The sequence below is a fragment of the Achromobacter sp. KK8 genome (assembly GCF_054188005.1).
In genome coordinates this window covers 670,742-783,386 of record NZ_CM135178.1, presented here as the reverse complement: position 1 = coordinate 783,386, position 112,645 = coordinate 670,742, and the positions used below count along the sequence as shown (strand labels likewise).

General features: G+C 66.4%; 99 protein-coding genes, 1 tRNA gene and 3 pseudogenes (2 of these 103 cut by a window edge). 53 read left to right on the top strand and 50 right to left on the bottom strand.

Annotation, left to right across the window (positions count from 1 at the left end; genetic code table 11):
• Window positions 1–449 carry the start of a thymidylate synthase gene (locus ACVN9Z_RS03645; RefSeq protein ID WP_020926295.1) on the bottom strand. Its footprint begins 523 nt before the window's first position, so only the first 449 of its 972 coding nucleotides appear in the window; it begins with the start codon at window positions 447–449; its stop codon lies off the left edge, out of view.
• 50 nt (window positions 450–499) lie between these two features.
• The gene (locus ACVN9Z_RS03640) at window positions 500–940 is read right to left on the bottom strand and encodes an OsmC family protein (protein ID WP_006385886.1); all 441 of its coding nucleotides are present in this window, start codon (window positions 938–940) and stop codon (window positions 500–502) included.
• Between the two features lie 116 nt (window positions 941–1,056).
• Between ACVN9Z_RS03640 and coq7 the strand changes: the two genes are divergently transcribed.
• The 10 genes from coq7 (at window position 1,057) to ACVN9Z_RS03590 (ending at window position 13,938) form a co-directional block, all read left to right on the top strand.
• Entirely contained in the window at window positions 1,057–1,734 is a 678-nt protein-coding gene (coq7, locus tag ACVN9Z_RS03635) for a 2-polyprenyl-3-methyl-6-methoxy-1,4-benzoquinone monooxygenase (protein ID WP_006385887.1), read from the top strand.
• An 809-nt stretch (window positions 1,735–2,543) separates the two neighbouring features.
• Window positions 2,544–3,647, top strand: a complete 1,104-nt coding sequence (locus ACVN9Z_RS03630) for an MraY family glycosyltransferase (protein WP_006385888.1) — start codon at window positions 2,544–2,546, stop codon at window positions 3,645–3,647.
• Window positions 3,648–3,743: 96 nt separating this feature from the next.
• A complete protein-coding gene (tviB, locus tag ACVN9Z_RS03625) occupies window positions 3,744–5,021 on the top strand; it encodes a Vi polysaccharide biosynthesis UDP-N-acetylglucosamine C-6 dehydrogenase TviB (protein WP_020926298.1) in 1,278 nt (425 codons plus the stop codon).
• Between the two features lie 13 nt (window positions 5,022–5,034).
• Window positions 5,035–6,060: an SDR family oxidoreductase gene (locus tag ACVN9Z_RS03620; protein WP_020926299.1), complete on the top strand. Its 1,026-nt coding sequence runs from the start codon at window positions 5,035–5,037 to the stop codon at window positions 6,058–6,060.
• Window position 6,061: 1 nt separating this feature from the next.
• A complete protein-coding gene (gene murJ / locus ACVN9Z_RS03615) occupies window positions 6,062–7,411 on the top strand; it encodes a murein biosynthesis integral membrane protein MurJ (RefSeq protein WP_024070424.1) in 1,350 nt (449 codons plus the stop codon).
• Entirely contained in the window at window positions 7,412–8,557 is a 1,146-nt protein-coding gene (locus tag ACVN9Z_RS03610) for a glycosyltransferase family 4 protein (protein ID WP_006385893.1), read from the top strand.
• Between the two features lie 46 nt (window positions 8,558–8,603).
• A complete protein-coding gene (gene asnB, locus ACVN9Z_RS03605; protein WP_020926301.1) occupies window positions 8,604–10,535 on the top strand; it encodes an asparagine synthase (glutamine-hydrolyzing) in 1,932 nt (643 codons plus the stop codon).
• Between the two features lie 3 nt (window positions 10,536–10,538).
• The gene (locus ACVN9Z_RS03600) at window positions 10,539–11,654 is read left to right on the top strand and encodes a glycosyltransferase family 4 protein (protein WP_006385895.1); all 1,116 of its coding nucleotides are present in this window, start codon (window positions 10,539–10,541) and stop codon (window positions 11,652–11,654) included.
• Complete coding sequence (locus ACVN9Z_RS03595) at window positions 11,651–12,808, top strand: glycosyltransferase family 4 protein (RefSeq protein WP_316312156.1); 1,158 nt, start codon at window positions 11,651–11,653, stop codon at window positions 12,806–12,808. The genes ACVN9Z_RS03600 and ACVN9Z_RS03595 overlap by 4 nt, the downstream gene beginning before the upstream one ends.
• Window positions 12,805–13,938, top strand: a complete 1,134-nt coding sequence (locus ACVN9Z_RS03590; protein WP_458213133.1) for a glycosyltransferase family 4 protein — start codon at window positions 12,805–12,807, stop codon at window positions 13,936–13,938. The genes ACVN9Z_RS03595 and ACVN9Z_RS03590 overlap by 4 nt, the downstream gene beginning before the upstream one ends.
• Window positions 13,939–13,945: 7 nt before the next feature.
• On the opposite strand, the gene ACVN9Z_RS03585 is transcribed toward ACVN9Z_RS03590, so the two are convergent.
• From ACVN9Z_RS03585 to ACVN9Z_RS03575, 3 genes are all read right to left on the bottom strand, one after another.
• Window positions 13,946–15,619: a gamma-glutamyltransferase family protein gene (locus ACVN9Z_RS03585; RefSeq protein WP_458213132.1), complete on the bottom strand. Its 1,674-nt coding sequence runs from the start codon at window positions 15,617–15,619 to the stop codon at window positions 13,946–13,948.
• Window positions 15,620–15,701: 82 nt separating this feature from the next.
• A complete protein-coding gene (pgi, locus tag ACVN9Z_RS03580; protein ID WP_320564429.1) occupies window positions 15,702–17,261 on the bottom strand; it encodes a glucose-6-phosphate isomerase in 1,560 nt (519 codons plus the stop codon).
• A 7-nt stretch (window positions 17,262–17,268) separates the two neighbouring features.
• Window positions 17,269–18,693: a phosphomannomutase/phosphoglucomutase gene (locus tag ACVN9Z_RS03575; protein ID WP_458213131.1), complete on the bottom strand. Its 1,425-nt coding sequence runs from the start codon at window positions 18,691–18,693 to the stop codon at window positions 17,269–17,271.
• A 275-nt stretch (window positions 18,694–18,968) separates the two neighbouring features.
• On the opposite strand from ACVN9Z_RS03575, the gene ACVN9Z_RS03570 reads away from it, so the two are divergent.
• The 5 genes from ACVN9Z_RS03570 to ACVN9Z_RS03550 all read left to right on the top strand — a co-directional run bounded on the left by ACVN9Z_RS03570 (window position 18,969) and on the right by ACVN9Z_RS03550 (window position 24,102).
• Entirely contained in the window at window positions 18,969–19,592 is a 624-nt protein-coding gene (locus tag ACVN9Z_RS03570; protein WP_006385901.1) for a BPTD_3102 family carboxylase-like protein, read from the top strand.
• Between the two features lie 117 nt (window positions 19,593–19,709).
• On the top strand, window positions 19,710–21,125 hold the full coding sequence (locus ACVN9Z_RS03565; protein WP_006385902.1) for an FAD-binding oxidoreductase: 1,416 nt from the start codon (window positions 19,710–19,712) through the stop codon (window positions 21,123–21,125).
• A 38-nt stretch (window positions 21,126–21,163) separates the two neighbouring features.
• Window positions 21,164–21,877 carry a response regulator transcription factor gene (locus tag ACVN9Z_RS03560; protein ID WP_006385903.1) on the top strand — a complete coding sequence of 238 codons (714 nt, stop codon included), beginning with the start codon at window positions 21,164–21,166 and terminating at the stop codon, window positions 21,875–21,877.
• The gene (locus ACVN9Z_RS03555; RefSeq protein ID WP_054437825.1) at window positions 21,874–23,202 is read left to right on the top strand and encodes a sensor histidine kinase; all 1,329 of its coding nucleotides are present in this window, start codon (window positions 21,874–21,876) and stop codon (window positions 23,200–23,202) included. The genes ACVN9Z_RS03560 and ACVN9Z_RS03555 overlap by 4 nt, the downstream gene beginning before the upstream one ends.
• 114 nt (window positions 23,203–23,316) lie before the next feature.
• Window positions 23,317–24,102 (top strand): phosphatase PAP2 family protein, encoded by a 786-nt coding sequence (locus ACVN9Z_RS03550; RefSeq protein ID WP_458213130.1) that lies wholly within the window; start codon window positions 23,317–23,319, stop codon window positions 24,100–24,102.
• On the opposite strand, the gene ACVN9Z_RS03545 is transcribed toward ACVN9Z_RS03550, so the two are convergent.
• The 5 genes from ACVN9Z_RS03545 to ACVN9Z_RS03525 form a co-directional block, all read right to left on the bottom strand.
• Window positions 24,054–25,337 (bottom strand): TRAP transporter large permease, encoded by a 1,284-nt coding sequence (locus ACVN9Z_RS03545; RefSeq protein WP_020926314.1) that lies wholly within the window; start codon window positions 25,335–25,337, stop codon window positions 24,054–24,056. The genes ACVN9Z_RS03550 and ACVN9Z_RS03545 overlap by 49 nt on opposite strands.
• On the bottom strand, window positions 25,328–25,891 hold the full coding sequence (locus tag ACVN9Z_RS03540; protein ID WP_082391896.1) for a TRAP transporter small permease: 564 nt from the start codon (window positions 25,889–25,891) through the stop codon (window positions 25,328–25,330). Before ACVN9Z_RS03540 ends, ACVN9Z_RS03545 begins: the two co-directional genes overlap by 10 nt.
• Before the next feature lie 9 nt (window positions 25,892–25,900).
• Entirely contained in the window at window positions 25,901–26,878 is a 978-nt protein-coding gene (locus tag ACVN9Z_RS03535; protein ID WP_054505272.1) for a TRAP transporter substrate-binding protein, read from the bottom strand.
• Between the two features lie 120 nt (window positions 26,879–26,998).
• Window positions 26,999–27,880 (bottom strand): SMP-30/gluconolactonase/LRE family protein, encoded by an 882-nt coding sequence (locus ACVN9Z_RS03530; protein WP_200221861.1) that lies wholly within the window; start codon window positions 27,878–27,880, stop codon window positions 26,999–27,001.
• An 18-nt stretch (window positions 27,881–27,898) separates the two neighbouring features.
• Window positions 27,899–28,738 carry an NAD-dependent epimerase/dehydratase family protein gene (locus ACVN9Z_RS03525; RefSeq protein ID WP_076467000.1) on the bottom strand — a complete coding sequence of 280 codons (840 nt, stop codon included), beginning with the start codon at window positions 28,736–28,738 and terminating at the stop codon, window positions 27,899–27,901.
• Window positions 28,739–28,855: 117 nt separating this feature from the next.
• Here ACVN9Z_RS03525 and ACVN9Z_RS03520 point away from each other — a divergent pair, with 117 nt between their 5' ends.
• The 3 genes from ACVN9Z_RS03520 to ACVN9Z_RS03510 all read left to right on the top strand — a co-directional run bounded on the left by ACVN9Z_RS03520 (window position 28,856) and on the right by ACVN9Z_RS03510 (window position 32,803).
• Window positions 28,856–29,584: a FadR/GntR family transcriptional regulator gene (locus ACVN9Z_RS03520; protein WP_006385911.1), complete on the top strand. Its 729-nt coding sequence runs from the start codon at window positions 28,856–28,858 to the stop codon at window positions 29,582–29,584.
• A 229-nt stretch (window positions 29,585–29,813) separates the two neighbouring features.
• Window positions 29,814–31,709 carry an LTA synthase family protein gene (locus ACVN9Z_RS03515; protein WP_458213129.1) on the top strand — a complete coding sequence of 632 codons (1,896 nt, stop codon included), beginning with the start codon at window positions 29,814–29,816 and terminating at the stop codon, window positions 31,707–31,709.
• 179 nt (window positions 31,710–31,888) lie between these two features.
• Window positions 31,889–32,803, top strand: coding sequence for an acyltransferase (locus tag ACVN9Z_RS03510; protein ID WP_054437922.1), 915 nt, complete (start codon window positions 31,889–31,891; stop codon window positions 32,801–32,803).
• Between the two features lie 10 nt (window positions 32,804–32,813).
• Here ACVN9Z_RS03510 and fahA read toward each other — a convergent pair whose 3' ends face one another.
• Together fahA and hmgA are read right to left on the bottom strand one after the other, a co-directional pair.
• Window positions 32,814–34,133 carry a fumarylacetoacetase gene (gene fahA, locus ACVN9Z_RS03505; protein ID WP_020926320.1) on the bottom strand — a complete coding sequence of 440 codons (1,320 nt, stop codon included), beginning with the start codon at window positions 34,131–34,133 and terminating at the stop codon, window positions 32,814–32,816.
• A gap of 119 nt (window positions 34,134–34,252) precedes the next feature.
• Window positions 34,253–35,551 (bottom strand): homogentisate 1,2-dioxygenase, encoded by a 1,299-nt coding sequence (hmgA, locus tag ACVN9Z_RS03500; protein ID WP_353630819.1) that lies wholly within the window; start codon window positions 35,549–35,551, stop codon window positions 34,253–34,255.
• Between the two features lie 165 nt (window positions 35,552–35,716).
• Between hmgA and ACVN9Z_RS03495 the strand changes: the two genes are divergently transcribed.
• Window positions 35,717–36,634: a LysR family transcriptional regulator gene (locus tag ACVN9Z_RS03495; protein WP_020926322.1), complete on the top strand. Its 918-nt coding sequence runs from the start codon at window positions 35,717–35,719 to the stop codon at window positions 36,632–36,634.
• Here ACVN9Z_RS03495 and ACVN9Z_RS03490 read toward each other — a convergent pair.
• The 4 genes from ACVN9Z_RS03490 to mutM form a co-directional block, all read right to left on the bottom strand.
• A complete protein-coding gene (locus ACVN9Z_RS03490; RefSeq protein WP_006385917.1) occupies window positions 36,600–36,818 on the bottom strand; it encodes a DUF2783 domain-containing protein in 219 nt (72 codons plus the stop codon). The genes ACVN9Z_RS03495 and ACVN9Z_RS03490 overlap by 35 nt on opposite strands.
• Window positions 36,819–36,838: 20 nt before the next feature.
• A complete protein-coding gene (locus ACVN9Z_RS03485) occupies window positions 36,839–38,518 on the bottom strand; it encodes an FAD-dependent oxidoreductase (RefSeq protein WP_054448304.1) in 1,680 nt (559 codons plus the stop codon).
• Window positions 38,519–38,646: 128 nt separating this feature from the next.
• Window positions 38,647–39,600, bottom strand: coding sequence for an MBL fold metallo-hydrolase (locus ACVN9Z_RS03480; RefSeq protein WP_006385919.1), 954 nt, complete (start codon window positions 39,598–39,600; stop codon window positions 38,647–38,649).
• A gap of 229 nt (window positions 39,601–39,829) precedes the next feature.
• Window positions 39,830–40,657 (bottom strand): bifunctional DNA-formamidopyrimidine glycosylase/DNA-(apurinic or apyrimidinic site) lyase, encoded by an 828-nt coding sequence (gene mutM, locus ACVN9Z_RS03475; protein WP_458213128.1) that lies wholly within the window; start codon window positions 40,655–40,657, stop codon window positions 39,830–39,832.
• Here mutM and ACVN9Z_RS03470 point away from each other — a divergent pair.
• The 11 genes from ACVN9Z_RS03470 to ACVN9Z_RS03420 all read left to right on the top strand — a co-directional run bounded on the left by ACVN9Z_RS03470 (window position 40,656) and on the right by ACVN9Z_RS03420 (window position 52,260).
• Window positions 40,656–42,542: a tetratricopeptide repeat protein gene (locus ACVN9Z_RS03470; protein WP_006385921.1), complete on the top strand. Its 1,887-nt coding sequence runs from the start codon at window positions 40,656–40,658 to the stop codon at window positions 42,540–42,542. The genes mutM and ACVN9Z_RS03470 overlap by 2 nt on opposite strands.
• 32 nt (window positions 42,543–42,574) lie before the next feature.
• Window positions 42,575–43,135, top strand: a complete 561-nt coding sequence (lolB, locus tag ACVN9Z_RS03465; RefSeq protein ID WP_020926327.1) for a lipoprotein insertase outer membrane protein LolB — start codon at window positions 42,575–42,577, stop codon at window positions 43,133–43,135.
• A 236-nt stretch (window positions 43,136–43,371) separates the two neighbouring features.
• Window positions 43,372–44,970: a methyl-accepting chemotaxis protein gene (locus tag ACVN9Z_RS03460; protein ID WP_006385923.1), complete on the top strand. Its 1,599-nt coding sequence runs from the start codon at window positions 43,372–43,374 to the stop codon at window positions 44,968–44,970.
• A gap of 191 nt (window positions 44,971–45,161) precedes the next feature.
• Window positions 45,162–46,103: a 4-(cytidine 5'-diphospho)-2-C-methyl-D-erythritol kinase gene (gene ispE, locus ACVN9Z_RS03455; RefSeq protein ID WP_179840792.1), complete on the top strand. Its 942-nt coding sequence runs from the start codon at window positions 45,162–45,164 to the stop codon at window positions 46,101–46,103.
• Window position 46,104: 1 nt separating this feature from the next.
• Window positions 46,105–46,181 (top strand) — tRNA-Gln (locus ACVN9Z_RS03450).
• Window positions 46,182–46,316: 135 nt separating this feature from the next.
• On the top strand, window positions 46,317–47,267 hold the full coding sequence (locus tag ACVN9Z_RS03445) for a ribose-phosphate pyrophosphokinase (protein ID WP_006227587.1): 951 nt from the start codon (window positions 46,317–46,319) through the stop codon (window positions 47,265–47,267).
• A 127-nt stretch (window positions 47,268–47,394) separates the two neighbouring features.
• Window positions 47,395–48,009 (top strand): 50S ribosomal protein L25/general stress protein Ctc, encoded by a 615-nt coding sequence (locus tag ACVN9Z_RS03440; RefSeq protein WP_006385925.1) that lies wholly within the window; start codon window positions 47,395–47,397, stop codon window positions 48,007–48,009.
• 97 nt (window positions 48,010–48,106) lie between these two features.
• Window positions 48,107–48,703 carry an aminoacyl-tRNA hydrolase gene (gene pth, locus ACVN9Z_RS03435; RefSeq protein ID WP_026384832.1) on the top strand — a complete coding sequence of 199 codons (597 nt, stop codon included), beginning with the start codon at window positions 48,107–48,109 and terminating at the stop codon, window positions 48,701–48,703.
• Window positions 48,703–49,482: a CPBP family glutamic-type intramembrane protease gene (locus ACVN9Z_RS03430; RefSeq protein WP_054481803.1), complete on the top strand. Its 780-nt coding sequence runs from the start codon at window positions 48,703–48,705 to the stop codon at window positions 49,480–49,482. Before pth ends, ACVN9Z_RS03430 begins: the two co-directional genes overlap by 1 nt.
• 95 nt (window positions 49,483–49,577) lie before the next feature.
• Window positions 49,578–50,669: a redox-regulated ATPase YchF gene (ychF, locus tag ACVN9Z_RS03425; protein ID WP_006385927.1), complete on the top strand. Its 1,092-nt coding sequence runs from the start codon at window positions 49,578–49,580 to the stop codon at window positions 50,667–50,669.
• A gap of 550 nt (window positions 50,670–51,219) precedes the next feature.
• Window positions 51,220–52,260: a PDDEXK nuclease domain-containing protein gene (locus tag ACVN9Z_RS03420; RefSeq protein WP_200221856.1), complete on the top strand. Its 1,041-nt coding sequence runs from the start codon at window positions 51,220–51,222 to the stop codon at window positions 52,258–52,260.
• Between the two features lie 132 nt (window positions 52,261–52,392).
• Here ACVN9Z_RS03420 and ACVN9Z_RS03415 read toward each other — a convergent pair whose 3' ends face one another.
• The 5 genes and pseudogenes from ACVN9Z_RS03415 to ACVN9Z_RS03395 all read right to left on the bottom strand — a co-directional run bounded on the left by ACVN9Z_RS03415 (window position 52,393) and on the right by ACVN9Z_RS03395 (window position 59,600).
• A complete protein-coding gene (locus ACVN9Z_RS03415) occupies window positions 52,393–54,687 on the bottom strand; it encodes a TonB-dependent siderophore receptor (RefSeq protein WP_070781962.1) in 2,295 nt (764 codons plus the stop codon).
• A gap of 242 nt (window positions 54,688–54,929) precedes the next feature.
• A pseudogene (locus ACVN9Z_RS03410) lies at window positions 54,930–56,543 on the bottom strand (ABC-F family ATP-binding cassette domain-containing protein).
• 207 nt (window positions 56,544–56,750) lie between these two features.
• Window positions 56,751–57,248 carry a DUF2938 domain-containing protein gene (locus ACVN9Z_RS03405; protein WP_054481808.1) on the bottom strand — a complete coding sequence of 166 codons (498 nt, stop codon included), beginning with the start codon at window positions 57,246–57,248 and terminating at the stop codon, window positions 56,751–56,753.
• Between the two features lie 303 nt (window positions 57,249–57,551).
• Window positions 57,552–57,998 carry a MarR family winged helix-turn-helix transcriptional regulator gene (locus ACVN9Z_RS03400; protein WP_006385936.1) on the bottom strand — a complete coding sequence of 149 codons (447 nt, stop codon included), beginning with the start codon at window positions 57,996–57,998 and terminating at the stop codon, window positions 57,552–57,554.
• Between the two features lie 3 nt (window positions 57,999–58,001).
• Entirely contained in the window at window positions 58,002–59,600 is a 1,599-nt protein-coding gene (locus ACVN9Z_RS03395; RefSeq protein WP_006385937.1) for an MDR family MFS transporter, read from the bottom strand.
• 336 nt (window positions 59,601–59,936) lie between these two features.
• Between ACVN9Z_RS03395 and ACVN9Z_RS03390 the strand changes: the two genes are divergently transcribed.
• Both ACVN9Z_RS03390 and ACVN9Z_RS03385 read left to right on the top strand, forming a co-directional pair.
• A complete protein-coding gene (locus ACVN9Z_RS03390; protein ID WP_053500428.1) occupies window positions 59,937–62,435 on the top strand; it encodes an AsmA family protein in 2,499 nt (832 codons plus the stop codon).
• Entirely contained in the window at window positions 62,432–62,818 is a 387-nt protein-coding gene (locus ACVN9Z_RS03385) for an MOSC N-terminal beta barrel domain-containing protein (RefSeq protein ID WP_006385939.1), read from the top strand. Before ACVN9Z_RS03390 ends, ACVN9Z_RS03385 begins: the two co-directional genes overlap by 4 nt.
• 64 nt (window positions 62,819–62,882) lie before the next feature.
• Here the strand turns inward: ACVN9Z_RS03385 and ACVN9Z_RS03380 are convergent, their stop codons facing one another.
• The 4 genes from ACVN9Z_RS03380 to rsmD all read right to left on the bottom strand — a co-directional run bounded on the left by ACVN9Z_RS03380 (window position 62,883) and on the right by rsmD (window position 65,658).
• On the bottom strand, window positions 62,883–64,103 hold the full coding sequence (locus ACVN9Z_RS03380) for a benzoate/H(+) symporter BenE family transporter (protein WP_458213127.1): 1,221 nt from the start codon (window positions 64,101–64,103) through the stop codon (window positions 62,883–62,885).
• A complete protein-coding gene (locus tag ACVN9Z_RS03375) occupies window positions 64,100–64,351 on the bottom strand; it encodes a YfhL family 4Fe-4S dicluster ferredoxin (RefSeq protein WP_006385941.1) in 252 nt (83 codons plus the stop codon). Before ACVN9Z_RS03375 ends, ACVN9Z_RS03380 begins: the two co-directional genes overlap by 4 nt.
• A gap of 178 nt (window positions 64,352–64,529) precedes the next feature.
• Window positions 64,530–65,033 carry a pantetheine-phosphate adenylyltransferase gene (gene coaD, locus ACVN9Z_RS03370; protein ID WP_006385942.1) on the bottom strand — a complete coding sequence of 168 codons (504 nt, stop codon included), beginning with the start codon at window positions 65,031–65,033 and terminating at the stop codon, window positions 64,530–64,532.
• A gap of 58 nt (window positions 65,034–65,091) precedes the next feature.
• Window positions 65,092–65,658: a 16S rRNA (guanine(966)-N(2))-methyltransferase RsmD gene (rsmD, locus tag ACVN9Z_RS03365; protein ID WP_006385943.1), complete on the bottom strand. Its 567-nt coding sequence runs from the start codon at window positions 65,656–65,658 to the stop codon at window positions 65,092–65,094.
• 250 nt (window positions 65,659–65,908) lie between these two features.
• Here rsmD and ftsY point away from each other — a divergent pair, with 250 nt between their 5' ends.
• Window positions 65,909–67,075, top strand: a complete 1,167-nt coding sequence (ftsY, locus tag ACVN9Z_RS03360) for a signal recognition particle-docking protein FtsY (protein WP_407705519.1) — start codon at window positions 65,909–65,911, stop codon at window positions 67,073–67,075.
• 133 nt (window positions 67,076–67,208) lie between these two features.
• Here the strand turns inward: ftsY and ACVN9Z_RS03355 are convergent, their stop codons facing one another.
• The 7 genes from ACVN9Z_RS03355 to ACVN9Z_RS03325 all read right to left on the bottom strand — a co-directional run bounded on the left by ACVN9Z_RS03355 (window position 67,209) and on the right by ACVN9Z_RS03325 (window position 74,554).
• Window positions 67,209–68,867, bottom strand: coding sequence for a CYTH and CHAD domain-containing protein (locus ACVN9Z_RS03355; protein WP_024070383.1), 1,659 nt, complete (start codon window positions 68,865–68,867; stop codon window positions 67,209–67,211).
• Between the two features lie 346 nt (window positions 68,868–69,213).
• Window positions 69,214–70,038 (bottom strand): phosphonate ABC transporter, permease protein PhnE, encoded by an 825-nt coding sequence (gene phnE, locus ACVN9Z_RS03350; RefSeq protein WP_006385948.1) that lies wholly within the window; start codon window positions 70,036–70,038, stop codon window positions 69,214–69,216.
• Entirely contained in the window at window positions 70,035–70,934 is a 900-nt protein-coding gene (phnE, locus tag ACVN9Z_RS03345; RefSeq protein ID WP_054437785.1) for a phosphonate ABC transporter, permease protein PhnE, read from the bottom strand. The genes phnE (ACVN9Z_RS03350) and phnE (ACVN9Z_RS03345) overlap by 4 nt, the downstream gene beginning before the upstream one ends.
• Window positions 70,934–71,704: a phosphonate ABC transporter ATP-binding protein gene (gene phnC / locus ACVN9Z_RS03340; protein WP_024070379.1), complete on the bottom strand. Its 771-nt coding sequence runs from the start codon at window positions 71,702–71,704 to the stop codon at window positions 70,934–70,936. The genes phnE (ACVN9Z_RS03345) and phnC overlap by 1 nt, the downstream gene beginning before the upstream one ends.
• A gap of 5 nt (window positions 71,705–71,709) precedes the next feature.
• A complete protein-coding gene (phnD, locus tag ACVN9Z_RS03335) occupies window positions 71,710–72,708 on the bottom strand; it encodes a phosphate/phosphite/phosphonate ABC transporter substrate-binding protein (RefSeq protein WP_006385951.1) in 999 nt (332 codons plus the stop codon).
• 213 nt (window positions 72,709–72,921) lie between these two features.
• The gene (locus tag ACVN9Z_RS03330) at window positions 72,922–73,737 is read right to left on the bottom strand and encodes an IclR family transcriptional regulator (RefSeq protein ID WP_006385952.1); all 816 of its coding nucleotides are present in this window, start codon (window positions 73,735–73,737) and stop codon (window positions 72,922–72,924) included.
• A gap of 10 nt (window positions 73,738–73,747) precedes the next feature.
• Entirely contained in the window at window positions 73,748–74,554 is an 807-nt protein-coding gene (locus ACVN9Z_RS03325) for an HAD-IIB family hydrolase (protein WP_006385953.1), read from the bottom strand.
• A 148-nt stretch (window positions 74,555–74,702) separates the two neighbouring features.
• Between ACVN9Z_RS03325 and ribBA the strand changes: the two genes are divergently transcribed.
• The 6 genes from ribBA to ACVN9Z_RS03295 all read left to right on the top strand — a co-directional run bounded on the left by ribBA (window position 74,703) and on the right by ACVN9Z_RS03295 (window position 79,304).
• Window positions 74,703–75,878 (top strand): bifunctional 3,4-dihydroxy-2-butanone-4-phosphate synthase/GTP cyclohydrolase II, encoded by a 1,176-nt coding sequence (ribBA, locus tag ACVN9Z_RS03320; RefSeq protein ID WP_006385954.1) that lies wholly within the window; start codon window positions 74,703–74,705, stop codon window positions 75,876–75,878.
• 10 nt (window positions 75,879–75,888) lie between these two features.
• Window positions 75,889–76,419: a 6,7-dimethyl-8-ribityllumazine synthase gene (ribH, locus tag ACVN9Z_RS03315; protein ID WP_006391339.1), complete on the top strand. Its 531-nt coding sequence runs from the start codon at window positions 75,889–75,891 to the stop codon at window positions 76,417–76,419.
• Window positions 76,388–76,879, top strand: coding sequence for a transcription antitermination factor NusB (gene nusB, locus ACVN9Z_RS03310; protein ID WP_458213126.1), 492 nt, complete (start codon window positions 76,388–76,390; stop codon window positions 76,877–76,879). The genes ribH and nusB overlap by 32 nt, the downstream gene beginning before the upstream one ends.
• A gap of 240 nt (window positions 76,880–77,119) precedes the next feature.
• Window positions 77,120–78,085 (top strand): thiamine-phosphate kinase, encoded by a 966-nt coding sequence (thiL, locus tag ACVN9Z_RS03305; protein WP_458213125.1) that lies wholly within the window; start codon window positions 77,120–77,122, stop codon window positions 78,083–78,085.
• Between the two features lie 149 nt (window positions 78,086–78,234).
• Window positions 78,235–78,741: a phosphatidylglycerophosphatase A family protein gene (locus tag ACVN9Z_RS03300; RefSeq protein ID WP_006385958.1), complete on the top strand. Its 507-nt coding sequence runs from the start codon at window positions 78,235–78,237 to the stop codon at window positions 78,739–78,741.
• Entirely contained in the window at window positions 78,738–79,304 is a 567-nt protein-coding gene (locus ACVN9Z_RS03295; protein ID WP_458213124.1) for a CinA family protein, read from the top strand. The genes ACVN9Z_RS03300 and ACVN9Z_RS03295 overlap by 4 nt, the downstream gene beginning before the upstream one ends.
• Window positions 79,305–79,373: 69 nt before the next feature.
• Here ACVN9Z_RS03295 and pyrF read toward each other — a convergent pair whose 3' ends face one another.
• The 3 genes from pyrF to ACVN9Z_RS03280 are packed head-to-tail and all read right to left on the bottom strand — an operon-like array spanning window position 79,374 to window position 81,970.
• Window positions 79,374–80,192, bottom strand: a complete 819-nt coding sequence (gene pyrF, locus ACVN9Z_RS03290) for an orotidine-5'-phosphate decarboxylase (RefSeq protein WP_458213123.1) — start codon at window positions 80,190–80,192, stop codon at window positions 79,374–79,376.
• A 7-nt stretch (window positions 80,193–80,199) separates the two neighbouring features.
• Window positions 80,200–81,519 carry an NAD(P)/FAD-dependent oxidoreductase gene (locus ACVN9Z_RS03285; protein ID WP_054437770.1) on the bottom strand — a complete coding sequence of 440 codons (1,320 nt, stop codon included), beginning with the start codon at window positions 81,517–81,519 and terminating at the stop codon, window positions 80,200–80,202.
• A 52-nt stretch (window positions 81,520–81,571) separates the two neighbouring features.
• On the bottom strand, window positions 81,572–81,970 hold the full coding sequence (locus ACVN9Z_RS03280) for a diacylglycerol kinase (protein ID WP_006385962.1): 399 nt from the start codon (window positions 81,968–81,970) through the stop codon (window positions 81,572–81,574).
• Window positions 81,971–82,237: 267 nt separating this feature from the next.
• Between ACVN9Z_RS03280 and ACVN9Z_RS03275 the strand changes: the two genes are divergently transcribed.
• Complete coding sequence (locus tag ACVN9Z_RS03275; RefSeq protein ID WP_458213122.1) at window positions 82,238–83,866, top strand: mannitol dehydrogenase family protein; 1,629 nt, start codon at window positions 82,238–82,240, stop codon at window positions 83,864–83,866.
• A 30-nt stretch (window positions 83,867–83,896) separates the two neighbouring features.
• On the opposite strand, the gene ACVN9Z_RS03270 is transcribed toward ACVN9Z_RS03275, so the two are convergent.
• The 11 genes and pseudogenes from ACVN9Z_RS03270 to ACVN9Z_RS03220 all read right to left on the bottom strand — a co-directional run bounded on the left by ACVN9Z_RS03270 (window position 83,897) and on the right by ACVN9Z_RS03220 (window position 93,270).
• Window positions 83,897–84,607, bottom strand: coding sequence for an ABC transporter ATP-binding protein (locus ACVN9Z_RS03270; RefSeq protein WP_054437767.1), 711 nt, complete (start codon window positions 84,605–84,607; stop codon window positions 83,897–83,899).
• Window positions 84,604–84,771 carry an ABC transporter ATP-binding protein C-terminal domain-containing protein gene (locus ACVN9Z_RS03265; protein ID WP_369817049.1) on the bottom strand — a complete coding sequence of 56 codons (168 nt, stop codon included), beginning with the start codon at window positions 84,769–84,771 and terminating at the stop codon, window positions 84,604–84,606. The genes ACVN9Z_RS03270 and ACVN9Z_RS03265 overlap by 4 nt, the downstream gene beginning before the upstream one ends.
• A 147-nt stretch (window positions 84,772–84,918) precedes the next feature.
• Window positions 84,919–85,317: pseudogene (locus tag ACVN9Z_RS03260) on the bottom strand (ATP-binding cassette domain-containing protein); the annotation flags it as partial.
• A 62-nt stretch (window positions 85,318–85,379) separates the two neighbouring features.
• Window positions 85,380–86,366: a branched-chain amino acid ABC transporter permease gene (locus ACVN9Z_RS03255; protein WP_053498177.1), complete on the bottom strand. Its 987-nt coding sequence runs from the start codon at window positions 86,364–86,366 to the stop codon at window positions 85,380–85,382.
• Between the two features lie 19 nt (window positions 86,367–86,385).
• Window positions 86,386–87,306, bottom strand: coding sequence for a branched-chain amino acid ABC transporter permease (locus ACVN9Z_RS03250; RefSeq protein ID WP_006391326.1), 921 nt, complete (start codon window positions 87,304–87,306; stop codon window positions 86,386–86,388).
• Between the two features lie 35 nt (window positions 87,307–87,341).
• On the bottom strand, window positions 87,342–88,517 hold the full coding sequence (locus tag ACVN9Z_RS03245; RefSeq protein WP_024070372.1) for an ABC transporter substrate-binding protein: 1,176 nt from the start codon (window positions 88,515–88,517) through the stop codon (window positions 87,342–87,344).
• Window positions 88,518–88,567: 50 nt separating this feature from the next.
• On the bottom strand, window positions 88,568–89,569 hold the full coding sequence (locus ACVN9Z_RS03240) for an amidohydrolase family protein (protein WP_024070371.1): 1,002 nt from the start codon (window positions 89,567–89,569) through the stop codon (window positions 88,568–88,570).
• 32 nt (window positions 89,570–89,601) lie between these two features.
• A complete protein-coding gene (locus ACVN9Z_RS03235; RefSeq protein WP_020926369.1) occupies window positions 89,602–90,153 on the bottom strand; it encodes a 3-hydroxyanthranilate 3,4-dioxygenase in 552 nt (183 codons plus the stop codon).
• A 152-nt stretch (window positions 90,154–90,305) separates the two neighbouring features.
• Window positions 90,306–91,271, bottom strand: a complete 966-nt coding sequence (locus tag ACVN9Z_RS03230; protein WP_035201050.1) for a LysR substrate-binding domain-containing protein — start codon at window positions 91,269–91,271, stop codon at window positions 90,306–90,308.
• Between the two features lie 84 nt (window positions 91,272–91,355).
• A complete protein-coding gene (locus ACVN9Z_RS03225; protein WP_054515965.1) occupies window positions 91,356–91,787 on the bottom strand; it encodes a RidA family protein in 432 nt (143 codons plus the stop codon).
• A gap of 25 nt (window positions 91,788–91,812) precedes the next feature.
• Complete coding sequence (locus ACVN9Z_RS03220; RefSeq protein WP_458213121.1) at window positions 91,813–93,270, bottom strand: 2-hydroxymuconic semialdehyde dehydrogenase; 1,458 nt, start codon at window positions 93,268–93,270, stop codon at window positions 91,813–91,815.
• Window positions 93,271–93,496: 226 nt separating this feature from the next.
• On the opposite strand from ACVN9Z_RS03220, the gene ACVN9Z_RS03215 reads away from it, so the two are divergent.
• Window positions 93,497–93,979 carry a MarR family winged helix-turn-helix transcriptional regulator gene (locus ACVN9Z_RS03215; protein WP_102949848.1) on the top strand — a complete coding sequence of 161 codons (483 nt, stop codon included), beginning with the start codon at window positions 93,497–93,499 and terminating at the stop codon, window positions 93,977–93,979.
• Between the two features lie 78 nt (window positions 93,980–94,057).
• Here the strand turns inward: ACVN9Z_RS03215 and ACVN9Z_RS03210 are convergent, their stop codons facing one another.
• The 3 genes from ACVN9Z_RS03210 to groES all read right to left on the bottom strand — a co-directional run bounded on the left by ACVN9Z_RS03210 (window position 94,058) and on the right by groES (window position 97,174).
• A complete protein-coding gene (locus ACVN9Z_RS03210; RefSeq protein ID WP_047991848.1) occupies window positions 94,058–95,005 on the bottom strand; it encodes a YihY/virulence factor BrkB family protein in 948 nt (315 codons plus the stop codon).
• A gap of 203 nt (window positions 95,006–95,208) precedes the next feature.
• Window positions 95,209–96,849, bottom strand: a complete 1,641-nt coding sequence (gene groL / locus ACVN9Z_RS03205; protein ID WP_006385976.1) for a chaperonin GroEL — start codon at window positions 96,847–96,849, stop codon at window positions 95,209–95,211.
• A 37-nt stretch (window positions 96,850–96,886) separates the two neighbouring features.
• On the bottom strand, window positions 96,887–97,174 hold the full coding sequence (gene groES, locus ACVN9Z_RS03200; protein ID WP_006385977.1) for a co-chaperone GroES: 288 nt from the start codon (window positions 97,172–97,174) through the stop codon (window positions 96,887–96,889).
• A 697-nt stretch (window positions 97,175–97,871) separates the two neighbouring features.
• On the opposite strand from groES, the gene ACVN9Z_RS03195 reads away from it, so the two are divergent.
• Together ACVN9Z_RS03195 and ACVN9Z_RS03190 are read left to right on the top strand one after the other, a co-directional pair.
• On the top strand, window positions 97,872–99,668 hold the full coding sequence (locus ACVN9Z_RS03195; RefSeq protein ID WP_458213120.1) for an ATP-dependent nuclease: 1,797 nt from the start codon (window positions 97,872–97,874) through the stop codon (window positions 99,666–99,668).
• Window positions 99,669–99,673: 5 nt separating this feature from the next.
• Window positions 99,674–101,383: a UvrD-helicase domain-containing protein gene (locus tag ACVN9Z_RS03190; protein WP_458213119.1), complete on the top strand. Its 1,710-nt coding sequence runs from the start codon at window positions 99,674–99,676 to the stop codon at window positions 101,381–101,383.
• Window positions 101,384–101,867: 484 nt separating this feature from the next.
• Here the strand turns inward: ACVN9Z_RS03190 and ACVN9Z_RS03185 are convergent, their stop codons facing one another.
• Entirely contained in the window at window positions 101,868–102,185 is a 318-nt protein-coding gene (locus tag ACVN9Z_RS03185) for a hypothetical protein (RefSeq protein WP_458213118.1), read from the bottom strand.
• A gap of 308 nt (window positions 102,186–102,493) precedes the next feature.
• Here ACVN9Z_RS03185 and ACVN9Z_RS03180 point away from each other — a divergent pair, with 308 nt between their 5' ends.
• The 10 genes and pseudogenes from ACVN9Z_RS03180 to ACVN9Z_RS03135 all read left to right on the top strand — a co-directional run.
• Complete coding sequence (locus tag ACVN9Z_RS03180; protein WP_458213117.1) at window positions 102,494–102,844, top strand: helix-turn-helix domain-containing protein; 351 nt, start codon at window positions 102,494–102,496, stop codon at window positions 102,842–102,844.
• A gap of 251 nt (window positions 102,845–103,095) precedes the next feature.
• Window positions 103,096–103,764: a Tn7 transposase TnsA N-terminal domain-containing protein gene (locus tag ACVN9Z_RS03175; RefSeq protein WP_458213116.1), complete on the top strand. Its 669-nt coding sequence runs from the start codon at window positions 103,096–103,098 to the stop codon at window positions 103,762–103,764.
• A complete protein-coding gene (locus tag ACVN9Z_RS03170; RefSeq protein WP_458213115.1) occupies window positions 103,718–105,706 on the top strand; it encodes a hypothetical protein in 1,989 nt (662 codons plus the stop codon). The genes ACVN9Z_RS03175 and ACVN9Z_RS03170 overlap by 47 nt, the downstream gene beginning before the upstream one ends.
• Window positions 105,707–105,708: 2 nt before the next feature.
• A complete protein-coding gene (locus ACVN9Z_RS03165) occupies window positions 105,709–106,587 on the top strand; it encodes a TniB family NTP-binding protein (RefSeq protein ID WP_458213114.1) in 879 nt (292 codons plus the stop codon).
• A 76-nt stretch (window positions 106,588–106,663) separates the two neighbouring features.
• Window positions 106,664–106,930 (top strand): annotated as a pseudogene (locus ACVN9Z_RS03160) (TniQ family protein); the annotation flags it as partial.
• A gap of 153 nt (window positions 106,931–107,083) precedes the next feature.
• Window positions 107,084–107,503, top strand: a complete 420-nt coding sequence (locus ACVN9Z_RS03155) for a hypothetical protein (protein ID WP_458213533.1) — start codon at window positions 107,084–107,086, stop codon at window positions 107,501–107,503.
• Window positions 107,504–107,516: 13 nt separating this feature from the next.
• On the top strand, window positions 107,517–108,437 hold the full coding sequence (locus tag ACVN9Z_RS03150) for a TniQ family protein (protein ID WP_458213113.1): 921 nt from the start codon (window positions 107,517–107,519) through the stop codon (window positions 108,435–108,437).
• A 203-nt stretch (window positions 108,438–108,640) separates the two neighbouring features.
• A complete protein-coding gene (locus tag ACVN9Z_RS03145) occupies window positions 108,641–109,279 on the top strand; it encodes an HAD family hydrolase (RefSeq protein WP_458213112.1) in 639 nt (212 codons plus the stop codon).
• Between the two features lie 1,388 nt (window positions 109,280–110,667).
• Window positions 110,668–111,120 carry a cupin domain-containing protein gene (locus ACVN9Z_RS03140; protein ID WP_458213111.1) on the top strand — a complete coding sequence of 151 codons (453 nt, stop codon included), beginning with the start codon at window positions 110,668–110,670 and terminating at the stop codon, window positions 111,118–111,120.
• Between the two features lie 263 nt (window positions 111,121–111,383).
• A protein-coding gene (locus ACVN9Z_RS03135) for an MFS transporter (RefSeq protein ID WP_458213110.1) crosses the window boundary here: on the top strand, window positions 111,384–112,645 show its 5' portion. 73 nt of this gene lie beyond the right edge of the window; only the first 1,262 of its 1,335 coding nucleotides appear in the window; it begins with the start codon at window positions 111,384–111,386; its stop codon lies beyond the right edge, outside the window.

Genomic DNA, 112,645 nt, shown 5'->3' with positions numbered 1-112,645 from the left:
AGCACCTTGGACGCGCCGCCTTCCTGCAGGTCCGCGACCTTGGTGTAGCCGCGGCCCAGGGCGTCGGCGATCTGGCCGTCGCGATCGGCGTCCAGCAGCTTGTAGGCCGGCCACTGGCGCCATTGCACCCCATAGACCGGGCCCAGGTCGTCCGGGCCTTCGCGGTAGGGGTTGGCCAGCCACTGGGCGTTTTCGTTGGCGTTCTGGTCCCAGACCTTGCAACCCAGTTCGCGGAACTCGGCGGCGCTGCGCACGCCACGCAGGAAGCCGACCATTTCGCCGATGGCGGACTTGAAGGCCAGCTTCTTGGTGGTCACGGCCGGAAAGCCCTGCTGCAGGTCGAAGCGCAGCGAGGCGCCCGGCATGCTCAGCGTGCGTATGCCCGTCCGGTTTTCCTGCCACGCGCCGGTGTCCAGGATGGATTGAACGAGGTCCAGGTATTGTTTCATGGGTACAGAATCAGAAAAGGCTGAAATGGCGGCGTGTCGGCCGGGGCGCGCTAGGCAGCGGCGGCGTCCCGGGTGTCGACGATGTCCACCGAAAACGTCAATTCGGCGGTTTTTTCGAGCATCGCGGATGCCGAGCAGTATTTTTCGTGCGACAACTGCACCGCGCGCTCGACCGCGGCGCGCGGCAGGTCGCGGCCGGTGACCGTGAAGGCAAAGTGGATGCGCGTGAACACCTTGGGGTCGACATCGGCGCGGTCGGCCTGCAGCTTGACGCTGCAGCCGGTCACGGCGTGGCGGCCACGCTTGAGGATCAGCACGACGTCATAGGCGGTGCAGCCGCCGGTGCCGGCCAGCAGCATTTCCATCGGACGCGGCGCCAGGTTGTGCCCGCCGCCGTCCACGGCGCCGTCCATCACGGCCACGTGGCCGCTGCCGGTGCTGGCGGTAAAGAGCATGCCGTTGGGGCCGCCCCAGTCGATCGTGCATTCCATTTGTGAGGTCCTTGTGCTTGAGCGCAGTCAATGGCTGATGATACCCGTTGCGTACAATTCCAGGCACGAGAGTCCCACCCCGGATGAGGGGTGTGTGCCCCATTCAGGAGTCGTCTATGTCCCTCACGCTGTCTCGATCCGGTCCCGCTGCCTTCCTGCGCCGCGCCAGCCCGCTGGATGCCCTGCTGGCCGAAGCCGACCGGGCCCTGCGGGTGTTGTCCGGCAGCGCCAGCGCCGGTCGCCCCAACCCAGCCACCGCCGAGGAGGCGCCGGATACCCTGTCGGCGCAGGAAAAGCGTCACGCGGCGGGCTTGATGCGGGTGAACCATGTGGGCGAGGTCTGCGCCCAGGCCCTGTATCGCGGGCAGGCCGCGGTCTGCCGCGAGCCGGGGCCGCGCAACTTGTTGCTGGAGGCCGCCGGTGAGGAAGTCGACCACCTTGTCTGGTGCAACCAGCGCCTGACCGAACTGGGCAGCCGCCCAAGCCTGCTGAACCCGGTCTGGTACGCCGGCTCGTTCGCGCTGGGCTTGTTGGCCGGCTATGCGGGCGCGCCGCGCAACCTGGGCTTCATGGCCGAAACCGAAAAGCAGGTCGAGGCGCACCTGGAAGGGCATTTGCGGACGCTGCCGGAGCAGGACGCCCGTTCCCGCCAGATCGTGCAGAAGATGAAGGACGACGAGGCCCAGCATCGCGCCAGCGCCGAGGCTGCCGGCGGCGTGCCGCTGCCTGGGCCGGTCAAGGCCGCCATGCGCGCCATGTCCAAGGTCATGACCACCACCGCGTACCGGATCTAGGACTGCCCGCGCAGCGCCGGCAAGGCCCGGCATCAAAATGTTGCAGTGCGCAATATTTGCCGCATATTGGTGCCGCATGCACCTTTCCGGTGCAAATCATAGGGCGGGATAACCCGATCGTGGCTAGGGTAATTCCGCAAGGGGTTAACCCGTTCGGCAATAACCCTCCATTTTTGCAACGCATTGCTGGGTGCGGCTTTCCGGGGAGGGAGGCGCGACGTTGCGGCAAAAATGCAACGCAACATCGGACAACGCGGCGGCTCAAAAAAAATTCTTGCAACGCACAAAAAAAACCGATACTATGCATCTCATCGGATGTTGAAACGCAGTCGGCGCGGTGCCAAACCCCGACAGCGCAGCGAGCGAAACGCTCCCAACATGCCACGGTTGTCTCCTCCACCCTCCTCCTTTGGTGGATTTAGCCCGAGATCTCACGATCTCGGGCTTTTTTTTGAGCGCATTTGAACTGTCCCTTTTTGTTCGAGGCGTCGGCGCGTGATCCCGCCGGCGGGTGGCCGTAACCCCCGGAAATCGCTCCACCATCGTCTCCGTGTTTTCCCTTGGATATTTCGCGTGTGTCGGGGCGGAAAGCTCTACAATCGATTCATGAATTCGGTCTTTCCGCGCGTCTGCGGTCGCGTTGCTGCCCGGCCCCGTCATAACGGGGTTTGGCTTGTGCACGGATCCGGAGCGCGGACGTTACGTTCTGTCCCGGTGAATTGCACTTCCTTATCCCTCCCATATATGGGCGTTACACCTGCCATTGATAATGGCGGGCCTGTCTCGATAGACCAACCCGAGGTGACCCAGTGACCTGGCTGTACATTTGCGTGGTCGCGTTCATGGTGGGGGGACTCATCGTGGCGTCGGAGCGCTGGCATGGCGCCTTCACCGGCGACAGCGATCTGAACAAACCGCAAGCGAATCACTCTCGCGCCACGCCCCGCGTGGGCGGACTGGCCGTGCTGGCGGGCACGCTCATGGGCCTGCTGGTGCTCGGCCCCGACAACATGACCCTGACCTGGCTGTGGCCGGCCTTGTTCGTGTCGGCGTTGCCCGTATTCGTGGCGGGCCTGCTCGAAGACATCACCAAGGATATCGGCGCGAGCAAGCGCCTGCTGGCCGCCTTCGCGTCGGCCGCGATCGCCTGGTGGCTGCTGGGCGGCGTCAGCCGGGTCGGCATGGCGCCCGTGGACTACGTCCTGTCGTATTGGCCCGTTTCCCTGATTTTCACCATGTTCGCCGTGGGTGGCTGTACCCATGCCCTGAACATCGTCGACGGCATGAACGGCCTGGCCGGCATGATCGCCACGCTGATGGCGGTGTCCATCAGCCTGGTGGCGCTGCAAGTGGGCGATGTGCCGATCTTCATGGTCGCGGCGGCGCTGGCGTCGGCGACGCTCGGCTTCCTGGTGTGGAATTTCCCGTTCGGGCGCGTTTTCCTGGGCGACGGGGGCGCGTATTTCCTCGGTTTCATGCTGGCTGAACTGGCCGTGCTGCTGGTCGTGCGCAATCCGTCGGTGTCGCCGTTCTACGCGTTGGCGGTGTTGTTCTACCCCGTATTCGAAACCGGCTTTTCCATCTGGCGCCGTCGCTTCAAGCGCGGCGTGCCGGTGGACCAGCCGGACGCCCTGCACCTGCACCAACTGGTCTTTCGCCGCCTGGTGCGCGTCACCTTCAGCCGCGGCCGTCGCCACGCGGTGCCGGCGTTGTGCAACGCCCTGGCGTCGCCCTACATGTGGGTGCTGGCCCTGATCGGCCTGGTGCCGGCCACCATCTGGTGGGACAACGCCTGGGTGCTCAGCGCCAGCCTGGTGGTGTTCGCCAGCGTCTACATCTGGCTGTATGCGCGGCTGGTCTCCTGGCGCCGTCCGGGATGGCTGTTGCTGCCATCCGTGCTGCGGGCAGACTAGGTTTTGGGCGCCCCGGTGATCGCCGCCGGGGGCTCGGTTATCCATCACCCCGACCATTTTTGAATGCCGTAATCGTCTTACGGTGAAGGGAGAGTTATGTTGCGTATTCAGGATGTGAAACTCGCAGTCGTCGGCCTGGGCTATGTCGGCCTGCCGCTGGCGGTGGAATTCGGCAAGAAGCGCTCGGTCATTGGCTTCGACATCAACACGCGCCGCATCGAGGCGCTGAAGGCCGGACACGATCACACGCTGGAAGTCAGCGACGCCGAACTGGCCGAAGCCAAGCAACTGACCTATACCGCCGACCGCGCCGAGCTGGGCCAGGCCAACGTCTTCATCGTCACCGTGCCGACGCCGATCGATGAATACAAGCAGCCCGACCTGACGCCGCTGGTCAAGGCCAGCGAGACGATCGGCGCGGTGCTCAAGCGCGGCGACATCGTCATCTACGAATCGACCGTCTACCCCGGCGCCACCGAGGAAGACTGCGTGCCCGTGCTGGAGCGCGTGTCGGGCCTGAAGTTCAACGTTGACTTCTATGCCGGCTACAGCCCCGAGCGCATCAACCCGGGCGACAAGGAACACCGCGTCAGCACCATCAGGAAGGTCACCTCGGGTTCGACGCCGGAAGTGGCCGAACTGGTCGACCAGCTCTACAAGCAGATCATCACCGCCGGCACTCACAAGGCCTCCAGCATCCGCGTGGCCGAAGCGGCCAAGGTGATCGAGAACACCCAGCGCGACGTCAACATCGCCCTGATCAACGAACTGGCGCTGATCTTCAACAAGATGGGCATCGACACCGAAGCGGTGCTGCAGGCCGCCGGCACCAAGTGGAACTTCCTGCCGTTCCGCCCGGGCCTGGTGGGCGGGCACTGCATCGGCGTCGATCCGTACTACCTGACGCACAAGGCGCAGTCGATCGGCTACCACCCCGAGATCATCCTGGCGGGCCGCCGCCTGAACGATTCGATGGGCGGCTACGTGGTGTCGCAGCTGGTCAAGGCCATGACCAAGCGCCGCATCCACGTGCAGGGCGCGCGCGTGCTAGTGATGGGCCTGGCGTTCAAGGAAAACTGCCCCGACCTGCGCAACACCCGCATCGTCGACATCGTCAAGGAATTGGGCGACTACAACGTCGATGTGGACGTGTACGATCCGTGGGTGGAAACCGAAGAGGCGGTGCATGAATACGGCATCACGCCGGTCGCCAAGCTCGAACAGGGCAAGTACGACGCCGTGATCCTGGCCGTGGCCCACCATCAGTTCAAGGACATGGGCGCCGAGGGCATCCGCAAGCTGGGCAAGCCGGAACACATTCTTTATGACCTGAAGTACGTGTTGTCGCCCGCCGAATCCGATCTGCGCCTGTAAAGGAGGACGTCGCATGACCACACGTTTCGAGACTGTCTCGCGGGAATTGGCCGCCGCGCCGCGCAAGTGGCTGGTTACCGGCTGCGCCGGCTTCATTGGTTCCAACCTGGTGGAGACCCTGCTGAAACTGGACCAGACCGTCACTGGCCTGGACAATTTCGCCACTGGCCACCAACGCAACCTGGACGAAGTTCGCGGCTCGGTCACGGCCGAGCAATGGGCGCGTTTCTCTTTCATCGAGGGCGATATCCGCGATCTGGAAGCCTGCCGCCGTGCCACGCAGGGCGTGGACTTCGTCCTGCACCAAGCGGCGTTGGGCTCGGTGCCGCGTTCGCTGAAAGACCCGATCACCACCAATGAGGTGAATATCGGCGGCTTCCTGAACATGCTGGTCGCCGCGCGCGACGCCGAGGTCAAGTCGTTCGTCTACGCGGCTTCCAGCTCGACCTACGGTGACCACCCGGCCTTGCCCAAGGTCGAGGAGAACATCGGCAATCCGCTGTCGCCCTATGCCGTCACCAAGTACGTCAACGAGCTGTACGCCAGCGTGTTCGCGCGCTCCTATGGCTTCGAGACCGTCGGCCTGCGCTATTTCAACGTCTTCGGCAAGCGCCAGGATCCGGACGGCGCCTATGCGGCGGTGATCCCGAAGTGGACCGCGGCGATGATCAAGGGTCAGGACGTCACCATCAACGGCGATGGCGAGACCAGCCGCGATTTCTGCTTCGTCGACAACGCGGTGCAGGCCAACATCCTGGCCGCCATGGCGCCGGCCGAGGGCCGCAACCAGGTGTACAACGTGGCGGTCAGCGGCCGCAGCACCCTGAACCAGCTGTTCGAATTCCTCGTGAAGGCGCTGGGCAACCAGGGCGTGGCTTATGCCAAGAAGCCGGTCTACGCCGACTTCCGCGCCGGCGACGTGCGCCATTCGCAGGCGGACGTCAGCAAGGCCGGCCGCCTGCTGGGCTACCAGCCCACGCACACGGTGCTGCAGGGCCTGGAAGTGGCGATGCCCTGGTACACGCAATTCCTGCGTTGATTTGAAAGCACTTATCCGCAAACTCGGCAGCATCCACCCGGACCACCAGCGCATCTTCAAAGGCGCGTTCCGGGTGGCGGTGTTCCTGCTGCTGGGCAAGGCCGCCGGCGCCATCAAGGAGATGGCGGTGGCGTACCGCTACGGCGTCAGCGACGCCGTCGACGCCTACCAGTTCACGATGACCATGGCCACCTGGCTGCCGGTCACCATCGTGGGCGTGCTGTCGGTGGTGCTAATTCCGGTGCTGGTGCGGCTGCGCCGCGCCGAGGACGCCGAACGCGAGCAGTTCATCCGTGAGTTGCAGGGCTGGGTGGCGGCGGGGGGTGTTGCGCTGGCCGCGCTGACCTGGTTCGCCTGGCCCCACGTGCTTGGCGCGCTGGGGCAAGGCCTGTCGGCGCGCGTCGGCGAGATGACCGGCGAGCTGCTGCTGGCCTTCGCGCCGGTGGCGGCGTTGCTGCTCGTCGCCGGCATCAGCGCCGCGCGGCTGCGCTCGCACGAGCGTCACGTCAATACCTTGCTGGACAGCGTGCCGGCCGTGGCGACCCTGGCATGGGTGATGCTGGCGGCCAGCGCCGAGAGCGTCGGGCCGCTGCTGTGGGGCACGCTGGTCGGCTACGCGATCCAGACCGTTTGGCTGGCCTGGCTGGCGGCGCGCGCCGACGGCGGTTTCTGGGGCGCGCCCAGGCTGACCCTGCAATCGCCGCACTGGCCCGAACTGATGAGCGCCGCCGGCGTGATGCTGATCGGCCAGGTGGCCATGAGCTTCGTCGGCCCGCTGGACCAATACGCCGCCGCCAACCTGGGCGCCAATGCCAACGCCACGCTGGGCTACGCCAGCCGGCTGCTGTCGCTGTTGCTGGGCATCGGCGCGGTGTCGGTAGGCCGCGCGGCGCTGCCGGTGCTGGCCGACGTGCAGGCACGCGGCGACACGGCGCGCGCGCGCGGCATGGCGCTGAAATGGTCGGTGCTGATGGTGGCCGCGGGTGCCGCCGCGGTGGCGGTGGGCTGGGTGCTGGCGCCGTGGGGCGTATCGGTGTTGTTCCAGCGTGGCGCCTTCACCGCCGAGAACACCGAGGCCGTGGCGCACGTGCTGCGCTGGGGCCTGTTGCAGTTGCCGTTCTATTTCGGCGTGCTGATCCTGGTGCAGCTGCTGGCCAGCCAGAACCGCTATCGCATCATGGCCGCCATCGCGGTCGGGAATTTTGCGCTGAAGGCGGCGCTCAACACCGTCCTGGCGCCCCGGATGGGCGCCGCCGGCATCATGCTGGCCACCAGCCTGATGTACGTGCTGTCCTATGCCTGCTACCTGGTGGTGGCCCTGCGCCGCGCCGAACCCAAAGAGGCCGACTGAATGCCCGCCGCTTCCGACTCCGGCCGCCCGTTGCGCGTGCTGCTGTTCATCCATTCGCTGCACGGCGGCGGCGCCGAACGGGTCGCCGCCGACCTGAGCGCGCATTGGGCCGGCATGGGGCGCGAGGTCATGGTGGTGACGCAGGCGAGCGCCGACGGCGATGTCTACACGCTGCACCCCAAGGTGCGGCGCGAGGTGCTGCATACCGCGGGCGAGGGCGGCGGGCTGCGCGGCATCTGGAGCAATGTGCAGCGGGTGCGCGCGCTGCGGCGCGTGATCAAGGCGTTCCGGCCCGATATCGTGCTGGGCATGATGACCACGGCGTCCGTGCTGTCGGTGCTGGCGTCCACCGGCCTGGCGTGCCGCGTCATCGCCACGGAACATACCCATCCGCCGTCGCAGACTTTGTCGGGCTTCTGGCAGCGCCTGCGCCGCCTGACCTATCCCCGCGCCGCGCGCGTGGTGGCCCTGACCCGCGGCACCGCGCAATGGATCGAACAGCATGTGCCGGGATCGCGGCTGGCGGTGATCCCCAACCCGGTGCATTGGCCGTTGCCCAAGGGCGAACCCGTGCTGGCGCCGGCTTCGAACGATGGCCGCCGGCGCCTGCTGGCGGTGGGGCGGCTGCACGCGGACAAGGGCTTCGACCTGCTGCTGCAGGCATATGCCCGGCTGGCCCCGTCGCATCCGGACTGGGATCTGGTTATCCTGGGCGAGGGCGGCGAACGCCGCGCGCTGCAAGCGCAGGTGCGAGAGGCCGGCCTGCAGGACCGGGTCAGCCTGCCGGGGCGCGCGGGCAACGTGGGCGATTGGTACCAGAGCGCCGACCTGTACGTGCTGACGTCGCGCTTCGAGGGGCTGTCCAATACGCTGCTGGAATCGATGGCCAGCGGGCTGGCCGCGGTGGCATTCGATTGCGATACCGGGCCGCGCGAAATCGTGCGCGAAGGGGTGGACGGCGTGCTGGTGCGGCCCAACGGCGATGTCGACGCGCTGTGCCGCGAGTTGGGCGCGGTGATGGGCGACGAGGCCGCCCGCCTGCGCATGGCCGAGGCGGCCACGGCGGTGCGCGAGCGCTTTTCCGCCGAGCGGGTGCTGGGCCTATGGGAAGAACTTTTTGACGGTGTGCGCGTATCGGGCCGCTAGGCCGCGCGCCACACCGTTGCTGCGGTGACCACGAGAACCTGAAATCATGTGTGGAATTGTCGGAATTTGGGGCCCCCTGGGCGATAAGGCGCAAGTGCTGGCGGAAAGCTGCCGCCGCATCCGCCACCGCGGGCCGGACAGCAATGGCTTCTGGGAAGACACCGGCGCCGAACTGGCGCTGGCGCACGTGCGCCTGGCGATCCAGGACCTGACCGAGGCCGGCCACCAGCCGATGGTGTCGGCCTGCGGCCGCTACGTCATGGTGTTCAACGGCGAGATCTACAACCACATGGACATGCGCCAGCAGCTCGAGGCATCGGGCCTGGCGCCGTCCTGGCGCGGCCATTCCGATACCGAGACGCTGCTGGCCGGCTTCACCGCGCTGGGCATCGAAGCCACGCTGCAAGCGGCGGTCGGCATGTTCGCCATCGCCCTGTGGGACCGCGCCTCGCGCAAATTGGTGCTGGCGCGCGACCGCATGGGCGAAAAACCGCTGTACTACGGTTATTCCGGCGCCGAGCTGGTGTTCGCATCGGAACTCAAGGGGCTGACGCCGATTCCCGGATTCGGTCGCAACCTGAACCGCAACGCGTTGGCGTCGTTCATGCGGCACAACTACATTCCGGCGCCGCAATCCATCTACGAAGGCATCGCCAAGCTGCCCCCGGGCACCTGGATCGAGTTCACCGCCGATGACACCCGCAGCCGCCGCATGCCCGAGCCCCGCGTGTACTGGTCGGCGCGGGAAGCGGCCGATACCGCGGCGCAATCGTTGCTGTCGTTCGACTCGGACGCGCAGGCGACCGATGCGCTGGAAGGCGTGCTGTCCAAGGCCGTGGGCGGCCAGATGCTGTCGGACGTGGCCCTGGGCGCCTTCCTGTCGGGCGGCATCGATTCGTCCACCATCGTCTCGCTGATGCAGGCCCAGAGTTCGCAACCGGTGCGCACCTTCGCCATCGGCTTCCATGAAAAGGGCTACGACGAGGCGCAGCACGCCAAGGCGGTTGCGACGCACCTGGGCACCGACCATACCGAGCTTTACGTCACCGCGGAAGATGCGCTGGCGGTCGTGCCCGGCCTGGCCGACATGTACGACGAGCCGTTCGCCGATTCGTCGCAGATCCCGACCTCGCTGGTGACGCGCATGGCGCGCCAGCATGTCACGGTGGCCTTGTCCGGCGACGGCGGCGATGAGCTCTTCGGCGGCTATTCGCGCTATTTCCGCGTCAACAACTGGTGGCAGAAGTGCGAACGTATTCCGTCGCTGCTGCGCACGCCGGCCGGCGCGCTGCTCAGCGCCTCGACCCATCTGCCGGGACGTGGCGCCTGGCGCGGCAAGGTCGGCAAGCTGGGCGAGCTGCTGCGCGCCGACTCGCGCGGCGATTTCTACCGCCTGTTCGTGTCGTACTGGTCGGATCCGGCCCGGGTGGTCAAGGGCGGCGTGGAGCCGGTGTCCGAATTCGCGCGGGCGATGCGCGGGTCCACCTTCGAGTCCATGATGAAGCTCGATACCGTGACCTACCTGCCGGACGACATCCTGGTCAAGGTCGATCGCGCCGCCATGGCGGTGAGCCTGGAAACCCGCGTGCCGTTGATCGATCACCGCGTCTATGAATTCGCCTGGAGCCTGCCGCACCACTACAAGGTGCGCGGCTCCACCGGCAAGTGGCTGTTGCGGCAGGTGCTGTACCGCCATGTGCCGCAGGCGCTGGTGGACCGGCCCAAGCGCGGCTTTGCGGTGCCGCTGGCGGCCTGGCTGCGCGGACCGCTGCGCGACTGGGCCGAAGCGCTGCTGGACCCGGCGCGCCTGCGCCAGGAAGGCTGGTTCGAGCCCGAGCCCATCCTGCGCAAGTGGCGCGAGCACGTGTCCGGACATCGCAATTGGGACAGCCACCTGTGGGGGGTGCTGATGATGCAGGCCTGGCTGGACCGCTATCGCGCGGGCGCTGAACAGGGAGGAACGGTTGGGAGTCGCTGACGAATGAAGATACTGATGCTGGTCAGTTCCATGCATGCCGGGGGCGCCGAGCGCGTGGCCGCCACGCTGGTCAACGCGTGGGCCGAACGCGGCGACGACGTCACCCTGACGCCGACCTATTCGTCCAAGGGCACCTGCTTCTACCCGCTGTCGGACAAGGTCAAATTGGACTGGCTGGCGGACCTGGCGGGCACGCGCGTGTCGGGGCCGATGGCCGCGTTCAAGCGCCTGCTGGCCCTGCGCAGGCATATCCGCGATACCGCGCCCGACGTGGTGGTGTCGTTCCTGACCAACGTCAACGTGGCCGCCATTCTGGCCACCCGCGGCCTGCGCGCCCCTTTGATCGTCTGCGAGCGCACCAACCCGGTGGCCGAGACCACCACCGGCACGGTCTGGCGCAGGCTGCGCCGCCTGCTGTATCCACGCGCCGACATGGTGACGGTGCAGGCGGCCGATACGGCCGGTCCGTTCTCGCGGCAGGTGCCGGGCATCAAGCGCCTGGCGGTAATTCCCAATCCGCTGCCCGCGCCGTTGCTGGACGCGCCGCGGGTCGTCCAGCGTGAAGACGCCGGGCCGCGCACCTTGCTGGCGATGGGGCGGCTGGTGACGGACAAGCAGTTCGATCTGTTGATCGACGTGTTCGCGCAGCTGGCGCCCGAGTTCCCGGATTGGAACCTGCGCATCTGGGGCGAAGGCCCCGAGCGCGGCGCGCTGGAACGCCAGGTCGAGCGCCTGGGGCTGCGCGAGCGGGTCAGCCTGCCGGGCCGCACCGAAGCGCCCTGGGAAGAACTGGCTCAGGGCCAGGCCTTCGTGCTCAGTTCGCTGGTGGAAGGTTTTCCCAATGTGCTCCTGGAAGCGATGGCGCTGGGCCTGCCCTGCGCCGCCTTCGACTGCCCCAGCGGTCCGCGCGAGATGACGCGCGATGGCCAGGACGCCCTGCTGGTGCCGGCCGGCAATCGCGATGCCTTGCGCGAGGCGCTGCGCCGCCTGCTGGGCGACGCGGGATTGCGCCGGCAGCTGGGCGAGCGCGGCGCCGACGCGGTGCGCCAGCGCTATGCGCTGGCCAGCGTGCTGGCCGAATGGGACCAGTTGTTCGAGGCCGTGAGGGAAGGGCGATGAGCGCCGCCGCATTGCGCGTCGTGCACGTGATCACCGGCCTGGGCCAGGGCGGCGCCGAATCCGTGCTGTGGCGGCTGGCCACCTTCCCCGGACAGGACGTCGAGCACATCGTCGTGTCGCTGACCGACGACGGCATCTATGGCGAGCGGCTGCGGGCCGCCGGCATCACCGTGCATACGCTCGGCATGCCGCGCGGCCGCATCACGCTGCGGGGCTTCATGGGCCTGCGTCGCCTGATCGCCGGCGCCAGGCCTTGCGCGGTGCAGACCTGGATGTATCACGCCGACCTGATCGGCGGCCTGGCGGCCCGCCTGGCGGGCGTGCGCGCCGTCGCCTGGGGCATTCGCAATTCCGGCGCCCACCTCGAGCGCAGCAGCCGCTCCGCCCGCATGGTGCTGCGCGCCTGCGCGCTGTTGTCGGGCGTGCTGCCCGGCGCGATCGTGTGCGCGGCGCAGGACGCGGCGGAGCGCCATGCCGCAAAGGGCTACCGCCGCGACCGCATGGTGGTGATTCCGAACGGCTACGACTTGTCGCGCTATGCGCCCGACGCGGCCGCGCGCGCCCGGGTGCGCGCCCAATGGGGCCTGGACGGCGATGTGCCGGTGATCGGCTGCGTGGCGCGCTGGGATCCCTTGAAGGACCACGGCAATCTGTTGCGCGCCGTGGCCGCGCTGGTGCGCGATGGACGCGACGCGGGGCTGCGCTGCGTGCTGGTGGGGCGCGGCATGACGGCCGACAATCCGGAGCTGATGGCGCTGGTCGACAAGCTCGGCCTGCGGGAACGCCTGGTGCTGGCCGGCCCCAGCGATGAGGTGCCCGCCGTGATGAATGGCCTGGACCTGCACGTGCTGTCGAGCTGCGCCGAAGGATTTCCCAACGTCGTGGCCGAGGCCATGGCTTGCGGCGTCTATTGCGTGGCGACCGACGTGGGCGACGCCGCCTATATCATCGGAGACACCGGTGTGGTGGTGCCCCCCGAACAGCCCGAGGCATTGGCGCGCGGCATCGAGACCGCGCTGCGCGACGTGGCGTCGCGCGGCCAGGGCCGCGCCGGCGAGGCGGGCCGCGCCCGGGTGCTGGAGAACTTCGACCTGGGACGCATGGTGCAAAGCTATACCGCGGTGTGGCGCCGCCTTTCCGGAGACCCGGCATGAGCGCGGCCCGTCGTTTGCTGTTCGTGGTCAACAACCCGGCGTTCTTCATGTCGCACCGGGTACCCGTGGCGCTGGCCGCGCAGCGCGCTGGATACGACGTGCACGTGGCGACGATGGATGGCCCCGCGGTCGCCGACATCGAGGCGCTGGGCATGACCCATCATGCCATTCCGATGACGCGCAGCGGCAAGCATCCGTTGCAGGAACTGGGCACTTTGCTGGCGCTGCTGCGACTGTTCCGGCGCTTGCGGCCACAGGTAGTGCACCTGGTGACCATCAAGCCGGTGCTGTATGGCGGCATCGCCGCGCGGCTGGCGCGTGTGCCGGGCATGGTGGCCGCGATTTCCGGGCTGGGCTTCGTGTTCCTGTCGAACTCGTTGAAGATGCGCCTGGTGCGCGCCGTGGTGGCGCGGTTGTACCGCCTGGCGCTGGGCCATCGCAATAGCCGGGTGATCTTCCAGAATGGCGCTGACCGCGATCTGCTCAAGTCATTGGGCGCGGTGCGCGATGAGCAGGTGGTGCTCATCCGCGGGGCCGGCGTCGATCTGGACTTGTGCCGGGCGCTGCCCGAACCGCCGGCGCCGCCGGTGGTGGTGACGATGGTGGCGCGCTTGTTGCGCGACAAGGGCGTGCAGGAATTCGTGCAGGCCGCGCGCCTGTTGCGCGAGCGTGGCGTGCCGGTGACGATGCGGCTGGTGGGCGGCGTGGATGCCGGCAATCCGGCTTCCGCCACGCCGGCCGAGGTCGATGCCTGGCAGCGCGAAGGATGCGTCCAGGCGCTGGGCGAACGCGCCGACGTGCCGCAACTGTACGCGGACTCGCACATCGCGGTGCTGCCTTCCTATCGCGAAGGGTTGCCCAAATCGCTGATCGAAGCGGCTGCCTGCGGCCGGGCCGTGGTCACGACCGACGTGCCAGGCTGCCGCGATGCCATTGACCCGGGCAAGACCGGGTTGCTGGTGCCGGTGCGCGACCCGCAGGCGCTGGCCGACGCCATCGCGCGGTTGGCGGGCGATGCGACGCAGCGCCAGGCCATGGGGGCGGCGGGCAGGGCGCTGGCCGAACGCGAATTCAATATCGAGCGCGTGGCCCGTATCCACGTGGACCTGTATGACACGCTGAGCGCCTGAGTCCGGCTCAATGGCCCAAGGCGGCGCCGTCGCGGCGCGGATCGGCGGCGCCATCGAGGCCTTGCGGCGTCACGCGTATCGCGGCGGCGCCGCTTTTCATGTCGACCTGCTCGAGCTTGTGGCCGCGGGCGGCCAATCGCGCGATGGTATCGGTCGCCACTCGGCCCTTTTCCACCTGGCTGCGGCCGCTGTTGCCGGCGACGTGCGGCAGCGCCAGCGCGTCGGCGGGGCGCAGCCCCCAGGCCAGGATGCCGACCACGGCCTGGGCGATGTAATCGACGATATAGCCGCCGCCGGCCGATCCGGTCACCAGCGCCAGCCTGCGATCGCCATCGAACACCATGGTGGGTGCCATCGACGTCACTGGCCGCTTGTTCGGCGCCATGGCGTTGGGCGCGCCCTTGCCGTGGGCCGACGAGAAATTGGTCAGGGCGTTGTTCAGGAAGAAACCGTGCGGCATCAGCCATGAACCGAAGTTCAGGTTGATGGTGGTGGTCATCGACAACGCATTGCCGCGCGCGTCGACGATAGCGACCTGGCTGGTTTCGGTGGTGCCCGGCGCGTCGGCGCCGGCCGGCGCCGGCACGCCGGCGAACGCCCCCGGGCGCGGGCCCGTGACCGCCTTGCCGGATAGCAGGGCGGCGCGTTCGCGCACGTAGCCGGGCGCGATCAGCTGGCGCACCGGCGCCTTGACCTGTGCCGGGTCGCCGATATAGGCCAGGCGGTCGGCGCGGGCGATGCGCGCGGTATCGATCAACAGGTGGTCGGCGGCGGCGGAGCCGGGAGCCTGTGTGTCGATGCGGTGGGCGGCCAGCATGCCCAGTTGCTGCAGCACCGATACACCGCCGAAGCTGGGGGGCGGAAAGGTGCAGACCTTCCAGGACAGGAAGGGGCCGCAGATCGGCGTGCGTTCGACCGGGCGGTAGGCCGCCAGGTCGGCGGCCTGGATCAGGCTGGGATACTTGCCCGCGCCGATGGCGGCCAGGACATCGGCGGTGAGCACACCATGGTTGATTGCATCCGGATCGGCGGCGACCTTGCGCAGCGCGTCCGCCAGCAGCGGATTGCGGACCGTTGCGCCGACCGGCAGCACCTGCCCGCGGGCGTCATAGAACACATTGCGGATCCCGGGGTTCTCGGCCAGCTGCGGCAGCCGCTGCAGGCTGTCGTGCAGGTAGGGTGACATCGGAAAGCCGTCTTCGGCGCTGCGGATGCCAGCCTGGAACAGGCTGGCCCACGGCAGTTTTCCGTGGCGCTGGTGCGCCAGCGCCATGACGCGAACGGTGCCGGGTACGCCGACCGAGCGGCCCAGGCGCGCCACGTCCTTGAGCGGCAGGGTGGCGCCGTCGACGTCGGTGCGCAGGCTGGCGGTGGTGCGCGCTGGCGCCGCGGCCAGCCCGTCCAGGGCGGACAAGGTGCCACCGTCCTGGTCCCACACCAGCATCAGCGTGCCGCCGCCCAATCCGGACGATTGCGGCTCGACCACGGTCAGGACCATCTGCACGGCGATGGCGGCATCCACCACGCTGCCGCCACGCTTGAGGGCGTCGAGTCCCGCGGCCGCCGCCAGCGGATTGGCGGCGGCGACCATGCCGGAGGAGGGTTGCGCCTGCGCGGTGGAGGCCGCGCATAGCGCGCAGGCGGCCAGGATCCGTGCGATGCTGCGAACAGGCGTAGGCATGGGGCGCTCCGGGGAAGGACGACGGGCCATTATTCGCCCGTCATGGCGTCCTGTCCATAGCGGCCCCGATGGGGGCGTGAATTCAGTGGCGCCGCGCGATGGCGTCGATCCAGAAACGCGTGGAAGGGTCCTGGGGAGCGGCCTGCTGGGCGGGCGCGTCCAATTCGTGGATGATGTTCTTGGCCAGGGCCTTGCCGAATTCCACGCCCCACTGGTCGAACGGATTGATGCCCCAGATAACGCCCTGGGTAAAGACCTTGTGTTCGTACAACGCCAGCAGCGCGCCCAGTGTGTAGGCCTCCAGGCGCGGCAGCACGATCAGCGAGGACGGCCGCCCGCCCGGGTGGACTTTGTGCTGCGCCAGCAGGCGCGCGCGGGCCGGATCGGATTCGACCTGTGACGTTTCGGCCAGCGCTTCGTCGAACGACTTGCCGCGCAACAGCGCCGCGCGCTGCGCCAGGCAATTGGCGATCAACAGTTCGTGATGGCGCGCATAGGCGTGGTCGGGCTGTTCGCACAGGATGAAGTCGACCGGCGCGCCGGCGGTGTCCTGGTGCAGCCATTGGAAAAAGGTGTGTTGGCAATCGGTGCCCGACATGCCCCAGACGGCAGGGCCTGTCGGCACGCCCACCGGGCTGCCGTCGGCAGTCGCCACCTTGCCGAGCGATTCCATTTCGAGTTGCTGGGCCCAGGGCACGATGTGGTAAAGCCGTGAATCGTAGGGCGAGATGACCAGCGAGTCGAAGCCCAGCACACTGCGGTTGACGACGCCCGCCAACGCCAGTTGCAGCGGCGCGTTCTCGGCCATCGGCGCCTGGCGGAAATGCTCGTCCATGGCGGCGGCGCCGGCCAGCAACTGGTCGAAGGTGTCATTGCCCAGCGCCAGCGCCACCGGCAGGCCGATGGCGGACCACAGCGAATAGCGGCCGCCGACCCAGTCCCAGATCTGGAAAATATGGTCGGGCGAGATGCCCAGATTGAGCGCGGCCTCGACGTTGGCGGTGATCGCCACCACTTGCTTGATCGGATCGGCCACGCCGGCGTCGCGCAGCCAGTTCATGGCGACTTCGGCATTGGCCAGCGGTTCGGTGGTGGTGAAGGACTTGGAGGCGACGATGACCAGCGTGTCGTGAGGATCCAGCCGGCTCATGGCGTCGGCGACCGAATGGGAGTCGACGTTAGAGGCGAAGCGCACGTCGCGACGCGCCCGGCCGTAGCGCAGCGCGCGGGTGATCAAGCGCGGCCCCCAGTCGCTACCGCCGATACCCAGGTGCAGGATGCAGCTGTAGCGGTTGGCGGCGTCGGCATCGCGCACGAATTGGCGCACGCGCTCGCGTTCGGCCAATACGGCGGCGGCAACCATGGCCGGCGGCTGCGGCGCGCGCAGGGCGGTGTGCCAGGCCGGGCGTTGTTCAGTCCAGTTGGCGTCGCCGCCGTCGAACAGCCGCGCGCGCGCGGCATCGAATCCCTGTTGTGCCAGCAAGGCGGCCGCGGCCTCTTGCAGCGCGGGGGAATACGCCTGGGCGCTCAGGTCCAGGCGCAACCCGGGGGCGTTGATCAGGCGCAGTTGCTCGCCGCGCAAGTCGGCGGATTTGGCTGCGGCGGCGAAGCGCCGCCAGGCTGGACTATTGGGCAAAGACATCGGCGATCTAGAAGGGCAGGGTGGCATCGGGCGCCAGTTTAGCCAGTTCCCGCCGGAAATCGCCCTGGATGCGGGCCAATGCCTCGGCGGTCTGCGCTTCGAAGCGCAGCACCACGACTGGCGTCGTGTTGGACGGCCGCGCCAGGCCGAAGCCGTCGGGATACTCGGCGCGCACGCCGTCGATGGTGACCACGCGCGTGGCGCCGGGAAACTGGCCCTGCTCCTGCAGCGCCTGCACCAGCGTGAAGGGCTGGCCTTCCTCCATTTCAAGCTTCAATTCGGGCGTGGACACGTCCTGCGGCAGGGCCTCCAAGGGCGCGCCGGCATCGCTGAAGCGCGATACGATTTCCAGCAGGCGGGCGCCGGTGTACAGGCCGTCGTCAAAGCCGTACCAGCGCTCCTTGAAGAAGATGTGGCCGCTCATCTCGCCGGCCAGCGGCGCGCCGGTTTCGGCCAGCTTGGCCTTGACCAGCGAGTGGCCGGTCTTCCACATCAGCGGCTCGCCGCCCGCGGCTTCGACCGACAGGCCGACGTGGCGGCTGCACTTGACGTCGTAGATGATGGTGGCGCCGGGGTTGCGCTCGAGCACATCGCGGGCGAACAGCACCAGCTGGCGGTCGGGCCAGATGATCTGGCCGGATTTGGTCACCACGCCGAGGCGGTCGCCATCGCCGTCGAAGGCCAGGCCCAGTTCGCAGTCGGTGGTGGCCAGGCAATGGATCAGGTCCTGCAGGTTCTTGGGTTCGGCCGGATCGGGATGGTGGTTGGGGAAGGTGCCATCGACCTCGCAGAACAGCTCCGTGACCTCGCAACCCAGGGCGCGGAACAATTGCGGCGCGATCGCACCCGCCACGCCGTTGCCGCAGTCGACCGCGATCTTCATGGGCCGGGCCAGTTTCACCCCGGATGCGATCCGCGTGATGTAGGCCGCCACCAGGTCCAGTTCGCGCCGCACCCCGGGGCGCGGCGCGGGCGCGTCGGTGCCGCCGTTCATGCGGCGCGCCAGGGCCTGCACGTCTTCGCCATACAGCGCGCGTCCGCCCATCATCATCTTGAAGCCGTTGTACTTGGGCGGATTGTGGCTGCCCGTGATGGCGACGCCGGAGCCGGTGTGCAGCGTGTGCGCGGCGAAATACACCAGGGGCGTGGGAACCTGTCCGATATCGACAGTGTCGACGCCGCCTTCCAGCATGCCTTCCTGCAGCGCCTGCGACAGCATTTCGCTGCTGAGACGGCCATCACGGCCCACCACCAGCGTCTGCACGCCCTGTTCGCGCGCGGTCGCGGCCAGCGCCGCGCCCAGGGCTCGCGCAAAGCGGGCGTCGATCAGGTCGGGGACGGTGCCGCGGATATCATAGGCCTTGAAGACGGCGGCGGGGAATTGCGAGTTGTCGGCCACGACGGCTCCTTGGGTGACGGGTTGCGCTGGCATGCCCCGGCGCCGGACGAGCCGGCCAAAATGGGGCGCAAAATGGGATTATCCCCTATCGGCGCCGGATGCATCATCCCGCCAGTGGCGTAGGGCGTCCAGGGGCTTGCTCCGCGCCCGCCCCAGCCTGGTGCGCCGCGCTGGCGGCGGCGCGCCGTGGCGGTGCGTCGGCATGGGCCCCGAAGCCGGCGTCGGCGGGGGCATGCCGCTGGCATGGAACTTGCTCGCCATCCGAAGGTGATACGCTAGTCAGGCAAGCAGAAAGACCGGAGGGGCCCATGAGAGCCAAAGTATCCACAGTCACGTCATCGGGCGGCGCCAGGCGCAGGCCGCCCACGGACTTCGCCGGCCCGGCGGCCGGACGGGAACGCCGGCTCGACATTCACGTATTCATCTCACCCGAGGGCGAACTGGCGACCGGCCGGGCCTGGGAGCGCTGTGTCTGGCGCGATGCCCGCGTGCTGATCGCCGAATGTCCGGCTCCGCATCTGCCGGCCTCGGTCGAGAGCGCCCTGCGCGCGATCGCGGCCAGCGTGGCGCGGGATCGCGCCTGGCAGGGCATGGGTACGGTGGCCTTTTCGCTGGACGATCGCACCGGGGTGTTCCGCGTGATCCTTGCGGAATCGCGGCCGCGTTCGGGCGCCGCGGTGGCCGACTTCGAACCGGTCGCGGCGCACGCGCTGGAGGTGCGCATCGACGGTTGCGCCGATCGCCATATGCCTTGCACGCACCTGCTGGTCTGCGGCGCCACCCGCGGCGAAGCCTTGCGGCGCGCCTATCGCGCCCTGTCCGAAATGCCGGGTCCGGCCGGCGTCGATCGCGCGTTCCTGATGAACCGCATCGCCTCGCGCGCCTACTGCACCGGCCTGACCGGCACGCGCCTGGACCAGGCCGTGGGCTAGTGTGCTGTTGGACAGCACGCTAGCGCATCCGGCGCGGCCGAGCTGCCTCTACAATAGTCCGCACCTCCCTTGAACAGCGCCCGGGCGCGGCCCGGCGCGCCCCACCGTGCGGCGCCTATGACCTTGCTGAGCGAATTGCAATCCCTCCTGGGCGAGTCCCATGTGCTGACCGGCGCCGATGCCGAGCCGTTCGCGCTGGACTGGCGCCGCCGCTATCGCGGCGTGGCGTTGGCGGTGATCCGTCCCGGTTCGACGCAGGAGGTGGCCGATGCCATCAAGCTGTGCGCGGGCCATGGCGTGCCGGTGGTGCCGCAGGGCGGCAATACCGGCCTCTGTGGCGGCGCCACGCCGGATGGCTCGGGCAGCGCGGTGGTGCTATCGACCGCCCGCCTGAACCGCGTCCGCGCGCTCGATACCGACAACGACACCATCACGGTGGAAGCGGGCTGCATCCTGCAGGCGGTGCAACAGGCCGCGGCCGACGCCGGCCGGCTGTTCCCTCTCAGCCTTGCCGCCGAAGGCAGCTGCACCATCGGCGGCAACCTCGCCACCAACGCCGGCGGCACCCAGGTGCTGCGCTACGGCAACACGCGCGACCTGGCCCTGGGGCTCGAGGTGGTCACCGCCGAGGGCGAGATCTGGAACGGCCTGCGCGGCCTGCGCAAGGACAACACCGGCTACGATCTGCGCGACCTCTATATCGGCAGCGAGGGCACGCTGGGCGTCATCACCGCCGCCACGCTCAAGCTTTTCCCGCGGCCAGTGGCCTCCTGCACCGCGTTGCTGACGCTGGACAGCATAGACAACGCGGTCGAGCTGCTGTCGCGCGCCCGCGCCGGCTTCGGCGCCGCGCTGACCGGCTTCGAATTGATGAGCGGCCATTGCCTGCAGGCCGTGGTGCGGCTGTTCCCGCAGCAGCGCCTGCCGTTCGAAGGCGACTCCGCCGCCTCGCCCTGGTTCGCGTTGCTGGAACTGTCGGACAGCGAAAGCGAAACGCATGCGCGCGAACGCTTCGAGACGGTGCTGGGCGAGGCGATCGAGGCCGGCCTGGTGAACGACGCGGCCATCGCCGCCAACGTCGCGCAGAGCAAGGCCCTGTGGCACCTGCGCGAAAGCATCCCGCTGGCCGAGGCCGAGCTGGGCAAGTCGGTCAAGCACGACGTGTCGATCCCGATTTCCGCCATCGCCGGCTTCGTGCACCACACCAATGCGCTGCTGCAGGCGCGTTTTCCCGGCGTGCGCCACGTGATCTTCGGCCACCTGGGCGATGGCAACCTGCACTACAACGTGGCCAACGCGCCCGGCCAGACCGAGACCGAATTGCTGGCGCTGCAAAGCGACATCTACGGCGTGGTGCATGACAGCGTGCACGCGCACGCCGGTTCCATCAGCGCCGAGCACGGCGTGGGCCAGCTCAAGCGCGACGAACTGCCGCGCTACAAGAGCGCGGTCGAACTGGCCCTGATGCGGCGGATCAAGCGCGCGCTGGATCCGCACGGCCTGATGAACCCGGGCAAGGTGCTGCAGGCCTGACCGGGGCGTTCAACCTTTCTTTCGATGGGGATGCGAATATGGCAGCCAGTCCCGCGGCGGGCGCGAATCAGCGGATCCTGATCGTCGAGGACGATCACATCATCGCCGGCAACCTGTACACCTTCCTGGAAGCCCGCGGATTCCTGCCGGACGTGGCCTATAGCGGCCCCGCCGGCCTGCAGCGCCTGGAGGAACAGCGTTTCGACGCCGTGATCCTGGACATCGGCCTGCCTGGCATGGACGGCCATGCGGTGCTGCACGCGCTGCGCGCCGACAGGCGTCTGCCGGTGCCGGTGCTGGTGTTGACCGCGCGCGACAGCCTGGAAGACAAGCTGGCCGGTTTCTCGCACGGCGCCGACGACTACCTGACCAAGCCGTTCGCGTTGCTGGAAGTCGAGGCCCGCCTGCTCGCGCTGATCCAGCGCGCCAAGGGGTCGACCGTGGACACGGTGCGTGTTTTCGGCGACCTGGCCTACGACACCCGCAGCCGCACGGCGTCGATCGGCGGCAAGCCTGTCCACCTGACGCGCAAGGCGACCCTCATCCTGGAAGCGCTGCTGCGCGACCCGGGGCGGGTGGTCTCGCGCGAGGAACTGGAATCGCAGTTGTGGGGCAGCGAACCGCCGTCTTCCGACGCGCTGCGCAGCCAGGTGCACCTGCTGCGTCGCGCGCTGGCCGACGCCGGCTTCGACGGCATCGAAACCCTGCATGGCACCGGCTGGCGCCTGGTCGCCGACGGGAGCGCCGCATGAGCCGCTTCGCGGGGGGCGGCACCCTCACGCAACGCGTGGTGTGGGCGCTGACCGGCACCGTGGCCTTGTTCGTGACGGCGCTGGCGTTGCTCGCCTACCTGACGTTCGACCAGATGGAGGACGACCTGGTCAACGACATCCTCAATACCGAAATGGACCGCCTGGTGCAGCACGCGCGCACCAGCGACCAGTTCCTGCCGCGCCACGGCGCCCGTGAGCTGGGCGGCTCCATGCGCGCCTGGCTCGGCGCCGACGGCGAGGCCCCGGCCGGCATGCCCGAGGAGATACGCGGCCTGGACAACGGCCTGCACCTGATCGAGCCCGGAGCCTATACCTGGCACGTGATGGTGGCCGAGACCGGCACGGGCAAGGTCTACCTGCTGTACGACGCCACCGACAATGAGGAACGGGTGCACGATTTCGGGTTGATCGTGCTGGGCGTGGGGGCGATCTGCGTGGTGGGCGCGTATGCCCTGTCGCGGCGCGTGGCGGCGGTGGCGGTGGGCCCCTTGCTGGACCTGACCGACCGGCTCTCGACCTGGGCGCCCGGCTCGCCCGACCTGGCGGTGACGCGCGACGACGAGGCCGGCCGGCTGATCGAGGCCTTCAACCGGGTGCAGAACCAGGTCGACCGCTCGATCGCGCGCGAACGCGAGTTCGCCGGCAACCTCAGCCACGAAGTCCGCACCCCGCTGGCGGCGATCCGCTCCGACAGCGAGCTCATGCTGCTGACCCAGGACCTGACCGCGGACCAGCGCCAGCGGCTGACACGGGTCATGGACAACGTCGACGACGTCATCGTCTGTCTTGAAAGCGCGCGCGCCATGGCCCGCGACCAGATGCGTCCGCCGGAGCCGGTCGACCTGGCCGACTGCATGCAAGACGCCTGGCGCGGCTATGAATCCCAGGCCGGCGTGGCCCAGCTGCGTTTCGACAACCGCATCCCGCCCGAGCACATCCGCATTCTGGACCGTTATGCCTTGCTGACGGTGCTGCGCAACCTGGTGCGCAACGCCATCGAACATGCCGCGCCCGCCACGCTGACCGCCAGCCTGGGCGAGGATGGCGTGTTGCAGCTGGGCGACGATGGCAAGGGCATCGACGCCGGCGACCTGCCCTTCCTGTTCCGCCGCTACTACAGCGGGCGGCTGCGGGATTCGGCCGCCGCGGGCCGGGACGAAACCGCGCGTGGCCTGGGGCTGGCCATCGCCAAGCGGGTCTGCGACATGCAGGGCTGGACCTTGACCGTGGATTCTTCCCGCGAAGGCCCCCAACGGGGCACGCGCTTCAGCCTGCGCCTGAACGCGGCGGACGCGACGGCGTAGTCGGGGCGCAACGCCGGGGGCCAGGCTCCCCCCGGTGGGTGGAATTTGACGAATTTTCGACTATCGGCCGCCTAAGCTGTCCGCTTCGGCCGAGCGCCCTCCATCGCGTCCCACATGTCGTCCCTGCCCCCTTCCGCGGCCACCCGGCCGACGCCCGCCGCCTACCTGGCCACGCACGTGCTGGGCGTGACGTTGTTCCTGGCGTGCCTGGCCTGGTGGGCCAATGCGTCGGGGTGGGACCTGGCCATCGCGCGCGCCCTGTTCAACCCGGCGTTGGACGATTTCCCGTTGCACACCAACCGCTGGCTGGAACTGATCGGCCACCGCATGGTGCTGGCCCTGCCGATCGGCATCGGACTGGGGGCCATTGCCGTGGCGGCGGCCAGCTATCGCATTCCCGCCTGGCGCTCCCTGCGCGGGCCGGCGCTGGCGTTGGCATTGACCTGTATGGCGGGGCAGCTGGCCATCACCCAGCTCAAGCACTACACCACGCTGCCGCGGCCCTACGACCTGGACACGCTGGGCGGCTACACCCCCTATCCGCAGTCGTGGTGGACCTGGGATCGTGGCAAGGCCGGCGGCGCGCTGCCCAGCGGCCATGCCGGCGCCGGCTATTCGCTGCTGGCCCTGTATTTCGCCGGCTGGGCCGTCGGGCGGCCGGGTTGGCGCTGGTGGGGGCTGGCGGCGGGCATCGCCGCCGGGCTGGCGTTTTCAGCCGTGCGCATCCTGCAGGGCGCGCACTTCCTCAGCCAGACGCTGTGGTCAGCCGCCCTGATGTGGCTGCTGGCCGCGCTGTTCTTTTGGCCGGTGTTGCACGGGACGGGCGGTCGCCCCGCCTCCGTATCGATTGCTCAATTGAGCAGCAGGCCTGGCAGCCATAGCGAGAACGCCGGCACGTAGGTGACCAGCGCCAGCGCGGCCAGCAACGCGCCGTAGAACGGCCAGATGGTCCGCATCACCGTGCCGACCGAGACCCCGCCGATGGCGCAGCCCACGAACTGGGTGGTGCCCACCGGCGGCGTGTTCAGGCCCAGCGCGCAGTTCAGCAGCATCACCATGCCGAACTGCACCGGCCCCATGCCGTACTGCATGCAGATCGGCAGGAAGATGGGCGTGCAGATCAGGATGGTCGCCGCCATATCCAGGAAAGTGCCCAGCACGAACAGGATGATGTTGACCATCAGGAAGATCGCCCACGGGCTGGTGGAGATCGAGGCCATCAGCGCGCCGGTCTTCTCGGCCACGCCGTAGAAACTGATCAGATAGCCGAAGGTGGCCGAAATACCGATCAGCAGCAACACCACGCCGGTCGTCTTGACCGCCTTGCTGGCGGCGCGCACGAACTGGTCCCAGGTCAGCGAGCGGTAGACGAAGATCGTCAGCGCCAGCGCGTACAGCACGGCCACCGCGGCCGATTCCGTGGCCGTGAAGACACCGCTCAGGATGCCGACGATGATCAGCACCACCACGAACAGCCCCGGCAGGGCGGCCACCAGCGAGCGCGCCACGATGTGCCAGCCGGGGAACGTGCCGGCCGGATAGCCGCGGCTGCGCGCCACGAAATACGCCGCGGCCAGGTTGCACAGCGTCAGGATCAGCGCCGGCACCACGCCGGCCGCGATCAGCGCCGCGATCGACACCTTGCCGCCCGCCGCCAGGGTGTAGATGATGATGTTGTGGCTGGTCGGCATCAGCGCGCCCACCAGCGCCGCGTGGGTGGTGACGTTGACCGCGTAGTCGGCGTGGTAGCCCTCGCGCTTCATCATCGGGATCATCACCGAGCCCATCGCCGAGACGTCCGCCACCGGCGAACCCGACACGCCGCCGAACAGGGTGCAGGCCACCACGTTGGACATGCCCAGGCCGCCGCGCACGTGGCCCACCAGCGACTTGGCGAACGCCACGATGCGGTCGGCGATGCCGCCGTACAGCATCAGCTCGCCGGTGAAGATGAAGAACGGGATGGCGAGGAACGAAAACGCATTCATGCCCGAGGTCATCTGCTGGAAGGCCACCGCCAGCGGCAGGTCCTCGTACATGATCGCGGTGATCGACGACAGCCCGATGGCGAACGCCACCGGCACGCCGATCACCAGGAAGCCCATGAAGGTGAAGGAGAGTAGGGTCAGCGCCATGCCGGTACCACCTTTTGGTTGCGCAACAGGGCGATGACGTGCTCGACCGAGAACAGCGCGATCAGCACGCCGGACAGGGCCGCGGGCACGTACTTCCAGCCGTTGGAAATGCCCAGGTTGGGAATCTTGTAGGCCCACACGGATTCGGCCAGCAGGGCGCAGTTCCACGCCATCAGCGCGCCGAACAGCAGCACCAGCAGGTGGATGAAGATCTTCAGGCGCCGCTGGCCGGCCGCCGGCAAGGCGTCGACCAGCGATTCGAAGCCGATGTGGCCGGCATCGCGCACGCCGACGGCGGCGCCGAGCATGGTGACGTACAGCACCAGCAGCAGCGCCAGGCTCTCGGCCCAGGTGGGGGTGCTGTTCAACACATGGCGGCCGAAGATCTGCAGCGATACCGCGACGATCAGGCAGGCCAGGCCGAACACGCTGGTCCACATGCACAGCCGCGCCAGCCGGGCGCAGCCCCGGGTGTAGGCGTTCAGCGGGGCAGCCAGGGCATGCGCCCGGCCCCCCGCCGCGACATCCGGGTCATTGGTGGAGGTAGCCAACATGTGGATTCCTTATTGGACGGCCTGGATCTTGGCGACCAGGTCTTTCATGTCGGGCGTGGTGACGAAGCGGTCGTACACCGGTTTCATCGCCGCCTGGAACGAGGCCTTGTCCACCTCGACGATCTGCGAGCCGGCCTTCTCGACCACGGCGCGCGACTTCTGCTCACGCTCGTCCCACAGCTTGCGCATGTACGGCACCGACTCGCGCGCGGCCTCGCGCAGGACCTTCTGGTCCTCGGCCGACAGCTTGTCCCACTGGCGCTTGGAAAAGATCAGTATTTCCGGCGTCATGGTGTGCTCGGTCAGCGCGTAGTACTTGGCGACCTCGTAGTGATGCGCGCTTTCGTAGCTGGGGTAGTTGTTCTCGGCCGCGTCCACCAGCCCGGTCTTGAGCGAGGTGTAGACCTCGCCCATCGGCATCGGCGTGGCGTTGCCGCCCATGGCTTCCACCATCGCCACCGACAGGTCCGACTGCTGCACCCGGATCTTCATGCCCTTGGCGTCGGCCAGTGTCTTGATCGGCTTGTTGCGCGTGTACATCGAGCGCGAGCCGCTGTCGTACCAGGCCAGGCCGACGAAGCCGGCCGACTCGCAGGACTTCAGGATCTGTTCGCCGATTTCGCTGTCCAGCACCTTGTGCAGATGCTCTTTCGAGCGGAACAGGAACGGCAGCGATGGCACGCGCGTGGTCTGGCAGATGTTGTGCATGGCGGCGCTGGAGACGCGCGCCATGGCCAGCGCGCCCAGCTTCACCTGTTCGATCGAGTCGTCTTCGTTGCCGAGCGCGCCGCCCGCATACACCTTGACGGTGATGCGGCCGTTGGTGCGCTGCTTGACCAGCTCGCCGAACTGGCGCACGGCCTGCACGGTGGGGTAATCGTCGGGATGGATGTCCGCCGAACGCAGCTCGGCGGCATGGGTGGCGGGAATCAGCGTCAGCAAGGCGGCCGCGGCCAGGATGGCGCGGGTCAGGGTCGGGCGCAACATGTCTACCTCCGGTTGGGAGTACGGCGTTTCGTTGAGGGCCGTTGCGGCCCCGAAGCTCTTCGATGTGTACGGACCTGCTCACTACTCGTGCGTGGGCGCTTGGGGCGCCACGGTCGGGTGCTAACCGGCGCTTGCGGTTTCCTCCAGGCCCCGCGCGCCGGGGCGCAGGATGAAGACGGCGCCGGCGATGGAATCGGGGGCGGCATCGGCGGGGCGGATCGAAGTGACCAGCAGCAGGTCCAGGTCGGGGCCGCCGAACGCGCACATGGCGACGCGGGCGGCCGGCACCTCCAGGCTGCGGTCAAGGCGGCCGTCCGGCGTGTAGCGGTAGATGCGGCCGGCCTCGTTGCCGCAGATCCAGTAGCAGCCGTCGGCGTCGACCGCGGCGCCATCGGGCCGGCCGGCCGGCAGTCTCGGGATGAAGACGCGGCGGTTGCGGAGCGGGCCGCCGTCGATGTCGTAGTCGAAGGCCCACACCACCTGCCGCGACGGGTGCGAGTCGGACAGGTACATGGTCTTGCCGTCCGGACTGAAGGCCAGGCCGTTGGGCACGATCAGGTCGTCGACGATGGCCTCCAGTGCCTCGCCGGGACCGTGCCGGTAGAGCTTGCCGGCGTTGCGCGCCAGGCCCATGTCCATGACCATGGTGCCGGCCAGGAAGCGGCCCTGGCGGTCGCAGCGGCCGTCGTTGAAGCGCATGCCGGGCGCGTCGTGACGCACCGGGGCCAGCGGCCACGGCTGGCAGGCCTGGCCGGCCACCAGCGGCCCGCATTCATACAGGCCGTCCTCCATCGCCAGCAGCCAGCCGTCCCCGCGCGGGGCGATGCAGCCGGCCATCTGCGGCAACGTCCAGTGATCGAGCCGGCCGCTCGCGGGCGTCCAGCGCCACAGCGCGCGGCCGGGGATGTCGGTCCAGTGGAACGCCTGGTCGGCGGCGCGCCACACCGGGCTTTCGCCCACGCCGCAGAGCAGGGTTCCGATGCGTTCAGCGTGGGTCGCCATGATGGGCCGGGGACGAAATCAGCGCGGGGGAAAGGGGAAGGGGCCGGCCTTGACGAAGGCGCCGCCCTGGAAGCGTCCGGCGGGATCGTCGGCGGGCAGGGGCGCTTGCGCCTCGACCTGCGCGCGAAAGGCCTCGGAGGAATCCTTGGGCGCGAAACCCAGCGCGGCGGCGCGGTGGTTGTCCCACCAGCTGTCGCGGTTGGCCGAGGCGCCATAGGCGATCAGGTGACCGACGTTCGGCGTGAACAGCGATCGCACCACCAGGTCGGTCAGGTCGTCGTAGCTGAGCCAGGTGACCATCATGCGGCGATCCTTGGGCTCGGGAAACGACGAGCCGATGCGCAGGCAGACCGTCTCGATGCCGTAGCGGTCGTAGTAGAAGCGCGACAGGTTCTCGCCGTAGGCCTTGCTCAGGCCGTAGTAGCCATCGGGCCGCAACGGCGTGTCGGCGTCCAGCCGCGCGCCCTGTTCATAGAAGCCGATGACGTGGTTGGAGCTGGCGAACACCACGCGCCGCACGCCATGGACGCGGGCGGCTTCGTAGACGTGGTAGACCCCCTGGATATTGGCCGGCAGGATTTCCTCGAAAGAACGCTCCACGGAAACGCCGCCCAGGTGCACAATGGCGTCGGCGCCGCGCACCAGCTCGGAGACGGCGGCGGGGTCGGCCAGGTCGCAGGGCACGACTTCCTCGCCGGGGGCGGCGGGCGCCATGGCCGCGACGTCGGAAACCCGCAGCACGTCGGCGCAGGCCTTCAGGCGCGGTCGCAGTACCCGGCCCAGGTTGCCGGCGGCGCCGGTCAACAATAAGCGATGACAACGGGGGGAGGCAGGCATGCGGTCGACAGCTAGGCTCATGGCGCAACGCTCGTTGGGGTGGACTTGCCTGGTACGTTATCGTACAACTTGTCCAAAGTATAATAAGCACGAATTTTTGCAGTCAAGCGCCACGCAACCGCTTCCGGATAATCCCTGATGAACGCTCCTGTCGATACCCCCGTGCTGCCGCAGCGTCGTCCACGGAACCTGGCGCAAGGCCTGGTGGAAAACATTTCCGAACGCATCCGCGGCGGCGACATCCGCCCCGGCGACAAGCTGCCCACCGAATCCGAGATCATGCGGCAGTTCGGCGTCAGCCGCACCGTGGTGCGCGAAGCGCTGTCGCGGCTGCAGGCCTCGGGCCTGGTCGAAACCCATCATGGCGTGGGCACCTACGCGCTCGAACCCAGCGGTGGCGGCGATTTTCGCGTCGACCCGGCCGACATCGCCACGGTGCGCGATGTGCTGGTGCTGCTGGAACTGCGCATCTGCCTGGAAAGCGAGGCCGCCGGCCTGGCCGCCGTGCGCCGCAGCGAGGCCCAGCTGGCCGAGATGCGCCGCGCGCTGGATGCCTTCAAGGCCGCGCTGGACAGCGGCGGCGACACCATCACGCCGGACTTCCAGTTCCACCTGCTGGTGTCGCAGGCCACCGACAACCGTTATTTCGCCGATCTCATGTCGCACCTGGGTTCGGCCATCATCCCCCGCACCCGCATCAATTCGGCCAAGTTCGCGCACGAGGACCGTGCCGCCTACCTGTCGCGCGTCAACCTGGAGCACGAAGACATCTACAGCGCCATCATGCGCCAGGATGCCGAAGGCGCCCGCGCCGCGATGCGCACCCACCTGAGCAACAGCCGCGAGCGCCTGCGCCGGGTGCAATAGGCCCGCGCGGCCGCCACGCCGAATGCTGAAGAAATGAGATGTCGTACGACATGACAGGGTTGTCATCGGCCTCGTATTCGACATTGCGACTCCACCCGGCGGCGCTGCGGCGCGTCAATCCGCGTTAATCTTGGCCGTTTTCAATCACCGGATGGCAAGGCATGGTTTGGCTCGGTAAGCGTGGCGCGGCAACGGCGCGGGGTTTCGTTGGTAGTCGGAGGGCCGCCGCATGCGCCGGCTGACACTGCGCTTCATCCTGGCCGTGCTGGCGCTGCTGACGCTCAGCCGCCTTGGCCTGTCCTGGTGGATGTGGGACCGGGTCCAGGCGGCCGGCGGCCTGTGGCCGGTGCTGCTGGGCGGCCTGCGCATCGACGTCTGCCTGCTGTCCATGGTGATCGCGCTGCCGGCGGTGTTCTCGCCGTGGCTGGGGCACCGCCCGTGGGCGGCGCGCGTCACCGCCTGGTGGTTCCGCGTCTGGTGGATGCTGTACGTGCTGCTGGAAGTCTCCACGCCGCAGTTCATCGCCGAATACGACACGCGCCCGAACCGCCTGTACTTCATCTACCTGCTCAATCCGAAGGAAGTCGGTTCGATGCTGTGGCAGGGCTACAAGGGCGTGCTGTTCACCGCGCTGGTGGTGCTGCTGGTGGCGGCCTGGCTGGCGGTCAAGCTGTTCCCGGTGCGCGTGCGCGATCCCTTCCTGGCGTGGTGGAAGCGGCCGCTGGCGTCGCTGGCGATCCTGGCGCTGGTGGTGCTGGGCGCGCGCGGCACCCTGGAGCATCGCCCCATCAATCCGGCCAAGGTCGCGTTCAGCTCGGACGCGATGGTCAATTCGCTGGCCCTGAACTCGCTCTACAGCGTGTTCGATGCCGCCTACCGCATGCGCGACGAACGCTCGTCGGCCGCGATGTATCCGAAGATGCCGGTGGACGAGATGAACGCCATCGTGCGCGACAAGGCCGGCCTGACGGGTGCGCCGCTGGATCCGCGCTACCCCAGCCTGCACGAGCAGAAGGCCACGGTGCGCCGCGACAAGCCGCTCAACCTGGTGATCATCCTGCAGGAAAGCCTGGGCGCGCAATATGTCGGCAGCCTGGGCGGCAAGGACTTGACGCCCAACATCGACCGGCTTGGCAAGGAAGGCTGGATGTTCCATCGCGCCTACGCCACCGGCACGCGCTCGGTGCGCGGCATCGAGGCGGTCACCGCGGGCTTCCTGCCCAGCGTGGCCGACGCCGTGGTCAAGCTGCCGCGCTCGCAGACGGGCTTCTTCACGCTGGCGCAGGTGCTGGGCAAGCATGGCTACCGCTCGCGTTTCGTCTATGGCGGCGAGTCGCACTTCGACAACATGCGCGCCTTCTTCCTGGGCAATGGCTTTGACGAGATCGTCGATCGCCCGAAGTTCGAGAACCCGGTGTTCGAAGGCTCGTGGGGCGCGTCCGACGAGGACATGTTCACCCAGGTCGACCGCCTGCTGCGCGCCGACGGCGACAAGCCGGTGTTCACGCTGGCGTTCTCGGTCAGCAACCATTCGCCGTGGGAGTACCCGGCGGGCCGCATCCAGCCGGTGGGCGATCCGGCCAGCGTCGACAACACCGTGCGCTACGCCGACTGGGCGCTGGGCCAGTTCTTCGACAAGGCGCGCAAGGCGCCGTACTGGGACAACACCGTGTTCCTGGTGATCGCGGACCACGATTCCCGCGTCTACGGCTCGATCCCGGTGCCGGTGCGGCACTTCCAGGTCCCGGCCCTGATCCTGGGCGCGGGCATCGCGCCGCGCCAGGACGAGCGCATCGTCAGCCAGATCGACATGGCGCCCACGCTGCTGTCGCTGATCGGACTGGACAACATCAATCCGATGCTGGGCGCCGACCTGACGCAACGCGATCCCAACCGCGCGCTGATGCAGTACGCCGACAACTTCGGCTACCTGCAAGGGGACAAGCTGCTGGTGCTGGAACCGTCCAAGGCGCCGCGCGAATTCCGCTACCGCGCCGCGCCGGTCGGGCAGGACGAGACCTACGATCCGGTTGAACCGGCGGATGACGCCCTGACCAAGGAAGCGCTGGCGCACGCGCTGTGGGCCAGTTGGGTCTATCGCGAAGAAAAATACCGCCTGCCTTGACTTCACCCCGTCCGGGCCTGGGGCCGGTTTGATCCCGCTCAAACCGGCCCCAGGGCAGTCCTCGCACACTCGCGTTCATGACTTTTCCCGATCCGCTGGCCGGCCCGATCCGGCCCCCTGTCGCTGACGCAAGCGACGCGCCCGCGTCCGCCCCGGCCGCGCGCTGGCGCGGTTGGCCCGTGCCGCGCGGCCGCCTGGCCTGGCTGACCGGCGTGTTCAGCACGCTCCTGATCGGCGCCAGCACGCTGTTCTGGTGCTTGCTGCTGTTTCCCATGGCGCTGCTGAAACTGGCGCTGCCGTTCGCGGCGGCCAGGCGCCGCATCGACCCCGTCCTCAACGGCATCGCCACGGCCTGGATCAGCGTCAACACCGCCTGGTTCACGCGCATCCAGCGCGCGCCCTGGGATGTGCGCGGCAATACTGGCCTGCGCTACGCGGACTGGTACCTGGTCAACTGCAATCACCAGTCCTGGGTCGACATCTTCGTGTTGCAGGGCGCGTTGAACCGCCGCATTCCGCTGCTGAAGTTCTTCCTCAAGCAGCAGCTCATCTACGTGCCGGTGATCGGGCTGGCGTGGTGGGCGCTGGATTTTCCCTTCATGAAGCGCCACGGCAAGGCCGACCTGCGCCGCAATCCCGCCCTGGGACGCCAGGACCAGGAAACCGCGCGCCGCGCCTGCCAGAAATTCTCGCTGGTGCCGACCAGCGTGATGGTGTTTGCCGAGGGCACGCGCTTTTCGCCGGCCAAGCGCGACGCGCAGGGAGCCCCGTATCGTCACCTGCTCAAGCCCAAGGCGGGCGGGCTGGCGGTGTCGCTGAACGCGATGGGCACGCGTTTTCGTTCGATGATCGATGTCACCATCGCCTATCCGGCGGGTGTGCCCAGCTTCTGGGACATGGCCTGCGGCCGCATGGGCACGGTGCGGGTGCGCATGCGCCAAGTGCCGGTGCCGCCGGCCTTCTGCGAAGGCGACTACAGCCGCGACAAGGCCTTCCGCACCGAATTCCACCACTGGCTGGGCCGGCAGTGGCAGGCCAAGGATGACGAGATCGAGGCGTTGACGACCGATGCGGCCGCCACGCCCCGATCCTGACGGGCGTCGTTCAGACCCGCGCCGGCAGCACCGTGCCCGAGCATTCGCCGAAACCGATGCGCGGATAGCCCGCCTTGACGCATTCGGCGCGGATGATGACCTGGTCGCCATCCTGCAGGAAGGTGCGCTTCTCGCCCCAGGGCAGCTCGATCGGTTGCTTGCCGCCGTGGTTCAGTTCCAGCAGCGAACCGGCTTCCGACGGTTGCGGGCCCGACAGCGTGCCGGTGCCGAGCATGTCGCCCGGTTGCAGATTGCAGCCGTTCACCGTGTGGTGCGTGATCAGCTGCGCCACGTTCCAGTAGGCATCGCGGAAATTGCTGCGCGACAGGCGGGCCGGCGCCTGCTTGCCGGCGCGCGATTGTTCGGTGGTCAGCAGCACTTCCATCTGCACGTCGTAGGCGCCCTTGGCACGGTTGGCGTCGGAGGCCAGGTACGGCAGCGGCTGCGGCTCGGACGGCCCGCGGTTCCACTGCGTGCGGAACGGCTCCAGCGCTTCCATGGTGACGATCCACGGCGAGATGGTCGAGGCGAAATTCTTGGACAGGAACGGGCCCAGCGGCTGGTATTCCCAGGCCTGGATGTCGCGCGCCGACCAGTCGTTCAGGATGCACAGGCCGAACACGTGCGCATCGGCGTCCGCCAGCTTGATGCGTTCGCCCTGGGCGTTGCCGGTGCCGACGAAGATGCCCAGTTCAAGTTCGTAGTCCAGCCGCGCGCACGGGCCGAACTGCGGCGTCTCGCCTTCGTTGACGGGGCGGGTCTGGCCGACCGGACGCGGGAACTTCTGGTCCACGCCGATGCTGGAGGCGCGGCCGTGGTAGCCGATAGGCACCCACTTGTAGTTCGGCAGCAGGGGATTGTCGGGTCGGAACTGCTTGCCGATGGCGGTGGCGTGATGCACCGAGATGTAGAAGTCGGTGTAGTCGCCGATGCGGGCGGGCGTGGTGTATTCGGCGTCGGCCTGGGCCACCAGCAGCGGCTCGACCGTGGCGCGCAGCGCGGCGCCATCCCGCAGCGCGCGCGAGAGCGCCAGGCGCAGCGCGCTCCAGTGGGCATGGCCCAGGGCCATCAGCGCGTTCAGGCTATCGCCCTGGCAGGCGGCCAGCGCCTCGGCGGCCGCGCCTTCGAAGGGCTTGGCGGCGGCCAGCGCGGCCAGGTCGACGATCTGGTCGCCGATGGCCACGCCGGGGCGGAACGATTCCTGCGAGCCCTTGCGGCGGAACGCGGCGTAGGGCAGGTTCTGCACCGGGAAGTCAGAGGTGCCGGTGTTGGCGCTGGCGATCCAGCTCTTGAGGGACGGGTCGTGGGTTTCGTTGATGGCGGTGGTCATGGGGGAGTGTCTCGTTCAATGTGTTTGTAAGGGCGCGGCGGGCGCCGGAAAAATCCAAAGCCAAACGGCGATGCGCTTGCGCGCATCGCCGTGGGCGGGCGTGACGGCGGAAAGGCCGGTCACGCCTTGGCGGGATCGAAATGCTTCTGCAGGCCCTGCCAGCACCGGTAATAGTCGCCCTGCAATTCTACCGAGGCCAGCGCCTGCGCCGTCGGGCGGATCACGCGCCGCGTTTCGAACATGAAGGCCATGGTGTCGCGGATGTAGTGCGCGCTGCTGGTGTCGGCGTGCGAAGCCTTCTCGAAGGTCTCGGCGTCGGGGCCATGGCCGCTCATGCAATTGTGCAGGCTGGCGCCGCCGGGGGCGAAGCCGTCGGCCTTGGCGTCGTACACGCCCTGGATCAGGCCCATGAATTCGCTGGCGACGTTGCGGTGGAACCAGGGCGGACGGAAGGTGTTTTCCATTGCCAGGATGCGCGGCGGGAAGATGGCGAAGTCCATGTTGGCCGTGCCCGGGGTATCGGACGGGGCGGTCAGCACCGTGAAGATCGACGGGTCCGGATGGTCGTAGCTGATCGAGCCGATGGTGTTGAAGTGGCGCAGGTCGTACTTGTACGGCGCGTGCGTGCCGTGCCAGGCGACCACGTCCAGCGGCGAATGGCCGATCGCGGCGCGCCAGAAGCCGCCGGTGAACTTGGCGATCAGTTCGAAGTCGCCTTCCAGGTCTTCGTACCAGGCCACCGGCGTCTTGAAGTCGCGGGCATTGGCCAGGCAGTTCGAGCCGATCGGGCCCAGTTCGGGCAGGCGCAGCGCGGCGCCGAAGTTCTCCAGCATGTAGCCGCGCGCGCTGTCGTCCAGCAGTTGCACGCTGAAGCGCACGCCGCGCGGGATCACGGCGATCTCCAGCGGCTCCAGGTCGATCAGGCCCAGTTCGGTGGCCAGGCGCAGGCGGCCCTGCTGCGGCACCAGCAGCAGCTCGCCGTCGGCGTTGTAGAAATAGCGGCCCTGCATCGAGCGGTTGGCGGCATACAGGTGGATGCCGACGCCGCTTTGCTCATCGGGGCCGCCGTTGCCGCCCCAGGTCTTCACGCCTTCGATGAAATCGGTGGGCGCGGCGGGGATGGGCAAGGGGCTCCAGCGCAGCTGGTTGGGCGTGACCGGGCCGTGGCCGAAGGCGCTTTCCCAGCCCTTGACGCCGGCAAACGGCTCGAACGGCTTGTGCTGCGCGCCCGGGCGGATGCGGTAGAGCCAGGAGCGGCGGTTCTCGCTGCGCGGCGCGGTGAAGGCGGTGCCGGATAACTGCTCGGCGTACAGGCCATAGGGGCATTGCTGGGGCGAATTGCGGCCCAGGGGCAGCGCGCCGGGCAGGGCTTCGGTGGCACAGTCGTTGCCGAAACCGGTCTGGTAGTGCAGTTCCATGGAATCCTCCTGGGGTGGCGCGCGATGCGTGGCCGCGCGGTCTTGGTCCTGGCGCGCCGGAGCGGATTTCCGGTGCCGATATGCCATTGTCGGAAAAATCCCCCACTATGGCTACGGGAATGCAAAAATACCAACTATAAATTTCGTGAATAGTAGGGGTGCCTGATGGCGGACTTGCGCGACGTCGACCTGAACCTGCTGATCCTGTTCCAGCACCTGCTGGAGGACCGCAACCTGTCCGCCGTGGCGCGGCGCCTGGACCTGTCGCAGCCAGCGGTGAGTAACGCCCTGCGCCGGCTGCGGCTGGCGTTTGGCGACGAGCTGTTCGTGCGCACCGCGCAGGGCATGTTGCCCACGCCGCGCGCGCAGCGCCTGTCCGGCCCGGTGAGCGAGGCGCTGGCGATGCTGTCGCAGGCCTTGCAGGACCAGGACGCGTTCGATGCCGCCACCAGCACGCGGCGCTTTCGCGTGGCCATGACCGATGTCGGCGAGATCCACTTCATGCCGCGGCTGATGGAAGTGTGCGTGCAGGTGGCGCCACAGGTGCGCATCGACTCGGTGCGGGTGCAGGGCCCCGATCTGCCGCGGGAAATGGAGGCGGGGCGGGTCGACCTGGCCATCGGCGCATTCGACGAGATGGGGGCGGGCACCTTGCAGCGCATGCTGTTCCGGCAGGGCTACGCCACGCTGTTTCGCCAGGCGCATCCCAGCGCCCACCAGGGCATGGGGCTGAAGGCGTTCCGCGCCGAGCGTCACCTGATCGTGTCGCGCGCGGCGCCCTACGGGCAGGTCAACCAGTCCATGGAACGGGCCGGCGTGCCGCTCGCCGAGCACTTCAGCGTGCCGCATTTTTCGGCGGTTCCGTACATCGTCAGCGCCACCGACCTGCTGGCGACCGTGCCCGAAAAACTGGCGGCCAGCGCCGCCCAGCCATTCGGTCTGCGCTACATGACGCCGCCGGTGAAGGTGCCGGCGCTGCAGACCAATATGTACTGGCAACGCCGCTACGACCGCGATGGCGGCAACCAGTGGTTGCGCGCCCTGATCGTCAATGCGTTTGCGGTGGGTTCGACGCCGGCGTGACCGACGCGCGGGCCTGCGCCAGCGCCTCGCGCAGCACCGCCATGTCGCCCAGGTGGTTGGCCAGCAGCAGGATCAGCGCGGCGTTCAGTTCCTGGCTCTGCTCGTTGCTCAAATCGCGATGCGCCTCGATCAGCGCTTCGTAGAAGTCGTCCGGCGCGGCCAGGTTGGTTTCGGTGTTCAGCATGGAAAAGGCCTCCGGGTTCTTCAGGCGCGGCCGATGGCGCGGTTGACGGCCGACGCCACCGCGTCGGGCTGGAAGGCGCGCCAGCGCGCGGCGATATGCTGGTCGGGGCGGATCAGGTAGGCGGTGCCGGACAGCGCGTCATAGCGCTGGGCCAGCAGGCCTTCGGTGTCGACCACCGCCGCCAGGTCGGACGGCCAGCCCGCGGTATCGCAACCCGGACCCGCGACCAGCACGGGCTTGACCGGCACCGCCGCCAGTCGCAGCGCCCGCAGGGCCTGCAGCGTCTGCGTGTCGGGCGGGGCGTCGCCGCAGAAATGGGCCAGCGTGAAACCGGCGTCCAGTTGCGACAGCCACCACGGCGAATCGCCCGGACCCTGCACCGGCGCATCCAGCGCCACCGCGCCGGGCCGCATGCGGCCGGAGAAGGCGTCGGTATCCGGCGTGTTCAGCGGCGAATCGGCGTAGGTGGCCGGCAGCGACAGGCGACCGCTGTTGACCAGCGTGCGCGCGAACGCATGGGTGCGGGCCAGGTTCAGCACGGCATTGCGGAAGCTGCGGCTGATGTCGCTCTTGGGCGTGATGAAGTCGGTGGCGCGCGAGGAATTCAGGATGTTCTCGTCGGCGGCGTGCTCGCGTTCGGCGGCGTAGCTGTCGATCAGCGATTCGGGCGCGTGGCCGGCCAGCACCAGGCGCAGTTTCCAGGCCAGGTTCTCGGCGTCCTGCACGCCGCTGTTGGCGCCGCGCGCGCCGAACGGCGAGACGCGGTGCGCCGAGTCGCCGGCGAACACCACGCGGCCGTGGCGGAACTTGTCCATGCGTTCGCAGGCGAAGGTGTAGACGCTGACCCATTCCAGGTCGAACTGCGCGTCCGGGCCGAGCAGGGCGCGGATGCGCGGCAGCACGTTCTCGGGCTTGACGGCCTCGACCGGGTCGGCGTTCCAGCCCAGCTGGAAGTCGATGCGCCAGACATTGTCGGGCTGCATGTGCAGCAGCACCGATTGATTCGGGTGGAAGGGCGGGTCGAACCAGAACCAGCGCTCGGCCGGGAAGTCGGCCTTCATCTTGACGTCGGCGATCAGGAAGCGGTCGCGGAAGATGCGGCCATGGCTTTCCTGGCCGATCAGCTTGCGCACCGGCGAGCGCGCGCCGTCACAGGCCACCAGCCAATCGGCGCGCAGCGCGTAGCCGCCTTCGGGGGTGTCGATCGACAGCACCACGCCGTCGCCGGCCTGTTCCAGGCCCACCACCTTGTTCTTCCAGCGCAGGTCGATGTTCGGTTCCTGGCGCGCCTGCTCGTACAGGTAGCCTTCGGCGTAGTACTGCTGCAGGTTGATGAAGGCGGGGCGGCGGTGGCCGGGTTCCGGCAGCAGGTCGAAGCGCCAGACCTCCTGGTCGCGGAAGAAGACCTTGCCCACGTTCCACGACACGCCCTTGTCGACCATGCGCTGGCCGACGCCGAGGCGGTCCCAGATTTCCAGGGTGCGCTTGGAAAAGCAGATGGCGCGCGAGCCGGTGGACAGGCGGTAGTCGTCGTCCAGCACCACCACCCGCACGCCCTGGCGCGCCAGGTCCAGCGCCGTGGTCAGGCCGACCGGGCCGGCGCCCACCACCACCACGGGATGGCGCGCCTGCGTCGCGGCGGCCTGGTCGGCGTGTTTTTCATAGGCGAACTCCATCGCCTGAAAGTCGATGTCTCCCACGGTTGTCTCCTGTGTGGGTCATTTTGTTTTTATGCGCGGCTGCGCGCGTCGCCGGCCGACTTTGGTGGCGGATTGCGTGCAGCCGTTTCGATCTGTGGAACAGCGGCCGGCGCGCCGGCCGCGCGGGATCAGCCCTCCAGCTGCGCCCACATTTCCAGGTCGCGCTTGTCGGTCCAGATGCGCGGATGGACGTGGCCGGTGGCCTCGTCGTAGGCGCGCGATACGTCGAACGGCATGCAGTGGTCGAAGATGACCCAGTCGCTGTAGCGCGGCTTCATGAAGTCGTAGACCTCGCGGTAGATCGTCTTCAGGTCCTTGCCCTCGGCCACGCCGCGGTTGACCGCGCCGTACAGGTCGGTCAGGAAGGCGCGCGTGCCGGCCAGGCCCTGGCGCACTTCGGTGGCGTTCTTGAGCGCCGGGCCGCGGCCGGGCACCATCTTTTCGGCCTCGAAGCCCGACAGCGCGTCCAGCGTGCTGGGCCAGTCGCGGAAGTAGGCGTCGCCGCAGTAGGGGGTGGACTGGTATTCGACCAGGTCGCCGGCGAACAGGATCTTCTGCTCGGGCAGCCAGGCGATGGTGTCGCCCTTGGTGTGGCCGCGGCCGACCTGCAGCAGCTTGACCTCGAGGTTGCCCAGGTTGACGGTCATCTCGCCCTTGAACGTCATGGTGGGCCAGACCAGGCCGGGGGGAATCGATTCGGCGTTGCGGAACAGGCGCGGGAAACGGCCGATTTCGCTGGCCTTGTCCTGCTCGCCGCGTTCGGCGATCAGGTCGTAGGTGTCGCGGCTGGCCAGGATTTCCTGGGCGTTGTAGGCCGAGGCGCCGAACACGCGCACCGCGTGGTAGTGCGACAGCAGGATGTACTTGATCGGCTTGTCGGTGACTTCGCGGATGCGGCGGATGACGTCCTGCGCCATGACCGGGGTGGCCTGGGTGTCGACCACCATGACGGCCTCGTCGCCGATGATCACGCCGGTGTTGGGATCGCCTTCGGCGGTGTAGGCGTAGGCGTTGTCGGACAGCTTTTCGAACGACACGACCTTGTCGCTCAGGTCGGCGTGCGAAGCGAATTGCTTGCTCATGGAGGCTCCTTCCACTTTTATAGGAATAGGGTGTGTGGACGGACTATAGCGTGGCGTTAGTTGTTGTGCAATACGTTTGCTATAAACGAATTGACCCTTTTTGGCAGGGATTTCCCTTGGATTTCCGGGGCTGCCCAAATGCATCCGGGCCGCGCAGGGCGGCCCGGGATGGGAACCTTTCGGACCAAAGGAGGCCCCAGGGACTTGGACAGAAGTCAGGCGGGGGCGCTCAGGTCTTCTGGCACTTCGGGCAGTAATAGGTGGCCCGCTGGCCCTGGACGATGCGCCTGATCGGCGTGCCGCAGACCCGGCAGGGCTGGCCGGCGCGTTCATAGACCGCGGCGTGGATCTCGAAATAGGCGCCCGGCTCGCCGGTGGCGCCGACGTAGTCGCGCAGGGTGCTGCCGCCGGAGGTCAGGGCGTCGGCCAGGGTGGCGCGCACCATGTCCGCCAGGCGGTCGCAGCGGGCGCGCGACAGCTTGTTGGCCGGGGTCTTGGGATTGATGCGCGCGCGGAACAGGCTTTCGGAGGCATAGATATTGCCCACACCCACCAACGCCATGCCGGCCAGCAGCACTTGCTTGATCGCGGCGCCGTGGTTCTTGAAGTGATGGTGCAGCCAGGCGCCGTCGAAGCGCGGGTCGAACGGCTCGATGCCGAGCTTGGCCAGCAGGGGGTGGTTTTCGACCGGTCCGTCCGCATCGGGATGCCACAACACCGCGCCGAAGCGGCGCGGGTCGTGCAGGCGCAGCACCGCCTGGTCGAAGATCCATTCGACGTGGTCGTGCTTGCGCAGGAATTCACCGGGCGCCACGCTGCGCAGCGAACCGGACATGCCCAGGTGCACGATCTGGGTGCCGTGGTCGAAGCGCAGCAGCAGGTACTTGCCGCGGCGGCCGCATTCGCGCACCGTGTGGCCGCCAACCAGGGCGGGCAGTTCGGCCGGGATGGGCCAGCGCATCCGGGACTCATGGACGACCAGCCGCGTGAGCGGGCGGCCGGTGATGACGGCGTCGATTCCGCGACGCGTAGTTTCAACTTCAGGCAGTTCCGGCATGAGCCAGTGTAAGATCATCAATTGCGTGTACGAAGATTGTGCCACCAACCGGACGGGCCGCGTGAAGTCGTCTTTCAAACAAATGAATATCGGGATTGCCGCGCTGGCGCTTGCGTTGGCCTCCACCCTGGCCCCTCAAGCCCAGGCCGCCGACAGCCGGACGCGGGATGCGACCGGCCCCCGCATGGCGCCCCAGAACCGCCAGCCTGAAACCGAGGTGATCCGCCTGCGTCCCGGCCAGCTGCCCTACGTGTCGCTGACCGCCGACATCTTCTACCGCGTGCTGGCTTCGGAAATCGCCGCCCAGCGCGGCATGTACGGCACCGCCGCCAACACCATGGTCGGCCTGGCGCGCGACACCGGCGATCCCCGCCTGGCGCGCCGCGGCCTGGAATTCCAGCTGGCCGGCGGCAACCTGCCCGGCGCGCTGGACGCGGCCCGTGTCTGGGCCCGTCTGTCGCCGAACGATCTTGAAGCCAGCTCCACCGAACTGGCGCTGGCCGCGGCCAACGGCCAGACCAAGGGCCTGTCGCAGGCGCTGCGCAACCGCATCGAGGCCTCGCGCGACAAGCCTGCCGCCATCGGCCAGGCCCTGGCGGTGCTGAGCCGCCTGAACGACCGCCGCCTGGCGTTGCGCATCCTCGACGAATCCCTGAGCGACAGCGTGCGCAAGCTGCCCGCCGCCCATCTGGCGCTGGCCGACGTGGCCTCGGCCGCCGGCGACTACCCGCGCGCCGCCCAGGAGGCTCGCGCCGCCCTGGCCGCCGATCCCAGGTCCGAGCCCGCCGCCCAGCGCGTGCTGGAGTACGGCGCCAAGGTCGATCCGCAGCGCGCGCAGGCCGAGGCCCAGGCCTATATCGCCCGCAATCCCAACGCCCGCAAGGTGCGCCTGATGCTGGCCGGCCAGATGGCCGATGCCGGCGACTACAACGGCGCCCTCGCCGAATTGCAGGCCATGTCGCGGCGCTCGCCGGAAGACTTCGACCTGCTCTTCATGCAGGCCCAACTGGCCTACAAGGCCGGCCAATTGCCGCAGGCCAAGACCCTGCTGCAGCAGTACCTGGACGTGCAGAACCAGCGCCAGCGCGCCATCGTGCCGGGCGCCACCGACGCCGGCGCCGCCGCGGCCGATGCCCACGTGCTGCTGTCGCGCATCGCCGAAGACCAGGGCCAGTACGATGAAGCCATCGCCGAACTCGGCCGCATCGACGACCCGTCGCTGCGCTTCTCGGCCCGCATGCGCCAGGCCGCCCTGCGCGCCAAGTCCGGCCGTATCGATGACGCCATCAAGATGGTCGATGCCGCCGCGCCCCAGGACGAGGAAGAGCGCACGCTGGGCGTGCTGACCAAGGCGCAGATCCTGCGCGACGCCGACCGCGTCGGCCAGGCCGTCTCGGTGCTGGAAGCGGCCGACCAGGCGCTGCCCGATACCGTCGAGATCAAGTACGAATTGGCCATGCTGTACGAACGCCAGGACCGCCTGGCCGACCTCGAGCGCATGCTGCGCCAGGTCATCGCGCTGGATCCCGAGCATGCCCACGCCTACAACGCGCTGGGCTACACGCTGGCCGACCACAACCAGCGCCTGCCTGAAGCCCTGGACCTGATCACGCAGGCGCTGGAACTTTCGCCCAACGATCCGTTCATCCTGGACAGCATGGGCTGGGTCAAATTCCGCATGGGCGACCAGATCGCCGCCGCCGACTACCTGCGGCGCGCCTACAGCGTGCGGCCCGAGGCCGACATCGCGGCCCACCTGGCCGAAGTGCTCTGGACCCAGGGCAAACGCGACCAGGCGGTCGAGTTGTTGCGCGCCGCGGTGCAGAAGGATCCCAAGAACAGGACCGTGCTTGACGTCATCAAGCGCCTGGGAGTCAGCCTGTGACGGCAGCGTCGCGCGGTCTCGGCCTGGAATGGATGCGCTGGGCGCTGCTGGCCATGCTGGCGTTCGTGCTGGCGGCCTGCACCACCACGCCCAAGCCCATTGAAGGCGCCTCGCCCGACGCGTTCTCGCGCATCGGACGCTTCGCCATCACGGTCAACGAGGAAAACGGCAAGCAGAGCGCCGTGCAAGGCGGCTTTTCCTGGTCGGACGATGGCCGCCGCTACGTGCTCGACCTGACCAATCCGCTCGGCTCGACCGAGGCGCGGGTCGAAGGCCAGCCCGGCGCGGCCAGCCTGACCAAGGCCGACGGCACCCGCCTGGTGGCCGACAACCCCGATGCCCTGGCCGAAGACGCCCTGGGCAGCAGCATGCCGGTATCCGGCATGCGCGATTGGCTGCGCGGCAAGCTGCCGGGCCAGCCCGAGGCCACCGATGTATCCAACGACGACCTGGGACGCCCCGTGGCCTTCGAGCAGGGCGGCTGGCGCGCGCGGCTGTCGCGCTACGACACGCTCGGCCCGCAGATGCTGGTGCTGGAGCGCCAGGAGCCGGGGCGCCGCATCATGGTGCGCCTGGTCGTCAACCAGCCCTGATTGCTACCGCTTCGTGACTTCCTCGACGGCCCTGCGGGGCCGTTGTGTCGTCTGGCTGTAGCACGTCCGCCCCGCTTCAATCAGCAAATCAGCGTTGCAAAATCGACTTTGTTACTGATTGATAGATTCTGTTTAACCTGAATAATTCTTCCGACACCCGCGCGCACGACCCCCGCGCGCGGCATGCAAGGCCGGTGGCCGCGGATCGCGCCGCCGCTTTTTTACGGAGAATGCCAATGTTCAGGAATACGCGGATCGCGACGATGCTCTTGGGGATCATCGCGGTGTTTTTCACTTTCCAGCTGCTGGTGGGCGGCATGGGTTTCGTCGCCCTGCGGCAGACCAACCAGGACGTCGGCCAGCTCTATCGCCTTTCCTCGCAGCAGGTCAACGCCGTGAACACGGCCGCGTTGTCCCTGGTGGCGGCGCGCACCGACCTGAGCCGTTATGCCACCCGGGTGGCGCAGGGCAACGCCAGCGACACCACCGCACTGCGCCTGGCGCGCCAGCGCATTGCCGCGGGTGACCGGGCCTTCCAGGGCTTTGCCGGCGGTTTGTCGGCGCAGGAGAAAGCCGAGTCCAAGGACCTGATCGAGGCCTACGGCAATCTGAGCAACAACCTGCAGAACGTCGGCAAGGTGCTCGAGGCCGGTGACATGGACGCCTACTTCAAGCAGGGCACGCAGCAGGTGCAGGAGCTGCTGGTGTCCGAGCGCGACGCCTTCATGCGCCGCGCCGAGACCACCGGGCAGGAGGTGATGGACGAGATCTCGCTGTTTCACATGGTCTTTTCCTATCTGCTCGGCGGCATCCTGGTGCTGGGCCTGTTGATGGCGGTGGGCGCGCACGTGCTGATCCGCCGCATGATCGTGCGGCCGCTGCTGGAAGCCGGCGACATCTTCCGCCGCATCGCCGAGGGCGACCTGACGCGCCGCGTGGCCGATCGCGGCCGCAATGAGATCGGCGCGCTGCTGGGCGCCCTGCGCGCCATGCAGGACAGCCTGGTGCGCACGGTGTCCACGGTGCGCCGCGGGGTCGATGAGATCAACGTCGGCGCGCGCGAGATTTCGTCCGGCAATGCCGACCTGTCCAGCCGCACCGAAGAACAGGCCGCCTCGCTCGAGGAAACCGCCGCCAGCATGGAAGAGCTGGCGACCACGGTGAAGCAGAACGCCGACACCGCGCGCGAAGCCAACCGCATGGTGGCCGCCTCGGCCGCCGTGGCGCAGCGCGGCGGCGAGGCCGTCTCCAGCGTGGTCGAGACCATGCGCGCCATCCAGGGCAGCTCGTCGCGCATTTCCGACATCGTCGGCGTGATCGACGGCATCGCATTCCAGACCAACATCCTGGCGCTCAATGCCGCGGTCGAGGCCGCGCGCGCCGGCGAGCAGGGCAAGGGCTTTGCCGTGGTCGCCAGCGAGGTGCGCACGCTGGCCCAGCGCAGCGCCGCCGCCGCCAAGGAAATCAAGCAGCTCATCGAGGACTCGGCGCAGAAGGTCGGCGTCGGTTCCGAGCAAGTGGAAACCGCCGGCGCCACCATGCGCGAGATCGTCGATTCGGTGCAGCGCGTGACCAGCCTGATGGGCGAAATCTCGGCCGCGTCGGAGGAACAGGCCACCGGCATCGACCAGGTCAACCGCGCCGTGACGCAGATGGACGGCGTGACCCAGCAGAACGCCGCGCTGGTGGAGCAGGCCGCCGCCGCGGCCGGTGCGCTCGAAGAGCAGGCGCGCCAGCTGGCGGGCGCCGTGGCGGTGTTCAAGCTGCCGGAAGGGCAGGTGATCGAGGCCCCGGCCGAACGCCTGGCCGGCCGCGTCGCGCCGCAGATCGCCTGATCCGCATCCGAGGGCGGCGTCCAGGTCCGGGCAAGCCGGGACCCATTCCCGTTGCGCCGTTCCTTGCGGACGATAGGATCGGTCTCCCGCCGGTCCCCCGGGACGCCAGCGGCCCTGTCATGGCGTCCCGGCGCTCGCCACCCCGGGCGGGTCGCTAAAATCGACGCATCCGTCCTTTTTCCCGATCCGCCGTGACCCTCTACGACGTACCCGCGCCCGCCAAGGTGAACCTGTTCCTGCACGTGGTGGGCCGCCGTCCCGACGGCTACCACCTGCTGCAGACGGCTTTTCGCTTCATCGACCTGTGCGACACGCTGCACTTCGAGGCGCGCGCCGATGGCGTCATCAGCCGCGCCACGGAATTGGCGGGCGTGTCCGAAGAGGACGACCTGACCTTGCGCGCCGCCCGCGCCCTGCAACAGGCCACCGGCACGCGCCAGGGCGCGCAGATCGCGCTGGAAAAGCGCATTCCGCAGGGCGGCGGCCTGGGTGGCGGTTCGAGCGACGCGGCCACCGTGCTGATCGCATTGAACCGCTTGTGGGGCACCCGGCTGTCGCGGCGAGAACTGATGGCGCTGGCCCTGCCGCTGGGCGCCGACGTGCCGGTGTTCGTGTTCGGCCAGTCCGCTTTCGCCGAGGGCGTGGGCGAAAAACTGACCGCGCTGGACCTGCCGGCGCGGGCCTATCTGGTGGCGCAGCCGGACGCGAGCGTGCCGACCGTTGGAATTTTTTCCGCACCCGATTTGACAAGGGATTCTTCTTACATCACAATAGCGGACTTTCTTGCTTCGCCTACATTTTCCTTCGGGAAAAATGATTTGGAGCCGGTGGTCTACCGACTTTATCCTGAGGTTCTCAGGGCATCGCGGTGGCTTGCAGAGCAGGGCGTGTTGAAAAACACGGGAACCCAAGTTCGCATGTCGGGATCTGGCGCGTGTCTATACGCCGAGTTTTCCGAGCTGTCGGAGGCCGTTTTGGCGAAAACGGAAATTACCGCTACAATGCGCGGCGCTGTTGAAGCAAACTGCAGAAATGCAGATGACACAGGCAGCACAACGCATCCACGGTTCCGGTTAGTGCAGGCATGTCCTGGGTTGACTGAACATCCGTTGCGGAATTGGATTGCAAGATAGTTGGGGAGTCGCCAAGCTGGTTAAGGCACCGGATTTTGATTCCGGCATGCGAAGGTTCGAATCCTTCCTCCCCAGCCAACCGAATACATAACAAAGCTGTTGAACACGCCTGTAAGACACTGGCCCGGGTTCAGCAGCTTTTTTATTTTCCGGTTTCAGCAGGTTCTCGCATCACCTCGTTAGTGTCTCGAAACGACCATCGCATCATCCATCATGGCAAACGATAGCTTCATGATCTTCACGGGCACGGCCAACACTCGGCTGGCCGTGGACGTAGTCAACCACCTCGACATGTCCCTGGGCAAGATGACCGTCGGTCGCTTCTCGGACGGCGAGGTGATGGTCGAGATCAACGAGAACGTGCGTGGCAAGGACGTCTTCGTCCTGCAGCCCACCTGTGCGCCTACCAATGACAACCTGATGGAAATCATGGTGATGGTCGATGCCCTGCGCCGCGCCTCGGCCGGCCGCATCACCGCCGCGATTCCCTATTTCGGCTACGCCCGCCAGGACCGCCGCCCGCGCTCGGCGCGCGTCGCGATCTCGGCCAAGGTCGTGGCCAACATGCTGCAAGTGGCTGGCGTCGATCGCGTCCTGACGATGGACCTGCACGCCGACCAGATCCAGGGCTTCTTCGACATTCCCGTGGACAACATCTACGCCGGTCCGATTTTGCTGGGCGACATCTGGCGCCGCAATTTCTCGAACCTGGTCGTCGTGTCCCCGGACATCGGCGGCGTGGTGCGCGCCCGCGCGCTGGCCAAGCAGCTCGAAGCCGACCTGGCCATCATCGACAAGCGTCGTCCGCGCGCCAACGTGTCGGAAGTGATGAACATCATCGGTGAAGTCGACGGCCGCACCTGCATCATCATGGACGACATGGTCGACACCGCCGGCACGCTGTGCAAGGCGGCCCAGGCCCTGAAGGACCGCGGCGCCGGCGCCGTCTACGCCTATTGCACGCACCCCGTGCTGTCGGGCGGCGCCATCGACCGCATCGAGGCGTCGGAACTGGACGAACTGGTCGTCACCGACACCATTCCGCTCTCCGAGCAAGGCCAGGCCAGCGGCAAGATCCGCCAGCTGTCGTGCGCCGCGCTGCTGGGCGAGACCATCCTGCGTATCTCGAACGCGGAATCGGTCAGCTCGCTGTTCGTCGACTGACGCCAGCCTCCCCGTTTTTTGTGTCTTGCTGGTCGCGGCAAGGCGCAAGCAACACGGCGCACCTGTTGTGCGCCGTGTCTTTAACCGGTGAAGTCCGCTTCGCCATTTTTTGTTTTTGGAGTTTTCCATGAAATTTACTGCCACTGCGCGTAGCGTCCAGGGTTCGAGTGCGAGCCGCCGCCTGCGCCGCGCGGGCCGCGTTCCCGCCATTGTTTATGGTGGTTCGGCTGCCCCGTTGAACATCGAACTCGACCACAACGAGATCTACCACGCCCTGCGCAAGGAAGAATTCCACGCTTCGATCCTGCAAATGCAGCTCGAAGGCGCCAAGGACGAACAGGTCCTGCTGCGTTCGGTTCAATGGCACGCCTACAAGCCGCAAGTCCTGCACGTGGACTTCCAGCGCGTCGACGCCAACCAGGCGCTGCGCACCAAGGTGCCGCTGCACTTCGTGAACGCTGAAGTCTCGCCGGCCGTCAAGCTGAGCGGCGCGATCATCAGCCACGTCGCCACCGAACTGGAAATCACGTGCCTGCCGTCGGCGCTGCCCCAGTTCATCGAAGTCAACCTGGCCGACATCCTGGCCGGCGCTTCGATCCACCTGGCCGACATCAAGCTGCCGATGGGCGTGACCTACGTCCCGCACGGTGGTGAAGAGAACCCGCTGCTGGCCGCTGCTGTCGTCAAGGGTGGCGCTGCCGCCGACGACGCCGACGCCGCTCCGGCTGCTCCCGCCGCCTAAGTCCTGCCGGAAAGCTTCGGCTTTCCCGCGGCTTGCGCCCGAAACCCTGCGTGTGCATTTGCATGCGCAGGGTTTTTTGGTTTAAACACCCCCCATCATGTCTATTCCCATACGCCTCATCGTGGGATTGGGTAACCCCGGTCCCGACTACGAAACCACCCGCCACAACGCGGGCTTCTGGCTGGCCGACCACCTGGCGGACGACCTGCGCGCCTCGTTCGCGCTGGAGAAGTCGTTCTTCGGCATGGTGGCCAAATCCCGCCTGGGGGCCGACAACGTCCTGCTGCTCAAGCCCAACACCTACATGAACCGTTCCGGCCAGGCGGTCGGGGCGCTTGCGCGCTTTTACAAGCTGACGCCGGAGCAGGTGTTGGTGCTGCACGACGAACTCGACCTGATGCCGGGCCAGGTGAAACTCAAGCAGGGCGGCGGCCATGCCGGCCACAACGGCCTGAAGGACATCCAGGCCGCGCTCGGCAGCCCGAACTTCTGGCGCCTGCGCATCGGCATCGGCCATCCGCGCACGCTCGGCCTGGCGCAGCAGGTGGCGGACTTCGTGCTGCATCCGCCGCGCCGCGAAGAACAAAAGGAAATCGAGGCGGTCATCGACCGCTGCCGCGCCGTGGTGCCGGCCATGCTGGCGGGCGACTTCGCGCTGGCCACCCGCCAGCTGCACAGCGGCAACGACGCCTGATGGACGGCGCTCCGGCTTTCGCCGAACCGCGCAAGCTGCGCTTCCGCAGCGAGCTGGCCGACTTCTGGCGCTTCGTGCGCCGGCCGCGCCCATTGCGGCGCCTGCCGGGGCGCGCCCCGGCGATCGGCTGGGTGTCGGATTGGTGGCCGGGCGTTGGCCCGGGGCGCCTGCTGGCCTGGGCCGCCTTGCTGTGGCTGATCAACCTGTTCGCCCTGGGGCCGGTGGCGGTCGCCGCGGCCGGCGTCGGCGGCGTCACGCATCGGCTGGACCCGGCCAACATCCCCTGGCTGACGGCGGTGATCTGGGCCCCGCTTGTCGAGGAAATGCTGTTCCGCTATGGCCTGCGACGGCCCAGGCAGGCGCTGTGGCTGTGTCCGGCGCTGCTGCCGGTGGTGCTGTACGGCCCGCGCATTTGGACTGGCCTTTTGTTGGCCGCTTTCGTGTTGCTGGCCTGCTGGTCGCTGCGTCCGCGCCCCGCGCCGCTCAATGGCTGGAACACCGCCTGGCGGCGCCATTACCTGAAACATTTCGGCTGGGTGTTCCACCTGGTGGCGCTGACCTTCGCCGCCGTGCACCTGACCAACTTCGTCTTCAACCACACGCCGTACTGGCTGCTGCCGCTGCTGGTGCTGCCGCAATGGGTCACCGGCCTGGTGCTGGGCTGGATCCGCATCCGCCGCGGCATCGGCGCGGCCATCGCGCTGCACGCCATGTTCAACGCCGGCCCCATTTTGCTGATCTGGGCCGTGATGCGCTGGGCCCCCACGGCGGCGAGTTGAGCCGGCCGTCCCCCTGGGCGCGGTCATCATGATGCGCCGCCTGGCGGGGTAAACTAGAACGTTAACGATCAATACCGTACTTACACAGGATTCCCATGGCTCTGCAATGCGGCATCGTCGGCCTGCCCAACGTTGGCAAATCGACACTCTTCAACGCTCTGACCCGCGCCGGCATCGCCGCCGAGAACTATCCGTTCTGCACCATCGAGCCGAACGTCGGCGTGGTCGAGGTGCCGGATCCGCGTCTGCAGAAGCTGGCCGAGATCGTCAAGCCCGAGCGCATCCTGTCGGCCACGGTCGAATTCGTCGACATCGCCGGCCTGGTGGCGGGCGCCAGCAAGGGTGAAGGCCTGGGCAACCAGTTCCTCTCGCACATCCGCGAAACCGACGCCATCGTCAACGTGGTGCGCTGCTTCGAGGATCCCAACGTGATCCACGTGGCCGGCAAGGTCGATCCGATCGCCGACATCGAAGTCATCGAAACCGAGCTGGCGCTGGCCGACCTGCAGACCGCCGAAAAGGCCCTGCAGCGCCACCAGAAGACCGCCCGTTCCGGCGACAAGGAATCGCAGCGCATCGTCGCCGTGCTGGAAAAGTGCGTGGCGCAACTGAACGAAGCCAAGCCGATCCGCGCGCTCGACCTGTCCACCGAGGAAAAGGCCGACATCGCCCAGCTCTGCTTCATCACCGCCAAGCGCGCGATGTACGTGGGCAACGTGGCCGACGACGGCTTCACCAACAACCCGCTGCTGGACCGCCTGACCGAATTCGCCGCCGCCCGCAACGCGCCGGTGGTCGCCATCTGCGCCGCCATCGAATCGGAAATCGTCGACCTGGACGACGCCGACCGCCAGGCCTTCCTGTCGGACATGGGCATGGAAGAACCGGGCCTGAACCGCCTGATCCGAGCCGCCTTCAAGCTGCTGGGCCTGCAGACCTACTTCACCGCCGGCGTGAAGGAAGTGCGCGCCTGGACCGTGCCGATCGGCGCCACCGCGCCCCAGGCCGCAGGCGTCATCCACACTGACTTCGAACGCGGCTTCATCCGCGCCCAGACCATCGCTTACGAAGACTTCATCACCTACAAGGGCGAGCAGGGCGCGAAGGAAGCGGGCAAGATGCGGGCGGAAGGCAAGGAATACATCGTGCAGGATGGCGATGTGATGAATTTCTTGTTCAACGTCTGACGGGGCGGTCCCATTCCTGGTTAATTGCTGGGTGCTCGGCAGCCCGTGGTGGTTGTGAAAGGTCTCTCAAACCATCGTTATGGTCCGCCGAGCTCCAATTGCTCGTCCGACTCTGGACGACCGCGTTGAAGTTGAGGGTTGGATGTGTCTGTCGTCGCGCGGCTTTGACTGGGGGGCGTTCTGAGGGGCTGGCGGGCGTGAATAGCCCAATTCGGCCACTTATTCGATGGCCATCGAATAGCGGTAATGAATCCGCCAATGAGGGTAATGAGTCGGAGAATTACCCCATTTGAACGTTGTGAGATGCGACACCTGCTGAATTGGTGTTGCCTTCCGGCTGTGTTCATCTTGAAATGATGCATTCACATGTCAAGATATCATCGGATCACGAGCTATTCCTGCAAGACCCGCATGAAGTAGCCGTCGAGTATGGTGATCCGAATGAGCCAATGGCCGAATACCAGCAAATCACCCAGCAACTCGCCGAGGCACAACGGGCGCTGAAAACAGAACTACTGGCCGCGCTCAATGCCACCAGCGGAGACGCAGCATGAGCGACAAGCCCGCCTCCTTGATGTCCGTGCCCGAAGGCTACGACCACTGGCTGGGAGAGCTGAAAGTCCGCATTTCCACGGCTCAACAGCACGTGGCGCGTGCTGTCAACCGTGAGTTGGTGCTGCTCTACTGGCAGATCGGCCAGGACATCTTGCAACGGCAAACCGAACAAGGCTGGGGAGCCAAGGTCATCGAGCGGCTGGCCCATGACCTGCGCACCGCTTTCCCTGACATGAAAGGGTTTTCCCCGCGCAATCTCAAGTACATGCGTGCCTTTGCCCAAGCCTGGCCGGACGTTTCATTTGTGCAAGAGGTACTTGCACAATTGCCCTGGTACCACCAACTTGCGTTGCTGGACAAGCTGTCCAGTCCTGAAGCCCGCCGTTGGTATGCTGCCCGGGCCATCGAACATGGCTGGTCGCGCAATGTGCTGGTTATGCAGATTGAAGCCAAGCTGCTGGAACGCAATGGTCAGGCCGTCACCAATTTCGACACGCGCTTGCCCGCGCCCCAATCCGACCTTGCACGCGAGTCGCTGAAAGACCCCTACCGTTTTGACTTTCTCGGCCTGACCGAGGAAGCGCAGGAACAGGCAATCGAAAACGCCCTGGTCAAACACGTTACCGAGTTCCTGCTGGAGCTGGGCGCGGGTTTTGCCTTCGTTGGGCGGCAAGTGTTGCTGAACGTGGGGGGTGACGAATTCTTCATCGACCTGCTGTTCTATCACCTGAAGCTGCGCTGTTACGTTGTCATCGAGCTCAAGGGAGGCGCCTTCAGGCCAGAGCATCTGGGGCAACTGGGTTTTTACCTCACTACCGTAGATCGTCAGGTCAAGCACGAACAGGACAACCCCACCATTGGCCTGCTGCTGTGCAAGAGCAAAAACAAGGTCGTGGCCGAATACGCCTTGGGTGACAAAACACAACCCATGGGTATTGCCGAGTACAAACTGTTGGAATCCTTGCCTGAAGAGCTGCAAACCAGCCTGCCTAGCATCGAACAGATCGAGCGAGAACTGGGAGGCGAGCATGAATAAGCACACCGCCGAATGCTTGCGTGCATTAAAAATATATGAGGCTGACGAGTGCGCGAATCCGCCTGCGCCGGTAAGGGACCGGCGCAGGCGAATGGTGGAGTACATACTGCTCCGACACGGGTAGCGCAGTATTTAGAACTTCGCCTGCAAGCTCAACGTCACCCGCCGCGGCTCGCCGTAGATCAATCCGTTATAGAACCCATACTGCCGGTAGTACGTCTTGTCGAACAGATTGCTGACGTTCAGCATGGCCGACAGGTGGCGGTTGATGTCGTAGCGCGCCATCGCGTTGAACAGCGCATAGCCCTTCAGGGGAATCGGCGAGTCGTCGAAGCCGCCATGGCCATCCGGCCGGCCGGGGTAGGGCTCGGACACCGTCTTGCCTTGCCAGGTCAGGCCGCCGCCGATGGTCAGCCCTCGCAACGGTCCCTGCAGCCGGTAGGTGGTGTTCAGCCGCAGCAGATGGCGCGGGTCGGGACGCTCGGCGGTGTCCTTGTTGCCGACGTCCAGATAGGTGTAGCCCAGGTAGACGTTCCATGCGGCCGTCACGGCGCCGGCGATCTCGGCGTCGACGCCCTTGACGGTGACGCCGGTGCCGGGCCGGTAGGCCTGGTCGCCATCGGGCGTCAACCTGTCGCCGTCTTTCAAGGCGACGTTCTTCTGCTGGCTGCGGAATGCCGACACGGCGGCGTTGAGTGCGCCGTTGAACCATTCGCCCTTGATGCCGGCCTCGTAGCTGGCGCCCGTGATGGGCTTGAGGGTGTCGCCGCTTTCGTTCTTGTTGGTCTGCGGCGTGAAGACATCGGTGTAGCTGGCGTAGACCGAGTAGGTCGGTGTCAATCCATAGACCAGGCCGTAGTAGGGCGTCCAGGCGCGAGCGGCGTTTTCGCCGGTGCGCGCGCCGCGGACGCCCGCCGCGTTGTAGTTGTCGCTGTGGATCTGGTAGACGCTGCGGCGCAGCCCGGTGATCAGGGTCAGGTCGTCGGCGAGCTCGAAGCGTCCCGCGACGTAGCCGCCATAGAGTGTTGTCCGGGTGACGCGGCGGGCGTCGGTGCGGAACGCGCGGATGTTGCCGTATTCGTCGCCGCGCCAGGCGCGCCAATCCGCGACGGGCAGCTCGGTGCGGTATTGGCAGCGGCCCTTGAAGCCGGCGATGCCGTCGATGCTGCAGTTGCTGCTGTTGAAGGTCCAGGATGGTTCGTCCATGCGCGAGCCGTTCAGGCCGACGAGCAGTTCATGCCGGCGTCCGAACAGTTCCAGGGGCCCCGACAGATCCAGCGAGAACGCGTCGGTTTCGCCTTCCGTCTCCGAATGGATGGCATTGAGGTAGGCGCCGCTGCCGTCCTGCTTCCAGTGGGGCCAGCGGACCTTGCCATTGTTGACCTTGACCGCGCCCTTGTTGTTCAGGTCCGCGCGCGAAGTGTGGGCATAATCGGCGCGCAGCTTCCAGTCGTTATCGAAGCGATGGTCGAGCGAGGCGAACAGCGTCTTCGCTTCCATGTCGCTCTTGCTCCAGTCCGCCGCCAGGTTGAGGCTGCGGCGGAAATGGGTCGGCGAGCCGTCCGCGAACCAGGCGGGCACGTTGGCGCCCCAGGAGGCGCCGTGGAAGATGCTGTGTTCGTACTGGAAGCCCAGGCCGACCTGCGTGCGGTCCGTCACGTCCATGGCGAAGCTGGACAGGAACCCCTGCCGTTCGATGCTCGAGTGGTCGCGGAACCCGTCGGAGTTCTCGCCGCTGAATACCAGGCGCGAGCGGATACGGCCGTCCGCCGCCAGCGGTATGTTGATGTCGCCGACGGCATTCTTCTTGTTCCAGCTTCCGGTGCGCACGGTCAGGCTCGCGCCGAGCGCGCGGCCAGGGCGCTTGCGCACCAGGTCTACGGTGGCGGAGGGATCGCCGGTGCCGCCCAACAATCCGTTCGCGCCGCGCACGATGCTGACGCGGTCGTAGAGATCCATGTTGATCGCGCCGCTGCCGCCGCCGTTGAACGAGGACCCGCCGATGATCGACAGGCCATCGACCTTGTAGTTGGTGATGTTGAATCCGCGGGCCCGGTAGGTGGTGCGCCCGCCGTTGTCCAACTCGACGAAAGTGATGCCCGTGGTGCTGCCCAGGACGTCGCCGATGGACTGCATGCCCTGGTCGTCCATCTGCTGGCGGGTCACCACCGACACGGACTGGGGCGTTTCCTTCGGACTCAGTGTCAGGCCGGTCGAGGCGCGGGTCGAGGGCACGGTATAGGAGCGTGTCGCCTCGGTGGGCTCGTCGGCTTGCCCGCTCACTTCAATGGCCGGCAGCGTGGCCGGTGCGGACGACGTGTTGCCGGCGGCATCCGGCTGCCGCGCCTGGACCGGGGCGGCAGCGGATGCCAGGGCAAGCGTGATCAGGCCAAGCAGTGCGGACGAGCCTGACGAGTGGTGATGCATGACAATTCATCCCTGTTCATATTGGAAAAAGAAGCGCCATTGATTTGCATTTTTATTTATTGAGAATGGCTGCCAGGGAATATGCCGGATATCACCCGGGTTGGATCGCATAACGCGCACAGGGCCGGCAAAAGAAGACTTGTTTAAGGGGCATGGCGAAGCCGCGCGAACGGGAGCGGGCGGGGCGATGGCGAGGAGTGCGGGGCCTCATCGCCATGCCGACGCATCGTTATCGTGTGGGCTCACCACGGTTCCAGCTGCCAACCCCCTTGCGTGGCCCGCAACCTGTCCGTGAGCGCCAGGTTGTCCAGGAACGCCTCGTCGTGCGACACCACGACCAGCGCGCCCGGATAGCCGCGCAGCATGCTTTCCAGGGCAAGCATGGAGGGCAGGTCGAGGTGATTGCCCGGTTCGTCCAGCAGCAACAGGCGCGGCGGCGGATCGGCGTAGAGCGCGCAAGCCAGCGCCGCCTTCAGGCGTTCGCCGCCACTGAGCGAGCCGCTGGGCGCCAGGATCTTGCGCGCATCCAGGCCGAGGTGGGCCAGGCGCGCGCGCAGTTCGCCTTCGGCCAGGTTGGGGTTGGCGGCCTGCAGCTGTTCGAGCACGGGCCGCTCCGGTGCCAGGCCGGCCAGCCGCTGGTCGAGGTAGACGCTTTCGGGCGCCGCCTTCCTCTCGCCCGACAAGGGCGCGAGTTGGCCCGCCAGCACCTTGAGCAGGGTCGATTTGCCGCAGCCGTTGGGGCCGGTCACCGCGACGCGTTGCTGTCCGCCCAGCTGAAGGCTGACATGGCGGGTGGGCGCCACGATGAAAGGCAGCGTGACGTGGTCCAGTTGCGCCACGCGCCGCTGCGCCGCTTGCGCGATGGGCAGGGCATGCAGCGAGATTGCGGCGTCCTGTTCGACTTGCTCCGCGGCCTCGCGCACGGCCTGTGCCAAGCGTTCGTGGGCGACTGCGTGTTGCTGCCTCAGCCTGCCGGCCGAATCCTCGCTGCGGCCCTTTTGCCGGTCGAGCAGGATCCTGGCCTGGTTGGCCTGCTTGCCGTGCCGCTGGCCGCGCGCCTGGCGGCGCTCCTGCCGCTCGCGCTAGGCCTGCATCGCCTGCTCCTCGCGCCGGCGTTCGAGCTTGCGGTGTTCCAGCCATTCCAGCGCGTTGGCGCGTTCATGCTCTTTGCTTGTGGCATAGGCACTGTAGTTGCCGCCGTAGCCGCGCAGGCCCAGCGAGGACAGCTCCACGATGCGCGCCAGGGTGTCGAGCAGTTGCCGATCGTGGCTGATGACCAGCAAGCCGCGCGGCCAATGCCGCAGCTGTTCGATCAGTGCCTCGCGGTTGCGGCGGTCCAGGTGGTTGGTGGGTTCGTCCAGGATGAGGAATTCGGCTTCGGACAGCATGGCGCTGGCCAGCGCGACGCGCATGGCTTCGCCGCCGCTGAGGGCGCTGGCCGGCGTCGCGGCGTCGAGATGGCCCAGGCCGTCGCGTTCCAGCGCGTGTTGCAGGCGTTGGCGGATGTCCCAGCGGTCGCCGACGCGCTCGAAGTCTTCCGGCGCGCTGCTGCCGGCCTCGATGCGCGCCAGCGCGTCCAGCGTGCCTTGCAGGCCGGCCAGGCTGGCGACGGTGGCGCCGGCGGGCGGGGAAATCTGTTGGGCCAGGTAGAAGACGTTGCCTGATCGCAGGCAGCGTCCGCTCGACGGCGGCAACTGCCCCGCCAGGATGCGCGCGAGCACGGTCTTGCCGACGCCATTGCGCCCGACCAGGCCGGTGGGGCGCGCGTCGAAGGTTTCGTCGAGTCCGGAAAAAAGCGGGCTGCCGTCGGGCAGCAGGTACGACACGCTTTCCAGCGTGAGATAGGGAGTCGTCATGCGTGATGCTTCCAGGGATGCCAGGAACTCCCCCTGCGAACGGGGGCGGGTGGAGACTGGCCGTCATTGCGACGGCGGCATCAATGGCGCATGGGACGAATACCTCGATGAATGTGATCCAGGCCGTTACTTTAAAAGCCCTTGGCGGAATTGGCAAAACGCGCGCGCGGCAAGGCTGTCCGGGCCGACCGGGAGGCGTGCGCCGCTTCAGGCCTCCAGCGTCTTTGCCACGGCCCATCCCGCCAGATACAACCCCACGCCGAACGACGCATGCGCCATCAGGCTGCGCAGCCGTGCCACGCCGGGTTTCGGGGTCCTGGACGCCGCGATGCCGGCGCCCATGCCGGGTTGCAGGATCAGGAAGGGCGCGGCGACCGTGGCGATGCCGACGGTCAGCGCCGGCAGCAGCGTCGGTCGCGCGGCCCAGGCCGGGCCCCAGATGGCCAGCAGCAGGAGCGCGAACAGGATGCCGATGGCGTAGTGGGCGATCCAGCCGATGGCGCGTTCGCCGGTTACGGGCGCCGAGCGGGCGATGCCGGGGTGGGTCAGGCGTCCGCGTGGCAGATGCCCGAGCCAGCGGCCGACCAGGGCGTAATCCAGCGACGGCAGGCCGAACAGGCGCTTGAGCAGCAGCGCCCACAGGTCCATGACGAGCGTGGCGCCGGCGCCGATCAGCACGGCGCGAAGAAAGAGGTCGGGTGGCATGTGCGGGTTCCGGGAAAATGAAATAATATTCAATAGATTGATTGAATGTTATTCAATAACCTTTCCGGATGTCAAATGTGGAGGGCGGACGCTGGGGCCGCGTTGGCGCGCCAGGCGCTCAACGAAACGCCTGAATCGGGGGAAACCGTTGGAGAGGGCGGAAAGCCCTGAAGGGGGCGATCGGCGGCTCATCGATGGCGGGACCGGCGCAATTCATCGCAGAGGCGGTCCAGCCCGACGCTGTCGGGTGCGCAGGCGCTCGGCCGCGGTGTTGAAGCGCCGCCATGGGCGCCCCGCGCGCGGTCATTCGCCCTTGTTGCCGCCTGCCGCGCGCAGGAAGTTGGCTTCCAGCACGTTGAGCACGCGGTTCAGCGTGTCGATATCCGAAGCCGACAGCCCCTTGAGCGATTCGTCGAAAAATGCCGCCCGCTTGGGCAGGGCTTCGTCGACCACGGCCTGGCCGGCCGGCGTGAGGCGGGCGTTGGTCAGGCGGTTGTCGTCGGGATCGACGGCGCGCGCGATCCAGCCGAGCTTCTGCATCGCCTGCAATTGGCGGGTGAGCGAAGCGGGGTCGAGGCGGCAGCGTTCGGCCAGGTGCTTCTGCGAGCATTGGCCGCATTCATGCAGCGCCAGCAGGATGCGCCAGCGCGGCAGCGCGTGGCCGACCATGCCGCTGAAGGCGCTTTGCATGACCCGGTAGGTCTGGCCCATGTGCTGGATGACCTGCAGGCCCTGTTGTTGTTTGGGCAAAAGCTACTCTCCGACGGCGGCGGGCTCCGTTTTGGCGGGGCGCGCCAATTGCACCAGGGGGACGCGCCGCACGCACCACAGCGCCAGCACCGCGACCGCCAGGGCGATGAGCTGCCCCTCGTGGATGGCGCCGACCAGCGCCACCCGCGCGATCTCGATCAACGACGTTCCATCCTGGCCTTGATGCGCCAATTGTGCCAGGAACTGTGTCTGGGCCTCGGGGTTGACCAGCATCTGCGGGTCGTCCAGCTGCGGCAGCCAGCGCGCAGAGGCGCCGCGCAGCGTCGATTCGACGCCGCTGAAGTAGCTGTGGTTGACCATGGTGCCGACCACGGCCGTGCCCAGCATGCCGCCGATCATGCGCAGCGATTGCAGCAGCGCGGTGGCGATGCCCAGGTGGCTGCGGCCGGCGGTCTGCTGCGCGAACACGGTCAGGTTGGGCATGATGAAGCCCATGCCCAGCCCGGCCATGAGCATGTAGGCGGCGATCAGGCCGTGCGCGGTGTAGTTGTGGGTGGTGACGATGCCCAGACAGGACAGCGCCATCAGGATGAAGCCCGCGTACAGCATGCGGTTGGGGTTGCGGATACGGGTGATGATGCGGCCGTTGATGATGCTGCCCACGGTGATGAAGACCACCATTGGGGTGATCAGCAGGCCGGCGTCCTGCGGCGACAGGCCGAAGCCGCCCTGCAGCAGCAGCGGCGCGTAGAACAGCAGCGAATACATGGTCACGCCCACCAGCAGCGCCAGTATGAACAGCATGGCCAGGCCGCGGTTGCGGAACATGTCGAACGGCAGCAGCGGGTGCGGGCAGCGCCGCTCCCACCAGAACAGCAGGCCGAAGGCGGCGATGCTGCCGGCGGCCAGCAGCACGATGGTGGCGCTCAGGCCCTCCTTGGGTAGCAGTTCCACCAGCAGTTGCAGGCTGCCGAGCGCGGCGGCGATCAGCAGCGCGCCTTGCCAATCCAGGCGCACCTTGCCGGAAGTATGGTTGCGCAGGTGCGGCAGGTAGCGCGCCACGAACCAGAGGCCCAGGATGCCGATGGGCAGGTTGACGTAGAACACGGAGCGCCAGCCGTAGTGCTCGGTCAGCGCGCCGCCGAGCGTCGGGCCCACCGCATTGGCGATGCCGAAGGCCGAACTGAGCATGACCTGCCAGCGCAGCCGCACGTGCGGATCGGGGAACAGGTCGGGAATGGAGGCAAACGCCGTGCCCACCAGCATGCCGCCGCCCACGCCCTGCAGCGCCCGCGCCAGCACCAGCGTGAACATGCTGTCGGCCGCGCCGCACAGCACCGAGGCCAGCGTGAACAGCACGATCGCCGCCACCACGAAGGGCTTGCGGCCGTAGTAGTCGCCCAGGCGGCCGAAGATCGGCACGGTGATGACCGAGGTCAGCAGGTAGGACGTGGCCACCCATGCGTACAGCTCGAAGCCCTTGAGTTCGGCCACGATGGTGGGCAGCGCGGTGCCCACCACGGTCTGGTCGATGGCCACCATCATCATGACGAAGCACATGCCCAGCATGGCGAGCAGGGTCTGCCGGAAGGGAAGCACCTGGCCGGGTGAATAGGGCGTGCTGGGAGCGGGGGCGGGCATTGTTGGATCGATCAATGATTGATGGATCAATAATTCTAGCCCTACAATCCCGAAGACAGAAAACCGTCAGTTTCGGGCCGGACGCGCAGGCTGGCCCGATTTGTTACGATACCGGTATGTGCACGCTGGTCATGCCGGCGTCTTCAGCAGGTCTTTCCATGGCAGTTCCTCCCCGCTTGGCGCCCCGGCCCCCGGCTTGGCGCACGCGGCGGCACGCGATCGAAGACGGACATATCAGGAAGCCACGCGCGCGGCGCGGCGGCAAAGCACCATTCCCGCGCCCGGCGCGGCGGATGGCATTCAAGGATTACCAGTCGAGGTACCGACGGGGCGGCAATGAAAACGTGGTTCAAGCGCATTCTGATAGGCCTGGTGGTGTTGGTTGTCGTGGCCGTCGTTGGCCTGGCCATCTTTTTGCTGACGTTCGACCCCAACGCGTACAAGTACAAGCTCGAAGAGCTGGTCCAGGAACGCTATCACCGCACGCTCACGATCGACGGCGAAATCGAGTTGTCGCTGTTCCCGCGCATCGGCCTGTCGGTGCAGGGCGTGTCGCTGTCCGAAGCCAATAGCACCGAAACGTTCGCTTCCATCGAGAGCACGCGCCTGGCGGTGGCGGTGTGGCCGCTGCTGTCGAACAGCTTCGTGGTGGATCACGTCGCCATCAGCGGCTTCAAGGCGCGGGTCGTGCGCGACAAGGACGGCCAGTTCAATTTCAGCAACCTGGTGGGCGGCACCGCGCCGGTGGTGGCCACGCCGTCCAATCCCGCCGAAGCGCTCGCGGGCGCGGCGCAGACCGCCGCGCAGGCCCTGACCAGCGGCACCTTGCCGCCGTCGCGCAACAACATGCAGATCGACATCGCCGGCCTGGACCTGAAGGACGGCGAAGTCCAGCTGCAGGACCAGATGTCGGGCATGGCGGTGGCGGTGACCAAGATCAACGCCAATACGGGCCGGGTCACCTTCAACCAGCCGTTCGACGTGCGGCTGACGGCCCGCGTCGAAGGCGGCAACCCCCGCATGGACGCCAATCTGAATGGCCAGGCGTTGCTGACGCTCGATCCTTCGGCCAAGCGCTATGCGGCCCAGAAGCTGGACCTGCGCATGGACGGCAAGTTGCCGGGCGCGCAGGCCAAGAGCCTGGCGGTGCGCGGCAACCTGGCGTTCAACGGCCAGAAGTCGGCGCTGGACGTGGCCGGCCTGGAAGTCGTGTTCCAGGGCGATGTCACCGATCCGGCCGCGCCCGCCACGAATGTCGAAGCCAGCGTGGCCATGCCCAAGCTGTCGATCGATCCCCACAAGAGCCAGTTGCAGATCGAGAAGCTGGCGGTGCGTGCCAAGGGCGGCGTGGCCGACGGCCCGTTTGAATTCGCGGTCGATGCCCCGGCGCTCAACATCTCGCCGACGCAGGCGACGGGCGAGGCCTTGACCGGCCGCGTGCGCATCAGCGGCCTGGACGCCAGTTTTGGCCTGAACGGCATCAGCGGCAACGCCACCGAGCTGGATATCAAGGAAGCCAAGCTCGACAGCACCTCCAAGAAAGGCGAGCGCGTCGTCAAGCTGAATTTCGCTTCGCCGCTGTCGCTGAACCTGCTGCAACGCAAGGGCGGCCTGTCCGGCTTGCGCGGCGACGTCAATATCACCGATCCGGGCCTGCCCAAGGGCAGCCTGCAGATCCCGGTGATCGGCAGCCTCAATGTCGATCTGCTCAAGGACACTGCCAACAGCAAGATCAACGCCGTGCTGGAAGGCGGCAAGTTCGACCTGACCGCCGACATCGCCAAGCTGAGCGACGCGCCGCAGGTCAATTTCGCGCTGGCCGTGGACACGCTGGACCTGGACAAGCTGGTGCCGCCGGCCACCGCCGCCGCGCCCGCCAAGCCGCCGGCCGAAGGCAAGAAGGACGAGACCAAGCCGGCCCAGCCGGCGCCGGCCGCGCCCGCGGACGATTCGATCAACCTGTCGGCGCTGGTCGGCCCGAGCGTGAACGGCACGCTCAAGGTCGGCAAGCTGGTGGTGCGCGGCCTGAAGGCCGACGACGTCGCCGCCGCCGTCAAGCTGGATCGCGGCAAGCTCGACATTTCCAGCCTGACCGCCGGCCTGTATGGCGGCAAGCTCGCCGGCGCGTTGTCGGTGGACGCGGCGCAAGGCAATCAGCTCGCCACCAAGATGTCGCTGGCTGGCATCGCCATCGAGCCGCTGTTGATGGACCTGGCGCAGCAGAACGTGCTGAGCGGCACGGGCAGCCTGGCGCTGGACCTGAAGACCGCCGGCGCCAACGCCTACGCAATGAAGAGCGGCCTGGGCGGCACGCTGCAGCTGCGCCTGCGCGATGGCGCGGTCAAGGGCATCAACCTGACGCAGACCCTGCGCGAGTTGAGGGCCGCGCTCAAGCCGGAATCGCAGGATGCGACCGTGGCGGCCGATACCAGCAAGCAGACCGCTTTCTCCGAAATGGACGCCGATCTCGCATTCGCCAAGGGTGTGGCCAACGTGAAGCGGCTGAACGTGGTGTCGCCGCTGCTGCGCGTGACGCAGGGCGAGCCGGCCACCATCGATTTCGTCAAGAACGAGCTGGACCTGGTGGCGCGCGCCCGTGTCGTCAATCCGGCGGCCGACCCGGAAGGCAAGGAACTGATCGACCTGAAGGACGTGACCATCCCGGTGCACGTCAAGGGGCCGTTCGACAAGCCTGCCTACACGCTGCTGTGGAAGGACGCCGTCGCCGGCATCCTCAAGCGCAGCCTGGAAAACAAGCTGCGCGAAGCCGTGACCGGCAAGGGCAAGGGCGGCGCGGCGGTCGACAAGGCGCTCAAGGGCCTGCTGGGCAAATGAGCGGCGCCACTTTCCAACCCATTGCCCAATGCGGCGAGACGTCGCAGGCCGAGGCCGCGCCTTATCACCGCCAGTGGCTGGTCGCCAATGATTCAGGCCAGTGGCTCAACCGCGAGCTGTGCCCGCGGCTGGCCGACGTGACGGTGGAACTGCGCCTGGGGTACCTGGTGCTGCGCGCGCCGGGCATGCTGCGCATGGATATTCCGCTGGACGTGATCGAGGACGACGACAGCGTGCGCTACAGCATGAAGGTCGGTGAGCAGATCATCGACGTGATCGACGAAGGCGAACTGGCCGCGGCGTGGATCTCGAATTTCGTGCAGGTGCCGTGCCGCATCATGAAGGTGCATCCGGACACGCCCGTGTCCGCCTGGCCGGACTGAGCCTGGCGGCGGGCCGCGCACGGCCGCTCGACAGGCCCGGGGTCAACGCGGGACGAACGCCGCATCAGGCCGCCGGCTTGCGCCGGTATTCAAACACGGTGTGGGCCAGCAGGCCTGCCACCAGGCCCCAGAAGGCCGAACCGATGCCCCAGAAACTGAAGCCCGACGCCGTCGCCAGCAGCGTGATGAGCGCGGCTTCGCGCCGCTGCGGGTTGGCCATGGCGGCGGCCATGCCGCCCATGATGGTGCCCAGCAGTGCGAGGCCCGCCAGCGCCGCCAGCAGCGCGGCCGGCAGCGCCTGGAAGAACACCGCCACCGCGCCGGCGACGATGCTCAGCGCGAAATAGCTGACGCCGTAGGTGGCCGCGGCGATGTAGCGCTTGGACGGCTCCGCGTGCGCTTCGGGGCCGGTGCAGATGGCCGCGCTGATCGCGCCCAGCGTGACGCTGTGGGCGCCGAACGGGGCGGCCAGCAGGCCGAGCAAGCCGGTGGCGGCGACCAGCCGCGAGGCCGGCGGACGGTAGCCGGCGGCCTGCAGGATAGCCAGGCCGGGCAGGTTCTGCGAGGCCATCGCCACCACGAACAGCGGCACGCCCAGGCTGATCGCGGCCTGCATGCTGAAGACGGGCGTGGTCCAGACGAACTCGGTCAGGTGCCAGTCGAGCTGGTCGACCTGCATGAGGCCCAGGCCGGCGGCCATGGCCACCGCCACGGCCATCACCATCAGCACGGCGTAGCGCGGCGCCCAGCGCCGGCACACCAGGTAGGCGGCGCACATGGCCAGCACCAGCGCCGGCTGCTTGCCGACGTTGGTGAAGATGCCCATGCCGAAGTTGAGCAGCACGCCGGCCAGCATGGCGGCGGCCACTTCGCCGGGAATGCGGCGCAGGATGGGATCGATCCAGCCGAACAGGCCGCAGGCCAGCGTCAGCGCGGCGGCCAATACGAAGGCGCCGATGGCTTCGGGAAAAGGCACGCCGGCCAGCGCGGTGACCAGCAGGGCCGCGCCGGGCGTGGACCAGGCCATGACGATAGGCAGGCCGGTGCGCAGGCTGTAGGCCGCGCCGCCCAGGCCCAGCACCAGGCTGAGCGAACCGATCCAGGAGCCGATGCGGGCGGCGTCCAGGCCGGCGGCATGGCCGGCCTGCACCATCAGCACGGCGGTGCCGCCGAAGCTGACCAGCACGGCGACCAGGCCGGCCGCGATCGCGGAGGCGGACAGGTCGCGGCGGGCGTTGGGGCGGGTGGCGGGGGGATCGAAGACGGGTTGCGCGGTGTCGCTCATGCGGCACCGGTCAGGCGGCGGTACTTGGCCATCAGTTGTTCCTGGCCTTCCTTCCATTGCGGATGCAGTTCGATGCATTCGACCGGACAGACCACCTTGCATTGCGGCTCGTCGTGGTGGCCGACGCATTCGGTGCAGCGGTCAGGGTCGATGACGTAGTAGTCCTCGCCCATGGAAATCGCGTCGTTCGGGCACTGGGGCTCGCAAACGTCGCAATTGATGCATTCTTCGGTGATGGTCAGGGCCATGATGGAGGGGCAACGGAATCCGGCAGGGATACTGCAATTGTACTGCCGGGCCCGCGCCGGCCCGGGCAAGCCCCTGGCGCCGACCTGCCCATGGCCCGCTGGATGCGGACAGCCAAAATGCAGGGAGGGCGCACAAGGCGCCCTCCGGGAGGGTTCGGTGGGGCGGAGAGCGGGGCGCTCAGCCCGGCCAGGATTGCTCGCGGCGTTCCTTGGCCTTTTCCTGCAGCCAGCGTTCCACCGACGGGAACACGAACTTGCTGACGTCGCCGCCCAGCTGGGCGATTTCGCGCACGATGGTGCCGGAGATGAACTGGTATTGATCCGATGGCGTCATGAACAGGGTCTCGACGTCGGGCAGCAGGTGGCGGTTCATGCCGGCCATCTGGAATTCGTATTCGAAGTCGGACACGGCGCGCAGGCCGCGCACGATCACGCGCCCGCCCTGGTCGCGCACGAAGTCCTTGAGCAGGCCGCCGAAGCTCTGCACTTCCACGTTGGGATAGTGCCCCAGCACTTCGCGCGCGATGTCCACGCGCTCGTCGATGCTGAAGAAGGGCTTCTTGTTGCGGCTGTGCGCGATGCCGACCACGACTTTGTCGAAAAGCGTGGCGGCGCGGCGGACCAGGTCTTCGTGGCCTCTGGTCAGCGGGTCGAAAGTGCCGGGGTAAACAGCGATGATCATGCGAGCTCCGTACCGTTATTAGTGGTGTACACCATCCTCCGAAGCTCGGATTATTGATCTATTTGCGCAATGCAGCAAATTCCAGCAGATGGTAGTGGACCGCCCCGGCCTTGTCCTGGCGCAGGATCTCGAATCCTTCGGGGGGCTCGATAGGGCTTTCGGCCTCGACGTAGACCAGTCCGCCCTCGGCCAGGATGCCGGGCAGGATCGGCCACAGGCGCGGCAGCCAGCCCTGCCCGAAGGGCGGATCCAGGAGGATGAGGTCAAATCGGGACGCATCCATTCTTTCGGCGACCTGCATCGCATCGCCCACGTGGATGCGTATCATGTCGGCTTTGAGCTTGTCGCGCAGTGTCCGCAGCGCGGACGCGGCGGTCTTGTCGCGTTCGACCATCTGCACATGCGCCACGCCGCGCGAGGCCGCCTCGAAACCCAGGGCGCCGCTGCCGGCGAACAGATCCAGCACCTGCTTGTCGGCGAATTCGCCGCCCCACAGGTGGTTGAGCCAGTTGAACAGCGTTTCCCGCACCCGGTCGGGCGTCGGGCGGAGCGTCTCCACGTCGGGCACGACGATAGGGGTGCGCCGGTATTGGCCCCCGACGATACGAATATACTTGTTACCCATGTTTAGCCGCTTCTTCAAGAAAAAATCCCCTCCGCCCGCCGCGCCGGCCCAGCCCGCGCCGCCGCCGGAGCAGGTGGACGCCGGGATCGCGCCGCAAGCCGAGGCCGAGGTCCCCGCCCAGCCCGTCGAACCCGCCGTTCCGGCGCGCGAATTCGCGCCCGTCGCGACGCCCGAGGTGACCCTGCCGGTGCCGTCCGCCGAGGTGCCCGCGCCGGCGTCGGCCAGCGTGCCGCAACCGTCGCCGGCCGTGGTGCCGCAGCCGCAGGCCTCGGCGCCCGTGTCCGCGCCTGCTGCCCCCGCGACGCCCAGCGCCGCTGCGCCCGCCGTTGGCGCGCCGCCTGTCGCTTCCGCGCAGGTCGCCGCGGCGCCCGTGCCGCAGCAGCCAGTGGCTCCCGCGCCGGCGGTTTCGCAGCCCGCCGCAACGCCGTCGGCGCCGGTCGTCGCCCCGGCTCCCGCCGCCATTGTGCCGGCCCCTGCCGCGCCCGAACCGGAAGCCGCGCCCAAGAAGGCGTCCTGGCTGTCGCGGCTCAAGCAGGGCCTGTCGCGCACCGGCCAGAGCATTGGCGGCATTTTCGTCGGCGTCAAGGTCGACGAGAACCTGTTCGAGGAACTCGAATCGGCGCTCATTATGGCCGATGCCGGCCTGGAAGCCACCGAGAAGCTGCTGACCGCGCTGCGCGCGCGGGTCAAGAAAGAACGCATCGAGGACCCGGCCAAGGTCAAGGCCGCGCTGCGCCAGCTGCTGGCCGACCACCTGCGTCCGCTGGAGCGCGCCTTCGACCTGAAGCGCGCGCAGCCGCTGGTGGTGATGATCGCGGGCGTCAACGGCGCGGGCAAGACCACGTCCATCGGCAAGCTGGCGCACACCTTCCAGCGCCAGGGCGCCAGCGTGCTGCTGGCCGCGGGCGACACGTTCCGCGCCGCCGCGCGCGAGCAACTGATCGAATGGGGCAGCCGCAACAACGTCACCGTGATCTCGCAGGATGGCGGCGACCCGGCGGCGGTGGCGTTCGACTCGGTCAACGCCGGCCGCGCGCGCGGCATGGGCGTGGTGATGGTGGACACGGCCGGCCGCCTGCCGACCCAGCTGCACCTGATGGAAGAACTGAAGAAGATCCGCCGCGTCATCGGCAAGGCCGACCCGGCCGCGCCGCACGAGGTGCTGCTGGTGGTGGACGGCAACACCGGCCAGAACGCGTTGGCGCAGATCCGCGCGTTCGACGCGGCCATCAACCTGACGGGCCTGGTCGTGACCAAGCTGGACGGCACCGCCAAGGGCGGCACGCTGGCGGCGGTGGCGGCGGGCAGCCAGGGCGTGCGGCCGATCCCGGTGTACTGGATCGGCGTGGGCGAAAGCCTGGAAGACCTGCAGCCGTTCGTGGCCGACGAATTCGCCGGAGCCTTGCTGGCCGACTGATTCGTCCCGCTGATACCCGCACGGGCCTCGCGCCCGGCGCTGAAAGCACCGCGCCCCACGTCTGCTGCATCGCAGGCGTGGGGCGCGGTGTTTGTGGCGGGCGCAAATGCGGTCCGCGAGGGACCGCGTCGCCTTATTTCCAGAACGGCTTGCTGCTTGCCAGGTCGTCGAAGGCGCGTTGCGCGTCCACCGCCAGTTCCTCCAGGCGCGCGCTGATCCAGCCCAGCGCGAACCAGGCCTGCGGATGCGTGGCCGTACACGACTCGTAGTAGTCCTTGGCGACGGCCAGGTCGTTGATCTCGCCCAGGATGTCCTGGACCCGCGACAGCAGCTTGCGGTAGCCGCGCAGCTTGCTCGGGGGCAGCAGCGATTCGGCGAAGGCCAGGCTATAGCGCAGGCGCTTGCCGCGCTTGCGCAGTTCGTGGCGCGTGGGGATGTCGAGCGTGGCGAACTGGGTGCCCTGGTCGGCCACCTTGCTGTGCCAGCGATGCAGGCGCCGCGCCAGCTGCTTGTGCAGCTGCTGCGGATCGGGTTCGGGCGCGAGCATGGGAATGATGGTGGGCTTGACGCTGGGGCCGGCGATGCCGCCTTCCAGACGGATGGCCGGCTCGGGCGCCGCGTCGCTGGGCACGCCGTTGGCGATGGGCTGGCCGTCGCTGGCGGGCAGCGCGGGCGGCACGTCCAGGCTCCATTCCAGCAGTTCCAGCAGCCAGGCCTGGAAGGCCTTGCCGCCGGCGATGGCGCGAGCGTCCTGCTCGGGTGGCGCGGCTTCCATCGGAATGACCGGCATGCCGGCGCGCATCAGCGCGGGCGCCACGGTTTCGTTCAGCACGTCCTGGTCGCGGTTGGCGCCGAAGGCGGCGAAGTGGGCGCGCACGCCCTGCATGATGGCGTCGGGGACTGGCCCGATCCAGCCGTCGAACAGCTTCCAGGCCGAGCGCAGGCGGCGGATGCCGACGCGCAGTTGGTGCACGTGTTCGGAGTTGCCGGCGCGGTACACGCCTTCGGTGTCGACTTCGGCCAGCACGGCCGCGTTGCGGGCGATCTGGTCGAGGCATTCGGCGGCGATGCGGCCCATGGCCTGCGCCGCCGTCATGTCCTCGCGCAGCTTGACGGATGCGGCGCCGCGCGGCGCCCAGAACAGGGCGATGGCCTGGGCGCGGCGGCTGTCGAGGTCGTCGCCCGGGACGGCGTCGACGTCGGCCAGGCGTTGCGCCAATTGCGCGAGCGCGTCGCCGCGCTCGGACTTGCTGCGCGGGTCCAGCACCAGGCTGTGGCGCTGCTGCCAGCCGCGCGCGACCGCGAAGATGGCGGCGGGGCGGCCCGAGACCAGTTCGAATTCAAGTTCGGAGATCGGCAGTTCCAGCGCGCCGGCGCGCAGGATGCCGGTGTCGTAGGCCAGTTCGACGGTGCCGTAGCGCGTGCGCACCTTGCGCAGCATGCGCTGCACGTCGGTCTCATAGCGCAGGCCGAGTTCGCCCTTGATGGCGGCAAGCGCCGCTTCGACCTCGGTGCCGGCATAGACCGACAGGTCGAGCACGGGGCCCGGGCGCGGGTGGTTCAGTTCGATGCGGGTGATGGCGTTGATGCCGGGCATCTTCAGGGTCTGCACCCAGTCGCGGCCTTCCTGGCGCAGGCGGATGGCGATGCGTGCCCGCGCCAGTTCGCGCTCGGGCGTGTCGAAGTACATCGCATGCAGGCGGATGCGGGTCGCCTCGCGTTGCTTGATCTCTCGCAGCACGGCCTGGCGCGAAGCCGTGGGCACGTGCAGTTTCAATTCCTGTTCCGACATGGCGGCGGGTGTCCAACGGCAAAAGCCGAGATCTTAATCAAACGGGGAGGGTGGTTTGATGACCGGTCATATTTATTTCACAAACGCTCGCATGGAGCATAGACGCGGTTGCGGTGCATCAACAATCGTTCCCGTGTCAGGCGCGGGATATTTTCCGCTTCGATTGCGTCCGCTCAATGACCCGGACAGGCAGAGACGCGCCATTGGGGGCTGTCAGATTGTAAATTCCGGGTGGGGCGTGCCTCGGCGGTCCGGGTGCGCGGGGCGGCCTGCAGCCCCGCGCGAGGCAGCCAAAAAAAAACCGCCCGTTGCCGGGCGGCGCAAAGGAACGTCGGTTGCGGGCGCGTCAGAGGATGCGTTTGCGCGCCTGGGTGATGAGGATTTCGGCCAGCACCACCACCACGAAGATGGCGACCAGCACCAGCGCCACGCGGTCCCACTGGAACAGGTTGAGGGCGGTGTCCAGCGCCATGCCGATGCCGCCGGCGCCGACCAGGCCGAGCACCGCCGATTCGCGCACGTTGATGTCCCAGCGCAGCAGCACGATGGACCAGAACGCCGGACGGATCTGCGGCCAGTAGGCGTACCAGATCACCGATGCCTTGCTGGCGCCGGTGGCGGTGACCGCCTCGATCGGGCCGCGCTGCGCTTCTTCGATGGCTTCGCCTACCAGCTTGCCGACGAAGCCGATGGAGCGGAACGCGATGGCCAGCGTGCCGGCCAGCGCGCCGGGGCCGAAGATGGCGATGAACAGCAGCGCCCATACCAGCGAATTGACCGAGCGGCTTGACACCAGGATCAGGCGCGCGAGCATGTTGATGGTCTTGCTGGGCGTGAGGTTGTTGGCCGCCAGCAGGCCCACCGGCACCGCCATGATCACCGACAGGATGGTGCCGAGCGTGGCGATGTGCAGGGTCTCGATCAGCGCGTCGTGCACGCCGCCGCGATAGTGGGCCCAGTCCACCGGCCACATGCGCTGGAACAGGTCGGCCATCTGCTCGGGCGCGTCGTACAGGAACTCCGGAATCACTTCGACGCCGCGGATGGCCTGCACGATGGCGGCGACCAGCAGCAGGTAGAGAGCGAAGCGCAGCAGCCGCTGGCCCAGACTGTAGCGGTGCCAGACGCGCGGCGCGTGGTTGGCGGGCAAGGTGGGGGCGTGCGTGTTCATTGGTCCGCCTCCGCCTTGCGCGCGGCCTGGTAGGCCGCCTTCGACGCGCTCGAGCCAATGCCGCGCGCGCCGGCGAAGCGGCCCTGCAGGATGCGGTCAAAGCCCAGGTTGTCCAGGAAAACGGCGCGCACGAAGCCTGCCAGGATCTCGCCCAGCATGATGATGGCGATGAGCGTCAGCAGGATGGCGCTGACGAAGTCGTAGTCAAAGCGCTGGAAGGCCGAGAACAGCGTGCCGCCCACGCCGCCGGCGCCGACGATGCCGACCATGGTGGAGTTGCGCAGGTTCGAGTCGAACTGGTAGGTGGCAAAGCCGATGAAGCGCGCGAACACCTGCGGCAGCACGCCGAAGGCCAGCACATTGGCGAACGAGGCGCCGGTGGCGCGCACCGCCTCGACCTGCTTGAGCGAGATTTCCTCGATGGCTTCGGTGAACAGCTTGCCGATGAAGCCGATCGAGGCCACCGTCAGCGCCAGGATGCCGGCCAGCGCGCCAAAGCCAACGGCCTTGACGAACAGGATGGCGACGATCACCGGATGCAGCGCGCGGCACAGCGCGACGATCGAGCGGGCCGGCCACGAGACCCAGGCCGGCATCAGGTTGCGCGCGCCCAAGAGGCCCACGGGCAGCGCGAACAGGATGCCCAGCACCGAGGCCAGCACCGCGATCTCCAGGCTTTCGGCGATGCCCTTCCACAGCGTGGCGGGCTTCTCAAAATTGGGCGGGAACATGCGCGCCAGGAAGGTCGACGCATGGCCCATGCCGCTTTCGAAGCGGGCCCAGCTGAAGTCCAGCTGCGCGGCCGCGTAGACCGTGTACAGCACCAGCAGCAGCACGCCGGCCTTGGCGCGGCCGGACAGCGCGAAGGGACGCGGGTGGGACGGACGAGGAGTCATTACGCCAGCCAAGACTCGCCTCCGTAGATGGTCTTGAGCATGGCGGCGTCCAGGCCATGGCCGTCGCCGTCATAGACCACGTGGCCGCCCGACATGCCGACGATGCGGCCGGCGTAGCGTCGCGCCAGTTCGACGTCGTGGATGTTGACGATCACGGGGATGCCGCTGGCGTCGCCCTGCGCCGCCAGCAGCTCCATGATCTCGACCGAGGTCTTGGGGTCGAGCGACGAGGTCGGCTCATCGGCCAGCAGCAACTGCGGGCGCTGCATCAGCGCGCGGGCGATGCCCACGCGCTGGCGCTGGCCGCCCGACAGGGCGTCGGCGCGCTGGTCAGCGAAGCCCGCCAGGCCGACGGTATCGAGCAGCTGGTAGGCGTGCTCGATGTCGTCGGCCTCGAAGCGGCGGGTCCAGGCCTTGAAGGCGCCGGTGTAGCCCAGCCGTCCGGTCAGCAGGTTTTCCATCACGGTCAGGCGTTCGACCAGGTTGTATTCCTGGAACACCATGCCGATGCGCCGGCGCGCGCGCCGCAGCGACGCGCCGCGCACCCGGGCCAGGTCGACCGCGCCGTCGCCGGCTTCGAGCACGATCTCGCCGCGGGTCGGCTCGATCAGCCGGTTGATGCAGCGCAGGAGCGTGCTCTTGCCGGTGCCCGACGGGCCGATGATGGCCGTCAGGCCGCGTCCCGCGATCTGCAGGTCGATGCCGTTCAATACCGGCCGGCCGGCCCGGTATTCCTTGACCAGGCCGGAAATGCGTAGCGACGTCGTCATGCTGGTTACTTCTTGCTCTTGGCGGATTCGCGGTCGTAAGCGGCGCGGTTGAAGCTTTCGCCGCCGGATTCGGCGACCTGGCGCACGATGGCCCAGTCCTTCTGGTAGGTCACCGGGTAGAAGCGGTCGGCGCCGTCGAAGGCCTTGGACATCTCGGCCGGGAAGCGGTAGTCGTAGAAGCACTTGAGCATCTGGTCGCGGAACTTCGGCTCCAGGTCGTGCGCGTAGGCGAACGACGAGGTCGGGAATTTCTCGCTCTTGTAGATGACGCGGAAGTCGGCTTCCTTGACCTGGCCGCGCTCGACCATGCGCTTGAACACGTCCGAGGCCACGGCGGCGGCGTCGTAGTCGCCGGAATTGACGCCCATGACGGACTGGTCGTGCTTGCCCGAGAACACCACCTTGTAGTCCTTGTCGGGCGTCAGGCCTTCCTTGGGAAACAGCGCCACGGGCGCCATGTGGCCGGAGTTCGACGACGGCGCGGTGTGCGCCAGCTTCTTGCCCTTGAGGTCGGTGAGCTTCTGGTACGGGCTGTCCTTCTTGACGATGACGATCAGGTTGTAGCCCTGGAAGCCATCGGCGTAGCCCTTGACGGCGAACGGCACCGCGCCGGCGATGTTCACGGCGAAGGCGGTGGGGCCGGTGGAGAAGCCGCCCACGTGCAGGCGGCCCGAGCGCATGGCCTCGATCTCGGCGGCGTTGCTTTGCACCTGGTAGAACACCACGCGCTTGCCGGTGCATTCGGACAGGTGCTTGGTGAACGGCTTGAAGATGTCTTCATACACCGCCGGGTCTTCCACCGGGGTGTAGGTGAACACCAGGGTCGACGGCGTCTTGAGCTTGGCCGGATCGGTGGGCGTGTCGGCCACCAGGTCCTTGTTGGCGTCGCAGTAGTTCTGGTCCAGGTCGCCCCGGTTCGAGCAGGTGTCGGCGGCGTGGGCGGCGGATGCCCCGAACGCGAGCGCGGCCAGCGAGGCCGCTTGCAGTAGACGCAAGGCGCGCATCGTATGTCTCCTGTTATAGGTTTGAATATGACTGGTAACTGAATTCAAACATACAAGCGCGGGAGGCACACTCGGGAAAGTCCCTGTGTTTCTTTTCGTGTTTTGTTCGTTTTGTTCGCTTTGAGTTCGTTTTTGCGCGAACGGCGCGGCGGCCACGCGATCGGATCGTGAGATCCGTCGCGCGGCTTGCGGGTCAGGCGACAGGGGAGAAGGTCAGGCGCGGTAGCCCAGCTTGCGCGAGATCTCGTGGGCGCAGGCCAGCAGCGGACGGGCGATGGCGCCGTCCCAGGATACGTCGAACAGGCCGGTGGGGCCCAGGCTGGTCAGCGCCAGCACGATGTTGCCGGTGTTGTCGAAGACCGGCACCGACAGGGCGTCCACGCCCGGCAGCGGGTTGCCCAGGGCGCGGGCCATGCCGTGCACGCGGATGTCGGCCAGTTGCGCTTCGATGTTGGCGCGGCTGACCTTGCGCGGCGGCGACACGCTGGAGATCACCGCCGTATCGCCTTCCTCGCGGGCGATGTAGTGCTCGCTGACCTTGGGCGGCAGCCAGGCCGCGAACACCAGGCCGGTGGCGGTGTGCAGCATCGACATCACGGTGCCCTTGCGCATGTTCACGTGCACCGGGTAGCTGGCCTCGGTCATGTGGATCATGGTGGGGCCGTGCGAGCCCAGCACCGCGATCCCCAGCGTGTGGCCGATCTCGGATTGCAGCTTGGCGATCTCGGGCATGGCGATGCGCACCGGGTCCAGCCGTTGCAGGCTGACCAGGCCCATCTGCAGCGCGAACGGCCCCAGCTCGTACTGGCCGGTAATGCTGTCCTGCTGCACCAGGCCGACGCGGATGAAGCTGACCAGGTAGGGGTGGGCCTTGGCCGAGGTCATGCCGGCGCCGGCGGCCAGGTCGCGCAGCGTCAGCGGCTTGGCGGCGTCGACCAGGGCGGCCAGCAGCGGCACGCCGACCTCGATGGACTGGATGCTGCGGCGGCCGTCGTTGGCGGCGGGGGCGGAAGGTTTGGCGGTGGCCACGGTGCGTGCCTCAGGCGGTGACGGCGCGGGCGGCCAGCAGGCGGTCGGCCATCTCGGTGAAGCCGGCGCCGCCATGGAACGCGGCCACGTAGGCGGGGCGGTGCGTCAGGCGATGCAACTGCGACTGGATGTTGGCCACGCCGACCGAGACCGGGAAGTAGGCGAACATGGGCTCGTCGTTGGGCGAGTCGCCGATGAACAGCGTGCTGTCGAGCACGCCGGCCACGTCGATGCCGAATTCGCGCTGGAACAGGGTGCGCGTCATGGTCAGCTTGTCGTAGTCGCCGAACCAGCCGTTGACGTGGATCGAGCTGACCTTGGCCTGGGCGCCGGCGTCTTCGAAGATGCGCACGATGCGGCCGATATCGGCCTCGGGCAGGGGCGGCACGTCTTCGCAGAAGTCGATGGCCAGGTCGGCCACGCGGTAGTCCTGGTCGCTGGCCACGGCGGCGCCGGGCACCTCGGCCAGCACCCGGTCGCGGATCGCGTCCAGCTGCTTGCGGCTGGCCTGGCGCGAAGCCGCGTCGGTCCAGTAGTGCGTGACCATGCGGCGCGCCTGGCGGTCGTACGCGTAATAGAACGCGCCGTTCTCGCCGACCACCGCGCGCACCGGCCACATGCGGGCGATGTGGTCGCACCAGCCGGCCGGGCGGCCGGTGATCGGCACCACCTGGATGCCGGCCTGTTCCAGGCGTTCCAGGGCGGCGTAGGCGTCGGCGGGCAACCGGCCTTCGGTGGTCAGGGTGTCGTCGATGTCGGTGAGCACGACGCGGATCCCCGCCGCGACGGTCAAAGGCATGGCCGCAAGGGCTTGCATGGCGTTTTTCCTTGGTTTTATGGGGTGTTCTCCGGCCGAAAGTTTAACCGGATGGCCCTGTTTGGGCGGGGGGCGGCGCGACCCGGTAGGGGATATGGCGCCGGGGGCGGTAAAATCCGGGCTTTCCCGCCTGGTTTGCGTGCCCGCCATGTCCGTCCAGTTGTCCCCGTTGCCCGGCTCCGAGCCGGAATCCTTCGATATTGCCTCGGTCGCCGAGATCATCGCCGAGCTGCGCGCCGGCCGCATCGTCATCCTGGTTGACGAAGAAGACCGCGAAAATGAAGGCGACCTCGTCATGGCCGCCGAATTCGTCACGCCCGAGGCCATCAACTTCATGGTGACCCACGGCCGCGGCCTGGTGTGCCTGACCCTGACCGAAGAACGCTGCCGCCAGCTGGACCTGCCGCTGATGGCGGCCCGCAACGGCACGCGATACGGCACCAATTTCACCCAGTCGATCGAGGCCGCCGAAGGCGTCGAGACCGGCATTTCGGCCGCCGACCGCGCCCGCACCATCCAGGTGGCGGTGGCGCGCGACGCCAAACCGTCCGACCTGGTCCAGCCCGGCCATATCTTTCCGGTGCGCGCCGTGCCCGGCGGCGTGCTGGTGCGCGCCGGCCACACCGAGGCCGGCTGTGACCTGACCGCCATGGCCGGCCTGACCCCGGCCGCGGTGATCTGCGAAATCCTCAAGCCGGACGGCACCATGGCGCGCCTGCCCGACCTGGTCGAGTTCGCCCGCGAGCACAACCTGAAGATCGGCACCATCGCCGACCTGATCCAATACCGCAGCGAGCACGAATCCATCGTCAAGCGCGTCGGCAAGCGCAGCATGCAGACCGCCTGGGGCACCTTCGAGGCCGTGGCCTACGAAGACGCCGCCACCGGCTCGGCCCACCTGGCGCTGGTGCATGGTACCGTGGCGCCAGAGGTCGAGACCCTGGTGCGCGTGCATGAACCGGCCTCGGTGCTGGACGTGCTGGATACCGGCGCCAGCCCGCACAGCTGGGGCGTGGCGCAGGCCCTGCAGGCCATTTCGCAGGCGCCGGCCGGCGTGCTGGTGCTGATGAACTGCCAGTCCTCCACTGAACACCTGTTCGCCCAGATCGCCGGCTGGAACGACCCCAAGGCCAATGCCAACCCCGCCAACGCCGACCGTTTCGGCCTGCGCACCTACGGCATCGGCGCCCAGATTCTGCGTGACCTGAACGTGGGCCAGATGAAGCTGCTGGCCCGGCCGCGCAAGATGCCCAGCATGGCGGGCTTCTCGCTCACCATTACGGGTTACGATTGCGACCCTCCGAACTCTCCCGCAACACACTGAAGGCCGACACATGAACCCTTACATCCTCACCCCCGACCTGAACGGCGAAGGGCTGCACATCGGCATCGTTCGCGCCCGTTTCAATGAAGAGATCGGCCAGGCCGAACTCGAAGCGTGCCTGAAGGAACTGGCTGAACTCGGCGTGGACGAGCGCGACGTGATGGTCGCCACCGTGCCGGGCGCCCTGGAACTGGGCGTGGCCCTGTCGCACATGGCCGAGACCTTCGAGTTCGACGCCCTCATCGCGCTGGGCGCGGTCATCCGCGGCGAGACCTATCACTTTGAAGTGGTCAGCAATGAAATGGCCACTGCCATCACCCGCATCTCCCTCGAGACCGGCATCCCGGTCGCCAACGGCGTGCTGACCGTGGACACCGACGAGCAGGCACAGGCCCGCGCCGCCGGCAAGGGCCGCGACTGCGCCCAGGTGGCCGTCGAAATGGCCAACCTGGTGGCGGCCCTGGAGCCCGAGGAAGAAGACGAAGACGACGAAGACGAGGACGAAGATTTTGACGACGAAGAAGACGACGACCAGCGCTGATAGCGCGGCGCAAGCCCGCGCCAATGCCCGCAGCGCGCGCCGCCGTGCGCGCGAATTCGCGCTGCAGGGCGTGTACGCGTGGCTGCTGCGCGGCGGCGAAGGCACGCAGGACGCCGGCGAGATCGATGCCCACCTGCGCGACACCGAGGAATTCTCCGAGGCCGACGCGCAGTGGTTCAAGACCTTGCTGCATGGCGTCCTGCGCGACGCGCCCGCGCTGCGCGAGCGTTTCACGCCCTACGTCGACCGCCCGCTGGCCGAGCTGTCGCCGGTCGAGCACGGCATCCTGCTGATCGGCAGCTTCGAACTGATCCATCATGTCGAAGTGCCGTACAAGGTCGCCATCAACGAGGCCGTGGAACTGGCCAAGTCGTTCGGCGGCACGGATGGCTTCAAGTTCGTCAATGGTGTGCTCGACAAGCTCGCGGCGGACGTGCGCTCGCACGAGATGAAGAAGTAGATACCCCCCCCCCGAAGCGCTGCGCGCTTCCCCCCAGGGGGGCGCCGCTGCGGACCGGCGGAGCCGGATCCGCGCGGCCCGGGTCTGGGGAGGCACATTTTTTTGGATCGGTCTCCTTTCTTTCGGAGCTACCTTTCCGTTCCTTTGGTGCGGGCCTCTCTTTGGGGCGATCCTTCCCTTGGAGCGTGGCTCCGGTGTGGGAGTCAATACCGGCGCATTGCGCCGGACTGCGGAGTTGTCGTGGCGTCCGAATTCGATCTGATCGCGCGCTATTTCACGCGCGCCGCGCCGGCGGGGTTGTTGGGCGTGGGCGATGACTGCGCGTTGTTTCCGGTGCCGCCCGGCGAACAGGTGGCCACCAGCACCGATCTGCTGCTGGAAGGCCGGCATTTCTTTCCCGATGTCGATCCGAAGGCGCTGGGGCACAAGGCCCTGGCGGTGAACCTGTCGGACCTGGCCGCCATGGGCGCGCGGCCCATCGGTTGCGTGCTGGGGCTGGCGTTGCCGCGGCTGGACGAGCCGTGGCTGGCGGCCTTTGCCGACGGGTTCCATGCGCTGGCGGCGGCCCATGGCTGCCCGTTGATCGGCGGCGACACCACCCGCAGCGCCCATGACCTGGCCATCAGCGTGACCGTGTTCGGCGCCGTGCCGGCCGGCGCCGCGTTGCGCCGCGATGGCGCGCGGGCGGACGACGACATCTGGGTGTCCGGCGAACTGGGCGCGGCCGATGTGGCCTATCGCCTGCTCGACGGGCAGTACCCGGCCGAGGCGGCGCGGCTGGCCGCGACCCGCGGCGCGCTGGAATGGCCCGAACCGCAGGTGGCGCTGGGGCTGGCGTTGCGGGGCATCGCGCACGCCGCCATCGATATTTCCGACGGTTTGCTGCAGGACCTGGGCCATATCCTTACGGCCAGCCGGGTGGGCGCGGTGCTGCACGAAGACCGCATGCCCGTGGCCGCCGCGCTGGCCGGCATGCCCGCCGACCAGGCGCGCCGCGCCGTGCTGGGCGGCGGCGACGTCTACCAGCTTTGCTTTACCGCGCCGCCCGCCCGCCGCGACGCCGTGCTGGCCGCCGCGCAGGCGGCGGGCGCGCGCGTGACCCGGGTGGGCAGCGTTTCGGCCTGGCCGGGGCTGGCGGTGCTGGATGCCGGCGGGCAAGCGCTGGCCCGGCTGCCCGCCGGCTTCGACCATTTCCCCGCGGCTTGAGGGGGCGCCTGCCTTGCCAGGCGCGCCGCCAAACCCTGGCACAATCGCTGCCACGGGCAGCGCCCGCCAAGACCGCCATTTCCGTTGCCATTTTCCCTGCCATTGACGGGCCCGCATCCATGTCGTCCTTCTCTCCCCGCTCTCCCTCCATGCGCGAACGCTCGCGGGCCGTCTATCCCTCGCTGTCCTGGGTCTGCCGCGATCCGGGCCGGCTGATCGCCTTCGGCCTGGGCAGCGGCCTGATCCGGCCCGCCTCGGGCACCTGGGGCACGTTGCTGGCCTGGCTGATCTGGGTCGCGGCCGCGCCGGCCGCGTCCGACCTGGCCATCGGCATCTTCCTGGCACTGGCCTTCCTGTACGGCTGCTGGGCCTGCGACCGTGTCGGCCGCGAACTCCAGCAACCCGATCATGTCGGAATGGTGTGGGACGAGATGGTGGCGTTCTGGCTGGTGCTGTGGCTGACGCCGGCCGGCTGGTTGTCGCAGGCGCTGGCGTTCGTGCTGTTCCGCACGTTCGACATCGTCAAGCCGCCGCCCATCAAGTTCTTCGATGCCCGCCTGAAGGGCGGTTTCGGGGTAATGTGGGACGATATCGTCGCGGCCGGATACGCCTTGCTGATCATGGCGCTGGTCGTGCGCACAGGAGTCTTGGGATGAACCCGCAACACGAAAGCGGCCGGTCCAATCTGTCGGCCGAACAATTGGCGCAGGCCACCGCTTATGGACTGGCCGAGCGGCTGGGCGACACGCTGCGGCGCCAGGGCCTGGTGCTGGGCACCGCCGAGTCCTGCACCGGCGGCCTGCTGGCCGGCGCCGTGACGGCGGTGGCCGGTTCCAGCGAGTGGTTCGATCGCGGCTTCATCACCTACAGCAACGACGCCAAGGTCGCCGAGCTGGACGTGTCGCCGGATGCCTTGCATCACTTCGGCGCGGTCAGCGAGCCGGTGGCGCTGGAGATGGCCAACGGCGTGCTGCTGGCGTCGCCGGCGGCGCAGGTGGCGGTGTCCACCACCGGCATCGCCGGCCCGGGCGGCGCCACGCCGGGCAAGCCGGTGGGCATGGTGTGCTTCGGCTTCGCGCAGCGGGTCGGCGACGGCATCAGCAGCCGCGCCGTCACCCATGTCTTCAGCGGCGATCGCGCGCAGGTGCGCCAGCAGGCGGTTGAATTCGCGCTGCGCGGGGTGCTGGAACTGCTGGGGGCGCCGGTCAACCGGCGTTGAGGAAGGCCGCGCGCGTCATGGCGCGGTCCAGGGATACCGCGGGAGCCGCCTGGCCCCCGCGAGCGGCGCTCAGCGCACCGCGTTGATCGCGTCGCGCAGGCCGCGCGCGGCCTCGCCCGCGGCCTGGCGCCAGTCATCGCCGCCGCTGGCGTAGATGATGGCGCGCGACGAGTTGATCATCATGCCGCTGCGCGCGGCGTTGGCGCCGGCGTTGACGGTGGCGGTGATGTCGCCGCCCTGGGCGCCGATGCCCGGCACCAGCAGCGGCACCGCGTCGCCGATGCGCTGGCGCACCGCGGCCAGCTCGTTCGGGAAGGTCGCGCCCACCACCAGGCCGCATTGGCCGTTGGCATTCCACTTGTCGGCCACCAGCCCCGCCACGTGCAGGTACAGGGGCTCGCCGTTGTCCATCTTGAGGAACTGCAGGTCCGATCCGCCGGGGTTGGAGGTGCGGCACAGCACGATCACGCCGCGGTCGCGCCAGGCCAGGTAGGGCTCGACCGAGTCCAGGCCCATGTACGGGCTGACCGTCAGCGCGTGCGCCTGGTAGCGCTCGTAGGCTTCGCGGGCGTAGTTCTCGGCGGTGGAGCCGATGTCGCCGCGCTTGGCGTCCAGCACGATGGGCAGGTCGGGGTGCTGGCCGCGGATGTGCTGGCACAGCGCTTCGAGCTGGTCTTCGGCGCGGTGCGCGGCGAAGTAGGCGATCTGCGGCTTGAAGCTGCAGGCGTAGGGCGCGGTGGCATCGACGATGTCGCGGCAGAACTGGAAGATCGCGTCCGGCTTGCCCTGCAGTTCACGCGGGAAGCGTTGCGGGTCGGGATCAAGCCCGACTTGCAGGAGCGAGTTGCTGGTGGTCCAGGCGTGTTCGAGTCTTTGGAGGAAATTCATGGGGAGTTCAGTGCAGTTTGACCCGGGGGCGCGTGCGCCGCATGAGCAGGCGCGCCAGGGCCAGGGAGGCGGTGCGTGAGATGCCCAGCACCGCTTTGTGGTGCATCAGGTGCAGGCTCATGTACATCAGGCGCGCCAGTGTACCGCTTACGAACAGTCCCCGTCCGGCCAGCTTGCCCATCAGGCTGCCGACGCCGGCGTCCTGGCCCAGCGAGACCAGCGAGCCGTGGTCTTCATAGACGTAGGGAGCGGTGGGTTCGGCCGCGCGGCGCAGGCGCGCGGTGAGCTTCTTGCACAGGTAGTCGGCCTGCTGGTGCGCGGCCTGGGCGCGCGCCGGCACGGTGCGGCCGTCGCGCCAGGGCGCGGCGCAGCAGTCGCCCAGCGCCAGGATGTGCGGGTCGGCGGTTTCGAGCCGTTCATTGACCTCGACCTGGCCCAGCTTGTTCAGCGGCAGGTCCAGCTCGGCCAGCAGGGCCGGGCCCTTGATGCCGGCCGCCCACATGCACAGCCGCGCCGGGAATTCGCGGCCGTCGGCGGTCTTGACGGAATCGGCGGAGACTTCCGAGACCCGGCACGCGGTTTCGACGCGGATGCCGAGTTCGGTGAGCCGCGCGGTGGCGGCGGCGGAGATCTTCTCGGGCAGCGCCGACAGGATGCGCGGCGCGCCCTCGACCAGCGTGATCGCCAGGTCGCGCTCGGCGCGGAAATTCGGCAGGCCGTAGGCGCTGACGACGTGGCTGGCTTCGGTCAGTTCGACCGCCAGCTCGACGCCGGTGGCGCCGCCGCCGACGATCACCAGGTCCAGCCGCGCCGACGGATCGCGCACCTTGGCCTGGTCGACCAGCGCCATGGCCTTGAGCATGGTCAGGCGGAACTGCTCGGCGTTCTCGGTGGTGTCCAGCGTGACGGCGTGTTCGGCCGCGCCCGGGGTATTGAAGAAATTGGAGGTGCTGCCCAGCGCCAGCACCAGCGTGTCGTAGGCCAGTTCGCGGCGCGGCAGCACTTCCTGGCCTTGCGCGTCGGCCACGGCGTCGACGCTGATCAGCCGGCGTTCGCGGTCGACACCGATCAACCGGCCCTGGGCGAAGGAAAAGCCGTTCAGGTGCGCCAGCATCAGGTAGGACAGGCCTTCCTGGTGGATGTCCAGTGTGCCGGCCGCCGCTTCGTGCAGCGACGGCTTCCAGATGTGGAACGGCCGGCTGTCGACCAGGGTGATGTGCTGGCGGCCGTGGATGCGGCCGAGCTTGGCCGCCAGTTCGAGGCCGCCGGCACCCCCGCCGACGATGACGATGCGTTCCGAAGGGGCTGGCGTCGAGTTGGGCATCATGGCTCCCAGTATAGAGGCGCGGACCCCGGGGCGGGCAAGCCGGCGCCGGAATTCAGTGCATCACGAACCGGCTCACCGCCACGCCCACCCAGACGGCCACGGTGAACAGCAGCAGCAGCATGACGGCCGCGCTGCCCAGGTCCTTGGCCCGTCCCAGCAGGGGATGGGTGTCGACAGACAAGGCGTCGGCCAGCGCTTCGACCGCCGAATTCAGCAGTTCCACCGCCAGCACCAGCACCACGGTGCCGATCAGGAAGAACACCTCGACGGTGGTGCGTCCCAAAAAGAACGCGGCTGGGATCAGCAGCACGGCCAGCGCCAGTTCCTGGCGGAAGGCGGCCTCGTACTTGATGGCGGCCTGCAGGCCCTGCAGCGAGTAGCGCAGCGCATTCAGGATGCGGCGCAGGCCGCCGGTGCTTTTGTAGGGCGAGTGGTGCGGATTGGTCGACATGGGAAGCGTAATAAGGCCGGGTGTGGCGGCTTTTTAACAGATATGGGTTGCCGGCGTGATTCGGCATGAGGCGGGTCAAGGATCCGTGGGTTTTTACTGGTAATACTACGTTACTTTTTGCCTTCGTCACGACCATGCGATACCCTGGCGACGCGCGGCATCACGGCGTCGGCTTCGAGCCCGCCCGCCGTGTGCAATTCCCTACCAACGCGCCTTTCCGCCTGTCCCGGGGCAGATGCATGACGGCGCCATGAGACATTGCGATCCATGCTCGAACGCTTGAATACGGAGTCCTTGCCACGCCTGCCCGCGGACGTGGAGAAACCCGCCTATGACCGCAGCCGACTGACGCCGGGCATCGTGCATCTGGGGCTGGGCGCCTTTCACCGCGCGCACCAGGCGCTGGCCACGGACCTGGCCATGGCCGCCAGCCAGGACCTGACCTGGGGCATTCTCGGCGTGTCGCTGCGCAGCCCCGCCACGCGCGACGCGCTGGCGCCGCAGGACGGCCTCTACACCCTGGCGCTGCGTGACAGCGGCCCGGATGGCGCGGCGCGCGAGCAACTGCGCGTGGTCGGCGCGGTGCAGCGCGTGATGGTCGCCGAGGAAGACCCCCACGCAGTGCTCGAACGCATCGCCTATCCGCAGACGCGCATCGTCAGCCTGACCATCACCGAGAAGGGCTATTGCCACGACCCGGCCACCGGCCACCTGCGCTGGGACGATCCGGACATCCTGCACGATCTGGACAATCCGATCCGTCCGCGCAGCGCCATCGGCCTGCTGGTGCACGGCCTGGCGCTGCGCCGCGAGCGCGGCCTGCCCCCCGTGACGCTGCTGTCCTGCGACAACCTGCAGGCCAACGGCGACACCTTGCGCAGCCTGGTGCTGGCCTTCGCGCTTCGGCTGGACGTGGCCCTGACCAGCTGGATCGACTCGCACTGCACCTTCCCCAATTCCATGGTGGACCGCATCGTGCCGGCCACGCGCGACGACGACCGCGCGCGCATCGCGCAGCGGCTGGGCGCGGAGGACGCCTGGCCGGTGATCGGCGAGCCCTACATGAACTGGGTGGTCGAGGATAGATTCGCGGCCGGGCGTCCGGCCTGGGAGGCGGCGGGCGCGACCTTCGTGGCCAACGCCGCGCCCTACGAGCGCCTGAAGCTGCGCATGGTCAACGGCCCGCACTCGGTGCTGGCCTACCTGGGCACGTTGCTGGGCGCGGCCACGATGCGCGAGGCCGCGGCGGTGCCGGCGCTGCGTGGCTTCGTCGACGACCTGATGCGCCACGAGATCGCGCCGACGCTCAAGGGCATCCCGGATGCGGGCCTGGAAGGCTATCGCCAGCGATTCCTGGCGCGGGTCGACAACGCGGCGCTGCCGCATCCGACCCGGCAGGTGGCGATGGACGGATCGCAGAAGCTGCCGCCCCGCCTGCTGGCCACGATCCGCGACCGCCTGCGCGGCGGTGACGACATCCGCAGGCTGGCGCTCGCCGTGGCGGCCTGGCTGCACTACCTGCGCGGCGAAGACGAGCACGGCGCGCGCTATCCCATCGAAGATCCGCTGGCCGCGCCGTTGTCCAGGCTGCTGGCGCGCGCCGATGTGGCGGCGCGGGCGGCTGCGCCCAAGCAGGCCGCGTATCGCCGCGCCCTGGTGCTGGCGGGCTATCGGCCGGTGTTCGGCGACCTGGGCGACAAGCCCGTGTTCGTCAACGCGCTGGCCGCGCAGCTGGAAATCCTGCGCGAACACGGGGCGCTGCATGCGCTGGAAGCGGTGGCGCGCGACCCCGCGCCTTCCGGTCCGGCCGATGCCGCGCCAGCGGCGGAGATGGCCGCGGTCGCTGGCGCCGAGGCCACGCCACGCTCGCGGGAAGCGGCCGGCGTCGGCATGTGAGCCGGCGGCGCGACGGCCCCGGCCGCCGCGCTACACGCCCAGGTATTGCAGCAGGCGCGCTTCGTCGTCGATGAAGGCCTGGGACGTGCCGCTCCAGGCCACCCGGCCTTTCTCGATGATGGCGTGGCGATCCGCGGTGGCCAGCAGCGGCTCCAGGTTCTTGTCGATGCACAGCACCGCCAGCCCGGTGCGCTTGAGGCTTTCCAGCGCCTGCCAGATCTCTTCGCGTACCACCGGCGCCAGCCCTTCCGTGGCCTCGTCCAGGATCAGCAGGCGCGGATTCGTCAGCAGCGCGCGGCCGATGGCCAGCATCTGCTGCTCGCCGCCCGACAGGTGGCTGCCCAGGTGGCGCGCGCGTTCGGCCAGCCGCGGGAACAGCGCGTAGACGCGTTCCAGCGTCCAGGGCTGCGCCAGCCCCTGGCGATTGTGCGCGGTGGCCACCAGGTTCTCGCGCACCGACAGGTTGGGGAACACGTGCCGGCCCTCGGGCACCAGGCCGATGCCGCATTGCGCCACCTTGTAGGCCGGCAGGGCGACGATGTCGCCGCCGTCGAACGTGATGGCGCCGCGGCTGGCGTGGTTCAGGCCCATGATGGCCTTGACCGTGGTCGACTTGCCCATGCCGTTGCGGCCCAGCAGCGTCACGAACTCGCCCGCGGCGATATCCAGGTCGATGCCGAAGAGCGCCTGGCTGGCGCCGTAGTGCGCGGTCACGCCGCGCAGCGACAGCAGCGCGCTCATGCCGGCGCTCCCTGCGCGCGGCGGCCGGCGTGGCCGCGTTCGCTGCCCAGATAGCATTCGCGCACCTGCGGATCGTTGCGGATCTGGTCGGCATCGCCGCAGGCCAGGGCGCGGCCGTACACCAGCACCGTGATGCGGTCGGACAGTGCGAACACCGCCTGCATGTCGTGCTCCACCAGCAGGATGGTGTAGTGCCCGCGCAGCCGTTGCAGCAGGCGCGTCATGGCCTCGGATTCGTGCTGGCTCATGCCGGCCATGGGTTCGTCCAGCAGCAGCAGGGTGGGCTGGCAGGCCAGCACCATGGCCAGCTCCAGTTGCCGCAGCTCGCCATGCGCCAGGGCGGCGGCGGGTGTGTCGGCGCGGCCGTCGAGCCCGGCCTGCGCCAGCGCCTCGCGCGCCGGCTCGCGCAGCGCCGGGGTCGACAGCACCGGCCGCCAGAAGCGGAAGCTGTGGCCGCGCCGCGCCTGCACCGCCATGGCCACGTTCTCCAGGGCGGTGAACGGCTTGAACACCGAGGTGATCTGGTAAGAGCGCGCCAGCCCGCGGCGCACGCGCCGCTCGACCGGCAGGCGCGTCACGTCCTCGCCGTCGAGCAGCACGCGGCCGCCGTCGGGCCGCAGCTCGCCGCTCAACTGGCCGATCAGCGTGGTCTTGCCGGCGCCGTTGGGGCCGATCACGGCATGCAGCTCGCCCGGCCGTACGTCCAGCGACAGGTCGTCGGTGACGGTCAGGCCGCCGTAGCGCTTGACCAGGTGTTCGACGCGCAGCGCGCTCATCGCGGTTCTCCGGTGGGATGGGGCAGGGCGCGCGCGGCGCCCAGGCGCAACGGCTTGTCCGACAGGCCGCCATACAGGCCGCGGCGCGACACCAGCACCACGCCTACGATCAGCAGGCCCATTACCAGCATCCAATGGTCGGTCAGCAGCTTCAGCCCTTCCTCCAGCAGCAGGAAGGCCAGCGCCCCGGCGAGCGGGCCGACCACCGTGCCCAGGCCGCCCAGCGCCACCATCACGATCAGTTCGCCTGAGGTGGTCCAGGCCAGGTACGAAGGCGATACGTACAGCGTCAGGTTGGCCAGCAGCACGCCCGCCACGCCGCATACCATCGCCGACAGCACGTAGGCCGCCAGGCGATAGCGCAGCGTGGCGAACCCCAGCGCGCGCATGCGCCGCTCGTTGGCCTGGCAGCCGCGCAGGACCATGCCGAACGGCGCCTGCACCAGGCGGCGCAGCGCGGCCAGCGCCAGCAGCAGCACGCCGAACGCGGTGTAGTACAGCGCCAGCGGCGTATCCAGCCGGAACAGGCCGAAGTCGCTGCCGGCGAACAGCGACATGCCGTCGTCGCCGCCGAAACCTTCCAGCCCGGTGGCCAGGAAATAGAACATCTGCGCGAACGCCAGCGTGATCATGATGAAGGCGATGCCGGACGTGCGCATGACCACGTAGCCGCTCACCAGGCCGACGGCCGCGCAGGCGCCCAACGCGGCCAGCAGGTGCAGCCAGCCGTTCTCGATGCCGTAGTGGTTCAGCACGCCGACCGCATAGGCCCCCAGGCCCAGGTACAGCGCGTGGCCGAAGCTGACCATGCCGCCGTAGCCCAGCAGCAGGTTCAGCGCCAGCGCGGCGATGCCGTACACCAGCACGCGGCCGAACAGCGCCAGCAGGAAGGGTTCACCCTGCCATTGCGCATACAGCGGCACCAGCGCCAGGAGCAGCAACAGCGCGCCGGCGGCGAACGCGCGGGGAGAGAGTCGAAGCATGTGTTGGCCTCCTTGGGCGCTAGCCGTGCCGCACGGGAAACAGGCCCTGCGGCCGCAGCGCCAGCACCAGCGCCATGACGATGTAGATCAGCATCGAGGCGATCGCCGGCCCGGCCGCGTTGGCGGCGGCCGGCGGCAGCGCGGCGCGCAGCAGGGCGGGCAGCAGCGCCCGGCCCAGCGTGTCCACCAGCCCCACCATCAGCGCCGCCAGGAAGGCGCCGCGCACCGAGCCGATGCCGCCGATAACGATGACCACCAGCGTCAGGATCAGGATCGGTTCGCCCATGCCGGTCTGCGCCGACAGGATCGGCCCTGCCATCAACCCGGCCACGCCGGCCAGCACCGCGCCCAGCACGAACAGCAGCGTGTTCAGGCGCGCGATGTTCACGCCCAGCGCGCCCACCATCATGCGGTCGGTGGAGCCGGCGCGGATCAGCATGCCCAGCCGCGTGCGGTGGATCAGCACGTAGCAGCCCGCCGCCACCGCCAGCCCCGCCACGATGATGAGAAAGCGGTATAGCGGGTAGGTGACGCCCAGCAGGTCGATGGTGCCCGACAGCCACGACGGCAGGCCCATGCTGATGGGCGCAGGGCCCCAGATGATGCGGGTCAGCTCGTTGAAGAACAGGATGAAACCGAAGGTGGCGAGCACCTGGTCCAGGTGCTCGCGCGGATACAGCCGCGCCAGCGCGATGCGGTCCAGCAGCAGGCCTAGCAGCGCCATGCCCGCCACCACGGCGGCGGCCGCCAGCAGGAACGAGCCGCTGTGGCGGAACACGGTGGCCGCGATGAAGGCGCCCATCATGTACAGCGAGCCGTGCGCCAGGTTGATGAAGTTCATGATGCCGAACACCAGCGTCAGCCCGGCGGCCAGCAGGAAAAGCAGGATACCCAGTTGCAGGCCGTTCAGGGCCTGCACCAGCAGCAATGTCGCGGACATGGCGCCTTACCTCGTTCTTGCCCGGCAGGCCGGCGTCATTTCATGGCGCACTGCGCGGCGTACTGGTCGGAGACCTTGGACAGGTCGGCGAAGATCGGACCCTTGTTGACGAAACCGACCTTGCCGTCCGCGCCCGCCGCCACGTCGGCGCGGAAGAAGCCGGCCACCGGGAAATGGTTGGGTTGGTAGCGGAACTCGCCGCGCACCGATGCGAAGTCGGCGGCTTCCAGCGCCTTGCGCAAGGCTTCCTTGTCGTCGGTCTTGCCGCCGGTGCGCTTGAGCGCCGAGCCGATCAGTTGCGCCGCGTCCCACGACTGGGCCGCGTAGCTGGACGGCTCGCGGCCGTACTTCTGGCGGAAGGCGGCGGCGAAGGCCTTGTTGGCGGCGTTGTCCAGGTCCGGCGAATACGGCACGTTGGTGACCGCGCCCAGCGCATCCTTCTGCAGCGCGGGCAGGGTGGCGCCGTCGATGGTGTCGACCGACAGCAGCGGGATCTTGTCGAACAGGCCCGCCTGCCGGTACTGCTTGATGAAGTTCACGCCCATGCCGCCGGGAAAGAACACGTAGGCGGCATCGGGCCTGGCATCGGCCAGCGCCGCCAGTTCGACCGAGTAGTCCGGCTGGTTGACCTGGGTGAAGACCTCGTTGACCACCTCGCCCTTGAAGAAGCGCTTGAAGCCGGCCATGGCGTCCTTGCCGGCCTGGTAGTTGGGCGCCAGCAGGTAGACCTTTCTGAAGCCCATCTGGTTGGCCATCTCGCCGCTGCCTTCGTGGCGCTGGGTGTTGTTCCACGAGGTCGAGAAAAAGAACGGCGAACAGTCCTTGCCCGCCAGGTTGGTGGGGCCGGCGTTCGAGCCCACCAGGAACACGCCGGCGCCCGTCACCGGCCGCGCCACCGCCAGCATCACGTTCGAATACACGATGCCGGTGATGATCGGCACCTTGTCGCTCTGCACCAGCTTGCGCGCGGCCTGCACGCCGATCTCGGGCTTGAACTGGTCGTCTTCCTTGATGACCTGCACCGGCACGCCGCCCAGCTTGCCGCCGCCCTGTTCCACGGCCAGCATGAAGCCGTCGAGCTGGTCCTGCCCCAGCACCGAGCCGGGGCCGGTCAACGTGGTCAGCAGGCCGATCTTGACGTCGGCCCAGGCGGCGGCCCCGGGAGCCAGGGCCACGGCCGCCGCGGCGGCCAGCAGATGGATGCGTTTCATGGTGAATCCCCTTGCGTTGCCGTGTGTCACGGTCATGGTTGGCGGGCGGCTCAGCGATCCAGCCCGAAGAACGTCTGCGTGTTGGCCGCCAGGATCTTGTGCTGCACCGCAGGCAACAGGTCGGAATTCGACACCAGCCGGCCGACCTCCTGTTCGCCCAGCGGGTACGGATAATCGGAGCCCAGCAGCACGCGGTCCTCGCCCATCACGTCGATCAACAGCCGCAGCGAGCGCGGATCGAACACGGCGCTGTCGACGTAGAAGCGGTCGGTGTACGACGAGGGCAGTTGCGGACAGTCCTGACGCACGATGTCGCGGTGGCGCCAGGCGTTGTCCACGCGTCCCAGCAGGAAGGCGAAGCTGCCGCCGCCGTGGGCGAAGCACAGCTTCAGGCTGCGGGGGATGCGCTCGAACGCGCCGGACAGGATCAGCGACAGGATGCCCAGCTGGGTTTCGGCGGGCATCGCCACCAGCCACGGCAGCATCCAGCGCTTCATGCGGCCGTCGGTCATCATGTCCCAAGGGTGCACCAGCACCGGGATGCCTTCGTCGGCGCAATGCACCAGGAACCGCACCAGCGTGTCGTCGTCCAGGTCGCGCGGGCCGACGTGGTTGCCGATCTGCACGCCCAGGTGACCGGCGGCGCGGGCCCGCGAGGCCTCGCGGCAGGCTAGCTCCAGGTCCTGCAGCGGCACCTGCGCCAAGGCCTTGAGGCGGTCGGGCGCGAAGGCGCAGTGCTCCAGCGCCAGGTCGTTCATGCGCGCGGCCCAGTCGGCCGCGGCCCGCGCGGGATAGCTGTAGCCGAACATCACCGGCGTGGCGCACAGGATCTGCAGGTCGACGCCGTGGCGGTCCATCTGTTCGACGCGCAGGGCCGGGTCCCACAACGTGGCATCGACCGGGCGGAAGGGGCGGTCGCCGGCCATGATCTGGCCGGTCGAGCCATCGCCGTCGCGCCGCAGCCAGGGCGCGTCCACCGGGTCCAGCGCCGCTGCTTCCTGCCGCGTGATGGGCGGGAAGAAGTGCGCGTGCATATCGATTTTCAAGGTCATGGAAAGAAAGTTGCGGCGGGTTGGGGAGGGCGTCAGGCGGGCGACGGCTGCGCGGCGGAGGCTTGCGCCTTGCCGGGGTGGAGCGCGCCGCAGCCGGGGCAGGTGCGCTTTTCCTCGCTGGCATAGAAGGCCTGGAACAGCGGCGGCAGGTCGGTCACGATGCTTTTGAGCTGCACCTCGACGCGGTGCACCAGGTGGCCGCAATGCGGGCAATACCATTCGAAGCCGTCCAGCAGCCCCTGCGGGCGCTGGCGCTCGATCACCAGACAGGCGCTGCCGGTCTCGGGGCGTTGCGGCGAATGGCGCACATGCGGCGGCAACAGAAAGATGTCGCCTTCCTTCAGGTCGACCCGTTCGGGCTTGCCGTCGATCCACAGCGACAGCCAGGCGTTGCCGCGCACCTGGTAGAAGAACTCTTCCAGCGGATCGTCGTGGTAATCGGTGCGCAGGTTGGGGCCGCCGACCACGGTGACGATGAAATCGGCGTCCTGCCAGATCTGCTGGTTGCCCACCGGCGGTTGCAGCAGGTGGGCGTGGTCCTGGATCCAACGCTGGAAATTCAGGGGCGGGCCATAGGCGGGCATGACGGTCTCCGAAAGGCTCGTGCGGACTTCGCTGAAGGCAAGTCTAGGCGGGGGAGGGGCGCGCGGCACAATAGAAATTGCGCGGTTGGATATGCGGGGTATCTATCGCGGGGTTTCCCTGAACGGGATATCCCGGATGCGGTGGCCGGCGCTCAAGCGCTGGCGGGGCGCTGCGCGGCGATCTGTTTCAGGTAGTCGACCAGCCGCAGGCAGGCGGGCGTCAACGGCCGGTCGGCGCGGATCGAATAGCCGACATCGCCGAACGCGCCGAAGGCGTCGGTGGGCAGGCGTGTCAGCACGCCCATGGCCAGGAACTGGGCCGCGGCGTCGTAGGGCATCAGCGCCAGCGCGTCGCTGTGCATCAGGATGCCGATATTGGTCAGCAGCGACAGCGACTCGACGTGGCGCGTGGGCAGCCGCACGCCGGCATCGAAGAAGCTGCGCTCGATCGAGGCGCGCAGCGGCGAGGTCGGCGCGGGCAGGATCCAGATGTGGTCGGCCAGCTCGGCCAGCGTCACGCGCGCGGCGCCCGCGAGCGGATGGCGCGCGCCGGCCACCAGGCACAGGTCTTCGCGGTACAGCTGGTGGTGATCGACGGCCACGCCCGAGATTGATGCCATGTCGGCGCCCGGCAGCCGGCCCACCACGATGTCGACGTCGCCCGTGGCCAGCGCTGGCAGCAACTGCGCCGATGGGCCCTCGCGCACGGTGACCTGGATGCCGGGGTGCTCCGTCATCAGCCGCGCGATGGCCTCGGGCAGCAGCTTGGCCGAGGCCGCGATCAGCGTGCCCACCACCACGTGGCCGCTGGCGCCGCCCAGCACCGCGTCGATGTCGTCGGCCATGTAGCGGATCTCGGCCATCATGGCGTGCACGCGGCGGCCCAGCACCAGCGCCAGCTCGGTCGGCGTGACGCCGCGATTGGAGCGCTCGAACAGTGTCGCGCCGAAGAAGGCCTCCAGGTCGTGGATGGCCTTGGTGACGGTAGGCTGGGTCAGGTGCATGTCGCTGGCGGCGCGCGACAGCGAGCGGCGCGTCAGCACGCGTTCGAAGATCTGCAGCTGGTGCAGCTTCAGTTTGTGGCTGAGCGCGTTGGGCGTGATGCGGAAGTTCGACATGCGCGCGGCCGTCCCGGCGGGGCGGCGATCCTGTTCCGAAGGCGAAGCCGCAAGGCGGTCGGGCGCCATGGCCGCGCGCGCCGCTCAGCGCGCCTGCGGCTTGTACGCCACCGCCTTGATCTCAATCAGCAATTGCGGGTGCGGCAACTGATGCACCGCCACGGTGGTGCGTGCCGGTCCATCGGCGTCGAAGAACTCGCCGTAGACCTGATTGTAGCCACCGAAGTCGTTCATGTTGACCAGGAAAGTACTGATCTCGACCACGTCCGCCAGGCTGGCGCCGGCGCTGGCCAGGATGTCGCGGATGTTCTCGATCACCGCGCGCGTCTGCACGCGGATGTCGAGTGTGGCGGTGCCCATCGCGTCGACCTCGGCGCCAGCGATGCGGTTGTCAGGCAGGCGCGAGCTGGTGCCGGAGACGAACAGGAAGTCGCCGGCGCGTTTGATGTGGGGATACTTGCCGCGCGGGGTGGCCTTGCCGGCGACGACGCTGGCGCTGGTGGAAGATTGGGTCATGGCGTGTCCTTGGAGGCGTTGTGCATCACAGCTTGATGCAGACGTTGGTGGGCTCGGTATAGAAATGCAGCGAATGGCGGCCGCCCTCGCGGCCGATGCCCGACAGGCCGCTGCCGCCGAACGGCGTGCGCAGGTCGCGCAGGAACCAGCAATTGACCCACGCCAGGCCGACCTTCATGGCCTGCGCGACGCGGTGGCCGCGGGTCAGGTCCTGGGTCCAGACGGCAGCGGCCAGGCCGTAGCGGGTGTCGTTGGCCAGGCGGATGGCCTCCTCCTCGGTGTCGAACGGCGCCACGTGGCAGACCGGACCGAACACTTCTTCCTTGATGCAGCGCGCGCTCTCGGGCAGGCCGGTCCAGATGGTCGGCTGCACGTAGGCGCCGGCGTCGCGCGCATCGCCGAACACCGGCACGCCGCCGCCGGTGACCACGGTGGCGCCTTCCTCGCGCGCCAGCGCAAAGTACGACAGCACCTTGTCGCGGTGCTCGCGCGACACCAGCGGCCCCATGGCGGTGTCCGCGTCATTGGGCCAGCCGATGCGCAACGTCCGCGCGCGCTCGGCCAGCGCGGCGACGAAGCGTTCGTAGATCGGACGCTGCACGTACACGCGTTCGGTGCACAGGCAGACCTGGCCGCAGTTGGCGAACACCGAGCGCGCGGTGCCGTCGACCGCCGCCTCGAAGTCGGCGTCGGCGAACACCAGCGCCGCGTTCTTGCCGCCCAGCTCGAACGACACCGGCTTCACGCCCGGCGCCACGGCGCGCATGATGGCCGCGCCGGTGGCCGATTCGCCGGTGAAGGTGATGCCGTCGATATCCGGATGCGTGGTGATGAATTCGCCCGCCGAGCCCGGTCCGAAGCCATGCGTCAGGTTCAGCACGCCGGGCGGCAGCCCGGCCTCGTGCGCGACCTCGGCCAGCAGCGTGGCGGTGGAGGGTGTGACTTCCGACGGCTTCATGATGACGGTGTTGCCGAACGCCAGCGCCGGCGCCACCTTCCAGGTCAGCAGCAGCAGCGGCAGGTTCCACGGCGATATCACCCCGACCACGCCCAGCGGCTTGCGGTAGGCGTAGTTCAGCGCCTGGCGGCCGTCGGGCGTGTCGGTCATGTAGCTTTCCATGTCCAGCGTGCGCGCCAGCTCGGCGAAGGTTCGGAAATTGGCGGCGCCGCGCGGAATGTCGATCTGGCTGGCCCAGGAGACCGGCTTGCCGGTGTCGCCGATCTCGGCCTGCAGGAAATCGTCGAAGCGGCGGTCGATGCCGTCGGCCAGCGCCAGCAGGTGGTCGGTGCGCTGGCCCACCGGCAGCGCGGCCCACGCCGGCAGGGCGCGGTGCGCGGCGGCGACGGCGCGGTCGACCTGCTCGCGGCTGGCTTCATGGGCCTGGGCGATCAGCGCGTGATCCACCGGGCTGTGTTTGTCGAAGGTGGACGCGCCGTCTTCGAAGCGGCCGTCGATATAGTTGCGCAGCTGGCGGATCGTCATGATCGGGATTCCGGGAAGGATCTCGCCTGGTGTCGGCGATAAAATACGTATACGTACTATTGTGGCGATATTAGGCAGCGCCTGGAGCGAAGTCAATGCAGGGTTTTGCCCAGGATGGCGGCGTCGGCGCCAGGGGCCGCCCGGAGCCGGCCTGCCGCCGTGCCGGACCCGCCGGGTACTGACCGCTCCGGCCTACAATCGCCAGGCCCTTTCCATGGAAAGCCCCATGACCGTTTCCCGTTCGACCTCTCGTCCGGCCCCGCCCCGCGCCTTGCGGGAATTCGACCTGACCCAGGTGGCCTCGCACCTGCTGCGCCGCGCCCACTTCCGCGCCGAGGCGCTGTTCGCGCAGGCCTTTCCCGACGAGGACCTGACGCCACGCCAGAAGGCCCTGCTGATCACGGTCTACCAGAACCCGGGCGCGACCCAGAACCGCATCGCCGAACTGATCGCGCTGGACCGCAATTCCTTCGCCGAGATGATCGCCCGCATGACCGCCAAGGGCTATGTGCGACGCACGCGCTCGGCCGAGGATGGCCGCGCCTACGCGCTGGAGATCTCCGACGAGGGCATGGCGTTGCTGGCGCGGGTGTTGCCGCGTGATGCCGAGGTGGAGGCCCAGGTGCTGGCGCCGATTCCGGAGGAACTGCGGCCGGTGTTCCTGCGATGCCTGCGCCTGATGGCGGGGTTGGAGTCGCCCGCGGCGTAGTGGGCTACCGGGCGCCGCCGCTTCCAGGCTTGCCGGCGCAAGGCAGGCCGTGAGGCCGTGAAATGGCCGGATGCGGTCTCAGGGCGCGTCCGAAGGCGGAGGCCCTGCCGCAGACGTCGGGGCGGATGCCGCCGTCGCGTCCTTGCCCTTGGCCTCGCGCCCGAAGCGCAGCGCGAACTGCCGCGTGAACACCGCGCCGAAAAAGAAGATCTGCGCCGAATAATAGATCCACAGCAGCAGCGCGATCAGCGACCCGGCCGCGCCGTAGGCCGACACCGCCGCGCCCCGGCTCAGGTACACGCCGATCCCCCACTTGCCCACCAGGAACAGCGCCGCCGTGACGATGGCGCCGGGAATCACGTCGCGCCACGAAATCCGCGCGCTCGGCAGCAGCTTGAAGATCACCGCGAACAGCGCCACCACCACCGAAAACGAAAACAGGCTGGAAAGCCAGTCGGCCACCGTGGCCACCGCCGACGCGGCCCACAGGTCGCCGTAGTACTTGCGCGCGGCCCCCAGCGCCGCGTTCACGGTCAGCGAAATCAACAGGAACAACGCCAGCACCAGCACCAGGCCGAACGACAGCACCCGGCTGCGGACCATGCCGTGGATCCCGCCTTTCTGGTTGCCGGATACTTCCCACAGGTCATCGAGGCTGGCCTTCAGTTCGGCGAAGGCCGTGGTGGCGCTGAAGATCAGCACGAAGATCGAGATCAGCGCCGCGATCCAGCCGCCGCCGGATTCGTGGGCGCTGGCCAGCACCGTCTGGATCACCTCGGCGCCGCGTTCGCCGGTCAGGTCGCGCAGCGACGAGAACAGCTCCGAGCGCACCGCGTCCTCGCCGAAGAAGGCGCCCGCCACGGCGATGACCAGGATCAGCATCGGCGCCAGCGAAAACACCATGTACAACGCCAGCGCCGCGCCTTTGCTGGAGGCGCGGTGGGTCGACCACTGGTTGGCGGAATCCATCAGCAGCCCGCCGATCTCCGACGGACGCAGGACACGCAGGCTGTTGGGAAGGCGCATGGATCTGGGCTCGGGCTAGGGAGCCTTCATTGTAGGGACGCATACGCCGGCGCGAAACCATGAACTTGTTGGCAAACGTTCCGGGATTTGGCGCGACGGCCGGGTCCGTAAAAAGAAAAACCCCCGGGGCGAAGGTCCGGGGGTCTTTCGGGGTACTGCGTTCCCCGGCCGAAGCCGGGGAGGCCTTGCAGGGGAAGCGGGACTTAGAAGTCCATGCCGCCCATGCCGCCCATGCCGCCGGGCATGGCCGGGGCAGCGGGCTTGTCTTCGGCCAGTTCCACAACGGCGGCTTCGGCGGTCAGCAGCAGGCTGGCGACGGAGGCGGCGTTCTGCAGGGCGGTGCGGGTCACCTTGGTGGGATCCAGCACGCCTTGCTCGACCAGGTCGGTGTACTCGCCGGTCGCGGCGTTGTAGCCGTAGTTGCCCTTGCCTTGCAGCACGGTGTTGACCACCACGCTGGCTTCTTCGCCGGCGTTGGTGACGATGGTGCGCAGCGGCTCTTCGACAGCGCGCAGGATCAGCTTGATGCCGGCGTTCTGGTCAGGCGTGTCGCCCTTCAGGTCGGTGATGGCTTGCTTGGCGCGCAGCAGGGCCACGCCGCCGCCGGCCACAACGCCTTCTTCCACCGCAGCGCGCGTGGCGTGCAGGGCGTCTTCGACGCGAGCCTTCTTTTCCTTCATTTCGACTTCGGTGGCAGCGCCAACGCGAATCACGGCAACGCCGCCGGCCAGCTTGGCCACGCGTTCTTGCAGCTTTTCACGGTCGTAGTCGGAAGTGGCTTCTTCGATCTGGATGCGGATCTGCTTGACGCGCGCTTCGATCGACTTGCTGTCGCCAGCGCCGTCGATGATCGTGGTGTTTTCCTTGCCCACTTCGATGCGCTTGGCTTGACCCAGCTCGGCCAGGGTGGCCTTTTCCAGCGACATGCCGGTTTCTTCGGAGATCACCGTGCCGCCCGTCAGGATGGCGATGTCTTCCAGCATGGCCTTGCGGCGGTCGCCGAAGCCAGGCGCCTTGACGGCGGTGGTCTTCAGGATGCCACGGATGTTGTTGACCACCAGGGTCGCCAGGGCTTCGCCCTCGACGTCTTCGGCGATGATCAGCAGCGGACGGCTCGACTTGGCGACTTGTTCCAGCACCGGCAGCAGGTCACGGATGTTGCTGATCTTCTTGTCGAAGATCAGGACGAACGGGTCTTCCAGCGCGGCGACTTGCTTTTCCGGGCTGTTGATGAAGTAGGGCGACAGGTAGCCGCGGTCGAATTGCATGCCTTCGACGACGTCCAGCTCGTTTTCCAGCGACTTGCCGTCTTCGACGGTGATGACGCCTTCCTTGCCGACCTTGTCCATCGCGTCAGCGATGATCTGGCCGATCGAGGAATCGCTGTTGGCCGAGATCGAGCCGACCTGGGCGATTTCCTTGCTGGTCGTGACCGGCTTGGATTGCTTCTTCAGTTCGGCGACGGCGGCGGCGACGGCCTTGTCGATGCCGCGCTTCAGGTCGATCGGGTTGAAACCGGCGGCAACGTACTTCAGGCCTTCCTGAACGATGGCCTGGGCCAGCACGGTGGCGGTGGTGGTGCCGTCACCGGCGTTGTCGGAGGTCTTGGAGGCGACGTCCTTGACCAGCTGGGCGCCGATGTTCTCGAACTTGTCCTTCAGTTCGATTTCCTTGGCGACGGAGACGCCGTCCTTGGTCACGGTCGGGGCGCCGAACGAGCGCTCCAGCACGACGTTGCGACCCTTGGGGCCCAGGGTGGTCTTGACGGCATTGGCGAGGACATTCACGCCACGGACGATGCGCACGCGGGCGTCGTCACCGAACAGTACTTGCTTGGCAGCCATTTGTTAGCTTCCTTCGAAAATTCGTTTGAGGCAGGGTTTACTGGACCACGGCGAGGATTTCGTCCTCGCGGATGACGAGCAGCTCTTCGCCATCGACCTTGACGGCCTGGCCGGCGTACTTGCCGAACAGAACCTTGTCGCCAGCCTTCAGGTCGACCGGCAGGATCTTGCCGTCTTCGGTCTTCTTGCCGGGGCCGACGGCCACGACTTCACCCTGGTCGGGCTTTTCAGCGGCGCTGTCGGGGATGACGATGCCCGACGCAGTCTTGCGCTCGTTTTCGAGGCGTTTGACGATCACGCGATCGCCCAGGGGACGCAAGGCCATGAGGAACTCCTGTTACTAAAGAAGAAAGTGAATGATCGGTTGGGCCCGGGAGGACTGTTAGCACTCACCGGAGTCGAGTGCTAATTATAGGGATGATGTTCCGGGGTTCAAGGGGGAGAGCGGTGGCTGTTACATATGGGGCGGGCGGCCATGCTCCTTATGGTGCGTCCCTTTTTTTGGCGGGTTGAGCTGATGTCGAATTTCGTTCAACTTGAGATTTGGTTCGCCGAAGTTGGGGTGTAACAAATGTGTAGATCGTGACGGTGCGCGGTCTGTGGCGGAGCTTTGGGAATTTCATGCCGAAAATAGCTTCGCAGGTTCTTCTCGTCGCTCCGGGCCTAAAGAGCACTTTGGTCCATCGAAGTTGGTAGGCGGCAGGAAATGGTTCACTCAACTTGAGATTCGGGGCGAAAAGTTCGCTCAACTTGGCGGATTTGAACTCGCGCGACCAAGGGCGCACTGTCTTGCCTATAGGGCAGGTGTCACGATGCCAGTTTTAAGCTGCACGGGCCCAATCGCGGATGCAGGGGGATGCGGGTGTGGCGGCTGTTTGGAAAATAGCCGGGTGCTCCTTTCATGACCGTGCACGTGTGTCCGCACAGCCGCGACGACGGTAGTGGGCTGCCTCTTGCTCCGTTGTGGCAGAGTGTGTATATGTGTAAGTGTTCGCACCCGCGAGATACACGGAGATGGCCTTATGAAGATTGTCCAGGTCAGAATCGCGAACTTCCGCGGGATCGCGGAGGGCACGGTTCATTTCGACGGACACAGCGTGCTCGTTGGCGACAACAACGTGGGGAAATCTACGCTGCTGGAGGCGATTGATCTGGTGCTGGGACCAGAGCGGCTATCCCGTCGCCCGGTTGTGGACGAGCACGACTTCTATGCAGGCCAGTATCTCAGTGCCGACGGGCAGCCGAACCCGCTGTTCGTCGAAGTCATCGTCGCGGACCTCAATGATGAGCAGCTGCGGCACTTCCGCGAGCATTTGGAATGGTGGGACACAAAAGCGGAGACGCTAGTGGGCGGTCCGCCGGCCGAGAAGACCGACGCCGTCGGAGTCGGCCCTGCACTACGCGTGTTCTTCCGCGGAGCGTACGACACAGCGGAAGACGACTTCCTGGGCAACACTTTCTTCGCGCTTCCCGCCCCAATTGGTGCCGCTGAGTACCAGACGTTCCGCGCCTCCGACAAGCGCAAGTGCGGCTTCCTCTACCTACGAACGGTGCGCACTGGCTCTCGAGCACTCAGCTTGGAGCGCGGCTCGTTGCTCGATGTGATTCTGCGGCTTCAGGACTCGCGCCTCAAAATGTGGGAGGAGTTGTTGCGTTCACTGCGCATCTTGCCGGTGGCAGAGAAGCCCGAGCTCGGCGTCACCGCGCTGCTGTCCGAGGTGCAAGACTCGATTAAAAGATTCGTCCCGTCTGACTGGGCAGAGGATCCGCACATGCGCGTCTCGGATCTCACGCGCGAAACCCTGCGCCGAACATTGACGGTCTTTATGGGTACAGGCGCGAAGCGCCCGGATGGCAGCACCTACGCGGCTCCGTACCAGCACCAGGGCACGGGCACCATCAATACGTTGGTGCTCGCGCTACTGTCTATCATCGCCGAACTCAAGCAGAACGTCATCTTTGCCATGGAGGAGCCCGAGACGGCGCTGCCTCCGCACACCCAGAAGCGCATCGTCAGCAGCGTGCGTGAGAAGTCGGCGCAGGCCCTCTTCACATCGCACTCCCCATACGTGCTCGAGGAGTTCGAGCCAGGGCAGATCAAGGTGCTCAAGCGCTCGAGGGGCGTGATGACCTCGGTTTCCGCCAGCTTGCCGCCAACGATCAAGCCGAAGGCCTACAAGGCGGAGTTTCGGGCGCGCTTCTGCGAGGCACTGCTTGCTAAGTACGTTCTCATCGTTGAGGGACGCACGGAGTTCGACGCGCTGCCGGCGGCCGCGCGTACGCTCAGCCAGGCCGAGCCACAGTACTTCAAATCGCTTGAGGCGCTTGGCGTAGCGGTTATCGATGCCAAGACGGATTCTCAGGTCGCGCCGCTTGGCAACTTCTTTAGGACTCTAGGCAAGACTGTCTTCGCGGTTTTCGACAAGCAGGATGAGGTACAAATCGCGCTCATTCGTGCTGCTGTCGACCACCCGTACGAATCACCCATGAAAGGATTCGAGTCCCTGGTGCTGCAGGGTACCAGCGAAGACGCGATTCGGCGTTATGCGCTGGGCGTGGTGGCGGACGGCGAGTGGCCACAGCACTTGATTCACCTGACCCCCAGTGCAGAGTCCGATCTGCCGACGTTGAGGGATGCGCTGTCGGAGTACTTCGCCTGGGGCAAGGGTAGCGGTCAGGCGGCCGATCTGCTGGCGTGTTGCTCTGGTTGGCAAGAGACGCCCGAATATATCGCCAGTTGCCTACATGGCATATTCCGTGTCATTGAGCCTCCGCCTCCAGAGCCACCTACACCGTCCATCGAACCTACCTCAGCCTGACGTCTATGGTCATGAGTCCGCAGAAGCTCGCGTTCTTAGTGTGCCCCGGACACGCATTGGCCCTTGCTGGTCCGGGGGCAGGCAAGACCCACGTGGCGCTCATCAAAGCCCAGCAGCAGATTGCTAGCGGAACGTTGAAGCCGGGCCAGAAGGTTCTATTCCTGAGCTTTGCAAGGCCAACAGTCGCGCGCATCCTTGAGAAGGCGGCAGAGCTCATCTCACCGGATGAGCTTCAGCACCTCGAGATAAACACGTACCACGGATTCGCCTGGAGCATCCTGCGGAGCCACGGTTACCTGTTGAACGCCGCTAGGGGCATCACCCTTCTGCCGCCACCGGAGGCAGCGGCCCACTTTGCTGACATAGACGCCAGCGTCCGCGAGCAGGAGATGCTGCGCCTGTTCGAAGAGGAAGGACGGCTGCATTTCGACCTGTTCGCTCGACTAGTCGCACAGCTCTTTCAGCGCAGTGACCGGTTGGCGAGAATCTATTGCGACTCATATCCAGAGGTGATCCTTGACGAGTTCCAGGACACCAATGCCGATGAGTGGGCGCTCATCCACCAGTTGGGCCGACATAGTCGACTGATCGCGCTCGGTGACCCCGACCAACGCATTTATGAATTCCGGGGCGCCGATCCACGTCGTTTGGGGGATTTTGTCGAGGCGTTCCAGCCGTCAAGCTTCGATTTCTCGGGTGAGAACCATCGAAGCAGCGGGACAGACATAACGGTCTTCGGCAACGATTTGTTGGCTGACCGGAACCGTGGCAGGGAGTACACGCATGTGAGGATCGTGCGCTACGGCTTCCGGAGGAATCAGAGCCCGCACTTCAGGGCGAAGGCGGAGGTGCTGGCCGCACTCAGGCGCTTGCGCAACCAGCCGAACGCCTCAGTGTCCGTACTTGTGCCATCAAAGGCGTTCATGCTGCAGTTCTCGCAGTACCTTTCTTCGGACATGGACGGACTGCCCGCGCTCCGGCACGATGTGGCGATGGACGCGGAGTCGCCGTCCTTGGCTGCGAACGTCATCGCCGTGCTGCTGGGAGGGGGGCCTTCAGCGGAGCTGGTGTCGCGCCTAGTCGCCACGCTGCACACTCACATCCGTGGCCGTGGGGGCAATAAGGCTCCTGCGCAGGCGGAGATGGATCTCGCTGGCGCGATCGGTACTTATATGTCGACGGGAAAGATCCGGGGAAAGAACAGGGTGCTTATCATCGAGGAATGCCAGAGAATCGCAGCCGTACGAGCGGATCTCAGGCTCTCAGGAAATCCAGAGGAAGACTGGACTGGTATGCAGGAACTGATCGCCACGTCCACCTCTCCCCAAGTGGCCCGGGTGGCCGAGGACGCGCGTTTTCTTCGCCTGCTGCACAGGGGCTCCGCGCTGCGCACTGCGCTAAGTGAAATGTGGCGGACGCGGGGCGACTATGCAGACGCAGAGTCGGCACTTCGCGAGGCCATGCTACAGGAGCATTTCGCCGCCACGCAGAAGGATTGGCGCGGGCTGAATTTGATGACGATCCACAAGGCCAAGGGGAAGGAGTTTGACGAGGTCGTCATCTACGAGGGCTCGTTTTCCGGGCGCATCTTGGCTGTCAACGCTGACTCTAGGCGCATCGCGCAGTCGCGGCTGGCACTGCGCGTCGCGGTTACGCGGGCCATCCACCGCGCGACGATCGTGACCCCCCAACGCGATGGCTGTCCATTTCTCTAGTCTCAGAGAGACATCTTTGAGACAGCAATCCGACCACGTGAAGTTCCCGAACGAAGTACTTAGTCGGGAAAAACCCTATTTGCGAATTTGACGATGATTGGCCTCACATCACTCAACGAGCCTGCAGCGATAGCCGTCACTGGAGGTTCGGAGCAGAGTCGATAACTCCTGGGAGGAGATTCCAAAGGCCTACCATGAATGGCCGCTTTTAGCCGATAGCGCTAGTCCGTGAGTTGTCCCTCTCAAATCGCACACGTTCGAGATTTCGAGCCGGAAACTCAAAGATGGGTGCTTGTTCCAGGGGGGGCGAAGCTCTGGAAGCGGGGCGCTTCCAGCGATGTTCCATGATTCGTTCGACCGCGGGAGCAAGGCGGAGTCAGGTCGCCGGTACGGCACGATCAGACTATGTTGTGCCGGCGCCGCGCTACGCCATGGGAGCGCCGGCGCAATGAGGGGAGAGTGCCAGTGCTGCCAACTATCTGTCTTATCGGCGACTTCGCGTCGCGCGATGGCTAAAGAGAGCGTTTCCTTCCTTGGGAACAATTGCGTTTACGAGGTTTTCGGCGCGGTCGATCAGGGAGGCGACTTCCTGCTCCTTGTCTACTGCGTTGTTGTTGACGTAATAGGCTCTTAATTCGCCGCGCTTCTCTTTAATATCGGTCCACCAGAAGCGCTGCCGCTCCTCGTCGGAAAGGACGTCTTCAATAGCGAACATGAGCTCAAACAGCACACCATTCCAAGAGGGCGGAACGCAACCATCAAGCCGAAATCCTGCCTGGAACTGCCAAGCAAAGCGATCCATGAGCTCTTTTGCTGTCCAAGTGTGTGAATTCTTCATAGTGGGTGACGCACAAGATGGGCAACGGGGAATTGCGGGGCGCCTGAGAGCTTGGCGGTCTGTATGAGCCTTACTGTGATCGTACTGCCTCCTAAGGCACGTTGTTCGAAAATGTGTTGGGGAAATCAAGCGCTATGTTGCAATGACTGGATGGGACGCTAGGTCAATTAATAGAATGAGTTAATGGTGCGATTCATTCTTATTATTTAGGACTATCAATGTCTGGCCGCTTTTGGTACGCTGGGAGAAGCCACTTGTCGTGTGGAGCACTAATGACACGAACCTTCGGACGAAACCTGACTGCGCTTCGCTTGCAGCAAGGACTAACGCTCGCTGAGTTGGCCCAACAGGTCGGCCTTCACGCCTCGTACCTCTCGCATATCGAACGCGGTCGGCGGCCGCCTCCTAAGCGGGAGGATCTTTTACGCATCGCGGACGCATTGACCGCATCGGCAGCCGAACGTCAGCAACTTTGGGATGCGGCGATCTGGTCTGTGGCGGTCGACGGCATTGACCATATGCACGGATATGGCGAGCAGCAGATGGAAGGATTCATTCAGCGCATGGCAGCGCCACAGCTCTTAAGGGCAGTGCAACTGGCGGTATTTCCGACGCGGGACTAGCTTTGCGGAGGGTATGACCTGTTGCATTCGCCGTCGCTACAAAATTGTGGGATTCAGTCTTGACGATCGAAGTCAGGGGAGACACGCATGTAGAAAGTAAAACGCCGACCACCTCGAAAGATGACCGGCGCTGTGCAAAGTGTTGAGGCTCTGCGACTTGAACAACCTCAGTTTCTCTCCTTTGCGTGGCGACGTCAAGTCACGTCTACAGTTTTTAGAGCTGCGGACGAACGCTGCCCAAGGAGATCGAAATGGCGTTCCTGCGAGGCCGAAAGGTAGTGACACGCTCGCCACATAGGCGCGTGGGCTATATCAGTTGTCCCTGGTTTCAGGATGAGCAGATCGAATACGAAAGCCTGTTGGAACAGGGATTTATTCGCATTGCGCTACTATGTCCTGGCTTGGCCCAAATCAAGGACCAACCCTTTAAGCTGGCGTTGCCGGACGGGAAGCATTATACCCCCGATCTGCTATTGACCTTTCGCGACTCGAGCCGATTAGTTGTCGAAGTGAAGCCGTCGGCTCACATCCCTAAACATATCGAAGAGCTGACGGCGGCCGGTGAAATCCTGCATGGTCTCGGCTATCAATTTCTGGTCTGCACAGAGCGCGAAATCGACCACGGGCAGCGCCGCAGTCACGCGGCTCGAATCCTACGCCAAGCAATATCAGCTACCGCGGGGAGGCATGCGGAGGTAGTGCGTCGCCTCGTCCCAGAGCTGAAATTTCCTATTGCGTTGTCATCGCTAGCTGATGCGACCGGTCTCGCGCCGTATGAGCTGATAGGCGCGATCGGCCGAAAAGCGCTTGTACTGCAGCCCGATTTGAACCTGGATTACATCTATTCTTACTCGCACTTTGAGGAGATGCGTGATGTCTCGTCATCTTATTCAGCGTGGCTTAGCCCTCCAGATTGGTGAGCGAAATTTTGAGGTTGACCGGTTGCTTGAGAAGAGTTCAGTGGTGCAACTCGAGGATGTGGCTACAGGCGCGAGAAAGACGTACAGAGTTGCCAACTTACAAAGGGATGTAAGCGCTGGGCGGGTAAAAATCCTGGGTGATTCGGGCGCAGAAAGCGAATCTGCATTGCAGGGACAACTCAGCGAGACGCTTCCATATCTACTCTCCAAATTGTCCGAAGATCAAGAGCGGATTCTCGACCGCAAGAGAGCTTACGTGTTGGCGGCTAGGCGTCGGGGGCCGGGGGAGCTAAGTGCCAGCGAATTGATTGATGTGATTCGCGCAACTGCGGAAAGGCTGGAGGAAAGACATCCTCCGTCGCCGACAACTGTCTATCGGTGGCTGGCTGCTTATGAAAAAGGCGATGGCAATATTGCCTCTCTGATTCCCCGGACAGCATTTCGGCGTAGTCCCACCCGGATAGCGGAATGGGTCGCTAGCGTTGCTTGGACGTGCATGCGTACACATTACTTTAGAAGAAATGGAAGAACTTTAAGAGAAACATATGAGATATATCTCGGCGCTCACCAGGCTCATCTGAAGAAGCGCGGCCCCGATGCGGAGGATGTCTCGCCTATGAGTTGGACATCGTTTTGGCGTCTTTGCAAGACCGTACCCGCCTATGAAAGAGATCGTGCCCGTAAGGGCGGCACGTATGCAGCGCATAGGTGGCGCAGATCCACCGGAGGGGTTTACGCGACACGCCCGTTGGAGCGAGTGGAAATGGATCACACGATGTTGGACGTCCACGTGATCGACGACGACAGGCACGTACCGCTCGGTCGGCCCATGCTGACAATGATCATCGATTCCTTTTCAAACTACATACTTGCGATCTATATCAGCTTTGAAGGCGAAACCCTGGGGCGCGTGGCAAAGGCTATACGGATGGCGCTTACGCTGAAGGACGATGTTGTAGCGGGGATTGACCTAAAGAACGAATGGGTGACGCCGGGGATGTGGGAGTGCTTGGTGGTGGACAACGCGTTGGCGTTTCAATCGCCGCAACTTAAGCGAATCGCGAATGTACTTGGTTGTGATCTGGAGTTCGGACCTGTCCGACGTCCCTGGTTCAAACCAACCGTTGAACGCTATATGCTGGAATTCACGCGACTCCTTCCTGCTGAAGGAAGAACACAAAAGCCTGGCGAGGCAAAGGACCCCAGCGATCCGAGTAAAACGGCTTGCATTACCTTCTCCGCGCTCTCTTCTATCATCATTAAGTGGGCGGTTGATGTGCATCCATTTGAAATTCCAGACCGCACATTAGTTCGGCCCATCGATAGGTTGAAAGAGGGATTGGTTGTTGATCCCGCTCCCGTCCTTGTCCCAAATCTAGACGAACTGCGTTTCTTAACTGCGCTTCAGAAGAGTACGTCGGTCGGGCCCGGAGGGGTGGAGTTCTTGCGGTTGCCATATCGAAGTGTGGAACTGGGTGAAATAGCGGATCGACAGCCGCATCCTAGCTTCAAGACTTTGATGCGCTATGACCCTGGTGACTTAGGCGCGATATGGGTCCAGGATCCTGTATCCAGGGGCTGGATAGCGGTTCCCTGTCTGCACTCGAAATATGCACAAGGGCTGTCAGTCCTTCAGCATAGATACCTTCGATCGGAGGCCCGTTCTAAACACCAGAGCAGCGGGGCGATTGAGTATCTCCTCCAAGCGAAGGCGGAGCTACGCGATCAAATATCCAAGTCGATTAAAGAGGGGAAAAAGTTCCGGAGAGAACGCCGACATCTAGCCGCCTTGGGTGGTGTTAACTCCGACCGCAAGGTTGAACTTCTCGAGCCCAGCGCTACAGCACCGGTCGGTGTTGCAGAAAATTCTCCGCAACTTCTTGACCAAGAGATTCCCACATTTGAAGTAGTTGATCCAAATGCGCAAAAATGGTGGGAGTAAACATGGCGTACACAAGAAAGGCAACTGATGCTACTAAGACGCTACAGGGTTTGATCGTCCCGCACACAAAATTCAACATTGCAGTTAATCACATTGAAGACGCGGTAGAGATCGGACGGTTTGCGGGAACCTTTGCTGGAGTCCGAGTGTCCGCCCCTGCCGGGGCCGGGAAGTCTGCCTTGCTGGACTTCATTCGAAGTAGGATGGAGCAGTCAAACGATGAAGAGCGGTCCAAGGACATGATTTTCGCGAGCGTGAAGGAGCTTCCGTCAGTATCTCAAGTACAGACAGACTTGCTCAAAAACTACAACTACGCGGCACAGAACCTGGGACGATCTAGCGCAAACAACAATGATGTGAATCTGGTTTTGGTAAAGGCCATCACGCACCACCGCACGAGGCTGATTGCTCTAGACGAGTTTCAACACATATTCCTGTCGGGAGGGCTCAAGGTAGCGACTTCGGTTGTTGATTGGTTGAAGCGGCTCATGAACCTTGTCCGAGTGCCAGTAGTGTTGCTAGGAACGGAGTCTATGGACCGGCTCGAAGGATTGGATGAGCAGCTCACTTCCCGTATCCCCACGGTCGTGAGACTGAGCTACTTCTCGCTCAACGCCGAGTGGCGAGGCTTTCTCAATGCTCTGGCTACGGGTTGCAGAGAATTTGACCTGTCTCTTATCGGCAAGGATAGGGAGACGGCGGTGAGCCTGTGGGAAGCGACGAAGGGTTCGCCGCGAGAAACCAAGGGACTGTTGAGGCACGCAATTTGCATAGGCGTGATGACGGAGCGTATGGAATTGACTCGGGAGCTTTTGAGGGAGGCATTCGTGGCTCACTTTGGCGTAGACACCTCCAGGGAGAATCCCTTTGCTACCGATTGACCAAGCTTTGGGGCGCCCATTTCCAGAGCAAGATGAGATCCGGCGAGGAGAGTCAGGATCCGGCTACGGTTTGAGGATGGCTTGTCGGAATGGCATTTCATTCAGCGAACTCGTTCAGATTGTCGAATCTCCGGGGCATCGATATCTGTCCGCGAAATCGGTGAAGTATGTCGCGTATCTGTTCGGAGCGACCCCTGATGCGCTAGCCCGTGCCACCCCGTTGCTGGCTAGAGACGATGGCCGAGATGTGGTGATTTTTCACAACACACTTTTCACTCGACCCTATCTGCTTCGTCATGCATGGCCAAGATTGTGTCCGATGTGCTTGTGCGATGATGGATTCGCTAGGGCTTACTGGGAGATATCGATTGCTACGGCGTGCAGGAGACATTGCGTTAGATTGGTTGATGAGTGCGCCGATTGTGGCCGAAGGATATCGTGGCGTCGTCCAGGATTGCTTGAATGCTTCTGTGGCGCCAGTTTTGTCGATCAGGTCGTGGCTGCGGACGACAAAAGTGAATTGGATTTGTGTGCGAGTTTTGAAGAAAAGCTCACGCGTTCGGAGCAAGAGACGGCCTCGTCCCATCCGCTCTTCGCTGGCCTCTCCCTCAACTCCCTGCTTCGATTGATTTGGAGCTTGGGGATCGTCTCATTAATGCCAGAAGGAAAGCCTGTGCCTGGGAAAGTGACCCGCGCCCCGGATGTCACCTCGGCGGTTTGCCTGGTTAGAGCAGCCATTGGCTGTCTTCATACGCCGCCGACGCGGCGAGATTCGATCTGGTTAGGGGCGGAACTCTCCCAAGATCTCAATAGCGACGAATTGCAGAAGGTTTGTTCGTTTGTTCCCATGCTTGCTGCTTTTGATAGCTCCATTCAAAGAAGCTTGTCGGCTCAGCTAGAGCTTTTTGCGGCGTGATATGGGAGCGGCGATGGACGACCAATTGCTTTACATTCACGCCAAGCCATACGTCGACGAGTCGTGCTTTTCGTGGCTGCTACGAACCGCTGAACTCCACGCGTTGACCGCTGCAGAACTGCTTTGCACCTTCAATGTAGTTAAGAGGCGGGATCTCGATCTGGCCATCAACCCGCGGATCGTCGCGAGGTTCACCAAGGGCATAGATTTCCCATTCGACACGGTGCGCCAGATGTCGAAGTTCTTCGAAGCCTTTCGTACTGAGAAGTGGACACATGCTTGGATCAAAGTGTCCAGTTTAGGTATGCCGTTGTTAGGATATTGTCCGTATTGTTTAGAGCAAGATGAGCAGCCCTACTGGAGAAGTACGTGGCGGTTGAAATACTGGACGGTTTGCCCATCGCACTATTGTCCCATCTTGAACACCTGCATGGCGTGTGAGCGTGCCCTAAGTGCTTTTCACTACCATGGGCGACGCCCCGTCCAAGCGGGTATCTCCCTTTGCGGACGCTGCTCGAATTGCATGGCGGAACTCAGTTATGGCACTGCGGGGAGTCACTGCTATCCGCAGCAGCAGGTCCAGGATCTCGTCGATCTTCAGAATGTTGTCACAGCGGCGCTTGTAAGGGGATGGTTTCGAGTGGCCGGAATCGATTCTGAACTGCCCTTGGCTTTGCTTCCATCGATTCTTATTGCGGGTGGCACGCGGGCTAATGAACTGCCCGCTCCAGTCAATAGGATGGCCGAGATTCAAATTCGGGAAGCCATGCGATCGCTGATACGGGGTGGCACGCCGGGCTTCTTTATAGGTAGTAGATCAGAATTCGTGTCAGTCGGAAAGGCATGCTGGAAAGGACCTGCTCAACGGCTGGCTGAAGAGGCTCTATGGGCCAGGTTCTCACTTCTGCCTTACGCGGTGGCTGATAGTACATGAACGACTAAACGTTGCTCCAGCACGAACACCAGCAGACATGTTTGTGAGGGGGCGGAGAGACCGGCCGCATCCATCTCCTACGATGTTTCGTGGGAAAAGGGAAGGGCTGAAGAGCTACGGCTGGAAACGTTCGGCTGTGGCTACCCAAGTCTTGGGGTTTGCCTCTCCTATGCCTTGGATTTATGGGGTAGATAAGTGTGGCCGTGAAAGCGATAACCTTTGATGCGTTTGGAACTCTTTTCTATATTGGAGATAGACGCTCACCATTTCGCCGGTTGCTGAAATGGGGCGAAGTCAACGGCCGAGCGGCGACGCCTGTGGACGCTGCTCGCATCATGACTAATGCTCTGGATCTTCATGCTGTCGCCGAAATGTTCGGGCTGTTGCCGCCAGATGAATTGATCGAGCAACTGAAGGCGGACTTAGACCAGGAGTTATCGAGTGTAAGTTTATACCCAGACGCAGAGCAGACGGTCTCTTTGCTGCAAGAATGCGGTTATCGAATAGGTCTTTGCTCAAATTTGGCGATGCCCTATGGGGCGGTGGTCAAGGCGCTGCTGCCGAATCTGGATGTCTACGCCATGAGCTATGACATTGGAGCGGTGAAGCCGGATCGCCGCATTTATCAGTATCTAGTGGACCAGCTTGGGTGTGCTGCGAAGGAGGTATTGTTCGTGGGAGACACGGTTGCGGCCGACGTCCATGGACCTAGGGCTTTTGGCATGCGGGCAGGCCTGCTAAGCAGGCTCTCGGGCGGTACGCTCACGGGCGTCCTGGTTTCTGAATTGCCAGAGCGCGTTGGCCGGGCTCTTAGGTTCGCGAACGAGAACAATCCCCTGTAATGGAATTTCGACGAGATACGAGTGCTACGCCAGCATGAGAAGAGATAAGCTCTTGTATCCAGTGAGACAATTTTCATGCTCCGGCAAACATAGAATATGAGTGCTCTGTAAGTCGGAATCGACGCAATGACGAAAGATTTGCTGCGGCTAGCCATGGGTATGGATGAAGTAATCGCCGATTCGCATAGCTATCTCCTAAATTGCTATGCACCAATGTTCGGATATTGCTGGACCTCATCGCAATGAGAAGGAGTGGCGTTGCGCTGCGGCAGAGAAGACAGCTGTGGGCGCGATACTTCATGAGGGAAGCGTATATCTAGTTTTTTCTGTCGTGTCAGACAGCCAGGAGGCGCTGAAGGAGCTTGCAAAGTTTTTTGAGGTGCCCATCACGTCTACTGCAATGGACTATCCAAAGTCAATAAACTAACATCCTTTGAATCACTGATTTCGAGTAAGTGGCTTTTTCAACCTCAATGAAATCTCACAGCAAGCATGGAGGTGTCCTTCTGTCGCGTTCATTCAACTTGAGATTCTCTTCAATCGAATTGGCGGCCGACAAACGTGTCGATGCCCTGTCTACGCGGATCGCACACTGATTTGGTCGATGAGCTTCAAAATTTAGAGTCCAGCGGACTCTGGAGCGACAGCCGGGAAAAGCAGCCTTTTAGTCGTTCAAGTAAGCTCTTGTCCAAAAAATTCACACGATCTGGATTTCCGAGCGAAAATTTCATTCAGCTTGGTGTCTTGGTGCGTGCCAAATCACTTTTTGGTTGCTCCAGGGCGCTCGAGTTTAGTCTTGGGTGAACCGATTTCTACCGGGTTCCTCTTGTGTCTGCGTGATGCCTCTGCATGATGTTGATGTCGACAGCCCGGCGAGGAGCGGCAAACTCAGGGCCTACAGAGCCAGCGGCGATGCTTCAATTGAGCCTGCCGCCACAAGGGATGAGCTGCTTAAAAGCATCGCTTACCACGGCGTTGCGATCTTGGTTGCCCCATGCGCCGGGGCACCCGTCGCCGTGGGCCGCGGTCGAGTCCATTGCGCGCAAGATCGGCTGATTGCATTGCGCCAGGCTTGTTCCGATCCTCGGCAACGACGATTCGCGTAAGCCTGCCCGGACGATTTCATCGAAATCTCGTGTCTGACCTGGATGACGTTCGCACCGGAGTTTTTTTGCCCTGCTGGCGTTGCTATGAGAGCCGGCCTGATCTGCTCGGCTCTAGGGTTTTACCTAGCGTAGTTTTGCGACTGTCAGCTGCCTTGATTGGTCGCTAAAGTGGTCTCCCGATGCCAAGCGATTCAGCCACGTCACTTGAGTGGGTGCCTCAATTTTCCCGCCTGCTACGTCGGGGCGCGCTTGGTCGGCAATCCTCAGATCCAGGAGGCATCAATGGACCATGCAAGCGAAGCGATCGCTCCAGCCGCCGCCCATAATCCCCGCCAGCTGCTCGAGAAGCTGGCGTATGCCACCGAGGAGAGCGCGCCTCTGGTCGCTGGTCGCCGCCCCTTCTTCAATTACAGGGACCTGGGCGTGACGGCGGCCACCGATGGCAAGATGAGGGCTCAGGTCACGCTCGCCACTGGCGTGATGAAAGAGACCGGCTGGCACTATCACGTCTGCGAAACCCAGTTCATCTTCGCCCTTCGAGGCTGGATCGACCTGCAGTTCGAAGACGGCCGCGTCATCCGTGTCGGACCCGGCGAATCGCTGTCCATTCCGCCAGGGGCAAAGCACAACGAAATCGGCATTTCTTCGGATTTGGCGTTGCTGGAAGTCTCGGTGCCGGCCCGTATGGAAACCGTTGCCTGTGATCCCCCCGAGAGCCTGCCAGCTGCCTGCTGAAGCAGCAACGACGCCCGGCGGCAGCCCGCTGGAAGCGTCACCTAGATGCGTCAGTTGACTCCGCCGACCAGGTTTTGGCGGACCGCCCGCGTCTGCCGAATGCCATACGCATCGCCACCATTTCGCCAGGGGCTGACGCAGCCTTCCCCAGGCAGGCAAGCGTGCCATTGAAACGTTGACAGCCCTGATCGGGCGTCTTTGGAAAGCGCGCGGCGCTCATCCAGATTCCAAAAAGTAGAAAACTCATACACCAGGAGACAACAATGACGGCCCATCATTCATCGGCTCAGCCGAAGGCATCCCGGCGCGTTTTCGTAGGCGCCTCCCTTGGCCATCTCATCGAATGGTACGACTACGGTGTGTACGGCTTTCTCGCCGCCTACATCGGTCAAGCCTTCTTCGCCTCCGATGACCCGATGACGAGCCTTCTCGGCTCGTTTGCTGCGTTCGCTCTGAGCTTCTTCGTCCGTCCTCTCGGCGGACTATTCTTCGGCCCCATGGCCGATCGTGTCGGACGACGCAAGACGCTGGTCACCGTGCTGATATTGATGTCCGGCTCGACCTGCCTGATTGGCCTGCTTCCCACGCATGCTCAGATCGGTATCGCCGGCCCCGTGCTGCTGGTGATCGTGCGGTGTATTCAAGGGTTCTCCGCAGGCGGCGAGATCGGCACGATCACCAGCTTCATTGCCGAGTACGCGGGGCCGGAGCGGCGCGGATACTCGACTAGCTGGTTGATGGTCACCGCGGTGCTGGGACTGCTGCTCGGTGGAGCGATAGCCAACGGACTGACGTACGCGTTGGGCGCGCAATTCATGCAGGACGGAGGATGGCGCATCCCCTTTCTGATTGCAGCGCCAATGGGGGTCGTCTCCATGTACATCCGGCTCAGGCTGGAGGACAGCCCCGAATTCATGGCTTTGGTGAAGAAAGGAGAGGTGTCGCCTGCCCCCTTGAAAGAGGCCCTGACGCACAGCCGCGCCCTGCTGCTGGTAGGCGCCATCATCGTGCTGCACAGTTCGATCTTCTACCTGGTGCTGACGTTTGCTTCCACCTACATGAAGCAACTGCTGCATTTCAATGATGCGACGACGTTGGTCTATTCGAGTTTGTCCAGTCTTTGCGCTGCATTGGTGATGCCGTTCGGTGGCATGTTTACCGATCGATATGGCCGCAAGCCATTCCTGATCGTCACCGGTCTGTTCGCCACGGTCTGCATGATCTGGTTCTTCGCCGTTGCCGACGGCGCGACACCGTCGACCTTCATCTGGCCGTTGATGGCTACAGCCATTTCATTTGGCCTGTATGTCTCCTCCACGTATGCAACGATGAGCGAACTGCTGCCGACCAAAGTCCGCTCGACGGGCATCGCGTTGGCCTACAACCTGCCTGTTGCCTTGTTCGGAGGCACGGCGCCCATGGTGTCCACCTGGCTGATCCAGCGTACAGGCGATATCTCTTCTCCCATGTATTTCTTTGCTGCGACGGGGGTGGTGTCTCTTGTTTCGTTGACCCTGTTGCGCAA

What these genes read in the sequence shown, in the direction of transcription:
- ACVN9Z_RS03545 (WP_020926314.1), bottom strand. Translation starts at nt 25,337, where the DNA reads ATGGCGCTGACCCTACTCTCCTTCACCTTCATGGGCTTCCTGGTGATC.
- ACVN9Z_RS03530 (WP_200221861.1), bottom strand. Translation starts at nt 27,880, where the DNA reads ATGGCGACCCACGCTGAACGCATCGGAACCCTGCTCTGCGGCGTGGGC.
- ACVN9Z_RS03240 (WP_024070371.1), bottom strand. Translation starts at nt 89,569, where the DNA reads ATGACCTTGAAAATCGATATGCACGCGCACTTCTTCCCGCCCATCACG.
- hmgA (WP_353630819.1), bottom strand. Translation starts at nt 35,551, where the DNA reads ATGGAACTGCACTACCAGACCGGTTTCGGCAACGACTGTGCCACCGAA.
- ACVN9Z_RS03565 (WP_006385902.1), top strand. Translation starts at nt 19,710, where the DNA reads ATGACCTTGCTGAGCGAATTGCAATCCCTCCTGGGCGAGTCCCATGTG.
- ACVN9Z_RS03225 (WP_054515965.1), bottom strand. Translation starts at nt 91,787, where the DNA reads ATGACCCAATCTTCCACCAGCGCCAGCGTCGTCGCCGGCAAGGCCACC.
- phnC (WP_024070379.1), bottom strand. Translation starts at nt 71,704, where the DNA reads ATGACGACGTCGCTACGCATTTCCGGCCTGGTCAAGGAATACCGGGCC.
- ACVN9Z_RS03150 (WP_458213113.1), top strand. Translation starts at nt 107,517, where the DNA reads ATGGACGACCAATTGCTTTACATTCACGCCAAGCCATACGTCGACGAG.
- ACVN9Z_RS03295 (WP_458213124.1), top strand. Translation starts at nt 78,738, where the DNA reads ATGAACCCGCAACACGAAAGCGGCCGGTCCAATCTGTCGGCCGAACAA.
- ACVN9Z_RS03355 (WP_024070383.1), bottom strand. Translation starts at nt 68,867, where the DNA reads ATGTCGGAACAGGAATTGAAACTGCACGTGCCCACGGCTTCGCGCCAG.
- ACVN9Z_RS03140 (WP_458213111.1), top strand. Translation starts at nt 110,668, where the DNA reads ATGGACCATGCAAGCGAAGCGATCGCTCCAGCCGCCGCCCATAATCCC.
- ACVN9Z_RS03385 (WP_006385939.1), top strand. Translation starts at nt 62,432, where the DNA reads ATGAGCGGCGCCACTTTCCAACCCATTGCCCAATGCGGCGAGACGTCG.
- ACVN9Z_RS03595 (WP_316312156.1), top strand. Translation starts at nt 11,651, where the DNA reads ATGAGCGCCGCCGCATTGCGCGTCGTGCACGTGATCACCGGCCTGGGC.
- ACVN9Z_RS03210 (WP_047991848.1), bottom strand. Translation starts at nt 95,005, where the DNA reads ATGCGCCTTCCCAACAGCCTGCGTGTCCTGCGTCCGTCGGAGATCGGC.
- pyrF (WP_458213123.1), bottom strand. Translation starts at nt 80,192, where the DNA reads ATGAATTTCCTCCAAAGACTCGAACACGCCTGGACCACCAGCAACTCG.
- pth (WP_026384832.1), top strand. Translation starts at nt 48,107, where the DNA reads ATGTCTATTCCCATACGCCTCATCGTGGGATTGGGTAACCCCGGTCCC.
- ACVN9Z_RS03560 (WP_006385903.1), top strand. Translation starts at nt 21,164, where the DNA reads ATGGCAGCCAGTCCCGCGGCGGGCGCGAATCAGCGGATCCTGATCGTC.
- tviB (WP_020926298.1), top strand. Translation starts at nt 3,744, where the DNA reads ATGTTGCGTATTCAGGATGTGAAACTCGCAGTCGTCGGCCTGGGCTAT.
- ACVN9Z_RS03440 (WP_006385925.1), top strand. Translation starts at nt 47,395, where the DNA reads ATGAAATTTACTGCCACTGCGCGTAGCGTCCAGGGTTCGAGTGCGAGC.
- ACVN9Z_RS03460 (WP_006385923.1), top strand. Translation starts at nt 43,372, where the DNA reads ATGTTCAGGAATACGCGGATCGCGACGATGCTCTTGGGGATCATCGCG.
- ACVN9Z_RS03620 (WP_020926299.1), top strand. Translation starts at nt 5,035, where the DNA reads ATGACCACACGTTTCGAGACTGTCTCGCGGGAATTGGCCGCCGCGCCG.
- pgi (WP_320564429.1), bottom strand. Translation starts at nt 17,261, where the DNA reads ATGTCTTTGCCCAATAGTCCAGCCTGGCGGCGCTTCGCCGCCGCAGCC.
- ACVN9Z_RS03230 (WP_035201050.1), bottom strand. Translation starts at nt 91,271, where the DNA reads ATGTCGAACTTCCGCATCACGCCCAACGCGCTCAGCCACAAACTGAAG.
- ACVN9Z_RS03405 (WP_054481808.1), bottom strand. Translation starts at nt 57,248, where the DNA reads ATGCCACCCGACCTCTTTCTTCGCGCCGTGCTGATCGGCGCCGGCGCC.
- groES (WP_006385977.1), bottom strand. Translation starts at nt 97,174, where the DNA reads ATGGCCTTGCGTCCCCTGGGCGATCGCGTGATCGTCAAACGCCTCGAA.
- ACVN9Z_RS03175 (WP_458213116.1), top strand. Translation starts at nt 103,096, where the DNA reads ATGGCGTTCCTGCGAGGCCGAAAGGTAGTGACACGCTCGCCACATAGG.
- groL (WP_006385976.1), bottom strand. Translation starts at nt 96,849, where the DNA reads ATGGCTGCCAAGCAAGTACTGTTCGGTGACGACGCCCGCGTGCGCATC.
- ACVN9Z_RS03280 (WP_006385962.1), bottom strand. Translation starts at nt 81,970, where the DNA reads ATGTCGACCAATCCGCACCACTCGCCCTACAAAAGCACCGGCGGCCTG.
- ACVN9Z_RS03415 (WP_070781962.1), bottom strand. Translation starts at nt 54,687, where the DNA reads ATGCATCACCACTCGTCAGGCTCGTCCGCACTGCTTGGCCTGATCACG.
- phnE (WP_054437785.1), bottom strand. Translation starts at nt 70,934, where the DNA reads ATGACTCCTCGTCCGTCCCACCCGCGTCCCTTCGCGCTGTCCGGCCGC.
- lolB (WP_020926327.1), top strand. Translation starts at nt 42,575, where the DNA reads ATGCGCTGGGCGCTGCTGGCCATGCTGGCGTTCGTGCTGGCGGCCTGC.
- ACVN9Z_RS03550 (WP_458213130.1), top strand. Translation starts at nt 23,317, where the DNA reads ATGTCGTCCCTGCCCCCTTCCGCGGCCACCCGGCCGACGCCCGCCGCC.
- ACVN9Z_RS03285 (WP_054437770.1), bottom strand. Translation starts at nt 81,519, where the DNA reads ATGATGCCCAACTCGACGCCAGCCCCTTCGGAACGCATCGTCATCGTC.
- ACVN9Z_RS03220 (WP_458213121.1), bottom strand. Translation starts at nt 93,270, where the DNA reads ATGACGATCCGCCAGCTGCGCAACTATATCGACGGCCGCTTCGAAGAC.
- mutM (WP_458213128.1), bottom strand. Translation starts at nt 40,657, where the DNA reads ATGCCGGAACTGCCTGAAGTTGAAACTACGCGTCGCGGAATCGACGCC.
- rsmD (WP_006385943.1), bottom strand. Translation starts at nt 65,658, where the DNA reads ATGGGTAACAAGTATATTCGTATCGTCGGGGGCCAATACCGGCGCACC.
- ACVN9Z_RS03270 (WP_054437767.1), bottom strand. Translation starts at nt 84,607, where the DNA reads ATGAGCGCGCTGCTGTCGCTGCGCGGCGTGACCGCGCACTACGGCGCC.
- ACVN9Z_RS03195 (WP_458213120.1), top strand. Translation starts at nt 97,872, where the DNA reads ATGAAGATTGTCCAGGTCAGAATCGCGAACTTCCGCGGGATCGCGGAG.
- ACVN9Z_RS03470 (WP_006385921.1), top strand. Translation starts at nt 40,656, where the DNA reads ATGAGCCAGTGTAAGATCATCAATTGCGTGTACGAAGATTGTGCCACC.
- ACVN9Z_RS03575 (WP_458213131.1), bottom strand. Translation starts at nt 18,693, where the DNA reads ATGCCAGCGCAACCCGTCACCCAAGGAGCCGTCGTGGCCGACAACTCG.
- phnE (WP_006385948.1), bottom strand. Translation starts at nt 70,038, where the DNA reads ATGAACACGCACGCCCCCACCTTGCCCGCCAACCACGCGCCGCGCGTC.
- ACVN9Z_RS03375 (WP_006385941.1), bottom strand. Translation starts at nt 64,351, where the DNA reads ATGGCCCTGACCATCACCGAAGAATGCATCAATTGCGACGTTTGCGAG.
- phnD (WP_006385951.1), bottom strand. Translation starts at nt 72,708, where the DNA reads ATGCGCGCCTTGCGTCTACTGCAAGCGGCCTCGCTGGCCGCGCTCGCG.
- ACVN9Z_RS03215 (WP_102949848.1), top strand. Translation starts at nt 93,497, where the DNA reads ATGACCGTTTCCCGTTCGACCTCTCGTCCGGCCCCGCCCCGCGCCTTG.
- ACVN9Z_RS03515 (WP_458213129.1), top strand. Translation starts at nt 29,814, where the DNA reads ATGCGCCGGCTGACACTGCGCTTCATCCTGGCCGTGCTGGCGCTGCTG.
- ACVN9Z_RS03380 (WP_458213127.1), bottom strand. Translation starts at nt 64,103, where the DNA reads ATGAGCGACACCGCGCAACCCGTCTTCGATCCCCCCGCCACCCGCCCC.
- ACVN9Z_RS03520 (WP_006385911.1), top strand. Translation starts at nt 28,856, where the DNA reads ATGAACGCTCCTGTCGATACCCCCGTGCTGCCGCAGCGTCGTCCACGG.
- ACVN9Z_RS03535 (WP_054505272.1), bottom strand. Translation starts at nt 26,878, where the DNA reads ATGTTGCGCCCGACCCTGACCCGCGCCATCCTGGCCGCGGCCGCCTTG.
- coaD (WP_006385942.1), bottom strand. Translation starts at nt 65,033, where the DNA reads ATGATCATCGCTGTTTACCCCGGCACTTTCGACCCGCTGACCAGAGGC.
- ACVN9Z_RS03325 (WP_006385953.1), bottom strand. Translation starts at nt 74,554, where the DNA reads ATGCAAGCCCTTGCGGCCATGCCTTTGACCGTCGCGGCGGGGATCCGC.
- ACVN9Z_RS03495 (WP_020926322.1), top strand. Translation starts at nt 35,717, where the DNA reads ATGGCGGACTTGCGCGACGTCGACCTGAACCTGCTGATCCTGTTCCAG.
- ACVN9Z_RS03250 (WP_006391326.1), bottom strand. Translation starts at nt 87,306, where the DNA reads ATGTCCGCGACATTGCTGCTGGTGCAGGCCCTGAACGGCCTGCAACTG.
- ACVN9Z_RS03600 (WP_006385895.1), top strand. Translation starts at nt 10,539, where the DNA reads ATGAAGATACTGATGCTGGTCAGTTCCATGCATGCCGGGGGCGCCGAG.
- ACVN9Z_RS03480 (WP_006385919.1), bottom strand. Translation starts at nt 39,600, where the DNA reads ATGAGCAAGCAATTCGCTTCGCACGCCGACCTGAGCGACAAGGTCGTG.
- ACVN9Z_RS03235 (WP_020926369.1), bottom strand. Translation starts at nt 90,153, where the DNA reads ATGCCCGCCTATGGCCCGCCCCTGAATTTCCAGCGTTGGATCCAGGAC.
- ACVN9Z_RS03265 (WP_369817049.1), bottom strand. Translation starts at nt 84,771, where the DNA reads ATGCAGGCGGTGTTCGCACTGTCCGACCGCATCACGGTGCTGGTGTAC.
- ribBA (WP_006385954.1), top strand. Translation starts at nt 74,703, where the DNA reads ATGTCCGTCCAGTTGTCCCCGTTGCCCGGCTCCGAGCCGGAATCCTTC.
- fahA (WP_020926320.1), bottom strand. Translation starts at nt 34,133, where the DNA reads ATGACCACCGCCATCAACGAAACCCACGACCCGTCCCTCAAGAGCTGG.
- ACVN9Z_RS03490 (WP_006385917.1), bottom strand. Translation starts at nt 36,818, where the DNA reads ATGCTGAACACCGAAACCAACCTGGCCGCGCCGGACGACTTCTACGAA.
- ACVN9Z_RS03245 (WP_024070372.1), bottom strand. Translation starts at nt 88,517, where the DNA reads ATGAAACGCATCCATCTGCTGGCCGCCGCGGCGGCCGTGGCCCTGGCT.
- ACVN9Z_RS03420 (WP_200221856.1), top strand. Translation starts at nt 51,220, where the DNA reads ATGAGCGACAAGCCCGCCTCCTTGATGTCCGTGCCCGAAGGCTACGAC.
- ACVN9Z_RS03190 (WP_458213119.1), top strand. Translation starts at nt 99,674, where the DNA reads ATGGTCATGAGTCCGCAGAAGCTCGCGTTCTTAGTGTGCCCCGGACAC.
- ACVN9Z_RS03570 (WP_006385901.1), top strand. Translation starts at nt 18,969, where the DNA reads ATGAGAGCCAAAGTATCCACAGTCACGTCATCGGGCGGCGCCAGGCGC.
- ACVN9Z_RS03540 (WP_082391896.1), bottom strand. Translation starts at nt 25,891, where the DNA reads ATGTTGGCTACCTCCACCAATGACCCGGATGTCGCGGCGGGGGGCCGG.
- ACVN9Z_RS03590 (WP_458213133.1), top strand. Translation starts at nt 12,805, where the DNA reads ATGAGCGCGGCCCGTCGTTTGCTGTTCGTGGTCAACAACCCGGCGTTC.
- ACVN9Z_RS03555 (WP_054437825.1), top strand. Translation starts at nt 21,874, where the DNA reads ATGAGCCGCTTCGCGGGGGGCGGCACCCTCACGCAACGCGTGGTGTGG.
- ACVN9Z_RS03430 (WP_054481803.1), top strand. Translation starts at nt 48,703, where the DNA reads ATGGACGGCGCTCCGGCTTTCGCCGAACCGCGCAAGCTGCGCTTCCGC.
- ACVN9Z_RS03170 (WP_458213115.1), top strand. Translation starts at nt 103,718, where the DNA reads ATGTCTCGTCATCTTATTCAGCGTGGCTTAGCCCTCCAGATTGGTGAG.
- ACVN9Z_RS03255 (WP_053498177.1), bottom strand. Translation starts at nt 86,366, where the DNA reads ATGCTTCGACTCTCTCCCCGCGCGTTCGCCGCCGGCGCGCTGTTGCTG.
- ACVN9Z_RS03525 (WP_076467000.1), bottom strand. Translation starts at nt 28,738, where the DNA reads ATGAGCCTAGCTGTCGACCGCATGCCTGCCTCCCCCCGTTGTCATCGC.
- ACVN9Z_RS03585 (WP_458213132.1), bottom strand. Translation starts at nt 15,619, where the DNA reads ATGCCTACGCCTGTTCGCAGCATCGCACGGATCCTGGCCGCCTGCGCG.
- ACVN9Z_RS03275 (WP_458213122.1), top strand. Translation starts at nt 82,238, where the DNA reads ATGCTCGAACGCTTGAATACGGAGTCCTTGCCACGCCTGCCCGCGGAC.
- ACVN9Z_RS03300 (WP_006385958.1), top strand. Translation starts at nt 78,235, where the DNA reads ATGCGCGAACGCTCGCGGGCCGTCTATCCCTCGCTGTCCTGGGTCTGC.
- ACVN9Z_RS03445 (WP_006227587.1), top strand. Translation starts at nt 46,317, where the DNA reads ATGGCAAACGATAGCTTCATGATCTTCACGGGCACGGCCAACACTCGG.
- ACVN9Z_RS03185 (WP_458213118.1), bottom strand. Translation starts at nt 102,185, where the DNA reads ATGGATCGCTTTGCTTGGCAGTTCCAGGCAGGATTTCGGCTTGATGGT.
- asnB (WP_020926301.1), top strand. Translation starts at nt 8,604, where the DNA reads ATGTGTGGAATTGTCGGAATTTGGGGCCCCCTGGGCGATAAGGCGCAA.
- ACVN9Z_RS03180 (WP_458213117.1), top strand. Translation starts at nt 102,494, where the DNA reads ATGACACGAACCTTCGGACGAAACCTGACTGCGCTTCGCTTGCAGCAA.
- ychF (WP_006385927.1), top strand. Translation starts at nt 49,578, where the DNA reads ATGGCTCTGCAATGCGGCATCGTCGGCCTGCCCAACGTTGGCAAATCG.
- ACVN9Z_RS03395 (WP_006385937.1), bottom strand. Translation starts at nt 59,600, where the DNA reads ATGCCCGCCCCCGCTCCCAGCACGCCCTATTCACCCGGCCAGGTGCTT.
- ACVN9Z_RS03610 (WP_006385893.1), top strand. Translation starts at nt 7,412, where the DNA reads ATGCCCGCCGCTTCCGACTCCGGCCGCCCGTTGCGCGTGCTGCTGTTC.
- ACVN9Z_RS03640 (WP_006385886.1), bottom strand. Translation starts at nt 940, where the DNA reads ATGGAATGCACGATCGACTGGGGCGGCCCCAACGGCATGCTCTTTACC.
- ACVN9Z_RS03390 (WP_053500428.1), top strand. Translation starts at nt 59,937, where the DNA reads ATGAAAACGTGGTTCAAGCGCATTCTGATAGGCCTGGTGGTGTTGGTT.
- ribH (WP_006391339.1), top strand. Translation starts at nt 75,889, where the DNA reads ATGAACCCTTACATCCTCACCCCCGACCTGAACGGCGAAGGGCTGCAC.
- ACVN9Z_RS03165 (WP_458213114.1), top strand. Translation starts at nt 105,709, where the DNA reads ATGGCGTACACAAGAAAGGCAACTGATGCTACTAAGACGCTACAGGGT.
- coq7 (WP_006385887.1), top strand. Translation starts at nt 1,057, where the DNA reads ATGTCCCTCACGCTGTCTCGATCCGGTCCCGCTGCCTTCCTGCGCCGC.